The organism is Corynebacterium occultum (genome assembly GCF_009734425.1).
GTDB lineage: Bacteria > Actinomycetota > Actinomycetes > Mycobacteriales > Mycobacteriaceae > Corynebacterium > Corynebacterium occultum.
This window is the reverse complement of the sequence record NZ_CP046455.1, coordinates 1,773,156-1,888,498: the sequence shown is the minus strand read 5'-3', so window position 1 is coordinate 1,888,498 and position 115,343 is coordinate 1,773,156. Positions and strand designations below refer to the sequence as shown.

Below are 115,343 nucleotides of genomic sequence, written 5' to 3'. Positions count from 1 at the left end.
ACGCTCCCTTCGGACCCAGGATTCTTTTCAGTCGGCCATGATCGCCTTCAATGACGTTGCCCACGGTATTTCACCCGCCGATGCTCCACCGTCGGAGGACATATTCCCTCCGCCTTCAGTTCAGCAATCGCCTTGGCCAGGGAGGGTGCCTTGTCGGTGCTGATCACCAGCGGATAGCCTGCCGATGTATTCGACCGCAGCGTCTTGGCCAGGAAACGCTTGGCCGCCGCGACGTTTCTCTTCAGTGAGAGGTAGCAGTCCAGGGTCTGGCCACCTGAGGTGATCGACAGATCAGAGGTAGCACCACGTGCCGCCGACCCGGATGTAGGTCTCATCCACCCGCCGGGAACTGGCCTGCCAGTCGGGTACCTGCCGATACCACCGGGTTTGTTTATCGAGTTCAGGGGCGTATTTCTGGACCCAGCGGTAGAGATGGTGGTGTGATCGACCGGCACGCCACGTTCGGTCGTCATCTCTTCGAGGTCTTAGGTCAGCTCACCGCCGTAGCGGCAGTGAGCTGCGCACCGCCCACAGGATGACCTCACGGGGGAAATGACGACCCGAGAAGATGCCCATGGATCGGATTTCTCGGGATGCGTGCAGTGCACGATTGGCGACAGCACCTGAGTTTTTATGTCACACCCGCCGAATGTCAGAACGGTGTCCTCCAGCGCTTGTGGTGCGGCCCGCACTGCGGACGCGCACCCATCTCGAAAAAGCCCTGTTAGAGTGCGCCCTTCTCCCAGGGGCCGGTGATGGCGTAGGTGATGCCTGGGGTCTGGACGTTAAAGAACAGGATCTTGCCGTCGGGACTGAAGGTAGCACCGGCGAACTCGCTGGTGCTGTCGGAGTTGAGCTCTGTCAGGTCGAAGATCTGGCCGTCGGTGGTAACACCGCGCAGCAGGTCCTTGCCGCTGCCGTCCTCACACAGCACCAGGCCGCCGGTGTTCGGGGACACGCACAGGTTGTCGGGGGCCTCGAGCACCTCCGGGTCGGTGGATTCGTAGACCAGTTCGAGCTGGCCGCCGGTCTTCGCGAGATCCTCCACGGATGGCTGGGAGACGGAGGAGGACGAGGACGACATCGCTGAGGACAGGGCGTTGCCGCTGCCCGGGTTGCCGCGCGGGGTGTAGCGCCAGACCTGGCCGAGGCCGGCATCGCCACCGCTGGTGGAGTTGATGTAGATGGAACCATCGCCATACCAGGCACCCTCGAGGCGGTCGAAAAGTGCGCCGCCTTGTTCGTGGCCCTGTTTGAACACGGCCAGGGTGTCGGTGCTGTCCGGGTCCGGATCGTTGATGTCGACCCACTCGGCCGACAGTGGGTGGCCGGCCTTCTGGCTGAAGCGGGTATCGTACTGGGGCTGGTTCTTGATGGCCATCATCTGCAGCGTGCCGCCAGCGGTCAGGTTATGGCGGTCATTTGGGATAAAGCGGTAGAAGCCGGCGGTGCCGCGGTCCTCGGTCTGGTAGACGATGCCGGTGGCTGGATCGATGGCGACAGCCTCATGGGTGAAACGCCCCATTTCCTTGATGGGGACCGGGTTGACCGGGGAGGTCGCGTCGGCGGGGACTTCGAAGACGTAGCCGTGCGGGGTCTCCACGTCCAGGCCGGTGAAGGTCTCTTCGCAGGTCAGCCAGGTGCCATGAGGAGTAGGCCCGCCGGCGCAGTTGCGGATGGTGCCGGTCAGCGAGGGGTAGGCCGCCACCAGCTCCATCTTGGTGGGGTCGAAGACCAGGTTGGTGGTGCCACCGGCGGCGTTGGGGTCATAGGGGTTATCGCCGAAGGCCGTGCCCTGGGAGTTCTCGTGATTGCGGACCAGGTTGATCATGCCGTTCTTGCCCGGGAAGGCGGCCATACCGTCGTGCATGGCTGGGGTCGGGGTGCCATCACTGAGCGGGGTGCCGGTGTGGCCGAAGGCGACGTAGGTGAAACCGGCGGGTAGGAGCAGTTCCCCGCCGGGGGCCGGTTGCAGCGGACCGTAACCGCCGTTGTTCGGTGCTTGCATGGTGTCCACGCCGTGTCGGCGCCCTTCGGCGGCCAGTGCGGTCTGGCCCATGAGTGCAGAGAGTGCGGCGGCGGCACCAGCCACACCGGTGGCTTTCAGAAAACCGCGGCGGCTGAAGGGGGACTGGGGGGTCGTCATGTCAGTGTGATCCTCACTGGGTTGCTGGGGTGGTGCCCGGTGACAGGCATGTTTCTAACTGTTGTTCAATAGTTTTAAAATGACCACGTGTGTGGTCCTCGATCGGAAGGCCCGAGGAGGGGGCCAGCCGCGAAGTTCCCCACGAGATGCACATCACTCGATAAAGAGGAGCGGGGGCAGCCAAGATGTTAACGGAGATGCACCCAGCTCGCAGTGTGAGCCACCGGCGGGCGGTGGAAGACAGAGGGGGGATTGACGCTCTGGAAAGGACAGACGATATCTTTGCTAGAGCAACCATCGGGGGCAGCAAAGTTCGCCACCTTCGGGCGTGTCCCGCCAGTTGTGCGCGAACTTACATCCCACGGGGTGGCCTCGGGGTGCTGGTCGCTAGCCAGCCAGCAGGAGGGCGCTTCTGAAAACAGCACTATCGCGAAGGTTTAATCCATGGCACACTGGGTGCTGGTCGTGGTGTCTGTGCGCAGTGTCTAAACGCTCGCCACAGATGCACATGCGAGCGCCTGGTTTTCTTCCACCCCTGCAGGGGTGGAGGGTGGACGAGGAGTTCCCGCGACTCGGACGTTAGTGAATCATGCTGGCGGACGTAGCATCACCTCATCAAGAAAAAGGTAATACATATGGCACAGGGAACTGTGAAGTGGTTCAACGGCGAGAAGGGCTTTGGTTTCATTGCCCCCTCCGACGGATCCGCTGATCTCTTCGTCCACTACTCCGAGATCCAGGGTGGCGGCTTCCGCACCCTCGAGGAGAACCAGCCGGTTGAGTTCGAGGTCGGCGAGGGCGCTAAGGGCCCGCAGGCCCAGCAGGTTCGCCCGCTCTAAACCAATCGCTTAGTCAAGAACAACCGTCTCACCTTCGGGTGCGGCGGTTTTTCTCATTCCCAGACCAAGGGAGGGGGTAAGGGAGCAGAGGGTTTTCAGTGGTCGTGACACTAGCTTCCCAGGGGTGTTGGTGTCTCATCCTTAAAAAGCCCCCTCCGGTGTGCCCCCATTTTTGGGGTCAAGTCCCACCACATCACCACCGTCGAGGAGTAACTCACGGATCTGCTCCGTAACGTTTCCGCCGGAGGATACGAAGACGGCACCCTGACTAAGGGCAAGAGTAAGGTGCAAGGATGGAGAGGATAAAGAACCTGGTCATTCTCGGAGCAACCGGCGACCTGGCTTCCCGACTGCTCTTGCCGGGTCTGGGCACGTTACTGACCTCGGCACCACAACGGCGCATCACGGTCATCGGCGCAGATCGAGCCTTCGACGATAACTGGTCCGATACCGTCACCCCCGCCTTTGCCTCGGTGGATGCTTCCGGGCCAGCTGTCGACTACACCCAGCAGACCACCCGGTTCGTGCAGTGCGATGTCACCAGTATCCAGGACCTGTCGGCCCTGTTGGCCACGCTCGAGACCCCCGCGTGCCTGTACTTCGCCATTCCGCCTCAGGTGACGATGAAAGCCCTGGCTGTCATGGCTGAGCTCGAGCTACCCCAGGACCTATTCCTGGCCCTGGAGAAACCGATCGGTCATGACCGTGACTCAGCCAAGCACCTCAACGCGCTCGTCGCCCGCCTCGTGTCTGAGGACCATATCTTCCGCGTCGACCATTTTCTCGGTCTGCCGGCGGTGCTCAACTTCGTGGGTCTACGCTTTGCCAACCAGATGCTCGAGCCGTTGATGAACCGCGACCATGTGGAATCGATCGAGATTGTCTTCGATGAAACACTGGGACTGGAGGGCCGAGCCGGGTTCTATGACACCACCGGTGCCTTCCGTGACATGATCCAGTCCCACCTGTTGCAGGTGATGTCATTGGTGATGATGGACCCACCGGCTAGGTTCGACCACGTCGAGCTGCCCGCACTGACCGCCCATATCCTGCGTTCGACCAAAATATTCGGCGACGACCCGGCGACCTCGGTGGTGCGCGGTCGGTATACCGCTGGTCACGTGGGGGGTCAAGATCTGCCGGACTACACCGCCGAGGACGGTGTGGACCCGGCCAATAACACTGAAACCTTCGCGCAGGTCACCGTAGAGGTCGACACCTGGCGGTGGAACGGGGTGCCGGTGACACTGCGTTCCGGTAAGGCCATCGGTGATCCTCGCCAGGAGATCGTTGTCAGGTTTCGCAGGCCACCACATGAGTACCCACAATTTCCACACCAGGGACAGGTGCCGGCGAACGTGCTACGCATGCAGTTCGACGATGAGCAGCTAACCATTGAACTCAACATGGGTGGGCCGTTCGATTCACGCGGTATGACCCGGGTGACCGCCCAGTCAGATATGGCTACGCCGGGTTTATCGGCCTACGGCAGCGTACTTCGCGGCATTCTGGATGCCGATCCTACGTTTAGCGTGCGTGGTGACGCCGCAGAGCAGGGCTGGCGGATCATTGAACAGATCCTGGCGAGTTTCACAGACGGCACAGTACCGCTGCAGGACTACCCGGCCGGCGGCCCAGGTCCGCAGCGCTTCGGGAATCGCAGTTAACTTCTCTCTATCCACTTCCCGGGGGTCGGGCCCATGCCCGAGGGACCTGGTTTTTCTTTCCTGAGAGGGTGGCAAGGCAGTATAATTCTTGGTGGTGATGGATCCCGCCGAGGCTTCTGTAATGCCTGAACCGGCCATAGTCTGGCTGATGGTTTCTGTCTCATTTCTCACGCAGACAGGTGGATTATGTCCGACATCAATCACCACCCGAGACAAGAACCTGACTCGGCAAGGGTCGGTGGATCCGGTAGTGCCCAGCGGAAAGACAGATCTCCGCGTCCTACCTATCGCCAAACGCGGTATGTCGTTGTCGTCTTTGTCGGCGGTGTCTTCGGCACTCTGGCCCGGTACGGTCTGGATTCAATCCTTCCCACACCGGGTGGTTGGCCGCTTCCGACGCTCTTGATCAATATCGGTGGCGCTTTTATGCTCGGAGTCATCCTTGAGGCGGTGGTACGACACAATCCGGGTGGGAACCGCTCTGTGATGATCGGTCTTAGCGCAGGAACAGGATTCATGGGGGCAGTCCGTCCAGTCTTTCCACCCAGCCTCATCCGGTGCTAATGGCCCCTCCCACAGAGCCAAACCCACCATCTGTAGACCACGGCTGAGCGCGTAGAGGGAGATCGCGGTTCCCGATGAGTGCCTGCACAGCACGGTCGGGGCAGGTATAGCTCTCCCAAAACAAAAGCTTCCTGATAAGCGTGTTTGACCACTGATTTGTTTCACCGGGGTTGTTGACTTTTGAACTATGGTCACAGCTCCGAAGATTGCCCTCACCAACGAGGAAATCACCCGGGCTGCTGATGAGGTGTGGGATATTCGTGTGTTGGTGGGTTTTGTGGAGTTCTGGACACAAGATGTCGGTGTTGATGCTGGCTGGGCTAGGAATCGGAACCGTTAAAAGCACACATTTTTTCCCTTAACCCGGAGTTTGCAACATCACTCCCTGAGGTGCTGAACGCAGCAGAACACCCTCCCGGGGAATTCTCCGGGAGGGTGTTCTGTGTAGGGAGTACTGCAGCGGAGGGAGCCGCCGGTCTTTTTAGTTGACCGACTTCTGGTTTTCCGGCAGTACGCGCAGGTGCTTCACGCTCTCCGGGTCGATGTTCAGGGAACGCAGCTGGGAATCGCTCAGCTCAGCGTAGACACCGGAGAGGGTGGCCTGCTCGTAGTTCCAGTCCGGCTCCTTGTGGCCGACCGGCTTGTTCCGGGCAGTCACGGTGCGGACCTGGTTGCCCTTGGGCTCGAAGAGGTGGATCAGCAGGCCGATGGCGATGATCGCAGCCAGGGACAGCAGCCAGATGGTCTCGACATGACCCTCGTGGTTGCCGAAGTTGTAGCCCAAGAGGAAGAGCACCGACACCCAGCCGGCGATCTGGACGGAAGTCTTGCTCAGACCATGCCAACCCCAGGCAGCCGAAGGCTCATCGAGGGTGGATACGCCGTTGTGAACCTCGGGCGCGATTTCGTGGGAACCAGCCACGTTCATCTCCTTCATACGTGCCTCCCTAAGGTCCGCTGATGAGGTATTTCATCAGCATTCCAAAGGGAGGCCAGGGCTTTTCGTACAAAACACTTAACCCATATCTTTGCACATTCCCATGGGTGACGCGATAAAGACACCCCCAAAGGGCCGAAGCGCACCCGTCTCCGGGGCAGGTGCAAGAATGAGGGGGTGAGCAAGCGCATCCTGATTCTCGGTTCCACCGGTTCCATCGGCACTCAGGCCCTTGAGGTCATCGCCGATAATCCCGATAAGTTCAATGTCGTCGGCATCGCGGCCGGGGGAGCCGACCCCGAACTCATCATCCGCCAGGCCTGGGCCCTCGGGCTTGGTCCCGGGCAGGTTGCGGTGGCGGGCGAGTCTGCTGCAGCGCAGGTCTCAGCAGCTCTCGGGGGCCCGGTCATTTCCGGTGCCGGTGCCGCGGCGCAGCTGGTCACGGAGATCCCGGCCGATACGGTGCTCAATGCGCTGGTCGGTTCCCTCGGTCTGGCCGCCACCCTGGCAGCCATCGAGGCGGGGGAAGTACTGGCCCTGGCGAATAAGGAGTCGCTGGTCGCCGGGGGTGATCTGGTGATGTCGAAGGTCCGACCCGGACAGCTGATCCCAGTGGATTCCGAGCATTCCGCCATGGCGCAGTGCCTGCGTTCCGGCAGCACGGAGGAGGTGGCGCGCCTGGTGCTCACCGCCTCCGGTGGGCCTTTCCGGGGCTGGACCCGGGAGCAGATGTGGGAGGTCACCCCGGAGCAGGCGGCTGCCCACCCGACCTGGTCAATGGGTCAGATGAACACCCTCAACTCCGCCACCCTGGTTAACAAGGGGTTGGAGCTGATCGAGGCGACCCTGCTCTTCGCCATCCCCGCGGAGCGTGTTGATGTCACAGTGCACCCCCAGTCGATCATTCACTCCATGGTCACCTTCACCGATGGCGGCACCATCGCCCAGGCTTCCCCGCCCTCGATGAAACTGCCGATCGCCCATGCCCTGGCCTGGCCTGCCAGGGTGGCAGGCGCTCAACCCGCACTGGATTTCAGCCATGCCCATGACTGGCGTTTTGAGCCGCTTGATGACGCCGCCTTCCCCGCGGTGCAGCTCGCCCGCGACGTCGCCACCCGCGGTGGGACTTTCCCGGCGGTCTACAATGCCGCCAATGAAGAGGCCGCGGCAGCCTTCCTCGGGGGCCGAATTCACTTCCCCGAGATCGTGGACATCGTCGCTGAAGTCCTCGAATCAGCTTCACAGTTTGCTGGTGTACCCTCAAGCGTCGATGACATTCTGGCCACTGAGGCGGAGGCGCGGGTGCGGGCGAATCAGCTCGTGGACCAGCGCGGCCGCTAGCGGATTCCGGCCAGAGAAGCTTTAAACACCAAATAAATAGGCTAGGAGAGTGGCGTGGCGGCATACCTGCTTGGCGTCCTATTGTTCGCACTGGGTATCGCGGTGACCATTGCGTTGCATGAATTGGGACACCTGCTCACCGCACGTGCCTTCGGTATGCGGGTGCGGCGCTACTTCATCGGTTTCGGGCCGAAGGTCTGGTCCATCCGTAAAGGACAGACGGAGTACGGACTCAACGCCGTTCCGCTGGGTGGCTTCTGTGATATCGCGGGCATGACCGCCCAGGATGAGGTCACCCCGGAGGAAGCCCCCCACGCCATGGTGAACAAGCCCTGGTGGCAGAGGGTGATCGTGCTGCTCGGCGGGGTGTTCATGAATGTCGTGGTCGGCTTCATGATCCTCTATCTGGTGGCGGTGTTCTCCGGTATCCCCAACCCCTATGCCGACACCACCCCGAAGGTCGGGAAGACCCTGTGTGTCTCGGATCAGATCAGCCAGACCGAAGTGGCCGACTGCAGTGGTGTGGGCCCCGCCGGTGACGCGGGGGTCCTGCCTGGTGACCGCATTCTCACCCTTGACGGTGAGGAGCTGGCGACCTTCACCGAACTGCGTGACACTGTCCTGGGGATGCCCGGGGAGACCGTCACCCTGACCGTGGACCGGGAGGGACAGATCCGGGACATCGATATCCAGGTGGCCGCTGTGGAACGGCTGAACCCGCAGGGTGAGATGGTGGCAGCCGGTGCCATCGGCCTGTCCAACGCACCTGTGGTGGATGCGATCAAGCAGTTCGGTCCCCTGGAGGCGGTCCCGGCCACCGCCAGGTTCACCGGGCAGACCCTGGATGCCACCGTCGACGCGCTCTTTGCGATGCCCGCGAAGATCCCCGGGGTGGTGGCCTCCATCTTCGGTGCTGAACGCGACATGGAGGGGCCGATGAGTGTGGTCGGCGCCTCCCGGGTCGGTGGCGAGCTTGTCGAACGCTCCCTGTGGTCGATGTTCTTCATGATGCTGGCCAGCCTGAACTTCTTCCTGGCACTGTTCAACATCGTTCCGCTGCCGCCGCTGGACGGCGGCCATATCGCCGTCGTCCTCTATGAGAAGATCCGTGATTTCTTCCGCCGACTGCGTGGCCTGCCGGCTGGCGGCCCGGCCGACTACACCAAGCTGATGCCGATCACCATGGCGGTGGCGGCGCTGATGCTCGGCCTGGGTTCGGTCATCATCGTCGCCGATGTGGTCAATCCCATCAGGCTCTTCGGCTGAGTTCTGCAACACATCCCCTCTGACCTCGTGTGATGCCGCCCAACCAGGCGGCGGGGGGAATGTCTTGCGGTGTAAGCTCGTTGTAGTCGTCGAGACCTCGATAATCTCGGCAATATCCCTTTATCACGGCAGCGGCCAGTCACCCATCCGGCCGCACCCCAGCTAGGAGCGATAACTGTGTCCCTTCCCATCGGACTCGGAATTCCCGATGCCCCGCCGCCCGTCCTCGCACCGCGTCGCAAGACCCGTCAGCTGATGGTCGGCAATGTCGGAGTGGGATCGGATCACCCTGTCTCGGTGCAGTCGATGACCACCACCAAGACCCACGACATCAACGCCACCCTGCAGCAGATCGCCCAGCTCACCGCATCCGGTTGTGACATTGTGCGCGTGGCCTGCCCCAAGACCGTGGACGCTGAGGCGCTGCCGATCATCGCCAAGAAGTCCCCGATCCCGGTGATCGCCGACATTCACTTCCAGCCCAAGTACATCTTCTCCGCCATTGAAGCCGGTTGTGCGGCGGTGCGTGTGAACCCTGGCAACATCAAGGAATTCGACGGTCGCGTCAAGGAGGTCGCCAAGGCTGCCGGTGATGCCGGCATCCCGATCCGTATCGGTGTCAACGCCGGTTCCCTGGATAAGCGGATCATGGACAAGTACGGCAAGGCCACCCCGGAGGCTCTGGTTGAGTCCGCGATCTGGGAGGCCCAGCTCTTCGAGGAACACGGTTACGGTGACATCGCCATCTCCGTCAAGCACAATGACCCGGTCATCATGGTTGAGGCCTACCGTCAGCTGGCGGCCAAGACCGACTATCCGCTGCACCTCGGTGTGACCGAGGCAGGCCCGGCTTTCCAGGGCACCATCAAGTCCGCTGTCGCCTTCGGCTGGCTGCTCGGCTCCGGCATCGGTGACACCATCCGGGTCTCTCTCTCCGCTGACCCGGTGGAGGAGATCAAGGTCGGGGATCGGATCCTGCAGTCCCTGAACCTGCGTCAGCGAAAGCTGGAGATCGTCTCCTGTCCCTCCTGTGGTCGTGCCCAGGTGGATGTGTACAAGCTCGCCGATGAGGTCACCGCCGCCCTGGACGGCATGGAGTATCCGCTGCGCGTGGCCGTCATGGGCTGTGTGGTCAATGGTCCGGGTGAGGCGCGTGACGCCGATATCGGCGTGGCCTCCGGCAATGGCAAGGGCCAGATCTTCGTCAAGGGCGAGGTCATCAAGACCGTTCCGGAGTCCCAGATCGTCCAGACCCTGGTTGAGGAGGCCATGCGTATCGCCGAGGAGCAGGGCCTGGAGGAGATCGCCGGCACCAAGGCAAGTATCAAGGTCACCAAGTAGGCAAGGTCGCTCAGGCACCTGCCTCAGGCAGAAGGGGCACGGCACATCCCCCAGGGGTAGAGCACTCAAGCTCCGCCCCCCCCGGGGAAGCCGTGCCCCTTTGTGCTGTGCTGGGGGATTTCAGGGTGGGCTTTCGCGGATCGTCCCCGCAGCAGCTCCGCCGTCCCTTTTCCCGGGGAGTGGTACAGAGTGATCTTTCCTGTTGAAAAGTGTTGCTCCCAACCCGGTGCCGCCCGCGGTGTTAGCCTACGCAGCATGAATAAACCCTCGGCCCTGCTTCTGGTGGCAGGGATCCTCGGCGGCAGTATGGTGGCCTGCACCCCCAAGCCCGCGGCGGCCCAGCCGGTGGCGGAGGAGTTCCTGGCGGCCCTGTCCGAGCAGGATCTTGACACTGCCCTGGAATATGTCGATACCGCCGGCACCGCCCGGGAGGCGCTGGAGCAGACTTTCAGCGGTCTGCAGGCCGAGGGGCTTCACGCCGAGATCGATGAGGTCACCTCGCAGGAGAATATCGCGCGCGCCAGTTACACCCTGAGCTGGGATCTGCCGCGGGAGCGCGAGCTGGAGTATCAGTCGGAGATGGTGCTGACCCGTTCCGAGGGGGAGTGGACCATCCGCTGGCAGCCCTCCCTGGTGCACCCGAAGCTGGCGGCGAACCAGCACCTGGAGCTGCGCTCCGTCAAGGCCCAGCCGGCCAGTGTGGTCACCTCGGATGGGGCGGAGATCTTGAGCCCCGGTGTGGTCCACCGCATCCTGGTTGACACCGCCAAGGTCACTGATCCCCGCAAGACCGCCGCCCGGGTGGCGGGAGCGGTCAACGCGGCCCATCAGCGGGATGAATCGATCCGGGAGCTGGATGCGGCTGAGCTGGCCGCCACCCTGGCAGACGCCTCAGGCACCTACTCGGTGATGACCATCCCGCAGAACCAGGGGCAGCTGGTGGACCGGGAGTTGGCGGATCTGCCGGAGGTACGGCTCAATGAGGAGGCCGCGATGGTCTCCAATGAGCCTGGCTTCGCCCGGGACATCATGGCCCGGGTGGGCAATATCGTCTCCGAGGAACTTGAGGGCACCGACGGTTGGAAGGTGTCCACCGTCACCCAGGAGGGCGCTACCTTCGAGGATGTGGCCTATGAGGCCCCTGATCTGGCTCCGGCGGTCACCATCGGGCTGGATCGTGATATTCAGCTGGCGGCGGAGGAGGCGGTGAACCTCCGACAGGACATGAAGACCATGCTGGTGGCCATCCGCCCCTCCACCGGTCAGGTGCTGGCAGTTGCCCAGACCGAGAAGGCCGATGAGGACGGCAATGTGGCGCTGATGGGGCAGTACCCCCCGGGCTCGGTCTTTAAGGTGGTCACCGCAGCAGCTGGTCTCCAGCGTCAGGGCTTGACTCCGGAGACAATCGTGCCGTGTCCCGGCAGTATGGATCTCTACGGCCGCACCGTGATCAACTACAACATGTTCAGTCTCGGCAACATTCCGCTGAACTCCGCCTTCGCCAACTCCTGCAACACCACTTTCGCCGATATCTCCACGAAGTTGGCCCCCGGTGAACTGCAGGACACGGGCAAGCAATTCGGCCTGGGAATCAACTACAACATCCCCGGCCTCGACACCGTCACCGGTTCCATCCCCGAGGGTGATACCCCGCTGGACCGCACGGAGGCCGGTTATGGCCAGGGACTCGACCTGGCCAGCCCCTTCGGCATGGCGCTGATGTCGGCGACGGTCGCCCGCGGCAGCACCCCGGTCCCTTCGCTTATCGACGGCCACGTCACCGAGGTCAGTGAAGAGGTCCCCGCCCCGGACCCGGCGGTGATCGAGGATCTGCGGCAGGTGATGCGTTCAGTGGTCACCTCCGGCACCGCGGCCGGCATGCAGGCCGGTGGCGAGATCTACGGCAAGACCGGTGAAGCCGAGATCAACGAGGGATCGCATGCCTGGTTCGCCGGCTTCCGCGATGATGACATCGCCTTCGCCACCCTGGTGGTGCTGGGCGGAGGTTCAGAAACCGCCACCGCCATCACGGACCATTTCTTCCTCACTCTTGATGCGGCGCGCGCCGCCCGGGAACCGGGCGCGGCCGTGGCGGACCCCGCCGCATCCGGAGATCCGGCCTACGCCGGGTAGGGGCGGGACGTCGATACGCAGTGTGGTTTGTCCGGGTACTACGATGGTTGCCATGTCAGTTTCACGTGCCCCCATTGTCCCTGGAAAGCCCACCCCCATCCGTGAGGTGCCGGCGCATATCGAACGCCCCGAGTATGTCTGGAAGGACGAGGTCCAGGAGAACATCGGCGAGACCTACGTGCAGCCCCCTGAGGTCATTGAGGCGATGCGTGAGGCTTCCCGCATCGCAGCCAACGCCCTCCAGCTCGCCGGGAAGGCCGTGGCACCGGGTGTCACCACCGATGAGATCGACCGCATCGCCCATGAGTACATGCTCGACCACGGTGCCTACCCCTCCTGCCTGGGTTACCGGGGTTACACCAAGTCAACCTGCATCTCCCTCAATGAGATCGTCTGTCACGGCATTCCCGACAGCACCGTCATCCAGGACGGTGACATCGTCAACATCGATGTCACCGCCTTCAAGAACGGTGTCCACGGTGACACCAACGCCACCTTCCTGGCCGGTAATGTCTCCGAGGAGCACCGTCTCCTGGTCGAGCGCACCAAGGAAGCCCTGATGCGCGGCATCAAGGTGGCCAAGCCGGGCCGTGAGATCAACGTCATCGGCCGTGTCATCGAGTCCTATGCCAACCGTTTCGGCTACCACGTGGTCCGGGACTTCACCGGCCACGGCGTGGGCCCGACCTTCCACAACGGTCTGATCGTGCTGCACTATGACTCCACCGTCTACCGGGACATCCTGGAGCCGGGCATGACCCTGACCATCGAACCGATGATCAACCTGGGTTCCCTGGACTACACCATCTGGGATGATGACTGGACCGTGCAGAACACCGACCATAAGTTCACCGCCCAGTTCGAGCACACCCTGGTCATCACCGAGGACGGCAATGAGGTTCTCACCCTGCCGGACAACGGCGAGTTCTAGGGATCGGAACTAAAGCCAGCCCCTGGGGGCCACTGCTGGCCCCGGGGAGGGGGACCCTCAGGTAGTCACACTGAAGGCCGGGCCCCGGCTATAACGTAGGGCGTTCACCGCCAGTAGCACCGTTGCGGCGAAGAAACCCCAGACGGCTTCCCCCGGGGTGAGCAACAGGCCCCAGCCGGTGTCGGGCAGGATCGTGGCGGCCAGCAGGCAGCTGACCATGGCACAGACCACAGCGGAGCCGATCAGTACCGACCAGAGCTTGCGTAGCACTTCCCGGGGAATCAATTCCGCGGTGTGGTGACGTGCTAGCAGCAACCCCAACACCACACCGGCCACCGTTGCTGCGGCACCGAGACCACAAAGCAGCGGGGAGCTGCCGGGGCCCAGGGAAAACCAGCTGCACAAAACTGCACCCCCCACCGCGGTGAAGGTTGCCATCCCCCAGCGGGCAGGTAACTGCAGCACCCCACCCAGGAAACTCAGCAGGGCAGCCAGCGGTATCACCAGCGTGCTGTTGAGGAGCAGCACCTGCCCCACCACACCGACGGTACTGAACTGGCTCAGGGTATGAACCAGGCCACCACCCAGGAGTGCGACCCCACCCGCGGCGCTCAACCAACGCCCCGGGCTGCGGAAACCACGGTGGAAGAGCCGGAAGATGCCGGTGGCGGACCCCAGCGACACCACTGCCGCCGCCACGACCGCGAAGAGCTGGTTTTCCAGGAGGAAGGTGGCATCTAAAGCGGTGAGCAGCACCACCACAGCGGTGGCTATGCTGATGGCCGCCCACCCCAGATCAGGGCCGACACGTTTTAGCGGCACTGCGGTGGAGGTGACGGGGGCAGCTTCGGCGGGCCGCATGATCACCGGGGTAGTGGCTGCGACCTCCAGCGGAGCAATCGGCTCAGGCACCTTTCCTCACCGTCCTTCCACAGTCTGCAGGCAAAGTCATCAGCCTCCCAGATTACGCAGCAGAACTCCCGGCGGGTAGAGGCATGCCGGTGGGCTGCCGGATGGTCTGCTGAGATTTAGGGTGACCCCCGTGCGTAAACTAGGGAAGTTCCCCCAGCAGATCTCGATCAGGTAAAGGCCCACATGAATCAGCAGTACCCGGTTATCACCGCCGAACATCTCCGCCACACCTTCGGCAGGGGAGAGGCCCGCGTGGCCGCCCTCGACGATGTCAGCCTGGAACTTCCGCGAGGCCGCTGGACCTCGATCATGGGCCCCTCCGGTTCCGGCAAGACCACCCTGCTGCACTGCCTCTCCGGACTTGAGGTGCCGGGAGCCGGCAGCATCGTGCTCAACACCCGGAGCCGCTCCGCAGAGCGGGAGGTCAAGTTGAGCTCCCTTTCGGAGAACTCCCGCGCCAAATTACGTCGTAGCGCCATCGGCGTAATCTTCCAGGACTTCAATCTGGTGCCGGTACTCTCGGTCAAGGACAATATCCTGCTCCCGGGCAGGCTCTCACGGCGCAGGGTCACCACTGAACGTTTCAATGAGGTCACCGAGCAGCTCGGCCTGAGCAAGCGGTTGCGCCACCTGCCGGACCAGCTCTCGGGCGGGCAACGGCAGCGGGTGGCGATCGCCCGCACCCTCCTGATGAACCCGGAGATCATCTTCGCCGATGAACCGACCGGCAGCCTGGACACAGAATCCGGTGAGGTGGTGCTCGATCTTTTCCGGAAGATGGTGGATGAACAGGGGCACACCCTGGTGCTGGTCACCCATGATCTGGCAGCGGCGCAACATGGCGACCGGCTGGTGCGGATGCGCGATGGCCGGATCATCGAGACGCTTGATGACATGGGTCAGAACATCGCCGTACCGCATGCCCCCGCGCCGGGTGGGAAACTGACCTCACCTGACCACCTGGAGGGATAATCAAGTGCTCAAGCTTGCTTTAGCGCAATTGCGTCGACGTACCCTCCGATATCTCTCCCTCTTCTTCAGCATCTTCGCCGCCGTGGCCATCACTGTCGCCACCGCCGCCATCACCTCCTCACTGACTCAATCGGTGAATCAGATGTACGCCCAGCCCTATGCGGCCAGCGATGTGGTGGTTACCCTGTCCAGCACCGACCGCCCCACCGTGGACGCGATCATCGGTGCCTTCGCGCAGGAACCCGCCATCGGCGACATTGCCTTTGATCAGTCCGCCAGTGCCGCAGTCGAGGTCTCCGACTCGCTCTATGACAGCGGTTATCTGCAGGCCATCTCCGAGGGGCCACAACAATGGCGCACCATCTCCGAAGGGCGCCTGCCGCTGGGCCCGGGCGAGGTGATGAGCACCGACCCTGCGGTGCAGGTGGGTACCCAGCTGCAGATCCGGCCCGGGCAGAGCAGTAACCGGGCCACCGTAGTCGTCGTCGGCAAGGCGGAACCCGCGCCCCATGAGGAGGCGCGGGGCCTTAATCTCTGGTTGGCTGACCCCCAGGCCATGGCGGAATGGTTCCCGGACACCATCCGCGGTGAGATACGCATCGCCGGTGCCGGACTGGGCGACAGTCCGGAGCAGCTGGCGGCAACGGTTGAGAGCACCCTGCTCAGTGTTGACCGGGCGAAGGGAACCGTGGCCACCTCCAAGGTGCACGGGGACCGCCTCGCCGCCGAATTCCTCGGTGACCGGAGCGCCTACTTCATGCTGCTGGGAGCTTTCCTGGCCGTGGTGGCGGTGGTCGCAGCCTTGGTCATCTTCTCCTCCTACCTGGTGATCGCCTCCAAGCGGCAGCGCGAATACGCCCTGCTTCGTGCCATCGGTGGCGGCAGTGGACAGTTGACCTTCTCGGTGATCCTGGAAGCGGTGCTGCTGTCTGTCCTCGGTTGCGTACTCGGTGTGCCCACCGGATACTTCCTGGCTGGTTTCGCCATCGAGAACGCCAACGCCATCGGGGTGGACGTTCCCATCGTGGAGGTGGTGTTGGAGCCGGCCGCCTACCTGATCATCGGTATTGCAGCGGTGCTGCTGACGGTGGCTGCCGCCTTGCCGGCCTCCCGGCGGGTGCTGCGCAGCCCGGTGGTGGCCTCCCTGCAGGCCAGGGGTTCCACATCAGCGAATCTGCTGGCGAGGACCCTGCTGATCCTCATCGGTGTCGGACTGATCTTCTGTGGTCGGTACGGCACCACCTTGTTGGACACCACCACCGCCACCGAAACAGTGGTGGTGGCGGTCGGTTCCGCCGGTCTGGCGGTCATGGGTGTGGTGCTGCTGGTTGCCGGCCTGTTGCCCTGGCTGCTGTCCTTGCTCTCGGTACCGCTGCAGAAGTTGAGTGCCCATCTCGGTCTGGCCGCCAGTTTCGCGGGTCGGCAGACCCTGCGTTCTGCCTCTCTGGTGGCCATTCTGGTGGCTGCCACCGCCCTGGTCTCGGCGGTGCTGACCGGGCAGGAGCGGATCGGCACCGCCATCGGAGAACGCAGTGCCGGGGAGTCCACCGCGGATGTGGTGGTGACCGGGGTGGGGGAGACGCTTTCCCAGCCGCTGGTGGACCAGCTGCAGGAACTGGAGGGGGTCGCCGCAGTGGCTGCCCCGCCGGCTGTCACCGTCACCGCCAACCAGGGCCGTAGCGATAACGCCTTCGCACTTTCGAAGGAGGACGCTGAAGCGGTGATCCGGCAGCAGTCGACCGGCATCCGGGTGGCCGGCCCCAATGAGCTGATCCTGGGGGAGCACTCCGACCTGCGGTCAGAGCTGGTGGAGGGTTCGGTGACCAGCATTGAGGTTTTCGGCAATCCCTATGAGGTGACGGTGCTCTATGACGATGGTCTACGGACGATGATCGACGCCGACATCGCCTGGGATGCCCAGGAGAAGGTCGCCATTCAACGTGGGGTGCCGGTGGAGCAGGCCCCTGAACTGCCGATGCCGTTGGCGCTGTTGCGCATGGAGGGTGCCGCAGATCAGGCGTCGGACAGTGCCGCTCTGAATGAGTTGCGTGACTTCCTCGCCGGACAGGGCCAGCAGGTCGCCCTCGCTGAGGAGTTCAGTGCGCGTTCCAATGCTGAGGAACTGGCCTTCCGGATGCTCACCATCTCCACCCTGCTGATGCTGGTCTCCCTGATCATCGCGGCGGTCGGTATCGCGAACACGGTGGCACTTTCAGTACGGGACCGGGCCCGGGACCGGGCGATCCTCAATAGCGTGGGTGTCACCCCCCTGGGGCAGCAGGCGGCACTGGGACTGGAGTTGCTGCTGCTCAGTGCTCCCGCGGCGTTGATCGGTTCCCTGGTGGGCAGCGCCTTCGGTTCCTGGATCGCAGCCGCCGTCGTCGACGGGCAACAACGCTTTGTCTGGCAGCCCGCCACGGAACAGCTGCCCCTGATCATCGTGGCCGCGGTAGTGCTGACCATGGTGATCGGTGCCCTGACCCAGGCCACCGCCGGCCGTAGCCGCTCGAACTCGCCCACTGATCTTTAGGGCAGGCGGTGGTGGTGGCAGCTAGGTCTGGGGTGTCTCGATCGGGTCTTCGGTGATGATGATGCCGTCGGCGTCGGCGTAGAGGATGTGGCCGGGCACGAAATCCACCCCACCGAAGTTGAGTACCGCATCACGCTCACCGATGCCGTCCTTGGCGGATTTCCGGGGGTTGGTGCCCAGCGCCTTGCAGCCGAAACTCATGGTGCCCACGGCAGCGGAGTCCCGGATGGCGCCGTTGATGACGACCCCGGCCCAGCCGTTGTCCACCCCGGCCTGCGCGATCAGGTCGCCCATCAGAGCGGTGTGCAGGGAAGCGTAACCGTCGATGACGAGGACTCCACCGGGGTTGGGCTCATTGAGAACCGTTTTGACCAGGCCGTTGTCCTGGTAACAGGAGACGGTGCTGATCACACCGCAGAAGTCGGTGTTGCCGCCGAAGTCCCGGAACTGGGTGTCACAACTACGGGCGTCTTCGGCACCGATGATGTCCACCAGGTCCGCTGTGGGGATGAAGGTCAGTGTCATGGCCTGAGATTAACCCCTTGTGTCCGGATTCACAGCGGGTTTGGAAAAGAATTCCCCGCCGGCTCTCTGGGGAAGGGGCAGGCGGGGAAGATGTCGAAGGGGTGCGCTGAACGGTGGGGCCCCTGGCAGCAGCGGGAAGAAAGCCTAGAACTCGAGGCCCAGGAGCGCGTTCTCGGTGACCTCGGGCAGGGCGGGATGGATCCAGTACTGCTTGGTGGCCACCTCGCGGACATCCAGGTCAAAAGCCATGATGGTGATCATCTGCTGGATCAGGGTGGAGGCCTGAGGGCCCATGTAGTGGGCACCGAGCAGTTTGCCACTGGCACGGTCTGCGATCAGCTTGACCAGGCCGGTCTGATCCTCCATGGCCCAGCCGTAGGCCACATCACCGTATTTCTGGACCTTGACGGTCACATCATGGCCGGCCTCGCGAGACTCTTCCTCGGTCATGCCGACGGTCGCGATCTGCGGGTTGGTGAAGATGGCGGAGGGGACCAGCTCATGCGGCATCGGTTTGAGATCATCCGGGTTGGCCAGGTTATGGCGCACCGCGCGGGTCTCGGCGTTGGCCACATGCTTGAGCTGGTAGGGGGAGGAGACATCACCCAGGGCCCAGACACCCTCGGCGCTGGTACGACCGAACTCATCGATCTTGATGCGCTCGCCGGCCATCTTCACGCCGGCGTTCTCCAGGGCCATCTGGTCACCGTTGGGGGTGCGGCCGGTGGCCACCAGGAGTGCCTCAGCAGTCAGCTTGGTGCCGTTCTCCAGGGTGATGGTGATGCCATTTTCATTTTCGGAGGCACCGACCACGGTCTGCCCCAGGTGGGCGTTGAAACGCTGGGCGGAGATCTCGGTGAAGGGGCCAGCCAGGTCCGGGTCCAGGTGTCGCAGCAGCTTGTGGGAACGGTTGACCACGGTGACCTCGGTACCCAGTCCCTCGAAGACATGCGCGAACTCCATCGCGATGAAGCCGCCACCCATGATGATCAGGGACTTCGGCTGCTTCGCCAACCGCATGATGGTCTCATTGGTGTGGTAGGTGACCCCGGAGTTGATGATCATCTGGGGGATGAAGGGGCGGGAACCGGTGGCGATGACCACCTGATCACCGGAGATGATCTTCTCCTGGGAACCCTGGCCGGTGCGGATGGTACGCGGCCCGACGAAGCTGGCGTGCTGGTCATAGACGGTGATGTTCGGGGTCTCCGGGCCCCGACGGTATTCTTCACCACCGGCGGCGATCAGATCGATGCGGTTGGTGAAGACACGGTCGACGATGCTGTCCCAGTCGACGCCGTTGACCTGGGAGTCGATGCCCAGGCGGTCAGCCTGACGGGTCGCCAGAGCGGTATCAGCGGCATGGACGTACATTTTCGTCGGGATGCAGCCCACATTCATGCAGGTGCCACCGAACTTCGACTTCTCGATGATGGCGATGGACATGTCATCATGTTCGGGGCCGGGAATGGAATTACCCGAACCGCCGCCGATGATGATGAGGTCGTAGTGTGCGTCGACCTTGATCTCGCTCATGTGTCTCCTTCTACCTGCGGCCCCGGCCATCGGGGCAGCACCCCCGCCGAGGAAAGATTTCCCAGGCTGGTTAATGTGTCTTTGATCCTTCAAAGGAAAATTCTATCAAATTTCGGAGATTGAATATGTCCGTGATTCCTCCGATAGTCCCCGACGACAGTCCCCGGCGCGCCGCAACCCTCCCTCACCCCGGGATGGGGGCTGTTGCGGCAGGGGACCCGGGTTGATCACGGTCCTGTTGATCCGGCGAACTCAGCGCGATGCCGGTTGGCTCTGTTTCGCCAACCATTCTGTGCTCACCTTAAAGGCTTCCTCACGGGCATGGCGCAGGGAGAGGAAGATATCGTGCCGGGCGCCTTCAATGGGGGCCACCTCCACCTGTGTCCCCAGCTTTGGTGCCCATTTCTGGATCTGTGTGACATCCAGCACTGCATCGGCGGTGTCGCTTGCGGGGGAATAGGGGTGGTTCAACCAGGATCTGGCGGAACACAGGGTGAGTACCGGCACGCCGACATCGACCCCACCCTCATGGATCTGCTTGTGGCCGATGACCACGGCCCGGGCCCAGGCCAGGAATTTGGGGAAGCCGCGGACCGGTTTCAGGGCCACATCAAACTCCCATTCGCCGTGGTGGTCCTTATGGATGGAGACGCCATAGGAGCCCAGGTTGCCTCCGGGCAGGGGGATCGAACCAAAACGTTTGCCCACCACCATCAGGGCGGGAATTGCCAGTCGCAGCAACACCTTCGGATACATCATGTCCAGCCACGGACTGTTGAGCACGAGGCCTCCGAGCCTGGCATGGCGCACCTGGTCGGAACGGCGGAGGTGATCGGCCCAGAGGGTGACGATCAGGCCACCGGTGGAGTGGCCGATGGGGAAGATCTGCCCATGAGTTTCGCTGAGCACATCAAGTGCGCCAGTCAGGTCGGGAAAGTAGTGCTGCAGATTATCGCTGTAGTGCCAGCGCTGTTCCTCCCGTCGACTGCGGCCGCATTTGCGCAGATCCACCGCATAGAAGGCATAACCCTGGTCGTGGAAGTATTCGGCTACGTGGGTGTGGAAGAAGTAGTCGGTCATGCCGTGCACCCAGAGCAGTGCCGGACGGCGGGGCCATTCCTGCAGATCGGTCCCTTCCGGGAGGTAGCGCACCACGGTGGCGAACACCTGCCCCTCACCCTCGGGGTCATTGCCCAGATGGAGGGTGTGCTGGCGGTAGTCCCCGCCGAGCGGGTCTTCCCGCCAGTCTCGGGGGGTGGCTTGTCCTTGTGTCGAGCTCATGTCTTCAGAGTCTAGGGTCAGACCAGCCGTCGTGCCCTCCGATCAGGCCGGTACCCCTTGGGATGGGCGGGGTTACATGGTGGGGGAGAGGTTGGCATCGTCATGGGGTCAGAGCCAGGGGGGATCTGAAAAGGGGCAGTTCCCGGGGGCCCAAATGGGGGTGAGTGTCCTCACCAAGCGTATTTTCCCTGCCCCATTTGCAAGGTAGGCCAACCCGAGGGCGTAAGATTGTCTGGCGATGACACCGAGAGGGCATCCCGGAAGTTCGTGATGCCACCGGTCGTTCAATCCCGAGCAGCTGAATGTGCCGGGCATCAGTCCAGGGAAACTGATTCTTAAAACGAAGAGGTAGATGAAGTGGCAAACACACAGAAGATCACCGATGAGGTCGATGTCGCACTGATCGGCGGCGGCGTGATGAGCGCGACTCTCGGGGCAATGCTCCGTCAGCTGGAGCCCGGGTGGTCGCAGGTGGTCTTCGAGCGTCTCGACGCTCCCGCCCAGGAATCCTCCTCTCCGTGGAATAACGCCGGCACCGGCCACTCCGCGCTCTGTGAGCTGAACTACACTCCAGAGATCAACGGCAAGGTTGACATCACCAAGGCTGTCAACATCAACGAGAAGTTCCAGCTCTCCCGCCAGTTCTGGGCTCATCAGATCGACAATGGTGTGCTGGGTGACCCCAGCGAGTTCATCAACCCGGTTCCGCACATCTCCTTTGGTCAGGGCGAGGACCAGGTCCGCTACATCAAGAACCGCTTTGATGCGTTGCGTGAGCACCCCCTCTTCCCGGGCATGGAGTACTCCGATGACCGTGAGGTCTTCGCTGAGAAGCTGCCGCTGATGGCGCAGGGCCGTGCTGAGTCCGAGAAGACCGCCATCTCCTGGATCGACGAGGGCACCGACATCAACTTCGGTGCCCTGTCCCGTCAGTTCTTGGAAGCCTCCCAGATTGCGGGCACCGAGGTCCGTTACGGTTCCGAGGTCACCAGCATCGACCGCGATGGCGCCAAGTGGAAGCTGACCGTCAAGAACCTGCACACCGGTGACAAGCAGGTCATCCGCGCCAACTTCGTCTTCGTCGGTGCCGGTGGCTATGCCCTGGACCTGCTGCGCAGTGCCGGCATCCCGGAGATCAAGGGTTTCGCCGGTTTCCCGGTCTCCGGCCTGTGGCTGCGTTGCACCAATGAGGAGCTCATCGAGCAGCACTCCGCCAAGGTCTACGGCAAGGCATCCGTCGGCGCTCCGCCGATGTCGGTCCCGCACCTGGACACCCGCGTCATCGACGGCCAGAAGGGCCTGCTCTTCGGTCCTTACGGTGGCTGGACCCCGAAGTTCCTGAAGCAGGGTTCCTACCTGGATCTCTTCAAGTCCATCCGTCCGGACAACATCCCTTCTTACCTGGGTGTCGCCGCACAGGAGTTCGATCTGACCAAGTACCTCATCTCTGAGGTCATGAACAAGTTCGATGACCGCGTTGAGGCGTTGCGTGCTTATGTTCCGGATGCTGAGGGCAAGGACTGGGAAACCATCGTCGCCGGTCAGCGTGTCCAGGTGATCAAGCCGGTCGGTTTCCCGAAGTTCGGCTCCCTGGAGTTCGGTACCACCCTGATCAACAACTCCGAGGGCACCATCGCCGGTCTGCTTGGTGCCTCCCCGGGTGCCTCCATCGCCCCAGCCGCCATGATCGAGGTTCTGGAGCGTTGCTTCGGCGACCGTCTGATCCAGTGGGCTGAGCCACTCAAGGAGATGTTCCCGACCTACGGTCAGAAGCTCTCCGAGAAGCCGGAGCTCTTCACCGAGATGTGGGACTACACCCAGAAGTCCCTGAAGCTGGAGAAGTAGAACCACCCCTGCTTTGCAGCAGTCCCCTCCGTCCCCCTGATGATCATCTAGGGGGGTGGAGGGGATTTGTTCGTCCCGGGGGGCGGGTTTTCTGCTGAGATGCTCATCCTTGTCCCCGGGATGAGGGCGAGCACCCTGGGAACCCCTGTGGGGGCCTAAGTCCATGGGTTATTTTAAGGATTCTGTTATTTTTTGTCCTGACAGCACGGCACTCCTCCCGGGGAAGTGACTTACTCCCACAATCAGCAGCGAGGTCTGGCGCCACCTCTCCCGGAATTTCAAAGGCCTCGGGCACGTCATCGTCCGCCCAGCTCATCCCGCCGGTGGTCCTGGGTGTGCTGACCCTGGTTTCTGCGGCCCGAACCTCTCTCGATCAACATGCACTTCTCCGGCCTACCGCAGCTGGGCTCACTCAACCGGTGGCCATGGCGGTGGTGATGACCGGGGTGGCACTCATTGCCACGATCGGAATCCAGGTTGGTGGCCGGGTACTGCGCCCGATCGGGGCCTGAGAGAAATCCGCTGCCCCGCTAATTGGGGGTCTCGACCCGGGCAGGGTGGGGGCGTAGCGTAAAAGGCGAACAACTTATATCCACGTGATCAGGGAGCCTGATTATGCAAAGAATCATCCCCAATATCTGGATCAACCGGGTTGCTGATGAAGCAGCTGAGTTCTACGTCAACACCCTCCCCGGAACCCGGTTGCTGAGTTCCGATAAATACCCCGAGGAAGGTCTCCTGGATTTTCAGGTCGAATTCGCGGGGAAAACACTGGTGAACACCCTCGAGATCGAAGGCTTCCAATTCGTTCTCATCAACGCCGGAGATGAGTTCACCCCGAACCCCGCTATCAGCTTCTTCCTCAACTTCGACCCCTCCCAGCGTTCCGCTGCCCGAGCCGAGCTCGACCAGATCTGGGAGAAACTCAAGGAGGACGGCACCGTTCTCATGGAGCTGGGGGAGTACCCCTTCAGCACACACTATGGCTGGGTGCAGGACAGGTACGGCGTGAACTGGCAGCTCATGCTCACCGACCCGGCAGGAGAACACCGACCCTTCCTCATCCCCAGCCTGATGTTCTGTGGCGCAGCTCAGAACCAGGCTGCCGAAGCCACTGATCACTATCTGAACCTCTTGCCGGATTCCCGGCTGGGCACCCGGGTCACCTATCCGGAAGCGCAGGGGCCCGCCACCACCAGGGCCATCATGTTCTCCGATTTTCAGCTCTACGGGCAGTGGCTGGCCGCCATGGATTCCGCGGTGGAGCAGCCCTTCACCTTCAGTGCAGGGGTCTCCCTGCAGATCAATGCCACTGATCAGGCTGAGATCGACCGGTTCTGGGAGGGGCTCTCCCATGTCCCCGAGGCAGAGCAGTGCGGCTGGTGTCAGGACCGCTGGGGAGTCAGCTGGCAGATCGTCCCGGAGAACCTGGGGGAACTCATGGCGAAACCCGGTGGCTATGAGGTGATGCTGAACCAGCACAAGATCATCATTGATGAGTACTGAGCGGGCTCAGGTACCGCAGAAGGTGGCGTAGTCACCGAAGTCCGGCGGTGCCGGCTGTTCAAAACGCTCCTTGCCCTGGCGGCGCAGGAAAGGATCGGTGACCACTTCCAGCAGCTCATGGAAGGGCTTCAGATCCCCGTTGTCGGTGGCGGCGACCAGGGCCTCCTCCACCAGGTGGTTGCGCGGAATATAGACCGGGTTGCTCTCCTGCATGATCTGGGTATCCGGTCCCAGTTCCCGCCAGAGCCCCAACCACTCCCGCAAGCGGTTCTGATCTTTGACCAGAGCCAGAAGGGGGCTGTACCCATCCTCGGCGGAATCTGCCAGGGTGCGCAGGAAACCCGTCAGATCAGGCTGCTCCTCGTGCAGGATCACCTCCAGCGCATCCAGCAGCTCCACCATCGCCGACTGCTCACCACGTTCTGGCAGGCCGATCGCTTCGCTCATCTCTGCCCGCCAGGCAGCGCGATAGCGTTGGTTATGCCCCACCATCTCATCCTGGGCCAGGGTCAGCGCCTGATCAGCTTCCCGATCGAAAAGGGGCAACAGGGTCTCCGCGAAGCGGGCCAGGTTCCAGCCCAGCACCACCGGCTGATTACCGTAGGCATAGCGGCCCTGCTGATCAATGGAGCTGAACACCGTCCCCGGATTGTAGAAGTCCATGAAGGCGCAGGGGCCGTAGTCGATGGTTTCCCCCGAGATCGTGGTGTTGTCGGTATTCATCACCCCGTGAATGAACCCCAGCCTCATCCACCTGGCCACCAGGCAGACCTGTTCCCGGGAAACTGCGCGGAAGAGCTCGAAATAGGGCTTCTCGGTGTCCATGAGCTCCGGGTGGTGGCGCCTGATGGCGAAATCTGCGAGCTTTTTGGTGATCTCCAGATGGTCATCATCAAGCAGCCGGGCGTATTGGAAGGAACCGACCCTAAGATGACTGGCGGCCACCCGCACCAGGAGGGCACCATCAACCACCCGGGTCCGGGAAATCCGCCGACCGGTCCGGATCACCGCCAGGGCACGGGTGGTGGGAACACCGAGGGCATGCATCGCCTCACTGATCAGATACTCCCGCAGCATGGGGCCTAAAGCACCCCGCCCATCCCCGCCGCGGGAGAATGGGGTGGGGCCGGAACCTTTCAGGTGGAGATCGAAGATATCATCTTCAGGGCCGGTGATCTCCCCGAGGAGCAGGGCACGGCCGTCGCCAAGCCGAGGGGAGAAACCGCCGAACTGATGGCCGGAATAACCCTGCGCCACCGGTGTCGCCCCCTCGGGAAGGTTCTTGCCCAGCAGGAAGTTCATGCCTTCCTCAGTGCCCAACCACTCTGGGTCGATCCCGAGATCCCGGGCAAGATCCTCATTGAGCACCGCGATCTCAGGAGCGGGGAAGTCCTCGGACTGCCAGGGGATCGAGAGCTCTGGAAGCTCCCTGGCGAAATGGTTCGAGAGGGTCGGGAGGTTGTGGATACTGCCTTCGGAAGCGGACATGACTCCAGTGTCGCATATACACCAGGCTTTGTGACCGGGGTCTCCTGAACTTCTGCGGGAGGAAAGTTTAAGGAAAGTGAACCAAGCAGTCTAGTATGGGTGTCCATGAGCACCAATTCCTCTGCAGCACACGCATCCACCCACGACCTTCCCGGGGTCACCCTGGTCGGTGGTGGTCCCGGCGCCTGGGATCTGATCACGGTCCGTGGCATGCGGGCCCTCCAGGAAGCTGATGTCATCCTCACCGACCACCTCGGTCCCACTGATGAGCTGGAGAAGCTCTGTGATGTCTCCACCAAGGAGATCATCGACGTCGCGAAGCTGCCCTATAGTCGCCAGGTATCGCAGGAGAAAACCAATGAACTGCTCATCGAACATGCATTAGCCGGAAAAAAGGTGGTCCGCCTCAAGGGTGGGGACCCCTTCGTATTCGGCCGCGGTCATGAAGAACTGGTGGTCTGTCGCGACGCCGGCATCCCCTGCGAGGTGGTCCCCGGGGTAACCAGCGCTATCTCGGTTCCGGCGGCAGTAGGCATCCCCATCACCAACCGTGGTGTCGTCCACTCCTTCACCGTGGTCTCCGGACACCTGCCCCCGGGCCACCCCAAGTCCCTGGTGAACTGGTCTGCCCTGGCCAAAAGTGGCGGCACCATCTCGGTGATCATGGGTGTGAAGAACGCTGCAGCCATCGCCCAGGCCCTGATCGAAGGCGGTCTGAGTCCACGGACCCCGGCCGCCGTCATCCAGGAGGGAACCACCGAAGGACAGCGCTCCTTCCGCTGCGACCTGGAAACACTCGGTGAAACCTTCGAGAAGGAAAACATCGAGTCACCAGCCGTGTATGTCATCGGGGAGGTGGCAGGACTGTAGCTAACCTGTGGCTCTTTTCCCGATCCCTGGTTCCCACGGGGCAGGAAAGAGCAGGGGGCAGGCCCAGGGGATCTTCCCGCGGCATCGCCACGTCTCCGGGGCGCCCCCCTGGGACCCCCCCGGGCCACCGCGCCAACAACAGACCCAGGGCGATGAAGGGTCGGTGCGATGGGGGAACCACCAGCCGCGAGACTGCAGCTCCACTGTCCGGAATCAGGATGATCCCAGGGAACTTAGGCCTTGACCCCCACCGTGGTGGCACTGCTGACGACCATGGTCAATTCCAGGCCCTCACCCAACTCCATTTCCATTCCGGCCGCCCGGGCCACCTCTGCGACCTGTGCGCCATCCTCCGGCTCACTCTCAGCCTGGGCCAGCAACCGTGCCAGTTGTCCCTTGTAGAACTTGTTGAAATGGCTGACAACCTTGCGGGAACCATCATCCTGCACCGCCTCCACCCGCACCGTCACCGCACCAGGAACCTTGCCCAGCTGCTGGTAGCCACTGCTGCGGAGATCCACGATCAGCCCGGACACCTCACCCAGCACCTCGGTGATGGTTTTTCCCCACCGCGCTTTCATCGTCGGCATGGTGCCATCAGCCTGTGGGATCTTGGAGCTGGCGGAGAGTCGGTAATGGGGAATCGGATCGGTGGCACCGACGACACCGAAGAGTGCGGAGCCGATCGCAAGCCGGGCCAGGGCGGCATCATTAAGCGTGGCAGCATCCAACGCGTCATAGAGTACCCCGGTGTAGCGGTGGATCGCCGACATGGTGGGGGAGCTGAAGAACTCCTGGTTCGCTTCAACTTCCTGACGCAGCTTCGCGCTGAGTTTCAGGGCTTTCTGCATCTCATCGGGATCCATCCGGCTGAGGTCCCGGGCGATGGCCTCCCGGGTGGAGTTGAGTGCCGGGAAGCTCAAACTCTCCCAGTCCAGTGCAGGATGTTCGCCACCAAAGGCCTTGGTCTCAGAGGGGGGAAGCAGGATCAGCATGAGTTAGACCCTAATATCCGGGGGTGTCCGGATAGAGCCGAGGCCCCTGCTTATGGCGGGGTTGGGGGGTCAAGAAAGCACCTCTGATCGGGACCCGGGATTTAAGTGACCCCTGCCGCGTCATGCTGCAGGTTAAGCGGTATATTGACACACTATGATCACACGTCTGTCCACCATGTTCCTGCGTACGCTGCGAGAAGATCCCGCCGACGCAGAGGTGCCGAGCCACAAGCTGCTCGTGCGAGCCGGTTATGTCCGCCGAGCTGCCCCAGGTGTCTACACCTGGCTGCCGCTGGGACTGAAGGTATTGCGCAAGGTGGAGACCGTCGTCCGCGAGGAAATGAACGCGATGGGCGGACAAGAGCTCAGCTTCCCGGCGCTGCTGCCCCGTGAACCCTATGAGACCACCAACCGCTGGAATGAGTACGGTGCAGAACTCTTCCGCCTCCAGGACCGCCGTGGTGTGGACATGCTGCTGGGCCCGACCCACGAGGAGATGTTCACCTCCGTGGTCAAGGACCTCTACTCCTCCTACAAGGATTTTCCGGTCACCCTGTACCAGATCCAGACCAAGTACCGCGATGAGGCACGCCCCCGCGCCGGGGTGCTGCGGGGACGCGAGTTCATCATGAAGGACTCCTACTCCTTCGACATGTCCGACGCCGGCCTGGAGGAGTCCTACCAGCGTCACCGCGCTGCTTACCAGCGTATCTTCGACCGTCTGGGCCTGGAGTATGTCATCTGTGCCGCCACCTCCGGTGCCATGGGTGGTTCCGCCTCCGAGGAGTTCCTGGCTGTCTCTGAGACCGGTGAGGACACTTTCGTCCGTTCCACCGAGGGGGAGTACGCCGCCAACGTCGAGGCAGTTGTCACCCAGCCCGGTGTGGAGCGTCCCATCGAGGGCCAGCCCGATGCCGTGGTTCATGAGACCCCCGATTCGGAGACCATTGAAACCCTGGTGAACTGGGCCAATGATGCCGGTGTCACCGTCGAGGGTCGTGCCGTCATGGCCGCCGACACCCTCAAGTGCATCGTCGTGAAGGTCACCGAGGCAGGTGCCGAGCCGGAGCTGACCGGTGTGCTGGTGCCCGGTGACCGCGAGGTCGACATGAAGCGTCTGGAGGCTTCCCTGGAGCCGGCCACCGTGGAGCTGGCCTCGGAGGAGGACTTTGCCAAGTCTGATTTCCTGGTCAAGGGTTATGTCGGCCCGGTCGGGCTGGCCAAGAATGGTGTCCGCGTCCTGGCTGATCCGCGCGTGGTCAGCGGCACTTCCTGGATCACCGGTGCCGATGAGAAGAACCGCCACGTCGTCGGCTTGGTCACCGGCCGTGACTTCACCCCGGATGGTTTCATCGAGGCCGCCGAGGTCAAGGAGGGCGATCCGGCACCGGAGGGCCTGGGCACCCTGACCCTGGCCCGTGGCATTGAGATCGGCCATATCTTCCAGCTGGGCCGCAAGTACACCGAGGCCTTCGATGTCCAGATCCTGGATGAGAATGGCAAGCGTGCCGTGCCCACCATGGGTTCCTATGGTGTCGGTGTGTCCCGCCTGGTGGCCGCTCTGGCGGAGCAGTATCACGATGAGAAGGGACTGAACTGGCCGATTGAGGTCGCTCCCTTCCCGGTGCATGTGGTCATCGCCAACAAGGATGAGATCGCCCGCGAGGCCGCCGAGAAGCTCGCCGCAGATCTGGATGCCGCCGGCATTGAGGTGCTTATCGACGACCGTCCCAAGGTCAGCCCGGGTGTCAAGTTCAAGGATGCCGAGCTGCTCGGCATGCCGTTGGCAGCCATCCTCGGCCGCAGCTTCAGCGATGGTGTCATCGAATTGCGCCAGCGTGGCGGGGAGACCCTCGAGGTTCCGGCCGCAGAGATCGTGGAGCGGATCATCGCTCTGGTGCGCAACTAATACAGTGTGCTGAGAGCAACTCCCTGAGGGAGGGTGCCGGAGGAATCCTCCGACACCCTCCCTCAACTCATTTCGGGGATGGGTGTGCCGGTCAGAGGAGTGTTGGCTGGAAAGTCGTGTGAAGGGGTCCGGGCTGTCCATGATGCCCGGAACCCTGAGCTTGCCAGGGCTGAGGAAAAAGAAAAGATCCCCACCACAGCCTCTGGGGTGGGGAGCCTCACTGATCAAGGACGTTGAACTTTAAGCCTTGACACTGAGTGTTTCACTGTCGTCGGCAGCGTTCTCAGTGTTCTCGGGGCTGGGCTTGAGCGTGGTCGGCCACCAGAACTTCTCACCCAGCAGACGCACCAGGGAGGGGATGAGCAGGGTGCGGACCAGCAAGGTATCCAACAGCACACCGATGAAGATGACGATGCCGATCTGGGCGAGGGCCACCAGGGGCAGCACACCCAGGGCGGCGAAAACCGCGGCCAGCAGGATGCCAGCGGAGGTGATCACGCCGCCGGTGGAGGACAGTGCGGTGAGGACACCATCACGGGTGCCCACCTTGCGGGCATCTTCACGGGTTCGGGTGATCAGGAAGATGGAGTAGTCGATACCCAGGGCAACCAGGAAGACGAAGGCGTAGAGGGGGGTGGTGTCGGCGTAGGTGTCGAAGCCGAAGATCCCGGTGGAGATCCACCAGCCCAGACCCAGGGCGGCGATATTGGTCAGGAGCACCGTGCCGACCATGATCAGCGGTGCCAGGAAAGAGCGCAGCAGGCCGACCAGGGCCACGAAGACGACCAGCAGCACCAACGGGAAGATGATCATCCGGTCTGAGGCGGCGAAGTCCTTGGTGTCCAGCAGTTCAGCGTCGGAGCCGCCGACCAGGGTCTCGGTACCCTCAAGCACCGCACGCAGCTCAACGGTCTCATCCTCAGCCGCAGGGACATCGGTGACATTGAATACCGCCCAGCCATTGACCTCATCAGCCGGAGTGAAGGTGATGTCAGCCTGCTCCATGCGGGAGGTGACTTCCGCTGCATCCTGGGTCAGGACCTTCGCGGGGGTGGCATTCTGCTCAGGGAAGGACTCGGTCAATTCAGCGGCCGCGGTGATCGACTCCGGGGTGTCGATGAACTGGTCCTCCTGCTTGAGGCCGATGTTCAGGAAAGGGTAGCCGGCCGCACAGATGATGAGCAGCGCCAGGCAGCCGACGAGCACCTTGCGGGGGCTCTGGCGGACCACATTGCCGATCCGGTCCCAGAACTTGTGCTCGACCTTGGTGCCGACCTCCGGCTTCTGCGGCCAGAAGATCCAACGGCCGAAGGTGACCAGTGCCCCAGGCAGCGCGAAGAGGGCGAATGCCATGGCGATGACGATACCGATCATGGTGGCTGCACCGAGGCCACGGTTAGCGGCGGTGTTGGACAGCATCAGGCAGGCGACGCCGAGAACCACGGTCACACCGCTGGCTAACACGGTCTTGGCGGTGGGGGTCCAGGCCTTCGCCATGGCCTCGAAACGGTCGGGGGTGTGGTGCAGTTCATCCCGGTAACGGGAGATCAACAGCAGTGCGTAGTTGGTGCCGGCGCCGAAGACCAACACGGAGAGAATACCTGCGGTGGACTCATTCCAGGTCATGCCCAGGGCATCGAGGACCCAGGTGAAGGCGGTGGCTGCCACGCGGTCGGCGATGCCGATGACCGCGAGCGGAATGATCCACAGGATGGGGGAGCGGTAGGTGAAGATCAGCAGTACCGCGACAATGAGGCCGGTGACGCCGAGCAGCAGGAAGTTCGCTCCCTCAAAGACTCCGGCGAGGTCTGCACTGATGGCGGCGGGACCGGTGACCTGGGCGGTGACCCCCTCGGGAAGACCAGCCCGAGCTTCACCGCGCAGGGCCTGAACCTCATCGCTGTTCCCGGACAGGGATTCCGCGTCAATGTTCAGGGGGATGATCGCGGCGGTGCCATCTTCACTCGGGATGGCTGGCCCACCGAGTTCCTGGGCCTTGGTGCCTACGGCAGCCATGTCAAGGGGGCCGTTATCGGATTTGAAGAAGATGACTGCGGCGTTGCCATTGGCGGAATCACTGTCAGCCAGGATCTGGGATACCTGGGTGGAGTCAGCTTCATCCGGCAGCATGCCGGTGGGGTTATTGGGGAGGGTGGCGGAACCGATCGCCATGACCAGCCCACCCACTATGAGGAGCAATAGGGTAAGCCACCGGAAGCGGCGCATAATGGTTGAGTTCAATGTAGTTACCTTTCACCATGGGGGCATCTGAACAGCTTCCGCGTTAGCCGTGTGAACCTGTCAAGCACCGATACAGCAGGAATGGTTGGATCTTCGCTTTACTTCGATTATCGTACAATAAGTTCAAACAGGGAAAGGGGCGAGGTGTGGGAGATTCCCCGGGAAAGTGGGCGAAGGAGAACCAGATGCACAAGGCATCAATCCTTCTCCGCCAGATTCTTGTGCTCAATGATGCTGTGGAATTCCATACCCGCCGCTGCCTCAACACCAATGACACAGATCTGCAGGCCATGCAGCTTCTGATGTACCAGGGAAGTATGACACCGACCGAATTGACCGGGCGTCTTCATCTGAGCGCGGCGGCCACCACCACCGTGATCGATCGCCTGGTGCGGCGGGAGCATGCGGAACGGGTGCTCCATCCGGACGATCGAAGGCGAACCCTGATCCGCCCCGTCCCTTCGGCTGCGGCCGAAGTCATGGAACTGATCCTCCCGATGATCAGTGAATCGGATGCGGTCATCCAGAGCATGTCCCCAGCGGAGCAGGATGCGGTGGTGCGCTATCTGGAAGGCGTGGGTGACTCGATGCGTTCCTTCATCGGGGACCTGCAGACACGCCTCGCAGCGGAGGGGCCGGCGGCCAAGAAGTAGGCTCAGTCCAGCAGGGAGGGGGTGGCAGCGGCGTGCGCGGCGGCCTCCACCGCGAAGCTGCGCCAGTTCGCGGACTCTGCGACCGCTGCAGCCGCCTGCCAGTGCAGCAGGGTGTCAGCGGCGATCGTGTTGGCGAATGCACGGGCAGAGGCTGCGTCGACCGGTTCCGGCAGCGCGTCGAATTCATAGCCCGGCTGGGGTTCGGGAACCTCGCCACTATCCTGAAGCAGCAGCTGCAGTGCCAGGATGCGCTCCCGGTGGGCGGTGAGCAGGGCGTCGATGAGCGTGCGGGTATCCGCATCGGCGAAGGCCAGGGCGACACCGAGCCCGTACTCGGTAGCCAGCTCCTGCTCGAGCAGGCCCCGGGCAGCGGCGAGGTCGATCTCAGAGCTGAGGATCGGGGTATCCGGCAGGGAGGTGTCGCCGTCCGCGGCGGCCAGATCAATGGCCTGGGCCGTCAACAGATCGCGGGACTCTTCCGGAGCCTCTCCCGTGGCCAGGACATTGTCCAGCAGGGCGGCATTGATGATCTCCCCTGGGCCACCAGTTTCGGTGTCGCCCGATTCCGGCGCTTCGGGAGCATCAACTTCACAGGAGACGGGCACTGTTCCGCTCTCATTGATCCCGCAGAGACGCTGGATCTCCGCGAGTAGGGCATCCGCCTGGGAGGCGCGGAGATCTGCCAGCTCAGGCTCCTGATCTGCGAGTATTCTCGCATCTTCACCGGCGCGGAGATAGAGGGTTTCAAGTTCCTGGTTGGGTCGAGGTCCCAGCACGTCCATCATCGAGCAGGCGCTCAGCGCCGTTGCGGCAGTGATGATCAGGGCGGTCGAAATCAGGGGCTTGAGGTTCACGTGCAACCACATTAGCGGCTCAGGATAGGCTGATGGGTATGGCATTCCCCAGCGTCGAGCAGTTGACAGAACTCATCACCCCCATCACGGAATCTCACCGGATGGACGTGGAAACGATCAAGGTGGTCCGGGCCGGAAAGAAATCCGTGGTCTCGATCGGTCTCGACTCCGACACCCGTCCCAGTCTCGATGAGCTTGAGGTGGTTTCCCAGGAGCTCTCCGAAGTTCTCGATGCCGCAGAGACTGAGGGGCGCTACAGCTTCGGCGCGGGCTACACCCTGGAGGTCTCCACCCCGGGCGTTGAGCTGCCCTTCACTGCACCCCGTCACTGGCGTCGTAACCGCACCCGCCTGGTCAAGGTGACGCAGGAAGGTACATCTCAGATCTGGCGTATCGGCGCCCTCAACAGTAGCGAAACTGCCGTGATTCTGGTCGGCACGGACAAGAAACAGCCTGTGATCCGCAACCTTGAATTAACGGAAAGCCACTCCGCAGTGGTAGAAATTGAATTCGCTAAACCACCGGCTATGGAGCTTGAGCTCGCCGGACTGAACCATGAAGATGCCCTGGAACGGGGAGAGGAAGACAAGTGAATATCGATTTGCAGGCACTGAAGGCCATTGAGACCGAGAAGGGGATTCCGGTCAGGGATCTGCTGAGCACCATCGCCGGCGCCCTGCTTCACGCCTACCTGGAGTACCGGGACAGCGCCCTGGCCAACGTGAACGCCAAGTCCCGTGTAGACATTGATGCCGAGACCGGCTCCGTCAACGTCATCGTCACCGAATTCGATGAGAACGGTGAGGTGGACAGCGAATACGATGACACCCCCAGCAACTTCGGCCGTGTTGGCGCCCAGGCTGTGCGTGAGGCCATCGTCGCCCGTATGCGTGAAGCTGAGGCTGGCCGCGCCTTCGATGCCTACACCGCCTATGAGGGCAAGGTCGTCTCCGGACTGGTGCAACGTGATGTGCGCGCCAATGAGCGTGGCATGGTCGTTGTCCAGCTCGGCACCGAACTGGACTCCCAGGACGGTATCCTACTGCCGGCCGAGCAGATCCCGGGCGAGAAGTTGGTCCACGGTGACCGCGTCAAGGCTTTCGTCGTCGAGGTCAACAGGGGCACCCGCAACATTCAGATCAACCTTTCCCGCACCCACCCCGAGCTGGTGCGTGGCCTCTTCGAGCTGGAGGTCCCCGAGGTTGCTGACGGTTCCGTCGAAATCGTGGGCATCGCCCGGGAAGCTGGCCACCGCTCCAAGGTTGCTGTCGCTGCCCGTGCCCGCGGGCTGAACGCCAAGGGTGCCTGCATCGGCCCGCGTGGCCAGCGTGTCTCCAACATCATGAATGCGCTCGGTGGCGAGAAGATCGACATCATCGACTATTCCGATGACCCGGCTGTCTTCGTCGGCAATGCCTTGGCGCCCTCCAAGGTGGTCAAGGTGGAGGTCACTGATCTGGAGGCACAAACCGCGAAGGTGATCGTGCCGGACTACCAGCTGTCCCTGGCCATCGGCAAGGAGGGCCAGAATGCCCGCCTCGCCGCACGACTGACTGGTTGGAAAATCGATATCCACTCCGATGCGGCCGCCGACTAGAAGGTGAAGGGGGAGGGATGGCAGTATCGCCTCCCTCAACCTTGCTGAAGCGGGCGGGACCTGAATCAATGATTCAGGTTCCGCCCGCTTCAGCGTTTCCTGCCGAGCTCGCCAAGGGACTGCTGTGATGGGGGGCAGGGGCGCTCAGCGCAGAATCGCCGGAATCCGGCTCAGCGTGAAGTTCTGAAAGGGTCGAATAGTGTCCGGGCAGGCGGATATCGGGGGAAAATTGGTCGAGTTAATATACCCAAGTTCAATTTCAGGTGACTTTAGCGTAAACTAGACAGCGGCCCACGTGCATTAGCATCGAAGCGCCTCGGAGTTCCCCATGAACCCCGGGGACCTCGACTGTGAGGTTCAAGATTTTGGTTGCCGGTAAATGCCGGCACGGTGAGAGGAGACGAATGACGGATAGCCGCCGAGGTGGAACTTCACCCCAGCACATCCGTATTCGTACGTGTATCGCCACCAAGAAGCAGAAGCCGGATACTCAGCTTCTGCGCATTGTCGTCGATCCCGAGGATAATGCCCGATTGATCCCTGATCCTGCCCGCCGGATGTCCGGCCGGGGAGCGTGGATCACTCCGAATCTCGATGCACTCGAGCTGGCGGAACAGCGCCGTGCCTTCGGGCGTGCGCTTAGGGTGTCCACCTCAGTGGACACAGGTCAGGTACGAGCCTATCTCGCGGATAACAACGCGGGAACAGACATTGTAAGGAAGACCGAACACTGATGAGCACACGATGAAGCATCAGCGATGAACGTCAACAATTCAACCTAGGTGTCGAGGCCGCTTTCTTGGCCTTCGACTCCTGGAAATAACCTCTTAGGAGAGAAGTGCCCGGAAAGCTACGCGTACATGAGCTTGCAAAGCAGCTCGGCGTAACCAGCAAGGAATTACTCGGAACGCTCAAAGAGCAGGGCGAGTTCGTTAAGACCGCATCCTCGACCATCGAACCCCCGGTGGTCAAGAAGATGCGCAGCCACTACGGCACCTCCAATGGTGCTGAAAACAATGCGGCCCCCACCCCGGGTTCCGCTGCACCCAAGCCGGGCGCTGCACCCAAGCCGGGTGCCGCACCTAAGCCGGGTGCCCCTAAGCCTGCTGCTGTTGCCAAGCCGACCCCGGCCGCCGCAGCAAAGCCGGCTGCCGCTAAGCCGACCCCGGCCGCCGCAGCAAAGCCGGCTGCCGCTAAGCCGACCCCGGCCGCCGCAGCAAAGCCGGCCGCCGCAAAGCCGACCCCGGCCGCCGCAGCAAAGCCGGCCGCCGCAGCAAAGCCGGCCGCCGCAGCAAAGCCGGCCGCCGCAGCAAAGCCGGCTGCTGCTAAGCCGGCTGCTGCTAAGCCGACCCCGGCCGCCGCAGCACCTAAGCCTGGCGGTACTCCGAAGCCGAGCGAGGCTGCAATGCCCCGTCCGATGGCAAAGCCCGGCCCCAAGCCGGGTGGCCGCGCTCCGCGAGTCGCCAACAACCCCTTCTCCTCCGGTGGCGGTGAGCGTCCGGCTCCCCGTCCCGGTGGCGGACCTCGCCCCGGTGGCGGACCCCGTCCCGGCGGTGGACCTCGCCCCGGTGGTGGACCTCGCCCGGGTGGTGCCGCAGGTGGCCGTGGTGGCCAGAGCGCCGGTGCCGGTGCCGGTGCCAAGGGTCGTAGCCCGCGTCCCGGCGGTGACCGTCCGGCACAGGGCAGCGATCGTCCGGCACAGGGCGGCGGACGTCGTCCGAGCCCGGCCATGATGCCCGCGAACCCCGCCGCGATGCCGGCCAAGGCTGCCGGTGGCGGCCGTGGTGGCCGTGGCGGCCCCGGTGGCGCTGGCGGTCAGGGTACCGGTGGCGGTTTCAAGGGCGGCGGAGCTCGCGGCGGACGTCGTGGTGGTACCGCGGGTGCTTTCGGGCGTCCCGGTGGCGCACCGCGTCGTGGCCGTAAGTCGAAGCGTCAGAAGCGTAATGAATACGAGGCAATGCAGGCACCGAACGTCATCGGTGGCGTTCGTCTGCCGGACGGCCGCGGTGAAACCCTTCGCCTGCGTCGTGGTGCCTCCCTCTCTGACTTCGCCGAGAAGATCGGCGCCGAGGCATCGGCACTGGTTCAGGCGCTGTTCAACCTGGGTGAAATGGTCACCGCAACTGCTTCTGTCTCCGATGAGACCCTGCAGCTGCTGGGCGACGAGATCAACTACAAGGTTGAGGTCGTCTCCCCGGAGGATGAGGACCGTGAGCTCCTCGAGCGCTTCGACCTGCAGTTCGGTGAGGACGAGGGTGAGGATGATGACCTCGCCAAGCGTCCCCCGGTGGTCACCGTCATGGGTCACGTCGACCATGGTAAGACCCGACTGCTGGACACCATCCGTAAGGCGAATGTCGGCGGCCGTGAGGCCGGTGGCATCACCCAGGGCATCGGTGCCTACCAGGTTGATATCGCCATTGAGAACCGCGACCGGAAGATCACCTTCCTGGATACTCCGGGTCACGAGGCCTTCACCGCCATGCGTGCCCGTGGTGCCAAGTCCACCGACTTGGCGATTCTGGTTGTCGCTGCGGATGACGGCGTCATGCCGCAGACCGTTGAAGCGATCAACCATGCCAAGGCTGCCGATATCCCGATCGTCGTCGCGGTGAACAAGATTGATAAGCCAGAAGCGGCTCCGGACAAGATCCGTGGCCAGCTCACCGAGTACGGCATTGTTCCGGAGGAGTACGGCGGCGACACCATGTTCGTCGACATCTCCGCCAAGCAGGGTCTGAACATCGATGAGCTGCTCGAAGCTGTCCTGCTGACCGCTGACGCGGCACTGGATCTGCGCGCCAACCCGGATATGGATGCCCAGGGTGTCGCCATCGAAGCACACCTCGACCGTGGTCGTGGCCCCGTGGCCACCGTCATCGTCCAGCGCGGTACCCTCCGCGTCGGTGACTCCATCGTCGCCGGTGACACCTATGGCCGTGTTCGTCGCATGGTTGATGAGCATGGCGAAGACGTGGAAGAGGCGGGCCCGTCCCGTCCGGTCCAGGTCCAGGGTCTCAACGGCGTGCCCGGCGCCGGCGACAACATCATGGTTGTCGAGGATGACCGCCTCGCTCGTCAGATCGCTGACCAGCGCAATGCCCGCAAGCGCAATGCCATGGCGGCACGCAGTCGTAAGCGTGTCTCCCTGGAGGACCTGGATTCCGTGCTCAAGGAAACCAGCACCCTCAACCTCATCCTCAAGGGCGACAACGCCGGTTCGGTGGAAGCCCTGGAGGAGTCGCTGCTCAAGCTCGAGATCGACGACGAGGTTCAGCTCAACATCATCGACCGTGGCGTCGGTGCGGTCACCCAGACCAACGTCACTCTGGCAGCGGCCTCCAACGCGGTCATCATCGCCTTCAACGTTCGCGCTGAGGGCAAGGCCACCGAGGAAGCCAACGCCGAGGGTGTCGATGTCCGCTACTACACCGTGATCTACAAGGCTCTGGAAGAGGTGGAGGCTGCTCTCAAGGGCATGCTCAAGCCGATCTACGAGGAGCGCTCGGTCGGCACCGCCGAAATCCGCGCGATCTTCAAGGCTTCCGCAGTCGGCCTCATCGCAGGTTGCATGGTGGAGTCCGGCAAGGTCCGCCGCAACGCCAGCATCCGCCTCATGCGCGACGGCAACGTCGTCACCGACACCGCGAAGATCGTCTCGCTGCGTCGTGAGAAGGATGACACCACCGAGGTCAGCGCAGGTTATGAGTGCGGTATGGTGCTGTCCTACCCGAACATCGCCGTCGGAGACAAGATCGAGGTCTTCGAGATGGTTGAGGTCCCCCGGGACTAGTTGATGAGCAGCACCCTCTGGTCCGTCTCGGATCTGCACGTCAGCTTCCCCGCCAACCGCGGGAAAGTTGAGGCGCTGCAGCCGAAGGATCCGGGGGACTGGCTTATTGTCGCCGGAGATGTGGCGGAGCGTATCGACGAGATCGTCGATACGCTCGCCCATCTCCGGCGTCGTTATTCCCGGGTCATCTGGACCCCGGGGAATCATGAACTTTTTGCCCGCCGCAGCGAACGTTTCAAGGGCAGGGAACGCTACCGGCTCCTGGTGGATCTGCTGCGTGAGGTGCAGGTGGACACTCCGGAGGATGAGTACCCCCGTTTTGGCGAGGTCACCATCGCCCCCTTGTTCACCCTCTATGACTATTCCTTCCGGCCTGCGCACCTGAGTGCCTCCCAGGCGTTGGAGGCTGCCCGCCAGGCCCGGGCCACACTGGATGATGAGCTCTACATCGCCCCCCATGTCAATATTCCGGCCTGGTGTGAGGAAAGAGTCGCCTATTCTCGGCAGCGTCTGGCAACCGTCACCGGGCCGACTCTGCTGGTGAATCACTGGCCCCTGGTGGTGGAACCGACCCTTCGGATGGCTAAACCGGAGATGGCCTTGTGGTGCGGTACAACTGCGACACGTTCTTTCACCCGGGACTTCAATGCCATTGGCGCGGTGCACGGACATCTGCACATGCCGGAAGAGATGAAGGTGGCGGGTTATTCCCACCTGGATGTTTCCCTCGGTTACCCCTTCGAGCAGCAGCGAATGCCGCCCCGGGCCTGGCCTTATCCGACGCTGCGTCGTCCTTAACCGCTCCCGCTTATCGACGCCCTGCGGTGCCCCCAGGGCTGCATATCACTCTGCTTCGCGGTTCTCGCCGCCCCCCCCTGGGGGAGGGGATTTCCACTGCTCTCCCAGAGGCCCCCCGGCATTCTGTGACCTGCCTGGGGCCGGGAGAACTGGGGTATCTGTACTCTCCCGACCAGCCGGCAGCGCCCCAACCTCCACCAGGAGGGGCTTGTCTCATTGGGTGGGGAGCATGATTCCCATCACTGGACGGTTCCCGGAAGGAGTCGGGGATATCGAAGTAGCTGCCCGGTCGGGGTAGAATCTCGGGAAGTTATTACCCGCCTTAAGAAGGAGAGGTCCGATATGGCTGACAAAGCCCGTGCCGCCCGGATGGCCAAACGAATCCAGACCATCGTAGCTAGCGCCATCGAACGGCAGATCAAGGACCGTCGTCTTGAACTGGTGACGGTCACGGATACCCGTGTGACCGGTGACCTGCATGACGCAACCGTCTTTTACACCGTCCGAGGCCAGGAAATTGATGAAGCCCCGGATCTGGCGGCCGCCGCGGAGGCACTCCACCGCGCCCGCGGCCAGCTGCGCAAGATCGTCGGGGATGAGCTCGGTGTCCGTTTCACCCCGACCCTGAGCTTCGAGGTCGACTCAGTTCCGGCGGCTTCCGCGCACATGGAGGCACTGCTCGCCCGCGCCCGCGCCCGGGATGCGGAGCTGGCCGAACTGAAGAAGAACGCCACCCCGGCAGGGGATGCGAACCCCTACAAGATCGATGGGGAAGAGTAACTGTCTTGAGCCAGTCCCTCCAGGAGATGCTGCGGGAAGCTGCGGCGCTCATCGAAGCTGCTGAGACGGTGACCGTGGTCGGTCATGTCCGCTCCGATGCGGATGCCATCGGTTCGGTCAGTGCTCTCGTGCTGGCGCTGCGTCAGCTGGGTAAGCAGGCCAGTGGCCTGGTTGGCCAGCCGGAGCCGTTCTCGGCGAACCTGCTGAGCATCCCCGGTTCCGGGGAGATCCGTATCACCGATGAACTGCCGGATGCGGACCTGATCGTCACCGTGGACTGCGGCTCCATCGACCGCACCGGATTCTTCGCCGAGGCCATCGCGGAGCGTTGCTCCCAGACTCTGGTCATCGATCACCATGCCTCCAACCCTGGTTTCGGTAAGGTGAATCTGCTGGTGAGGGAAGCGGAGTCAACCACCACGGTGCTGCATGAGCTCTTCAAGGTGTTAGGTGTGAAGGTCGACCGTGAGATCGCACATTGCATCTACGCCGGCCTGGTCACCGACACCGGCAGTTTCCGTTGGGGGCGGGCCGAGATGCATGCCCTGGCTTCTGAGCTGATGCTCACCGGCATCGACACCGCCGCTATCGCAGTTGACCTGATGGACAGTACTGATCTGCGGGATCTCCAGATGATCGGCAGGGTGCTGGCCGGGGTTGCGACCCACCAGGTGGGTGATCTGACCATCGCCACCCTGACCGCCAGCAATGATCTCATCTCCGGCCATAGTGAGGCCGCGGTGGAGAGTCTGGTGGACTTCGTCCGGGCCCTGCGTGGTACTGATGTTGGTGTGGTTTTCAAGGAGATGAGCCCCGGCACCTGGGCGGTGTCCCTGCGCTCCACTGTCATCGATGTCAGCCGGATCGCGGTGGCACTCGATGGGGGAGGACATGTCCCGGCCGCCGGATACACCACCTACGGCGGCATCGGTGCCGTGGAGACTGAGCTGTTGCAGGTCCTGGAGAGTGTGGGAGCACCTGATCGAGCGTGAGCCCTACTGACCGTGAAGTAGGGGAGAAGGTCAGCGCCCGGCAGATCTTCGCCCTGGCGCTGCCCACTCTAGGAGTGCTGGCCGCCAACCCTCTCTACCTGCTGCTGGATACCGCGGTCGTCGGTCGACTGGGGGCCTTTGAACTGGCCGCCCTGGCCGCCGGCACCGCCATCCAGTCCACGGTGACCACCCAGTTGACCTTCCTCTCCTACGGCACCACCGCACGTTCCTCTCGCCTCTACGGAGCGGGGAAGCGGCGGGAGGCGATCGCTGAGGGAGTCCAGGCCAGCTGGGTGGCACTCGGTGTTGGTCTGGCACTGGCCACATTGGTCCTGATCAGCGCCCCCTGGCTCACGCTCTGGCTCACCGGTGATGCAGACATCGCGACGCAAGCAACGAAGTGGCTGCGCATCGAGAGTATCGGCATCCCACTTTCCCTGCTCACCATGGCCGGAAATGGCTGGTTGCGGGGAATCCGCAGCACCCGGGCACCGCTCTACTTCACGCTTGCCGGGGTGATCCCCGGCGCGATCCTGGTGCCGGTGCTGGTCGCCCAGTTCGGTTTGATCGGTTCGGCTTTCGCCAATGTGATCGGTCTGTCGATCACCGCCTCCTGTTTCCTGGTGATGTTGTGGCGTAGTCATCTTGGTGGCTGGGCCCCGGATCTGGGGATTATTCGTCGCCAGATGGTGTTGGGTCGGGATCTGATCTTGCGTTCCCTGTCCTTCCAGATCGCCTTCCTTTCGGCGGCTGCGGTGGCTGCCCGTTTCGGCACTGCTTCGCTGGCGGCACACCAGATTATGCTGCAGCTGTGGAATTTCATCACCCTGGTGTTGGATTCCCTGGCTATTGCGGCGCAGACCTTGACCGGTGCGGCGCTGGGTGCGGGTACGGTGGCCGCGGCCCGGGACGTCGGTAAGCGGGTGACCTATTATTCGCTGGCCTTCGCCGCTCTGCTGGGGCTGGTTTTCGCCCTCGGGGCAGGGGTGATTCCACGGATCTTCAGCACTGATGAGGCGGTGCTGGAGGCGTTGGCCTGGCCCTGGTGGCTGCTGGTGGTGATGATCATCGCCGGTGGGGTGGTGTTCGCCCTGGATGGGGTGCTGCTGGGGGCTGCGGACGCGGCTTTCCTGCGCAATGCCACCATCGCTTCGGTGCTTTTGGGTTTCGTGCCCGGGGTGTGGATCTCCTATCTTGTCGACGGTGGGCTTACTGGGGTGTGGTGTGGGCTGTTGGCTTTCATCCTCCTCCGGTTGGTGGCGGTAGTCTGGCGGTTCCGGTCCATGCGTTGGGCTGCGGTAGTACTGGACAGTGAAGAGAAGACCCCGGACAGTGGGGCAGATGAGGGGGCCCGTCAGCCATGAGCAGAACGTTGTGGGCGGTGTCGGATCTCCATGCGGCGGTGAAGGCCAATACCGTGAAGGTGGATCAGATCCAGCCCCGGGATCCGGGTGACTGGCTGATTGTGGCCGGGGATGTCGCGGAACGCACCGATCTGGTGCTGCGGGTGCTGGCGGAGCTCCGTGGCCGATTCGCCTGTGTCATCTGGGTTCCGGGTAACCATGAGCTGTTTTCCCGTTCCCAGGACCGCTATCAGGGTCGGGAGAAATATGATGAGCTGGTCGCAGGCTGTCGACGCATCGACGTGCTCACCCCGGAGGATCCTTATCCGGTGTTCAACGGGGTGACGGTGGTGCCGCTGTTCACCCTTTATGACTACAGCTTCCGTCCCCAGGGGATGACGGTGGAGCAGGCGGTGGAGGCGGCCAAGCAGCGTCAGGTGATGATGACCGATGAATTCGCCATTGCTCCCTTCGTTGATGTGCGTGCCTGGTGCTGGGACCGCCTGGCCTATTCCATCAAGCGGCTCAGCCGGATCAACGGGCCGACGGTGCTGATCAACCACTGGCCCCTGGTGCAGGAGCCGACCCAGCATCTGCGGTGGACTGAGCTGGCGTTGTGGTGCGGGACCCGGCACACCCGGAATTGGGCGGAGCGTTATGGTGCGGAGGCGGTCATCTACGGTCACCTGCACATGCCTGGTGTGATTGAGGTGTCGGGGGTGCCCCATATTGAGGTGTCCCTCGGTTACCCCCGGGAGTGGGAGCGTCACGGTGATATTCAGGAATGGCCTTATGAGGTGCTGCGGGAGGAGACTGATCATGCTTGAAGCCAGTCTTTTCCCCACGTCGGCCAGGTTCTGTTATGTCAAGACCTCCCCGGATGAGATTGACCTGAACAATTATCGAGATCTGCATCCTCTGGAGCAGTCCCTGGTGTCTCATTCGGTGGATATCCGCAAGTCCGAGTTCGGTGATGCCCGCTGGTGCGCCCACCAGGCCCTGCGGGATCTGGGATATGACAAGGGTCAGCCGATTCTGCGCGGGGAGCGTGGGGTGCCGCTGTGGCCGGATGAGGTCTGTGGGTCGATGACCCATACCCGGGGTTTCCGGGCGGCGGTGGTGGCTCCGCGGTTGCTGGTGCGTGCCATGGGGTTGGATGCGGAACCGGCGGATGAACTACCGCCGGAGGTGCTGGGTTCAATTGCCCGGGAGGGGGAGTTGGCCCAGTTGGAGCGTTTGGCGGCAAATGGGGTGACGGCACCGGATCGGTTGCTCTTCTGTGCGAAGGAGGCCACCTACAAGGCCTGGTTCCCGATGACGCATCGTTGGCTGGGTTTTGAGCAGGCGGAGATCGACATCCGTGAGGACGGCACCTTCATCTCCTACCTGCTGGTGCGGCCCACCCCGGTGCCTTTCATTGATGGCCGCTGGGTGGAGCGCGATGGTTTCTATGTCGCCGCCACGGCGGTGCTCTGAGCCGCTTATCGACGCCCCCATCCCCCTTGGGGTGGGGGCGTCGCTTTCTGGGGGCCCGTTCCGCGGGGTGGGTAGTTAGAGGGTGGAGGGGCGGGCGACGAAGACCGTGGACAGTCGCTTGCCCTTCTCCTTGATCAGGGCCACGGCCTTACCTTCGGGGGTGACTGCGGCGTGCACGCCTTCCAGTCCACGGGGTGCCAGCCACTTGCCCATTGCCAGTGCCTCGCCCTCCTCTGTGGTGACCTGCAGGACGGGGAAGTTGCGGGTCAGGGACTCATCCAGGCTCAGGGAGAGACGGGGATCTTCCGCCAGCTGCTCCAGGGTGAGGGCATCATCCAGGGTGAAGGGCCCCAACTCGGTGCGACGCAACGCCGTGAGGTGCCCGCCGACTCCCAGGTCCTCGCCCAGGTCGCGGGCCAGGGAACGGATATAGGTGCCGGAGGAGCAGTGCACCCTGACATCCAGGTCATGGAAGTCCCCCTCCTGACGCTGGGCGAGGATCTCGAAACTGTGGACGGTGACCGGACGTGCCGGAATCTCCACCTGCTGTCCTTCCCGGACCAGCTCGTGGGCGCGTTTGCCGTTGATCTTGATGGCGCTGACCGAGGCGGGGCGTTGCATGATCTCCCCGCTGAGTTTTTCCACCCCAGCGCTGATCCCCTCCGGGTTGAGATCGGTGGCGGGGGAGCTGCTGAGCACCTCTCCCTCAGCATCATCGGTGGTGGTGGCCGCGCCCAAGCGGATGGTGGCTTCATAGGTCTTGGTGGCGGTGACCAGGTGCGCCAGAAAACGGGTGCCACGTTCGATGCCCAGCACCAGCACCCCGGTGGCCATGGGATCCAGGGTGCCGGCATGACCGACTTTTTTGGTCCCGAAAATCCGCCGCAGCCTGCTAACCACATCATGTGAGGTCATCCCGGCCGGCTTATCAACGATCACGAGGCCGGAACCCGATAGTGCATCATTCATACCGGCAGTCTATGCCTTAGTATGGAGCGGTGGATATTTGGCGCGGACTAGAAGAAGTACCCCAGGATCTGGCGGCATCGGTCGTTACCATCGGAGTGTTTGACGGCATTCATCGGGGGCATCGCCGACTGATCAGAACGGCGGCGGCGCGTGCGCAGGAATACGGCCTGCCCAGTGTGCTCGCCACCTTTGACCCGCACCCCCTGGCGGTGGTGAGGCCAGATAAAATGCCTCCGCTGATCGGCACCGTCGCCACTCGGGCGGAATTAGCTGCAGAGCTCGGGGTGGACCACATGCTGGCCTTCCGTTTCACCCGGGAGATGGCCTCGTTGAGTCCGGAGGATTTCTTCCTCCATGTCCTGGTGGAGGTGCTCAAGGTCAAGACCGTTATCGTCGGCCAGAACTTCACCTTCGGACGCAATGCCGCCGGCAATGTTGACACCCTGCGGGAGCTGGGGGAGAAGTACGACGTTCAGGTCGACATCGTGGATCTGCTCACCGAGGAGGGCATCATCTTGTCCTCCACCGAGATCCGCAAGGCCCTGCGGGACGGTGATGTGGAGAAGGCCAGTTGGATCCTGGGCCGGGATTACTCCATCAAGGAGACGGTTGTCCGCGGCGCGGGTCGTGGTGGCAAGGAACTTGGTTACCCCACCGCGAACATGTACTTCCCGGACCAGGTGGCACTCCCAGCTGATGGCGTCTACGCCGGCTGGTTCACCGTCTGTGGAGATGAACCTATCGACGGGGACATGGAACCGGGGGTGGCTTACCCCACCTCAATCTCAGTGGGCACCAACCCCACCTTCGGTGATGAACAACGCAGCGTGGAGTCTTTCATCCTGGACCGTAACGCCGACCTCTACGGTCATCGCGCGGTGGTGACCTTCGTGAAACGGTTGCGGGGCATGGAGAAGTTCGCTTCCGTGGAGCAGCTGTTGAGCGCCATCAACCAGGATGTGGTGGATACCCGCTCAGCTCTCGACATCGGGAAGCAATAGACTGGTCTGGTGGGGCATCTTGGTGGGAAGAGCCCCCGGCCCTGATTATTTCCCCACTTCAACCCTCTTGAGGAGTTCCATCACCATGGCCAAGAAGATCATCCTGGATCTGGATACCGGCATCGACGACGCTCTTGCTCTCGCCTACGCCCTCGGCTCCCCAGAACTGGAGCTCATCGGCGTGACCGGCACCTATGGCAACGTGCTCGTGGAGACCGGGGTGCGCAACGCCCTGGCCATCCTCGAGCTCTTCGGCCGCAGCGATGTTCCCGTCTACACCGGCATCCCCCACGCGCGGGAACGGGATGGTTTCGAGGTTCTGGAGATCTCCGAGTTCATCCACGGTGTCAACGGCATCGGCGAGGCCGAGCTGCCGGATGCCAGCATCGCAGCCCGGTCGGGGAGTGCCGTGGATTTCCTGGTGGAATCCGTCAAGAAGTACGGTGATGATCTCGTGATCGTCCCCACCGGGCCCTCCACCACCATCGCCGCCGCGATCGAGGCTGATGAGAACTTCGCCGAGAACGCCCACATCGTCATGATGGGTGGTGCCCTCAGCGTCCCGGGTAATGTCCGCCCCTGGGCCGAGGCCAATGTCAACCAGGATCCCGAGGCCACGGACCTGCTCTTCCGTCGCGCCAAGGATGTCACCATGATCGGCCTGGATGTCACCCTGCAGACCCTGCTTACCTATGAGGAGACCAGCCAGTGGCGTGAGCTGGGCACCCCCGGTGGTGATTTCCTGGCAGTGGCCACCGACTATTACATCAAGGCCTATGACACCACCGCCCCGCACCTCGGGGGCTGTGGCCTGCATGACCCCCTGGCGGTGGCGGTCGCCGTTGACCCCACCCTGGTCACCTGCCTGGACATCAACATGAAGGTGGACACCGAGGGGGAGACCCGCGGTCGGACCATCGGTGATGAGGAGCGCCTCAACGATCCGGTCAAGACCACCAAGGTCGCGGTTGCCGTGGATGTGGAGCGCTTCCTCAAGGAGTTCATGGAACGACTGAGTGGGCTGGCTGCGCGCGTTGAGAGTCCGGTCAGCGTTGGGGTTCAGGGCCGCTGATCTGAAGGGGCCACCCAGTGGGGGAAATAGGTGTTTTCCGGGGTGACGTGCTAGAATTTCTCTGGTTTTGCAACTGTGGTCCACAACAGTTGCGCCCCGCTGGAAACAGCGGATTCTTTTATGTGGACTGAAATAATCACCAGGAGAAAACTCATGGCACTGAGCACTGAGCAGAAGAAGAGCATCCTTTCCGAGTACGGTCTGCACGAGACCGACACCGGTTCCCCCGAGGCGCAGGTCGCAATGCTGACCACCCGCATCAACAGCCTGACCGAGCACCTGAAGTTCCACAAGCACGATCACCACTCCCGTCGTGGTCTGCTGCTGCTGGTCGGTCGTCGCCGCGGCCTCCTGAAGTACCTGGCCAACAACAACGTCGACCGCTACCGTGACCTGATCTCCCGTCTGGGCCTGCGTCGCTAGTTTTTCGACAGTCAGATCCCGCCTCGCCAATTCACTGGCCGGGCGGGTTTTTTCTTTTCCCCACCTCGGGCCGGGGGGGAGGGGCCGCCCCCTGGGATGGTCGGATGGTGGCCGCCGGGCGGGGAGCGGGGCATGAAGTGGAATGGGAAGATGGGTCGACAGCTGCTAGAATTCAGCCTGTTGTATCAAAAGACAGCAAGACGGCGGCACCGACGATCGCCGGAGCAAGAATTCTTAAATAAGGAGCACACTCGCGAATGAGCAATTTTGAGATTCACGAGGATGAGGATTACGGCGTCACTGAGGCCGTAGTAACCATCGACAACGGGGACTTCGGTACCCGCACCATCCGTTTCGAGACCGGCCAGCTGGCACGTCAGGCTGATGGTTCCGTAACCACCTTCCTGGACGATGACACCATGCTGCTGTCGACCACTACCGCCTCCAACCAGCCCCGCGAGGGCCTGGACTTCTTCCCGCTGACCGTGGACGTGGAGGAGCGGATGTATGCCGCTGGCCGTATCCCCGGTTCCTTCTTCCGTCGTGAGGGTCGCCCCTCCACCGAGGCTATTCTCGCCTGCCGTCTGATCGACCGCCCGCTGCGCCCCACTTTCGTCAAGGGCCTGCGCAATGAGGTGCAGATCGTCATCACAGTGATGTCCCAGAACCCGAATGACTACTACGATGTGGTCGCCATCAACGGTGCTTCTGCCTCCACCCTGCTCTCCGGCCTGCCGGTTTCCGGACCTGTCGGTGGTGTGCGCATGGCGCTCATCGCTGATGAGAAGCACCCGGAAGGCAAGTGGATCGCCTTCCCCACCCACGAACAGCATGATCAGTCCCTCTTCGAGATGGTCGTCTCCGGCCGCCTGAGCACCCGCCAGGAGGGTCGTAAGACCGTCGAAGATGTTGCCGTCATGATGGTTGAGGCCGGTGCCACCGAGTCCGTCATCAAGCGTGTCTCTGAGGGTGCTCCGGCCCCGACCGAGTCCGTCGTCGCCGAGGGCCTGGAGGCAGCAAAGCCTTTCATCGCAACCCTCTGCCATGCGCAGGTCGCACTGGCGGAGCGGGCAGCCAAGGAAACCGGCACCTTCCAGCTTTTCCCGGCCTACAGCGAGGACATCTTCGCGGCTGTCGAGAAGCAGGCCTCGGCCAAACTGGCTGAGCTGCTCAAGATCGGCGGCAAGCAGGAACGTGAGGAAGCCACCAACGTTCTCATGGAGCAGGTCGAGGAGGCGCTGAGCGCTTCCTTCGCTGACAATGGGAACGCCGGCAAGGAGATCCGCGCCGCCTTCAACGCACTGATGAAGAAGCTGGTGCGCCACATGATCCTCACCGAGAACTTCCGCATCGACGGTCGTGGCCTCTCTGATATCCGTGACCTGGGTGTCGAGGTCGAGCTGATCCCCCGTGCTCACGGCTCCGCCCTCTTCGAGCGTGGCGAGACCCAGATCCTCGGCGTGACCACCCTGGACATGCTCAAGATGGAGCAGCAGATTGATTCGCTGTCCCCGCAGAAGTCCAAGCGCTACATCCATCACTACAACTTCCCGCCCTACTCCACCGGTGAGACCGGTCGCGTCGGCTCTCCGAAGCGCCGCGAGATCGGCCACGGTGCGCTCGCTGAGCGTGCCCTGCAGCCGGTGATCCCCTCCCGCGAGGAGTTCCCGTACACCATCCGCCAGGTGTCTGAGGCGCTGGGTTCCAACGGCTCCACCTCCATGGGTTCCGTCTGTGCCTCGACGTTGTCGCTGTACAACGCAGGTGTGCCGCTGCGTGCCGCGGTTGCCGGTATCGCCATGGGCCTGGTCTCCGATGAGGTCGACGGAGAAACCCGATACGTCGCTCTGACCGATATTCTCGGTGCCGAGGATGCTTTCGGTGACATGGACTTCAAGGTTGCCGGTACCGACAGCTTCATCACCGCCCTGCAGCTGGACACCAAGCTGGACGGCATCCCCTCCAAGGTGCTTGTCGATGCCCTCGAGCAGGCCCGCGAGGCGCGCATGACCATCCTGGAGACCATGGCTGAGGTCATCGACGGCCCGGATGAGATGAACGAGCACGCCCCGCGCATCACCACCGTCAAGATCCCGGTGAACAAGATCGGTGAGTTGATCGGCCCCAAGGGCAAGACCATCAACAGCATCACCGAGGAGACCGGCGCGGACATCTCCATCGAAGATGACGGCACCGTCTACGTCTCCGCTGCCTCCGGCTCCGCCGCCGAGGCAGCCATCGAGAAGGTCAACGCCATCGCCAACCCGCAGCTGCCGAAGGTCGGCGAGCGCTTCCTGGGTACTGTCGTCAAGACCGTTCCCTTCGGTGCCTTCGTCTCCCTGCTGCCGGGCCGTGACGGACTGGTCCACATCTCCAACCTCGGTGGCGGTCAGCGCATCGAGAAGGTTGAGGACGTGGTCAACGTCGGTGACAAGCTGCAGGTTGAGATCGCCGATATCGACAATCGCGGCAAGATCTCCCTGGTCCCGGTTGCGGAAGATTAATCCCTTCTAGCCCAGGTTGGGCAAGCTTGAATGGCCCGGGTGTCACCTTCTCTCAAGGAGGGTGGCACCCCGGCCATTTCTGCATTCAAGGATGGGATCTTCAGGGTTTCCTGCCCGGGGTTTACTCGGGTTGCAGGATATCGATCACCAGTCGGGTGGGATTCTCCAGGGCGGTCACCGAGTAGGGTTGTCGGGAGTCCAGACCGATGACATACTCGGTCCGGCCCTCGAAGATACTGGTGTAGATGACTTCCTGAACCACCCCTCCGGTACCAGGCACGGTCCCCAGCACGGGGGCATCGGGATCATCGAAGGGGGGATAGTTCGTGCCTTCGATAGCGACATAGAGTGCGGTGGTTCCCTGGAATTCGACCGGCAAGCCAGAACCCTGCTGGGTGGGTGTGTCAGTGAAGTCGATGAACCAGCCGGGGGTTCCGCCCCCGCTGAAGTCGAAGACCACCCGGTCAAAGGTGGGATGGGTGGCCAGGCGTGCCCCAGTCACCAGCAGATCCTCCCAGCCGTTGGGACTCTGGTTCTTCTGCGCCAGAGAAGGTTGGCCCAGTGGGCTCGGTCCAGTGACGGTGGTGACCACCTGATCCGTTTTCACGGTGGTGGTGGCAGTGTCACCACCGGGCTGCGGCGTATCCGGTGGATCCCCGGTGGTCGGCTGAGAAACTGTCTGGGTGGTGGTCAAGGCACCGGTGGTGGGCTCCGTGGTGTCACCGCCATTGCCGCAGGAGACCAGGACGAGGGCTGTGGTCGCAACCAGGACGACACCGCCGAAGATGGGTTGGCGGGAACGGAGGGATGGCTGAATTGTGTTCTTAGTCATACTGGAAGTATATTCCTTTGGTTTCCCCGATAAAAGAGAAAGTCAACCATTATGACCTGATTGTTGGGGAATTGTTGCTCTCCTGATGCCCTTCCCTCAAGTTTCCCCGCTATTGCACCCAGGTGGCGCGCTGCACAATGGAGATGATCCGCTGTTCCGTTGTCTCATCCAGGGAATGGAGAAACCAGGAGGAGCTGATGAGTCGATCGCTGGCGCCCGGCGGTAAGGAGATATTCGCCTTCTCTGAAATCCCCATGCTGAATACCCCTTCATCGCAGCGGAAGAAGACCAGCACCGGCTTGGAAGCTGCCAGGGCATAGCCTGGCATGCCGTACCAGATACGTGGCTTGAGCTGTGGGTTCGCATGCATGATCAGTTCATGCATCCGGGTACCGAGTTCAGCGAAAGGGGCGGGGAACCCCTGGATCTTAGCTTCGACCTCCACGAGAGCTTCGGCGGCTTTCTCGGCGGGGGTTTTGCGGACAGCCATTACTTTTCTCCTTTGAGTGTGGGCCCTCCCGAGGTTTCGGCTTTCCCGGCTGGGCAGGGGGGTATCCCGAGTTTAGGTTGGTGGGAGGAGCCGTGGCCGCGGTCCTGACTTCCCGGGACCCAGCCTGGGTATCATCCCGCAGCAGGCCGATCCGGAAGCGGGTTCCGCGCGTCCCGGGCCCCGGGATACGGGGTTGGTGGGTGGATCCGCTGGGGGTTGCGGTGCCGTGGCCGGCGCAGGTCTCCTAGACTGGGCAGGGTTCGATCATCGACATGAACGGGCGGAGATTGCCGTCCAAGGAGGAAATATGGGCATCAAGGTCGGAGTTCTGGGAGCCAGGGGAAAGGTCGGTCAGACCGTGGTGGAGGCGGTTCTTGCCGCCGATGACCTCGAACTGGTCGCTGAGGTGGACAAGGATGATTCCCTGCAGCTGTTGCTGGACAATGGAGCTGAGATCGTCGTTGACTTCACCGCCCCGGCAGTAGTCATGGATAACCTCGACTTCTGCATCAACAATGGTATTTCCGCAGTGGTGGGTACCACCGGTTTCGATGATGAGCGTCTGGCACAGGTACGCCAGTGGTGTGAGACCAATCCCGAGGTCAGTGTTCTGATCGCTCCTAACTTCGCGATTTCCGCTGTGCTGACCATGTCCTTCGCCAAGCAGGCCGCCAGGTTCTTCGATTCGGCTGAGGTCGTGGAATATCACCACCCGAACAAGCTCGATGCACCCTCCGGCACCGCCATCCACACCGCCCAGGGCATCGCGGATGCCCGCCGGGCGGCAGGTCTGGGCGCCCAGCCGGATGCCACCGACCAGTCCCTGCCCGGGGCGCGAGGCGCGGATGTCGATGGTGTTCCGGTGCATGCGGTGCGTATGACCGGCATGGTCGCCCACGAAGAGGTCATCTTCGGTTCCCGGGGCCAGTCCCTGACCATCCGTCAGGATTCCTATGACCGCACTTCCTTCATTCCGGGGGTGCTGCTGGGGGTGCGTGAGGCACAGCAACACAAGGGCCTGGTTATCGGCCTGGACACCTACCTCGGCCTCTAGGGCAGGTCTGAACATTGGCAAAGGAAGTGGATCTGGACGTGCAGCTTCTGGCCTGCACCTCCTTCCAACCCCCCGCGGACATCGACTGGACACCGGACACCGACAACGGGCCTGAGGCGCTCGTCGAGTTCGCGGGCCGGGCCTGTTATGAAACCTTCGACAAGCCCAATCCCCGCACCGCCACGAACGCGGCCTATCTCCGGCACATCATGGAGGTCGGCCATGCTGCACTACTCGAGCACGCCACCGCCACGCTCTATATTCGCGGCATCTCCCGTTCTGCGACCCATGAGCTGGTCCGCCACCGACATTTCTCATTTTCCCAGCTCAGCCAACGTTTCGTCCATGGTGATGAGGCGGAGGTGGTGTTGCCTCCCTTGATTGCGGAGGACCCGGAGCTGCGTCAGCTGATGCTGCGCGCAGTGGATGAGTCACGTTTCATCTATCGGGAACTGCTTGATGCACTGGAGGAGAAGTTGGCGGATGAGCCCAACGCCCTGTTGCGTAAGAAACAGGCCAGGCAGGCGGCGCGGGCGATCCTGCCCAATGCCACCGAGTCGCGGATCGTGGTCACCGGGAACTTTCGCACCTGGCGTCATTTCATCGGCATGCGTGCGACCGAGCATGCTGATGTGGAGATCCGGGCGCTGGCGGTAGCCTGCCTCAAGCTCCTCCGTAATGAGGCACCCGTCTTATTGGGTGATTTTGAAATATCCAAGCTCTCAGACGGTTCTGAGATGGCGATCAGTCCCTATGTGAGTGAATTCTGAATTTAGGTTGCGTCGATTCCACCTCGCCGCGTGGAAAAGGGTAGCCTGAGACACTATGAGCACAGGTTTGACAGCGAAGAATGGCACCGAAATTTTCGGAACCGTCAGCGTAGCCATGGTCACGCCCTTCGACCACGAAGGCAAAATTGATATCGCCGCTGGACGACGCCTCGCCGCGTATCTCGTTGATAATGGTCTTGATGCCCTGGTCCTTGCGGGGACAACAGGTGAATCGCCGACCACGACGACCGCGGAGAAGCTCGACCTGCTCAAGGCTGTAAAGGAAGAAGTCGGGGACCGGGCCAAAATTATGGCGGGTGCGGGCACCAATGACACCGCCGCCTCTATTGAACTGGCCCAGGCCTCTGCCGACGCCGGTGCTGACTCGCTGCTGCTGGTCACGCCCTATTACTCCAAGCCCAATCAGGAGGGCGTGTTTCAGCACTTCAAGGGGATCGCCGAAGCCACTGAACTCCCGATCTGTCTCTATGACATTCCGGGCCGCTCTGGTATCCCGATTGAGTCTGACACCATCCGTCGACTCGCTGAGCTGCCGACCATTCGGGCAGTCAAGGATGCCAAGGGCGATTTTGCCGCCGCGGCACCCCTGATGGCCGACACCGGTCTGGCGTGGCTTTCCGGTGATGATCCGCTGAACCTCCCGTGGTTGTCCATGGGTGCCATCGGTTTCATCTCCGTGATCGGTCATGCTGCACCGCAGCAGCTCCGCGACCTTTACACCTCTTTTGAGGAAGGCGACCTCACCCGCGCGCGGGAAATCAACGCCAAACTCATTCCGCTAGTACGTGCCCAGGCTCGCCTGGGTGGTGCCAGCCTCGCCAAAGCTGCCCTACAACTGCAGGGCATTGAGGTGGGGAATCCTCGACTGCCGGTCACCGCACCGAATGAGCAGGAAATCGAGGAACTCCGCCATGACATGGAAAAAGCTGGAGTCCTATAAATATGACTGAACCCCGTAACCGTTCTCGGAAGGTCACCCGTAAGGCTGGCCCGCCGGAGACCGCGGAAACCCCGGTCTTCCAGGCGCCGGAGACGAACTCCGAAAAAGCGTCCTCGGAGACTGCGGGCACTGCACCCCGTGCCGCAGCTGATGAGACCCGTCAGGACAATAACCCTGATGCCGGATCTGAGGCCGCGGCCGGATCCAATGAAAACAACAACCGTTCCCGTGCCGGGAACCGTCGTGGTGGCCGTGGCCGCCGCGGTGGCAACAATGACCGCGGTGGCAACAATGACCGCGGTGGCAACAATGACCGCGGTGGCAACAATGACCGCGGTGGCAACAGCGCTGCGAACCGTGGCCGCCGCAATGTGGTCAAGTCCATGCAGGGTGCGGACATGACCAAGCGTCTGCCGGAGCCGCCGAAGGCTCCGCGCAACGGTCTGCGCATCTACGCTCTCGGTGGTATCTCCGAGATCGGCCGCAACATGACCGTCTTCGAGTACAACAACCGTCTGCTCATCGTTGACTGTGGTGTCCTCTTCCCCTCCTCCGGTGAGCCGGGAGTCGATCTCATCCTGCCGGACTTCGGTCCCATCGAGAATCAGCTTGACCGGGTCGAGGCCCTGGTGGTCACCCACGGTCATGAGGATCACATCGGTGCCATCCCGTGGCTGCTGAAGCTGCGCCCGGATCTCCCGGTCATCGGTTCCCGTTTCACCCTCGCGCTGATCGCCGCCAAGTGCAAGGAGCATCGCCAGCGTCCGAAGCTGATCGAGGTCAATGAGAAGTCCAACGAGAATCGGGGTCCCTTCAACCTCCGATTCTGGGCCGTGAACCACTCCATCCCGGACTGCCTCGGCCTGGCCATCAAGACGGGCGCCGGCCTGGTCATCCACACGGGTGACATCAAGATGGACCAGACCCCGACGGATGGTCGCCCCACTGATCTGCCGGCTCTCTCCCGTTTCGGTGATGAGGGTGTCGACCTGATCATGTGTGACTCCACCAATGCGACTACCCCGGGTGTTTCCGGTTCGGAAGCGGAGATCGCCCCGACCCTGAAGCGACTGGTCACGGAAGCACGTCAGCGAGTCATCCTGGCTTCCTTCGCCTCGAATGTCTACCGTGTCCAGGCTGCCGTGGATGCGGCTGCCGCTGCCGGCCGTAAGGTCGCCTTCAATGGCCGTTCCATGATCCGCAACATGGAGATCGCGGAGAAGCTGGGCTACCTGAAGGCCCCGCGCGGCACCATCATCTCCATGGATGATGCCTCCAAGATGGCCCCGCACAAGGTCATGCTGATCACCACCGGTACCCAGGGTGAGCCGATGGCGGCTCTGTCCCGCATGGCTCGCCGTGAGCATCGTCAGATCACGGTCCGTGACGGCGATCTGATCATCCTGTCCTCCTCCCTGGTTCCGGGCAATGAGGAAGCGGTCTTCGGTGTGATCAACAACCTGTCCCAGATCGGTGCCACCGTGATCACCGGTCGTGACGCCAAGGTTCACACCTCCGGCCATGGTTATGCCGGTGAGCTGCTCTTCCTCTACAACGCAGCTCGTCCGAAGAACGCCATGCCGGTGCACGGCGAATGGCGTCACCTGCGTGCCAACAAGGAGCTGGCCATCTCCACCGGTGTCCCGGCGGAGAACGTGGTGCTGGCTCAGAACGGTGTCGTCGTCGACTTGGTCAACGGCCGTGCCAGCGTGGTCGGCCAGATCCCGGTGGGCAACCTGTATGTTGACGGTGTCACCATGGGTGAGGTCGATGCTGATGTGCTGGCTGACCGCACTTCGCTGGGTGAGGGTGGCCTGATCGCCATCACCGCCATCATCGACAACCGCACCGGCCGCCTGCTGGAGCGCCCCCGAGTCGAGACCAAGGGTTATGCCGAGGATTCCTCTGAGGTCACCTCTGAGGTCACCGAGCTGACTGAGGTCACCATGAACGATCTGGCCGCGGAGGGCGAGAATGACCCCTACCGCATGGTTCAGCAGCTGCGTCGCAAGGTTTCCCGCATGGTGGAACAGAAGTGGCGTCGTGAACCGATGATCCTGCCGACTGTGGTTCCGATGACCTCGGAAGACCATCAGCAGGCCGGCGAGGATGATATCCAGGCGACTCGTGAGAGTCTCTAGAATTTCCTGCTGATCCCCGCTCACCTTGAGCGGACTGACTGCACCCTGGCAGCCACCCCGAATGGTGGTTATGCTGGGGTGCATGTCTTTTTCCGCTGCTGAACGCGCCCGCCTGGCTGAACTGATGCTGAACCTGGGGCCTGATGCCCCGACCCTGTGTGAGGGGTGGGATACCCAGGATCTCGCGGTTCACCTCTACATCCGGGAGAATGTTCCCACCGGTGCGGCGGGTATTTTTCTGCCTCCCTTCAAGTCCCTGCTGGAGCGGGCGGAGAAGAAGCAGTACGCCCGTTCCTTTGAAGAGGTCGTCCGGGACTGGGCCGCCGGGCCGCAGGGGCTTTCCCCCTGGCGCCTGCTTGATGGTGTCGCCAATACGGCGGAGCATTTCGTCCATCTGGAGGATGTGCGCCGCGGCGGGGGAGTGGTGGAGCCCCGGGATTTCAGTGAACGGGTCAGTTCTGAGCTCTACGGGATACTGAAGATGATGGCCAAGCGGATGCTCGCAAAATCCCCGGTGCCGGTGATTCTGCTGGCCGATGGACAGCCGCCACTGGTGGTCGCTGACTCCCGCGGGGTGAGTGAGTCCGGGGATGATGTGCTCCGGATTTCCGGGGCGGTGGGGGAGCTGCTGCTGTGGGTCTTCGGCCGGGATGCGGTCAAGGTGGAGATCAGTGGTGACCCGGAAGTGTTGGGAAGAAAAGCCCTCTGACTTGGGACGGTCAAGCCATTTGACTTGATTAAGCTGAGTTTCCTAACGTGAACCTCAAGTTGAGCTTTAAGCGGTGTGGCAGCTGGGAACCATGGGGCATGTGGGACTACTCTGGGGAGCATGACTGTCAGAAGTGCCGCCTCCAAACGACCCAAGGGTACCGGTAACCGGACCCGGGATCGGGACCGCGACCGGGGGAAGGGGAGGAATCGTTCCCGCCCGGCCGGTCGAACTGCCGTTAACGCTCCCGTGGCCCACCGGGCCGCCAGTACCTCTGAAGAGCGGACCGGCAGTGCGGTAGGGGCGGTCGGCAAAGGCATCGGTTCGGTGTTTTCGGCCACCGCCCAGGGGTTGGGGAACCTGACCCGGGGCATTGGCAGCCGCGGCCGTGACGATGATCTTTATGACGAGGATGCCCCCTGGGGCGCGGAGGATATGAAGGAAAGCAAGGCTAGCGGAAAGAAGCGAAGTGCAGCGAAGGAGTCCAAGACCGAGACGCAGCCCAAGCGCAGCAGCCGCAAGAATGCGGGGAAAGCCAATGTCAAGACCGAAATCATTGACCGTGGCAATCTAATGGATCCGGAGGAGGGAGACAATCCTCTCCAGGATCTTTCCGAATGGGTGGAGGAGCACTCCGACGGTGTGGGACTGACCCTCATCGGTTTGGCCGCAGTCCTCGGCGCCTCCGTCTGGTTGGACATCGCCGGCCCGATCGGAGCCTTCATCGCCATGATCACCCACACCGTCATCGGTGCGGGTGCCGTCATCCTGCCGGTGGCATTGGTTGCCCTGGCGATCGTGCTCATGCTCGGCCTCAAGGGTGGCCCCCAGGATCGGGTGCGTGTTTCCGCCGGCACCGCGCTGATCATCGTCGCCATGCTCGGCCTGGTTCACGTGCTCGGTGGTGACCCCACCAGCTGGGAGGGGCGCAGGATCGCCGGCGGTGCGATCGGTGCCTATACCGGTGGGCTGCTGGCCGCCGGGTTCAGCAGCTACCTGGCCATCCCGATTCTTATTCTGGTGATCATCTACGGTGCCCTCAAGGTCACCGGAATCACCACCCGGCAGGCACTCAACGTCCTCAGTGAAGCCCTCCAGGGACTCTTCCGGGGCAGCCATGGCGATGATGAGGACTACTACGAAGAAGAGGACGACCGCTACGGCCATGTCGATGATGAGATCGACGCCCGCACCCGGGGTGAGGAACCCCGTCGTCGACCTGCCCCGCGGGCGGAACGCCCGGCCCCTCGCCCCAGCCGACCCCGGCCCGTTCGCCCCGCCCCGGTGAAGACCCCGATGGACAATTATCCGCTCGAGGATGAGGAGGATGCGGCACAGCACACCCTCTTCGAAACCCCGAAGGCGGCACACCGCGATTCCCGTGAGCCGGCCCCTGCCCCCAGTGCTCCGGCAGTGCCGGAGATCGCTGATACGGATGAGTTCCCCGTGGTCAGCGCCGAGCAGGCGGCGGCGTCGATAAGCAAGCCGCTGAAGGAACCCGAGGAGCCTGAGGATTCCCGGGCGGAGCGTGATGCGGTGGCCGCCAGCCGCAAGGCTATGCGTGATGCCATCCTCGCCCGCTCCAGCGCCGCTCCCCCTGCAAAATCTGCACCGGAGTCAGGCGATGAGCCCGCCCCCGTCCAGAAGATGATGGAACCCTGGCAGCCTGAGCCCAGCACCTATGAACTGCCCAGCACCCACCTGCTGACTCCCGGTGAGCCGGCGAAGACGCGCTCCGCGGCCAATGACCGCATGATCGAGGCGATCACCGATGTCTTCAATGAATTTAAGATTGATGCCACGGTCACCGGTTTTTCCCGCGGCCCGACGGTCACCCGCTATGAGGTGGAGTTGGGGCCTGGTGTGAAGGTCTCCAAGATCACCAACCTGCAGTCCAACCTGGCCTATGCCGCAGCCACCGATAATGTCCGACTGCTGACCCCGATCCCGGGCAAGTCCGCGGTCGGCATCGAGGTGCCCAATGAGGACCGGGAAATGGTGCGCCTGGCTGATGTCCTCGAAGCCCCGGCCACCATGGCCAATGAGGATCCGATGCTGATCGCCCTGGGCAAGGATATTGAGGGCGAGTTCGTCAGCCACTCGATCCAGAAGATGCCGCACCTTTTGGTCGCAGGTTCCACCGGCTCCGGTAAGTCCGCCTTCGTCAACTCCCTGCTGGTTTCGGTACTCACCAGGGCGACCCCCGAGCAGGTCCGCATGATCCTGGTGGACCCGAAGATGGTGGAGTTGACCCCTTATGAGGGCATCCCGCACCTGATCACCCCGATCATCACCCAGCCGAAGAAGGCCGCTGCCGCGCTGCAGTGGCTGGTTGAGGAGATGGAACAGCGCTACATGGACATGAAGCACACCCGGGTGCGCCATATCAAGGACTTCAACCGCAAGGTCGAGTCCGGGGAGATCCAGACCCCGATGGGTTCGGAAAGAATCTACAAGCCCTACCCCTATATCGTCTGTGTGGTCGATGAGCTCGCTGACCTGATGATGACGGCCCCGAAGGAGATCGAGGAGTCGATCGTGCGCATCACCCAGAAGGCGCGTGCCGCCGGCATCCACCTGGTGCTGGCCACCCAGCGCCCCTCGGTGGATGTGGTCACCGGTCTGATCAAGACCAACGTGCCCTCCCGTCTGGCGTTCGCCACCTCCTCACTAACGGACTCCCGGGTCATCCTCGACCAGGGTGGTGCTGAGAAGCTGATCGGTATGGGTGACGCTCTCTTCATTCCCCAGGGCGCCGGCAAGCCACAGCGACTGCAGGGCTCCTTTGTCACTGATGAGGAGATCCAGGCGGTGGTCGAGGCCGCCAAGTCCCAGGCCGAGCCGGAGTACACCACAGGTGTCACTGAGGAGAAGGTCTCCGAGTCGAAGAAGGACATCGACGAGGACATCGGCAAGGACATGGATGATCTGCTTGAAGCCGTCGAGCTGGTGGTCACCTCCCAGCTGGGTTCGACCTCCATGCTGCAGCGCAAGCTACGCATCGGTTTCGCCAAGGCCGGCCGCCTGATGGACCTGATGGAGACCCGTGGTGTGGTCGGACCTTCCGAGGGATCCAAGGCCCGCGAGGTGCTGGTCAAGCCGGAGGAGCTCGACACCATCATCTGGATGATCAAGGGCGCCGACCCCGCTGATGCCCCCAAGGAAGCACAGTGGGGTGATGACGGCTTCGCCGAGCCGGTGCCAGATTCTAGTGGGGACGCCGGGGACACCCGCACCGTACAGGCCACCTACAACCCCTCCCAGGGTGCCTTCTGACACCCTGCGGGCACAGATCCGGAATCCTCCCCGGGGATGACCAGTGAAATAGTTGCCCCGGGGAGGTTTTGCGCTTATCGACGCCTCCTTGTCACCCCCGCCCAGATGATGACCAGGTGGGCAGACACTGCGGGTGACGGCGGGGGTGGTGAGGACAGCATGCCGGAACCCGGTTTAGGGGGTGTTGGGACAGGGTGGCGCGGAAAGGTTTCCATTCAATGCCGACCGGGCCTGGCCAGCAGGTGACACCCAGGATTAATTTCGCTATAGTAGCTGGGCGTCAGGAGGGGAGTACCCCGAACGCGGCATGGATCGTCAGCACGGAAACCACCATTGGTTCCCCGGTCATGTCGGCCCAGCCCAGGTGATTCACCATGGGGGTGGGGGAGACCTCCGGCTCACCTAAGTGACCGGAGGTTTAAACACTTATGTCTGTCCCGCTCTGGGTCTGGGCGATCACCATCATCGTGATCGCCGGATTCTTCATCTTCGACTTTTACTCTCACGTCAAGACTCCACACGAGCCCACCCTCAAGGAATCCGCCTGGTGGTCGGCTTTCTACGTGGCTCTGGCCCTGATTTTCGGCCTCATCGTCTGGGTGGTCTGGGATAGCCAGCACGGCATTGAATACCTGACCGGTTATGTCACCGAGAAGGCCCTGAGTGTTGATAACCTCTTCGTCTTCGCGCTGATCATGGGCGCTTTCCAGATTCCCCGTAAGTACCAGCAGAAGGTGCTGCTGATCGGCATCGCCCTGGCGCTGTTCTTCCGCCTGCTCTTCATCCTGCTGGGTGCCGCGGTCATCGAGGCGTGGTCGGATATCTTCTATATCTTCGCCGCCTTCCTGCTCTTCACCGCGGTGAAGATGATCTGGGATGAGCTCTCGGACTCCCCGGAGACCGACCCCAAGGACATGCTGGTGGTTCGGCTGGCCTCCAAGGTTCTGCCCCTCAGCGACAAGATCGAGGGCGACCACCTTTCCTTCAAGAAGAACGGCAAGCGCTACTTCACGCCGCTGATGATCGCCCTGGTGGCCATCGGCCTGGTTGACATCATGTTCGCCCTGGACTCCATCCCGGCGATCTACGGCATCACCACCGAGGCTTTCCTGGTGTTCACTACCAATGCCTTTTCCCTGCTGGGCCTGCGTCAGATGTACTTCCTGCTCGACGGCCTGCTGGACCGCCTCGTCTACCTCTCCTACGGTCTCTCTATCATCCTGGGATTCATCGGTGTCAAGCTGCTGCTGCATGCCCTGCATGAAAACAACCTGCCCTTCATCAACGGTGGTGAGAACCTGAGTGTTCCGGAGGTGAGCACCCAGCTCTCCCTGGGAGTGATCGTCGCGGTCCTGGTGATCACCGTGCTGCTGTCGGTGTGGAAGAACAAGCGGGATCAGGCGCAGGGTGCGATCGATATCTCCGTCAACGCTGCTGAGGAGCGCCGCCGCCAGCGTGGGCAGCAGGATGCCGCTGAGGGGGTCAGCGATGGCGTGGCCACCGGTGAAGCCGACCAGCTCAATGGTGGCGAGCAACACCGCTAGATAGCTGATCGACGCCCTCATGGCGTCACCCTGAACACTAAACAGGCGGTGCCCCTCCCATGGGAGGGGCACCGCCTGTTTTTCCGGTACCGGGGATTCCTAGGCCTGGTGCTCCTGGAAGACATTCTTGACTGGGTTCCAGGCGCGGATGCTGCGCTTGGTGATCAGGTCGTTGATTTTGAAGGGATCCTTGTCGAAGAGGGTGCCGGCATCCTCAACGGTGGCAGGTTCCGGCAGACGGATGATGATCAGGGCACCGCCCTTCTCATCGGTGAAGGGGCCGGAACCGATGAGCTTGCCCTCATCCTCCAGACGACCGAGGAACTCACGGTGCTCGGCGCGGAAGGACGCCACCTTCTCAGCGTCGTCGACGTATTCGTACAGGATCGCAAAAGTATTCATGGGAATATCATAGGTCAGGACGGGGTGTCGTCGTCGCAGAGCGGGGTGCTTCCCCCGGCGCGGAGTAGGGGCCTAATCCGGCCACCGGGTAGGGTTGTGGCTGTGAATGCAGCAGCTTCGAACGCAAGCCAGGTAGGGGATCAGACGGCCAAGCCCTCCAATTTCAACCTGCCCAATGTATTGACGAGTCTGCGGATCATCTTGATCCCGCTTTTCGTCTGGCTGGTATTGCGGGCCGATGATCAGCATCTGTCCTGGATGTGGGGGGCATTCGCCCTCTTTGTCGCTCTGATGATCACCGATAAACTTGATGGTGATATCGCTCGGGCACGTGGCCTGGTCACTGATTTCGGCAAGATCGCTGATCCCATCGCTGATAAAGCCCTGATGACCAGTGCACTGGTCTGCCTGAACATCACGGGTGTCTTGCCCTGGTGGGTGACAGTGGTGATCGTCATTCGTGAGTTTGGCATCACCATGTGGCGGATGTTCCAGCTCCGCGCCGGACGTGTCGTGCCGGCCTCCAAGGGGGGCAAGCTCAAGACTGCGCTGCAGACCCTGGCGGTGGGCCTCTACCTTTGCCCGTTGCCGGAATGGATGAACCTTCCGACCTGGATCGTGATGCTGGCTGCCGTGGCGGTCACCGTCTACACCGGCATCCAGTACCTGATCGACTCCCGACGGATTTCCGATGACGACAGCGACCGTAACTGAACTGATCCGGGAACTGAAGGCAGCGGGGCAGACCCTGGCCTGCTGTGAGTCTCTGAGTTCCGGGTTGGCTGCCGCCGCCATAACCTCAGTTCCGGGTGCCTCCGCGGTTTTCCGGGGTGGTCTGGTCACCTATGCCACCGATTTGAAGGCCACCCTCGCCGGGGTGGATCCCGAGGTGCTCCGGAAGGTTGGCCCGGTGGCGGCCGAGACGGCGGAACAGATGGCGGCTGGTGCCCGAAAGGTTTGTGGGGCGGATTGGGCTTTCTCCTTGACGGGGGTGGCTGGACCTGACCCACAGAATGGACATCCCGTGGGAGAGGTTTTTCTGGGGATCGCGGGGCCGGAGGGGCTGTTGCACAGTCATCGGATCATGCCTGAAGGGCAGACCCATCTGGTTCCGGGTGCTGTGGATTCTCAACCGATCCGCGTCCTCAATGGTGACCGCGCGGAGATCAGAACGCGTAGCGTGGAATATGCACTGCAGAAAGTTCTTGGAATCCTTCTGGAACAAAAAGCAGGGAAAGGTCGTTGATTAAAGTGATGGCTACTAATACCGCACTTCTTGACCAGCCGGTGGTGACTACCTCTCGCCGACCGCAACCGCTGCTGCGTGAAGCACTCGGCGAAGCGCTCAGATCCTACCGGACCGAGCAGGGGATCACCCTGCGAGAACTCGCTGAGTCTGCCCGGGTCTCCCCGGGTTACCTCTCAGAACTTGAACGCGGCCGCAAGGAGGTTTCCTCCGAGCTGCTCGCATCGGTGTGTCATGCTCTCTCCGCATCGGTGGCTGAGGTTCTCATCGAGGCCGCCGGCTCCATGGCGCTGCAGTCGGTGGTGGAGGAAATGACCACCCCGTCACCATCTGTGAGGTGACTTCCCCAAGGGGGGAGAAGCCCCGCGTAGCGGGGATATTTCCGCTACCATGGTGACGATCATCAACTCGCCCCTGAGCTGTCCTGCAGTGCATGGAGCTGACCACTACTAGTTCACTAATTCCTAGGAGGCCCGACACATGGCGAATCCCTTTGTCAAGGCATGGAAGTACCTTATGGCCCTGTTTGACTCGAAGATCGAGGAGAACGCCGACCCGAAGGTGCAGATCCAGCAGGCGATTGAGGATGCCCAGCGCCAGCACCAGGAGCTGTCCCAGCAGGCGGCCGCCGTGATCGGTAACCAGCGTCAGCTTGAAATGCAGCTCAACCGTCGTCTCGGGGAGATCGAGAAGCTCCAGGCAAACACCCGTCAGGCTCTGCAGCTGGCCGATAAGGCACGCGCCGAGGGTGACGAGAAGAAGGCCATGGAGTATGAGAACGCTGCTGAGGCCTTCGCTGCTCAGCTGGTCACCGCAGAGCAGTCCGTCGAGGACACCAAGCAGCTCCATGATCAGGCTCTGCAGCAGGCTGACCAGGCCAAGCAGGCGGTAGAGCGTAACTCCATGGCGTTGCAGCAGAAGGTCGCGGAGCGTACCAAGCTGCTCAGTCAGCTGGAGCAGGCCAAAATGCAGGAGAAGGTTTCTGAGTCCCTGCAGTCTATGAACTCCATTTCAGGTTCGAGCAACTCCCCGAACCTGGATCAGGTGCGTGAAAAGATTGAGCGTCGTTATGCCAACGCCCTGGGCCAGGCTGAACTCGCCGAGAACTCTGTTGAGGGTCGTATGGCTGAGGTGCAGCAGGCCGGTGTTCAGATGGCAGGTCACTCCCGTCTGGAGCAGATCCGTGCAGAGATGTCCGGTGACAACCAGATCAGCTCCAAGCCGCAGGGTTCCATTGAGTCGGGCACTGCAGGGTCCTCCAATGTGGACACTGATGCGGTCGCTCAGCGGATGCGTGAACTGCGCGGCGAGCAGTAGCTTCCGCCAGTCTCAGCGGTAGAAGACCCGGTTTCAGTGGGGGAGATGAGAATTCATCCCCCAGCCGAAACCGGGTCTTTTCATGCTGCAGGCCCCCTCGTTGTCAGTTTCAAAGGCCCCCTGGCGGTGCAGATGTTATGTCGGACCATGCGGATGGGGGCACAGCTCCACACAGCAAGGCAATACGGGTTTGCCTACTCTGCGTTAGCGTTCTCCGTAGCTGGTTTCCTGGTCGCCTGTCTGGGTTGGGGCCTGTTGAGTCGTGAAGCCACCATCATGGCAGTCGTGGTCTCACTGATGGGGATAGTGTGTCTTACCGGCTATGCGATCACCGTCAAGAACCAGCCCGATGATTAGGAACTGTCCTGGGTACTCGGGGCGAGGAGAATACCCTCTCAGGGCGGCGCTGATGGCGGGCCCGCACACTCACCCTCCTTCTGAGTGTGAGTGGTCCGAGGCAGCATCCGCAGTCCCAGAGGACTTCTGAAAACTAAACCCGCGGGCGGTGTGGCTGGGGAGCCCGATAAAAGGTGTCAGCTAATCTCCGACGCCGCGGGCCTGGAGGGCTTCGCCGATGCCTTGGGCGCGCCGCATGCTGCGGATCAGGACGGGGGTGCCGAAGGCACGGATGGAGAAAGACGCACCCCGGGCCTTGCGGGCGTTGAGCACCTCCTGGACGGTCGCCAGCTGCAGCGGGATCAGTCGGATTGTCAGGGAGATGGCCAGACTGATGGATTCCACCGGAATCCCGAAGCGCGCCAATGGGGCCAGCAGCTTATCGATGGCGTCCATGATCGCCGGAATGGTGGTGGTCAAGGTGAGCAGCGTGGCAGCCATGATCGCGGCAAAAATGACCAGCACCATGCTCAGGGCGGTTTCCGCACCCCGCTGCCACCACTGGAACAGGCCCAGAACCGCCAGGATCGGTAGCGGTGGCCAGAGCTGGCTGATGGCCACCCCCAGCGGAATTCGGGCGATCAGATAACCAGCCACGGGGAACAGCAGGACAAGTACGGCCACCAGTGGGGTCTTGATGAAGATCGCAGTGCCGAGGATGTAGAGAATCAGAACCGCGAATTTCCAAGTCGGCGGGGTGCGGTGGATCAGACTGTTGCCGGGGACATAGAAACCCAGGGGAAGCGTATTCACAGCGGCCGTGCCTCCATCAGTCCGAGATAATGGTCGATGACCTCCGTGGGGGGACCATCCGCCACGATCTGATGCTCATCGATGCAGAGCACCCTTTCAAAGCCGCTCAGGAAATTCAGGTCATGGGTGACCACAATCAGCTGCTGTTCCAAGGCATCGAACTCCCGGCGGATCCGCTGCCGGTTACGCAGGTCTAGCAGGGTGGTCGGCTCATCAGCGACGATCACCTCCGGCTGCAGTACCAGCACGGCAGCCAGGGCGAGCAACTGCTTCTGACCACCGGAGAGCAGGTGGGGGGAGTGCTCGGCATGGCCAGCCAATTCGAAGCGTTCCAACATCTCATCTACCCGCTGTCGACGCTCGGCACGGGGGAGTTTGAGTTGTCGTAGTGAGAAATCGATGTCATCTCGGACGCGTGGCATGATGATCTGGTTCTCCGCGTCGGAGAATACGAAACCCACCCGGCGGCGGACTGTGCGGCCATGGTCGGCAACGTTGAGACCGTCAACGAGCACCCGCCCCTGGGTGGGCTCGCCGAGCCCGTTGATCAGTCGTGCCAGGGTGGACTTGCCTCCTCCGTTGGCGCCGATGATCCCGATCCGGTGCTCGCTGAGTCGGAGATTGATTCCGCTGAGGACCGGCACCTCGTCATAGGAGACGTGCACATCCTCGAAGATAATATCGGGCATCAGATCAGTGTGCCTGAACTCCGGAGGGCTCGGCACCTGTAACACCGCGTCGAACCTCATCCTGCGAACTTGTCCTGGGGGAGCGGCGACGGAGCAGATCCGGGAAGGCGGAGTGGACACCCACCGCAATGGCTACCATCAGCGCAAATTTCGCCAGATCAGGAATGATGAAGGGTAACTGGGCCAGGCTGGCCTCGGCGATCGAGAGGTCGGCGCGGAAGACCAGCCCCAGCGCACCGCAGAGGTACTGCAGCAGAAGACCCATCACGGCAGCGAGGGTGAATACCGCCACCTGGCCGATGCGGTTCTTCCGCGGGGCGCGGTAGGCGATCAGGCCGGCCACGGTGGCGGACACGATGTAGCCGAGGATGTACCCCACGGTCGGTCCGGCCAGGGCTGCCAGGGTGGTGCGGCCGCCGGCAAGGACCGGCAGGCCGATCAGTCCGAGACCGACGAACAGGGTGGCGGCCAGGCCACCACGCCGACCACCGAGCACCAGACCGGCCAGGACGACTGCGGCGTTCTGCAGCACGATGGGGACACCGGCGGTACCGATCGGGATGGAGACGAAGGCGAGCACGATGATCAATGCCGCGAAGACGGCGATATAGGCCAGATCCTGGGCCAGTGAGGGTCGTTTGTTATTCATGGGAAAATATCCTACCTTGAACGGTGTTCAACCATTCAAACGGCTACTTTGAACACTGTTTAAGTGCTTGCCATCCGGGGTGGCGGGGCTAAATTTTGGGGTGGGTTCACGGCGGTCTCCCAGGCCGACGTTCGAGAGATTCTGGTCCGGTCGACGGGGATCCACTCTCGGTTCCGGGGTGTGCTCTCGGTAGGATGCGGGGCATGCGTTTGACGGAGTTCCATCAGTTGGTCCGCGATGAATTCGGCGATGCGAAAGGAGGCTGGATCCTCGACTCCCATGTCCTGGAGAGGCTGGGGGACACTGCCGGCAATCTGCTGGAGGGCGGGGTGGATCCCCGGCACATCTGGCGTGGTCTCTGTGATGACTTTGATGTCCCGGAGGGGCGACGCCTGGGAAGGGATGATTGAGGTGCGGTAATGCGATTTTTGCTGAGGCCTTGATAGGTCTGTGGTGAAGCTCTGGAAAGTGGTTTCACAGACGTTGCTTTCGAACAGTTGTGCGTGTAAGTTCGAACTCGAAGAACCGGGGTGCCGGTACCGTGCACAGATATGAAGCCAAGGGTGAGGGAGCCGAATCGAATGCATTCGGGTCTAATGAAACGTTGGCGCATTCCAGTACACAGCTCCATAAAACAATGATTAACGCTCCCGCCAGCGGTGAGGTTCCTCATCGGATAACCCGAAGACACCTCCCGACGGATCCGGCAGCACCCAGCTACACCGAGAGTTAAGGAAGAAAACATGGCCCCGAAGAAGAAGGCAGCGACAGCCTCCAACAAAGAGGACCGTCAGAAGGCGCTCGACTCCGCGCTTGCCCTGATCGAGAAGGATTTTGGCAAGGGAGCGGTGATGCGCCTGGGTGATGAGAACCGTCCGCCGATCAGCGTCATCCCCTCCGGCAACGCCGCCATCAATGTCGCCCTCGGCATCGGTGGTTTTCCCCGTGGCCGTGTCGTGGAGATCTACGGGCCGGAATCCTCCGGTAAGACCACCGTTGCCCTGCACGCCATCGCAGAAGCCCAGCGTGCTGGCGGCATCGCCGCCTTCATTGACGCCGAGCACGCCCTGGATCCGGATTATGCCGGCAAGCTCGGCGTGGACACCGATGCCCTTCTGGTCTCCCAGCCGGACAATGGTGAGCAGGCCCTGGAGATCGCCGATATGCTGGTGCGCTCCGGAGCCATCGACATCATCGTCATTGACTCGGTGGCGGCCCTGACCCCCAGGGCTGAGATCGACGGCGAGATGGGTGATAGCCACGTCGGCCTTCAGGCCCGCCTCATGAGCCAGGCACTGCGCAAAATGACCGGCGCCCTCCACAACTCAGGTACCACCGCGATCTTCATTAACCAGCTGCGTGAGAAGATCGGCGTGATGTTCGGCTCCCCGGAAACCACCACCGGCGGTAAGGCACTGAAGTTCTATGCCTCAATACGTTGCGATATCCGCCGTATCCAGACCCTCAAGGATGGGCAGGATGCCATCGGTAACCGAACCCGCCTGAAGGTGGTCAAGAATAAGGTTTCCCCGCCCTTCAAGATTGCCGAGTTTGACATCATGTACGGCGAGGGAATCTCCCGCGAGTCCTCAATCATCGACATGGGGGTGGAAAACGGCATCATCAAGAAGTCCGGTTCCTGGTTCACCTACGACGGTGACCAGCTCGGCCAGGGCAAGGAGAAGGTCCGTCTCTACCTCAAGGAGAACCAGGACCTGGCTGATGAGATCGAGAAGAAGATCATGTCCAAGCTCGGGGTCGGTCCTGAGGCGGCCCTCGAGGAGGGACTCAGCGATGATCCGGTGGATATGGTCCCCAATGTCGACTTCGAGGACGAGGATGATGACGAGGTCGGGGTAGCGGCGGAGCCGGAGACCGCCGCCGGAAATGAATAACAGTCATGGGGTACGAGGCTAATTCCGCTGACAGCAGCCGCAACGCCAGATCTGTAGACCCGGAGAAGCTGACCAAGCTCCGCCGGGCACTGGAGGCCTATGAGGCCGGGCAGGGGCCGAAACTCTTCGACCATCAGGCTGAGGAGGCTAAGGCAGCTGTGCGGAAACGTGCCTTGGGACTGCTTGACCACCGTGCCCGTTCCCGCCGGGAACTGAAGGAAAGATTGACCGACGCAGAATTTGAGCCTGCCATCATCGAGGATGTCCTCGATGATCTGCAGGAAGCAAAACTGATCGACGATCAGGACTTCGCCAATGAATGGGTCCGCCAGCGTCACCAACGGCGCGGTAAATCTATCCGGGCCCTGGACCGTGAACTCAGCCAGAAGGGCATCGATCAGAACGCCCGGGACCGGGCTCTGGAGCAGATCGGCACCGAGGATGAGGCGGCCATGGCCCGCCAGTTGGCGGAGAAGAAGGCCCGCTCCATCAAGGAGATTCCCGCTGACCGCTCCGAGCATGACAAACAGCTGCGCCGGGTGGCCGGGGTGCTCGCGAGAAGAGGTTTTCCGGGGCCGATGTCCCTGCAGATCTCGCGTGAGGTGCTGGCTGAACGGCACCGCGAGTTGGAGTAGGCGGCTTCCGGCTGGACAGGTCTCGGTGGGACGGGTCTGGTTAAGGGGAAGAACCAGACCTTCCGGCCGCCTCGCACCCCCCTCTCTCAACCAAGGCACCGGGATCATCAGTAGGAAGAGCACCTCCCGGACAAGGGATCCCTTGTCCGGGAGGTGCTCTTTTTGCTTCACCTAAAGACCGAAGCCCGAGGAGACTGCTATTCCGACGGGTTTTTGATCTCCTTGTATCCCGGGGCATGCCAGTCGACGTTGACGTTATCCTTGGTGTCCAGGCCCTGGTCGGGCATCTCAGGCACCTTGGCGACGATATTGCGTCGTGCCCGCCCAGCCCGCAGCTGACGCTCGACACGCTCGGCTACCAGGGTCAGGGCGTAGTTGATCAGGATCATGATGATCGCCACCACGACCAGAGCAGCCAGGTAGTTCTGGTTCGAGGAAGCCGACTGGATACCGGAACGGACCACCTCGACATAACCGATCTGGTAACCGAGGGCGGAGTCCTTCAGCGCGATGACCATCTGCGAGATCAGAGCCGGGAGCATGGCGGCCACCGCCTGCGGCAGCTGAATCGACCACAGGGTCTGCCGGTGTGACAACCCCAGCGCCTGGGAGGCCTCAACCTGTCCTTTGGGCAGGCTGCGGATACCGGAGCGCAGGATCTCGGCGATCACGGATCCGTTGTACATGGTCAGGCCGAAGACTACCGCGCCGAAGGCGAGCTGACGGGGAGGCAGGATGCTGTAGATCGCGAAGAGCTGGTAGGCGAAGATCATCAGCAGCAGCACCGGGATGGCGCGGAAGAATTCGACGATCGCACCGCAGATCCAGCGCAGCCAGGCAGCCTGGGAGAGTCGTCCCAGTCCCAGCAGAACTCCCATCACCAGGGCGAGGATGATCGAGACGAAAGCAGATTTCAGGGTGCCCCACAGGCCGGGAAGGAGATAGGTCTCCCAGGTCTGGCTGTTGAGGAAGGGGGACCACTTCGCGGCGGTCAGCTGGCCATTACCTGCGAGGGTGTAGAGCACCCAGGCGATGATGGCTAGGGCCACCAGCAGGGTGATCGCCGTGTAGATGCGGTTGTTGCGTCTTCCTTTCGGCCCGGGGGCGTCATAGAGGACGGTGGCGCGTACCTCACTCATTATTTCCTCACCGCCAGTCTCGTGGAGAGTCGGTCCAGGGTCAGACCCATCGGCAGGGTGAGGATCATGAATCCGATCGCGAAGATACCGAAGATGATGAAGAGCATGTTGGCGTGGTTCTCCACGGTTTCCTTCATCAGCAGCGAAGCTTCGGCGACTCCGATCACCGAGGCGATGGTGGTGTTCTTGGTCAACGCGATCAGGGTGTTGCCCAGTGGCACGATAGCGGCACGCAATGCCTGGGGGAAGATGATGTTGCCGAAAATCTGGGGAAATTCCAGCCCGATGGAACGTGCTGCCTCGGCCTGCCCGAAGTGGACTGTGTTGATGCCGGAGCGTAGGGATTCCGCGACGAAGGCCGAGGTGTAGAGAATGAAACCCAGGACCGCGAGGCGGAAGTTGTTGTCGCTGAGGAAGGTCCCGGAATCCCGGCCAGCCAGGGTCAGACCGAGGTTCTGGTAGAGGCCGAAGGAGCAGAACAGGATGATCAGGGTGAGGGGGGTATTGCGGACGGTGTTGATGTAGAAGGTGGCCAGGCCGCGCAGGATACGGACGGGGGCCACTCTCATGGCGGTGAGGATCGTGCCCAGGATCATGGATCCAATGGCGGAGAGCACGGTCAGCTTAATGGTGATCCAGAACGCCGGCCACAGGGACGGCCCCAGATCGGCCCAGAAGTCGTTCATCCTCTCGACCTCCTCCTTGCGGATAGGGGCCCCTCAGCAACTGCTGAGGGGACGGTGCACGAGTGATTAATCCAGGAAAGACAGGTCACCCGGGGTGCCCGGGGTGATACCTTCACCTTGGTCGAGGTTGTCGCTGACAAATTGGTCGAAGGAGCCGCTGGAATGCATTTCCTCCAGGGCGGCGTTGAGGGCGTCGGTGGCTGCCTCATCATCCTTGGCCAGGCCGATGCCGTAGTACTCATTGGTGAAGGGCTCGCCGTCATCCTTGCTCATCTCCACGACGGTGAACTGGCCGGGGGACTGGGCGGAGTAGCCGTTGAGAATGGTGGCATCGGTGGTCATCGCATCGATATTGCCCTGGCGTAGTGCCTCCACACAGGAGGAGTAGGTGTCATACTCCTGGAGCTGGACACCTGGCAGCACCTCTTTGACAGTTTGGGCCGGGGTGGAGCCGGTCACTGAGCAGAGGATTTTGCCGTCGAGGTCCGCCACCTCAGTGATCTCGGTGTTGTCCTCCCGGATCAGGAGTGCCTGATGGGTCAGGAGGTAGGGGCCACCGAAGTTGACCGTCTCGGCACGGGCATTGTTGATGGAGTAGGTGGCGGCGATCATGTCGACCTCGCCATTCTGGATGAGGGTCTCCCGCTGTGCGGAGGGAGTTTCCCGCCAGGTGATCTCCGGGGCATCCCAGCCATTGTCAGCGGCGATGTACTCCACGACGTATTCGGCGACATCGACATCAAGTCCGGACATGGTGCCGTCCGGGTTGCGCAGGCCAAGTCCCGGCTGGTCGTACTTGGTGCCCAGGGTCACTGAACCGGCCTCGATATTGGCGAGTAGTCCTTCAGAGGAGCTGGAGTTACAGGCGGCCAGGGTAACGCTGCTGAGGCCGGCGACAGCGAGGACGGAGGCGAGGCGGAGAGTGGAGCGTTTCATCGTGTTTTTCCTTCTGTGGGTGGGTATGGGGCCGGGGGAACTGAACTCCCGCCGGTGCAACCGTGGTTTAGTGGGCGAGAATTTTGCCGAGGAAGTCTTTGGCCCGGTCACTCTTCGGGTTGCTGAAGAATTCTTCCGGGGGAGCATCCTCGACGATCTGCCCATCAGCCATGAACAGGACCCGATCGGCGACCTTGCGGGCGAAGCCCATCTCATGGCTGACCACGAGCATGGTCATCCCTGACTTGGCCAGGTTGGCCATGACCTCAAGGACCTCGTTGACCATCTCCGGATCCAGGGCGGAGGTCGGCTCATCGAAGAGCATGACCTTCGGGTCCATGGCCAGGGCCCGGGCAATGGCCACGCGCTGTTGCTGGCCGCCAGAAAGCTGGGCCGGATATTTGTCTGCCTGGTTGGCGATTCCGACCCGTTCCAGCAGCTGCATGGCGCGGTCCACAGCTTCTTTCTTCTTCTTATTCCGCACCTTGATCGGGCCGAGGGTGACATTGTCCCTGATCTTCAGGTGGGGGAAGAGGTTGAAGGACTGAAATACCATGCCCACATCAGCCCGGAGCTTGGCCAGTTCCTTGCCTTCTTCCGGCAGGAGTTTCCCGTCAATCTCGATCGTGCCGTCCTCGATGGTCTCGAGACGGTTGATGGTGCGGCAGAGGGTGGATTTACCAGACCCGGAGGGGCCGAGGACGACCACCACCTGGCCGCGGGGGACTTCCAGGTTGATGTCGGTGAGGGCCTGGAAATCGTCGAAGTACTTCTGGACGTTCTTCATCCGGATCATGGGCTGCTCATTGCCGCCCGCGCCGGCCGCGGGGGAGGGTGCTCCCGCTGGTGACTGCGTGCTCTCGCTCATGGAGAAGAGATTAATGTAGTTCATGTCACATTTGTTGAAAATGGACGAGAATGTTTCCGAAAGAGTGCAATCGTTATTTTTTCGGGCACCTCCAGCGTTTTCCGCCCCTGTTTCCTGGGGCAGACCACCTCCCCAGGTGGGGTCACCCGGTATCGGGATCTCCTGCATTAGGAGCTGTTTGGAGCGCTGGCTAGAATGTCTCGATGTGTCGCAGGAAACCAAGGTGAAGGAATCAGTCGGGGCCCGTACCTATGAGGTGCGGACCTTCGGCTGCCAGATGAATGTCCATGATTCGGAGCGTCTCTCGGGACTGCTCGAGGAGGCAGGTTATGTCCCGGCCACGGATTCGGTGAAGCCGGATCTCGTGGTGCTCAATACCTGCGCGGTGCGGGAGAACGCCGACAAGAAGCTCTACGGCACCCTCGGCTCGCTGAAAGCCGTCAAGGACCAGCACCCCGGCATGCAGATTGCCGTGGGTGGCTGTCTGGCACAGAAGGACAAGGATGTGGTGGTGAAGAAGGCGCCCTGGGTGGACGCGGTCTTCGGAACCCACAACATCGGCTCCCTGCCGACCCTGCTCAAGCGTGCCGCCCACAATGAACGCGCCGAAGTCGAGATCGTGGACTCCCTGGAGCAGTTCCCTTCCGTGCTGCCCGCCAAGCGGGAGTCCGCTTATGCTGGCTGGGTTTCGGTTTCAGTCGGTTGCAACAACACCTGCACCTTCTGCATCGTGCCCAGCCTGCGCGGCAAGGAAGCAGATCGTCGTCCCGGCGATATTCTCGCCGAGGTGCAGGCCCTGGTGGATCAGGGTGTCACCGAGGTGACCCTGCTGGGCCAGAATGTCAACGCCTATGGCGTGAACTTCGCGGACCCGGAGCTCGAGCGGGACCGCTCCGCATTTTCGAAGCTGTTGCGCGCCTGCGGTGAGATCGAGGGACTGGAGCGGGTGCGTTTCACCAGCCCGCACCCCGCGGAGTTCACCTCTGATGTCATCGATGCGATGGCGGAGACCCCGAATATCTGCCCGCAGCTGCACATGCCCCTGCAGTCTGGTTCGGACAAGGTGCTCAAGGAGATGCGCCGCTCCTACCGTTCGAAGAAATTCCTCGGCATCCTCGAGGAGGTCCGCGCTAAAATTCCGCATGCCTCGATCACCACCGACATCATCGTCGGTTTCCCCGGCGAGACGGAGGAGGACTTCCAAGACACCCTGGATGTCGTGGAGCAGGCCCGGTTCACCAGCGCCTACACCTTCCAGTACAGCCCACGCCCGGGGACCCCGGCCGCTGAGTATGAGAACCAGGTGCCCAAGGAAGTCGTTCAGGAACGCTATGAACGACTGATGGTCCTGCAGGAACGCATCAGTGAGGAGGGTAACCGCGAGCTCATCGGTCGGGAGCTTGAATTGCTGGTTCAGGCTGATGGGGGGCGGAAGAACCATGAAACCAAGCGGATGTCCGGTCGTGCCCCCGACGGCCGCCTGGTTCACTTCAATCCTGAGGCGTCGACTGAGGGTGCCATCGACCGTGGCATCCGCCCGGGTGACATGGTCACCATCAAGGTCACCTCCGCCGCGCCCTATTTCCTGATCGCCGATGAGGGTGTGCTGGGCCACCGCCGCACCCCCGCCGGTGATATGTCCGAGATCGGACAGGTGCCGACGACCGCACCCATCGGGGTCGGCCTGGGCCTGCCCCGGATCGGTGTCCCGGCCCCGGCCGTGGCCGAGGAGCACGGCTGCGGCAGCTCCTGCGGCTGCTGATCGCACCCCCCCAGCGGGGAAGCGAGCTCCGAAATCGGGAGGTTTGCTCCAAGGTGGGGAAACAGAACCTGCGGTGTGAGGTGCCCGAACCCGGCCGACGTGATGGCGCCGCTGGCGGGCCGTGACTGGGCCGTGGTGATCTGAGCTGCTTCTCCTATCTGGAGGAGGGTTTTCCTCCCACCGTGGGCCGGGAAGGATCCCCTCGGCGAAGCCATCGCCAGGCAAGCGGTGTCTCCAGAAGGGGAAAACACCCTAAATTGGTCTCTCCGGGACTAGGGCTAAGATTGAGCTCGGAGCCGGTCGGTGGAGGCAACACCGATCAGGAAGCACCGCGAACTCTTGACCTAGGAGAACCTGCAATAGTGAGTAGCACCAAGGGGACTCAATCCCCGAGCAATCCTTCCCGAAGAGAAGGGGCCGACAGCATCGCGAACCTGAGCGCCCGGGAACTGGCAGCGGCGGAACGCAAGGCCGCAGGTCGGGTCAGTCTGAAGGGCTACCAGGGTTTTCTCATCGCCGCCCTGGTGCTCTACGTGGCTTCCCTGGTGCTGCCCTTCAAGAGCGGGGTGCTGGGTTTCCAGGCTCTGCTCTTCCTGGATGACTCGCTGACCATCGCAGAGATCATCTTCGCACTGGCCACCTTCCTCAGCCTGGGCCTGGGAAACTCCCTGCTGCTGTTGACTCGCCGAACCTGGATTTCCTGGGTGACCTGGTTCTTCACCGGTATCAGCCTGTTCGTCTCCCTCTTCGCCTTGTGGATGCGTGGCACCCAGAGCAGTGACAGCCGCACCGGTTTCGGTGTCTATCTCGCCGTGCTCGGGGTCTTTCTGCTGACCTATGCACTCAGCTCCCTGATCCTGCGCCGCGATCCTGAGCAGGTCAGGATCGCAGAGCTACGGGCCACCACTGAGGATGAGGATCTGATCGCCCAGACGCAGCGGGAGGCCATGCTCTCCCAGCAGCGCCACAGTGAGGCAGAGGGTAACCCCTTGCTTATCGACGACCGTCGCAGCCGGGCTGCGGAGCGTCACCGCAACCGCAACCAGGGTCAGCGTTAGACAAGAAGACCCATAGAAAACACAGTGGAGCCGGAAACCCCTACCCGGGGTTTCCGGCTCCACTGATTTCTTATCCCCGGGAGACGCTCAGAGGAGGATCTTCTGCCACGCGGTACCACGACTGATCTCCCGCATCCCCAGACTGCGGTTGATATGCAGCATGCCGGCGTTCTGGGCGCCACCGGAGCTGTAGACCCGCTCCGCCCAGGGCCAGCGCTCCATGGCCTGAATCAGGGCCAAGTGCTTGACCATGCGGCCCAACCCCTGGCCTCGACGCCGGGGTGACACCACGGTGATGCCCTGTTCCAGGGTTCCCGGCTCGGAAGCCGGATGGCGGTGAAGCTCACTGAGTGCGACGGGGCCCGCGGCGTCGGAAAGCACCACATAGGCAACCTCCAGGCCGGTATTGAGCCGCCGGGCCTCTGCCTCCGCCAGCCGTTCCCGGGTCCAGCGCTGCGGTTCAAGGTAGAGCTGGCCGTGGGGGATATCCAGGGAAGCCTGATAGAGCAGACCCAGCACCCCCTCCAGGTGGGAATCGGGGATGAGGTGGGAATCGAAATAATCCACCCCCACATCCGCCGGGAGGATGGGGGACTGACGGGATACCTCAAAGAGCTCGATGACCCCCTGCACCTCCACCAGATCGGGAAGGAAACCCGCGGCACGCAACTGTTCAGCGAAGGACTCCGCGCCGGGATCCTCCGTGACGGGGTGGGTCTGCCAGAGCTGGATCACCTTCCGCCCCAGGGTGCGAGCCAGGGATTCGCCCTCGGCAAGCAGGGACTGGTACACCTGGCTGCCTTCCGCAGTCAGTCTTTCCCCTGGCACCGGCTGAAACTCGGCATCGAGCACGCACTCCAACTCCACCATCGCAAGATCTTCCCGCAGCGGGATGCTCAGGTGCAGGAAACCCAGGTACTCATAGTCCTCACTGACATCCGCGAAACCCTCGGTGAGGGTGCTCGGCAGGAGGGAATGCCCGGTATCAGGGTCAATCTCCCACATTCCGGGGCCGGACTCCGCCATCACCACCATCAGGGAGTCAGATTCGGTGGAGCCGGCCAGTCGCTGCACCACTCGGGCGGCGGACACCGAGGAGCCGGTTTCCCCGGTGATTTCCTGGGCGGCGAGGTTGGCCATGAAAACGAAACTGCGCACCACATCCGAGGGTTCCTGTCCCCGGACGGGGCGCGCAACTCTGAAGAAAGTCGCCATTGTGTGAGCGCGGGATCCTAACGCTGCTCGACGGCATTGAGGGCGGTGTCGGCCCATTCCTGCCACTGGGCGGCCTGGGCGCGGAACTTCTCAGCCTGCTTGGCCTTACCCTTGGCCTCAGCAGCCTCGGCAGCCTCGGTGAACTCCACGACCTTGGCGGTGAACTGAGCCGCCCGGGCCTGAGCTGCCGGGTCGGTGCGGCGCCACTGGGCATCAGCGGCATCAACGACGCGCTGCTCCAGCTCGCCGATCTTATTCTCGTACTCGGAGATCCGGTTGCGGGGGACAAAACCGATCCCCTCCCACTTCTCCTGCAGCTCAGCCAGCTTCGCCCGGGCCCGATCCAGATCCTTCTCCGGGTCGATCAGCGGGGAGTACTCAGCCAACAGGGCATCCTTGGCCTCCGCATTGGTGGCGAACTCACGGTCTCGCTCATCATTGACGGCGGAGCGGGCATCGAAGAAGTGGTCCTGGGCAGCCCGGAACCGAGCCCAGAGCTTGTCATCGACCTCGCGGGGAGCCCGACCGGCGGCCTTCCACTCCTGCATCAGGTCACGGTAGGCACGGGCGGTATCAGTCCAATCGGTGGAGTCCTGCAGGGCCTCGGCCCGCTCAACCAGCTCCTCCTTCACCCGTTTAGCCTGCACGCGACCGCGATCCAGCTCCGCGAAGTGGGCACCACGACGACGGTTGAAGGCATCCCGGGCACGGGAGTAGCGCTTCCAGAGGGAATCATCGGTCTTGCGGTCGATACCACGAATGGCCTTCCACTTCTCCAGGATCACCTGGATCCGGTCGCCCGCCTCCTTCCAGTTGGTGGCGTTCTCGGCCAACTCCTCAGCTTCGACAGCCAGCTGTTCCTTCTCCGCGATGGCGGCTTCACGACGCCGAGCCTTCTCTTCCTTGACCTGCTCATTAGTGGTCTCGGAGTGATTGATGACGGTGTCCAGACGCTGCGCCAGGCCCGCCAGATCACCGATGGCGGTGGCCGTCGGCAGGCTCTCCTGGAGCGTCTCAGCGCTCTTACGGATGGCAGCGGCCTCAGCAGGGTGGGCCTTCAGCCGGGACTCCAGCAGCTCCACCTCGGTGGCCAGGTCCTCGAAACGGGTGCCGTAGTGGGCCAGCCCCTCCTCCGGGGTGCCGGCCTGCCAGGAACCGATTGCCCGCTCACCTTCAGCGGTACGCACGTAGACGGTGCCGTCTTCATCGATGCGGCCCCACTTCTTCGGATCATTGGGGGTGTGCTGCGGCAGGGGCGCAGGAGTGCGCCGCTTGGCGGCGAGTGCGGCCGGGGTGGCACCGGGGCGGGGGCCGGGCTTCGGACCCGGCCTGGGCACCGGGGTGCTCCCCACCTGGGTGGCAGGGTCCTGCTTCCCGCTACCGGGCTGGGGCGTCGGGTTCGGGTTCGACGGAGAGGTGCTCATGGTGCTGGTCCTTCTGTGCTGTTCGCCGCGCTTCACGGCTGCCAAGACCTGGCATGCCAGGTCATCATTCATCATCCAAACATCGCCGCACCGTTGAACCCGATCTGTTTCAACCTTGCCGGGAGCTGCGGTGCGTATGTTTCACTTAACTTACCTTGCCGGAAAAGTGCGCGGGGCCATTGGCAGAAAGGACGGGGGCAGCGCCGCCGCTGACCACCTTAAGTAAGCGGCCACCCCGGGCCGCTAGGGTGGTGGGGGTGAATGTAAATCTGGTGGTGATGCCGGCGAGCCCGGCGCTGGTCAGGGAACTCTCACCCGGGGATGAAGCCGGTGCCCGGCTACGCCAGACCCTGCGGGAGGTGCTGGCTGCTGCCGAACCCACCCGCATCGAATTGGTCGGATCCCAGGACAAACGGTGGCACACCGGTCTGAGCGGCAGCTTCCAGGCCTGGGGTGCGCCCCAGGTGTCGGTGGGGCAGGGAAACCATCTCCCGGAACTGGTCCAGCGGTATATGCTGGGGGATCTGGCCACCCGGATCAGCGGTGTCCGGGAAGAACTGGGGCAACCAGACCCCGAGGTGCTCACCCTGGTCGCCGCCGACGGCTCCGCTGGACTGACCCACCGTGCCCCCTTGACACTTCTGGACACCGCGCCCGCCGCCGACACCTGGTGCCGCAGCCTGCTCGCCGGGGAAAACCCGGAGCAGGAGCTCAACAGACAGCAGCTGACAGCAGCCGGGATCATGGAAACGGAACCCTGGCTGCAACTGGCAGCCTTACGGCCCAAGCGGGCTGAACTGCTGCAAGCTGACACCACCCTGGGAGTGGGCCGCTATGTGGCGGCCTGGGAGATCTAGATCATGAACCAGAATTTGACCCCCATTGCCGTCGTCGGACCCACCGCCTCCGGGAAATCCGCCCTGGGTATCTTCCTCGCACACCACTTCGGTGGGGAGGTGGTCAACGTCGACTCCATGCAGCTCTACCGCGGCATGGACATCGGCACCGCCAAACTTCCCCCCGCGGAACGCGAGGGAATCCCACACCACCAGCTCGATGTCCTCGACATCACCGAAACCGCCTCCGTGGCCACCTATCAGCACCACGCCATCCAGGATGTCGAGGACATCATGGCCCGCGGCAAAACCCCCATCCTGGTCGGTGGATCCATGCTCTATGTCCAATCCCTGATCGACGACTGGCAGTTCCCTCCCACCGATCCCGAGGTCCGCGCCCGTTGGGAGCAACGGTTGGCAGCGATCGGGGTGGATGCCCTGCACGCCGAACTAGCGGAAAAAGATGCGGTGGCGGCAGCCAAGATCGAGGACAAAGACCCCCGCCGCACCGTTCGCGCCCTAGAGGTCATCGAATTGACCGGAAAACCCTTCCAGGCCAGCCAACCCCCGATCAACGGGCCCGCCCGCTGGGGCACCCGCATCCTCGGGTTGCGCACCACCCCGGACTGGCTCAACCCCCGCATCGAAAAACGCACCCACCAGATGTTTGAACAGGGCCTGGTTGCCGAAGTCGATACTCTCCTGACCCGGGGACTGATCGCCGACTCCACCGCGGGGCGCGCCATCGGCTACGCCCAGGTGCTGGCCATGCACGCCGGGGAACTCACCCCGGAGGAGACAGTGGAAAGAACCATCACCAGCACCCGCCGCTATGTCCGCCGCCAACGCAGCTGGTTCAACCGCGACCCTCGCATCCACTGGCTCGATGCCACCGGAGACACCGGGGCACAGGCGCTAGAATTCCTGGGGTGAACAACCCCACCGGAACCCTGCGCTACGCCAAGGGACACGCCACCGAAAATGACTTCCTCATCATCGAGGACCACCAGGGCCAACATCTGCTGCCCCCGGCACTGGTCGCAGCACTCTGCGATCGGCGCGCCGGGTTGGGGGCCGATGGCATCCTGCGGGTGATCCGCGCCGGGGCGTTGCTGGAAAGCGGGGAGATTGCTGAGCTCGGCACTGGCATCAAAACCTCGGACTGGTTCATGGACTACCGCAACGCCGATGGATCATTGGCGGAGATGTGCGGCAATGGGGTGCGCCTCTTCGCTCACTGGCTCCATTCCCGCGGGCTGGTCGACACCGCGGAGTTCACCGTGGGCACCCGCGCCGGGGCCCGACTGGTGAAAGTTCACTCGTGTACCCCCCAGGCGGCCGAGGTGTCGGTGGCGATGGGCCCTGCCCGGGTCACCGGCATCTCCGAGGCTTTCTTCGGCTCCCACCGGGTGGCCGGACTCGGGGTGGATCTGGGAAACCCCCACTTGGCGGCCGTGATCCCGGGACTGAGCCCGGCTGAACTGGCCACCTGGGAGCTGTCTGAACCAACCTACGATGAGGGGTTCTTCCCCGAGGGGGTCAACGTTGAGATTGTGACCGAGGCAGTGGCCGACAGCGTGCACATGAGGGTCCACGAGCGTGGGGTGGGGGAGACCCGCTCCTGTGGCACCGGCACAGTGGCCGCAGCCCGGGCAGCCCTGGCCGATGCCGGGAAGGTTGACGGGAGACTCACCGTGGTGGTTCCCGGAGGGCAGGTGGAGGTGGAGATCCAGGGGGATCAGTCCACCCTCACCGGCCCCTCCCGCATCCTCGCGGAAGGAGAAGTGTCGCTGGCAGGTTTAAGCTGGCAACGCCCGGCCGGGAGGGGCCTCGCAGAGCGGGGTGCTCAGTAGTCAGGGCCGAGCTGTTTCGCGGAACGCCGGGCGGTCAGCCAGGCATCCTTGAGGGATTCCGCGCGTTGATCGGTGACATGGAGCAGCTGCTCCAGCTCAGTGACTGTCAAATCCGCCGCAAGACGGGCGGGGAGACGGCTGAGAAAACGCCGGTTGGAGTTGAACTGGAAGCGGAAATTCTCGAGATCGGGGTGGTCGCAGTCCTCATCCAGCAGGGCTGGGCGGTGGAGCGTGCGATCAGCCATGGCATCGGTGTCGGGGGCACCCCGGAAATTCTCGAACTCCAGGATCACATTCTGGATGTCCTCGGCGGAAAGCTCAACGGAGGAGCGCAAGGCCCGGGCCTCCGTGGCATCGGGGCGGGCCCTGGCGACCAGCACCGTCACCAGCAGCACCGGGATCGCCAGCAGCAGGCCATAGAACTTCAGCCAACCCACCAGAACCACGCAGCACAAAATGATGATGAACAACCAGATGTTCTGGCGATCAGCTCGTGAACTTCCGCTTCCCTGCGTGTCTGGCATGGGTCTCAATGAACCTTTCCGCAATCACCTGGGTGGCTGGCGGGGCGAGATGGGTGGGACTAGTGTCCACCACAACCACAGCCGCCGCCCCCGCAACCGCCCCCGCCGCAACCACCGGAGGAGATGGGGGCGAGCACATTACCGGTCAGCACCGCGGTGCCGGAGATGATGTTGTCCTTGACCGGCAGCGCCGGGGCGTCCGGTAGGCAGACATCAAAGGGGAAGATGCCATCGACGGTGGCGTGGATGAAACGCTGACCGGTGAGCTGGTTGCTGCGGTACTCGGCTTCCAGCACGCGGGCGGAGAAGCTCGCGGCGGCATCCGGGATGGCTGCGCCGGAACCGGATTCCAGGATCTTGGCACCCTCGGAAACCAGCTGGCCCGGGGTTTCACCGGTGGCGGCGGAGAAGGCTTCGGCGTTCTCGTGGACCGTGGCCTCGGTGGCCAGGGCGGTGACCCCGAGCTGCTGCCACTGCTGAACCGGCTCATCCACCAGCAACGGACCCTGGGAGAGGTTGAGGGTTACCGGGGCGAGCACGGTACCGAAGGGGTCGACGATCTCGCAGAAGGCCAGGACGTCATTGACCATCTGGATATGCGCGAAGGTCTGGGTGATGGATTCGAAGCCGGCGTAGGTGGCGAAGGGCTCGACGGCGAGGATGTTGATCTGGGCACCGGAATAGTCGGTGAACTGGACCAGCTGCCCGCCCCGGAGCTCGCCAGCGACCACCAGCTGATTGGTGGCGATGGCTGCCTCGACGGCCTCCTGCCAGCGGTCGAAGCCCAGGCCGATGCTCTTGAGATCAGTAGTCATGAACTCAGTCTAAACCTTTAGACCCACAACCCAAACCAATCTCCCCGGGTGTCAGAATGTTGGATTGAGGGGGGATGAGTGGGGGTATTCGGTTTCTCGGGCAAAACGTGGAAGAATAGGGGCCAATGACTCAATCGAACAATGATGATCTGCTGGCCCGGGCTTTCCGGGACCACCTTCCCACGACCCCGCCCGTCGAGGACCCCGGCGAGGATCAGTCGGGACTGTTACGCCCAGGGGCGGTAGAACCCGGGGAAAATGCCCCCACCACCGGTGATCTTGACCTGGAGGCGAGAAATGCTCGCCGCCAGATGGGGCAGGATTCCACCATCCGTTCCGATGATGCCGCTGACATCTACGAAGTGGAGTACCGCAAGGTCCGCCTCGAGCAGGTGGTTCTGGTCGGCATGTGGACCGAAGGCACCACCGCTGAGATCGAGGCCTCGGTGGCTGAGCTGGCCGCCCTGGCTGAGACCGCCGGTGCTGAAGTCGTCGAAACTCTCTATCAGAAGCGGGATAAGCCGGACCCCGGCACCTATATCGGCAGCGGTAAGGTCAACGAGCTGCGTGACATCATCGAGGCCACCGGTGCTGACACCGTGATCTGTGATGGTGAGCTGACCCCCGGCCAGCTGGTGGCCCTGGAGAATGCGCTCAATACCAAGGTGATTGACCGCACCATGCTCATCCTGGACATCTTCGCCCAGCACGCCACCTCCAAGGAGGGCAAGGCGCAGGTTTCCCTGGCACAGATGGAGTACCTGATCACCCGGGTGCGTGGTTGGGGTACGAGCCTCTCCCGCCAGGCTGGTGGCCGGGCAGGTTCCAATGGTGGTGTCGGTCTGCGTGGTCCCGGTGAAACCAAGATCGAGACCGACCGTCGCCGCCTGCGTACCGACATGGCGAAGCTGCGCCGGGAACTGTCGGGGATGAAGACCGCGCGGGAGATCAAGCGTTCCCGCCGACGGGCTTCCACGATCCCCCAGATCGCGATCGCCGGTTACACCAACGCCGGCAAGTCTTCGCTGATCAACGCAATGACCAATGCCGGGGTTCTGGTTGAGGATGCGCTCTTCGCCACCCTGGACCCCACCACCCGCCGCGCTGAGCTGGCGGATGGCCGTTCGGTGGTCTTCACCGACACCGTCGGTTTTGTCCGTCACCTGCCCACCCAGCTGGTGGAGGCCTTCAAGTCGACACTGGAGGAGGTGCTGGGTGCCGATCTCATGCTGCATGTGGTGGACGGTTCCGACCCTTTCCCGCTGAAGCAGATCGAGGCCGTCAATAAGGTGGTCCTGGATGTGGTCCGCGAAACCGGAGAGGAGGCTCCGGCGGAGATCATCGTGGTCAACAAGATCGACCAGGCTGATCCACTCGCCCTGGCCGAGCTACGCCACGCCCTTGATGACGTGGTCTTCATCTCCGCCATGACGGGGGAGGGGATCCCGGAGCTCGAGGCCCGGATCGAGCTCTTCCTCAATTCGCTCGACGCCCACATCAGGGTGCTGCTCCCCTTCACCCGAGGTGAGCTGGTTTCCCGGCTCCACGAGTACGGCACCGTGCTCAGCGAGGAGTACACCACTGAAGGAACCCTGGTTGATGTGCGGCTGCCGCAGTCAATGGTCGGTGAGCTCAAGGAGTTCCTGGTGGAATTCCCGGAGGACACCGTAGCCGAGGAGGATACCGAGGCCGTGGCTGATCTTGAGGATCTCGGCGGGGCCACCGGCACTGAGAAGTAGCCGGGCCCCACTCTGTGGCCCTGCTTAATCGGCGGTATTCTCCCTGATTTCCCAAGTAGCTGCCCAGGGCGGATAATCGGGAGTCGTGAACACCTCCTTTGGCTGGACCGTCCACGGTGACGGCAAGAAGATCCTCCCGGGCGCTGTGGTTGCCCCGGAGGAGAGACTCAGTTGGCCCCGCACCATCGGCATCGGCATGCAGCATGTGGTGGCCATGTTCGGTGCCACCCTCCTGGTCCCCACCTTGACCGGTTTTCCGGTAAATACTACTTTGCTGTTCTCCGGGCTCGGCACCATCATCTTCCTGCTCATCACCCGGAATCGCCTGCCCTCCTACCTGGGCAGCTCCTTCGCCTTCATCGCCCCACTCTCCGCCAGCCAGGCATATGGCATCGGAGCCCAGATCGGTGGCGTCCTCATCACCGGCCTGGCACTGGTCCTAGTCGGCATGATCGTCAAGATTCTGGGCCGGAAGGTCATTGATGCGGTGATGCCGCCAGCGGTGACCGGCGCGATCGTCGCCCTCATCGGCCTGAACCTGGCACCCACCGCCACCGCCAACTATGGGCAGCAGCCCCTGGTGGCCACGGTGACCATGGTGTCCATCCTGGTGCTCACGGTTGCCGGTCGGGGCATGATCTCCCGCCTGGCGATCCTGCTCGGGGTGATCATCGGCTGGGTGTTCGCCGCATTGAGCGGCAACCTCGGTGAGGACGTGGCACAAACCATCAGGGAGGCGGCCTGGATCGGGCTGCCCGAATTCCACACCCCCGAATTCCAGCTCTCCGCAATCCTGGTCACTCTCCCCGTGTTGGTGGTGCTGATCGCGGAGAATGTCGGTCATGTCAAGGCGGTCAGCGCAATGACCGGCCGTAACCTCGATGACCTGGCCGGTCCTGCCCTGATCGGCGATGGCCTGGCCACCACCCTCGCGGGTGGTTTCGGTGGTTCCGGTACCACCACCTACGCCGAGAACATCGGGGTGATGGCGGCAACCAAGGTGTATTCCACCGCCGCCTACTGGGTGGCTGCGATCACCGCCATCGCCTTGGCCTTCATCCCGAAGTTCGGTGCCCTGATCTTCACCATCCCCACCGGCGTGCTCGGCGGGGCCACCATCGTGCTCTACGGTCTGATCGGCCTGCTGGGGGTGCGCATCTGGATGGATGCCAAGGTCGATTTCAACAACCCGGTGAACCTCACCGCCGCGGCAGTCGCCCTGATCGCGGGTATCGGCAACCTGACTCTGACAGTGTTCGGGGTCACCCTGGAGGGCATCGCCTGGGGCTCAGTCGGCATCATCATCGGCTACCCGATTCTCAAGTGGCTCTACACCCATGTCGGAGAGGGCCGTCAGGCCAGCTACTGAAACCCTGCGTGAACATCTTCCCCGGACCCCTGGCAGGGCCGGGGATTTCTGCTGTGCCCCCAGGGGGGCGTCGATAAGCGCCGGAGTCAGGGGGTATCGAGTTCGCGCTCGATCATCCCCGCGATCTGGGCGACCGCCTCCCCGCTTTCGGAGGACACCAGCACTTCCTCACCGTGCTCAGCCCCCAGAGCCATGATCATCAGCGAGGAATCAGCCTCGGTGCGCTCTGCGGTGGGGTCACCGACCAACTCGAGGAAGACCTCCTCATCGAAGGTGGCGGCCGCCTCCGCCACCAGCGCAGCCGGCCGGGCATGCAGGCCGGCCTTGGAACCAACGGTCACAGTCTTGGAAAACACCGGGGCAATCCTTTTCCTTGAGGGGCAGAGGTCAAAAAGGGCGGCACCGCAAGGGGGGCACCACCGGGGAGACACCCAACTTATCCTAGAGCGGGAACCGGCACCCTGCCACGAACCGTCCGACTCGGCCAGAGACGTTTGATCAGGATCACCGTCAATGCGCCCACCAGGGAACCCACCCCCACCGCGAAGAGGAACGCCCACCAGGGGTCGATTGCGAAGAGCACCAGCACCCCGCCATGCGGTGCCTGGGAACCCACCCCCAGAGCCATACACAGGCCACCGGCGACCGCTCCGCCCAGTGACACCGAGGGGATCACCCGCAGCGGATCCGAAGCTGCGAAAGGAATCGCCCCCTCGGTGATGAAACTCAGGCCCAGCACCCAGGCTGATTTCCCGTTCTCCCGATCCACGGCGGTAAACAGATGCCGCTGCAGCAGGGTGGCGAGAGACATCGCGATGGGGGGAACCATACCGCCGGCCATCACCGCGGCCATCACCGTGGTGGAAGCCGGATCACCGGTGGAGAGCCCGGCGGTGGCGAAGAGAAAAGCCGCCTTATTCAGCGGTCCACCCAGATCCACACACATCATCAGGCCCAGTAGAGCACCGAAAACCAACGCCGAGGAACCATCCAACAACCCCAGCCAGTTGTTCAACATGTCCATCACATGACCCAGGGGGCGGCCCAGCAGCAGAAACATCGCCAACCCCACCGCGAGGGTACCGATGAGCGGGATGATCACCACCGGCATCAGGGACACCACCAACCGGGGTGGCTTCCACGCCCCGAGCATGGCAGCCACCACACCCGCCAGAATTCCGGTAACCAGAGCCCCGATGAAACCTGCCCCGACATAGAGGGAGACGGCACCCCCGACAAAACCTGGGGCGATGCCGGGTCTGCCCGCCAGACCGAAAGCGATGAAACCCGAGAGCGCAGGAACAATCAGCTGCATTGCGAAAGATCCGGTGCCGTAAAGGATCGCACCCAGATACACCGGCCACCCCGAACGCTCCCGGAAATCCATCTGCCCATCCTGGAGAAAAGGATCCATCAGGTTGATGGGTGATTGATTGGCTATCATCTGAGGCCAGATGTTCGGGATCTGGGGGCCGGCGAGCAACAACCCCAAGGCGATCAGGAGACCACCGGCGGCGACGAATGGCACCATATAAGCCACCCCGGTCATCATCGCCTGTCGTACCCGACGGCCCCAGCCCAACAGGAAACTGGCCGGACCCTCCCGGAAGGAAAGAGACCTTTCCCTGGTGGAATCCACCTCAACAGCATTTCCCCCGGCATTGTCCCCGGCGGGCACCCTGGAAGTGTTCGGGTTCTCGAAGGCCGCGATCGCCTCCTCCAGCACCACCTCCGGCTCATTGATCACCCGCCGCACCCCACATTCGATGAAGGGCTTACCGGCGAAACGTTCCCGACCAACCACCGCGATATCAGCCGCGAAGATCACCACCTCGGCCCGGCTGACCACCGCCGGATCCAACTGCACCGGGGAAGCGGAACCCTGTGACTCCACCATCAGCCGCACATCGGGACGCGCGGCAGCAGTCTGCAGCAACCGGTCCGCAGCCATATAGGTCTGGGCGATACCGGTGGGACAGGCCGTGACGGCCAACACCTTCAGCGCAGACTCATCGGCATCGGTGGGGCGTGGCAGAACCGCCGCCGGTTTAGGGCGGGCGGTGACGACCCCCTGGGGAATACCCGGGGAGGTGACCTCAGCCGTGGTCTTCTCCGCCGTCCACCCTTCAGCCACCGGTTGGCTGGCCCCGGGAACACCCCCGGCGACCTCCGGCACAGTGTCACCTGGGGGAGAGATGACCTGGTTGATCACCGCCACAGCAGTGTCAGCATCAGCAGCGCTGCGCAGCGATTCCAGGAAAGCCGGACGCAACAACGCACGAGCCAGCTTGGAGAGCAACCTCAGGTGAAATTTTCCGGCAGCGGTGGGAACCGCAATCAAAAACACCAGATCGGCCGCCCCATCCGGACCGCCGAAATCCACCGGCCGGGACAACCGGGCAAACACCAGCGAAGGGGTGCTAACCGCATCGCTGCGGGCATGAGGGATGGCGACCCGCCCCGCAAAACCGGTGGGGGACTTCCCCTCCCGGGCGAGAACCGCGGCGCTCAACACAGCCGCCGAAGAAACCCGCCCCTCAACCTCCAGCAACTGCGAGAGTTCCGAGATCACCGACGCTGAGGAATCCCCCAGCGCGGCATCCAATAACACCAGACCAGTAGGAAGGATAGACTCTGACTTCGAATTCACCACCCCATTAAAGCTGGGAAAACAAAATTTCGGGAGTGGTGTACCTCCGTTAGGGAAAGTTCAGGGGTATCTGAGGGTGATCCCTTCTCAGGGCAGGCGGGTAACGGTCACTCTCGTAGGTTGCAGATGCCCCGGGGAAGGCATGACCGTACCGGGCAGCTCCACCGCCGCCCGACCATAGGCCACCGCCTGGCCCAGACACTGTTCCGGGGACATCCCGCGGACACGGCCCAGCAGATAACCACCCAAGAGTGCGTCCCCGGCACCCACCGTGGAAACCGGGCGCATCTCAGGCCCGGTGGCATACCAGAGCCCTTCCGGACACAACAGCAGCGCACCCGCCGGACCCAGGGTGACCAGCACCTCAGGGATGCCCTGCTCATTCAACTGCCGGGCGGCACGGATCACCGGCGCCAGATTTCCCTGCTCCGCCTGCTGCTCCCAATGCCGACCATCAGTGCCCAATAACTGCCCCAGCTCCAGGGCATTGGGTTTGATCAGATCAGGGGCGGCATCAGCCACATTAGCCACCACCTCGCGGAGTGGCCCCTCAGAGGTGTCGACCACGATCTTCAACTCCGGACGCAGAGAACGCACCGTCCGGATCAGCTGGGAATACCAGTCCACCGGCACCCCCGGCGGCAGGGACCCGGCCATCACCAACCACTGAGCCTGGCAGGAATGGTTGAGCAGCTTCTCCGTCAGCTCAATCTGGGCCCGGGCACTCAAGGTCGCGCCGGGGCCGTTGAGTTTGGTGGTGGTGCCATCAGGTTCGGTGACGGTGGTGTTGATCCGTACCAGTTCCTCAATCTCCACCCGGGAGAAGGGAAGCCCACTCCGGTTGATCAGCGGTAGGAGGGGATCATCGGCGCGGGCGGGAAGAATTGCCAGGGTGGGGTGTCCTGCCAGGTGGAGGGAATGGGCGACATTGATGCCCTTCCCACCGGGGGCCCGACGGCTGGCGACCAGACGCTGCACCTCCCCGCGCTGTAGTGGAGCGGAGAGTTCCAGGGATCGGTCGATGCTCGGGTTGGGGGTGAAGGTCAGGATCATGACGGTCTCCCGGAGAGTGAGTGGGTGTTGACTGAGCTGGATCCGGGGAGAGGCATCAGTGCGGATCAATGGCATTTTCCTTCGTTACTTGCCTGACAAGCGGAAGGCATACGGCAGTGATCGGCGCTGACCGCGACTACTATCCGGAGCATGGAGCCCAATCCCCGAAATAGTGTGGACCTTAATCCCTCAGGTATTAAAGTTCAGGGTACCGCCTGTGTATCCGGGATCGTCTACGGCCCCGTCCGCTGGGCCCATCACCGGCCCGACCTGCCGGTATCCGGGGAACTGATTCCCGAGGATGAACGGCAGACCGAATACGAGCGTCTTTTGGCCGCTGTCGATACCGTCGCCAGGCGCTTCAGAGAGCGTGCCGACGCCACGGGGGGAGAGGCCGCTGAGGTGCTGCGCGCCAATGCGGTGATGGCGGCGGATCCCGCCTGGTCAAAGAACGCGAAGAAGGCGATCAGCGCCGGTCACCCTGCGGATGTGGCGGCAGTCCGGGCAACTGCGAAGTTCAGCGGCATGTTTGCCTCCCTGGGTGGGGTGATGGCTGAGCGGATCACCGATCTGGAGGATCTTCGGGACCGCATTATCGCGGAGATCCGAGGCGAGCCGGAACCCGGTCTGCCTTCAATTTCGGAGCCGGTGGTGCTCCTGGCCGAGGATCTCTCTCCAGCGGATACGGCAACCCTGGAACCTGCCAAGGTACTGGCCCTAGTGACGATGCGGGGTGGGAAAACCAGCCATACCGCGATCATCGCCCGGCAGCTGGGGTTGCCCTGCATCGTCGGTGCGGGCAGGGAATTGTCCCGCTTCCAGGACGGCACCACAGTGCTTGTCGACGCCGATCAGGGGGTCCTGCACAGTGGGGTGGACCCCGAGGCCGCCCGGGCAGCGATGAGCGCCGCTGCTGAGCACACCCGGAGAATCACCCGGTGGGAAGGCCCCGCCCACACCACTGACGGTCACCGAATCAAACTTCTGGCCAGTGTGACCTCTGTGGCTTCGGCCCAGCAGGCGGCAGCCACCCAGGCTGAGGGGATCGGACTCTTCCGGACCGAGATCCCCTTCCTCAAGGCCCGCCGGGAACCCACGGTGGTGGAGCAGTCGCAGATCTATGCGGAAGTTTTGGCGGCCTTCCCTGGCCGGAAGGTGGTGTTCCGCACCTTTGATGCCGGTTCCGATAAACCCCTCGCCTTCCTGGATATGGCGGGGGAGGATAATCCCGCCCTGGGGGTCCGTGGCCTGAGAGTGGCTGAGGGGCATCCTTCTCAGCTGCAGAATCAATTAGATGCGATTTCCCTCGCTAGTGCAGAGAGCGGGGGACAGGTATCGGTGATGGCGCCGATGCTCACCACTGTCACAGAGGCGGAAAATTTCGCGATCCTCTGCCGAGAGCGGGGACTTTCCCCCGGGGCGATGATTGAGGTCCCGGCGGCAGCACTGATGGCGGATCTGATTCTGCCCCACCTGGATTTTGTTTCCATCGGCACCAATGACCTCACCCAGTATGTGATGGCAGCGGATCGGATGTCCCCAGAACTGGCAGAGCTGGCTGATCCCTGGCAACCTGCGGTACTGAGACTGATCCGGCATACCTGCCGGGAGGGGCAACGACTCGGCACCCCGGTGGGGGTGTGTGGGGAATCCGCAGCGGATACCTTATTGGCCTGCGTCCTGGCGGGGATGGGGGTCAGTTCCCTTTCCCCGGCGGCCGGGGCGCTTTCTGCGGTGGGGGAGCAGCTTTCCAGGGTCAGCATGGCGGCTTGCCAACGAGCAGCGGAAGCGGTGGTGCAGGCTGCAACGGCGCAGCAGGCCCGCGAGGTGGCGGCCCATCTGCTTGATGTCCCCGGGGCTCGATGATGTGTGGCCAGCGAGCGGAAGCCCCGCGCGGCTAACCGCCTGAAAGGCAGGGCTGGCCCGGGGCTCTTGAACAACCACAGGGGCGCCGGACTAAGCGGGGATCAGCTCAGTGAGCGATGATCACGTCAATCTCACGTTCCCGCAGGGCTTCGATGAAGGTTTCCGGAGCGCCCTCATCGGTGATCACCACGTCAATGTCATTGATGCCGGCGAAGCTGACCAGGTAGTCATTGCCCAGCTTCGTGGAGTCGCAGAGGACCACCACCTTGTGGGCATTGGTGACCATGGCTGCCTTGATGGCAGCTTCCTGAGGGTCTGCGGTGGAGAGACCATGATCCAGGGTCAGGGCATTAGTGCCGATGAAGGCGACATCGCCGCGCATCAGCGCCAAGGTGCGCAATGCGGTGTCACCCACCACGGCTTGCGTGATCGCCCGAACGCTGCCACCGAGCAGCTGCACCTCGGTCAGGCCTGCGTTGGCAAGGTTCAGGGCAGTGACCAGGCTATTGGTCACGATCGACCATTCCCGGGCGCGGGGTTGTTCGGTGATGAGGTTGGCCAGTGCCGTGACGGAGGTGCCGGCATCCAGGAAGATGCTGCCACCGACGGCGGGAAGCTGATCCAGTGCAGTGCGGGCGATCGCAGACTTTGCTGCGGAAGCGGAACGGAATCGGGTGTCCAGGCTGAATTCGGTGGTCTGGAAAGTCTGGCTGGCCACTGCCCCGCCGTGGACGCGGTGGACGATCCCCTCGCGATCAAGCACAGCCAGGTCACGACGGATAGTTTCGGCGGTTACTTCGAAGCGTTCTGCCAATTCGGTGACGTTGACACGCCCTTCAACAGCGGTCAACGAAGCGATCTGGCGACGGCGTTCCTCAGCGTACATCCAACTTCCTCGGTCCTTTAGGTCACACGGGCTTGAATCGATCCATTAGTTTCCGATTCTCCCACTTTCACCGGCAGTAGCAGGGGACCTGGCTCCGTCGCACCCCTCTCCGGGGTGAGGATAAACCTGGGCCCGGCACAAAAAATCATCTCTGAGCTGGTTAAATATCTAATTGGAAAATTTTTGGGTGGCAGACTCATGCGGGCATTTTCAGATGCCATCCGGGGGTGGGAAAGGGGATTGCCGACCCCTTGCTGGGGTCGCCCTAAAGCTTGCGCATCACCGAAACCACCTTGCCCATGATTTCGGCGTCATTGCCGGGGATCGGGGAGAAGGCGTCATTGTGGGGCAACAGCCAGACTCCGGTGGAGTCCTTGTGGAACTCCTTGACGGTGGCCTCGCCCTCGATGAGGGCTGCCACGAACTCCCCTTGTTCAGCCACCGGCTGGGAACGGACGACCACCCAGTCGCCGTCAAGGATGCCGGCATCGCGCATGGATTCCCCCACGACCTGGAGCATGTAGAGCTCACCTTCGCCGACGATCTCCACGGGTAACGGGAAATAGTCCGAGACATTTTGCTCGGCGAGGATCGGGTTGCCTGCCGCAATTGAACCGACCACCGGGATGTAGCTGGCGGAGCTGGCGTTGGCGGGGATCTCAGAGTCTGCTGTGGCCTTGGCGGATCTGTTGTTCCTGGGAATTTCGGTGCCGGGGAGATGGCGGACATCCACCGCACGTGGCTTGTTGGGGTCACGGCGCAGGTAGCCCTTCTTCTCCAGCTCCTTGAGCTGGTAGGCGACCGAGGAAGTGGACTGCAGGCCGGCGGCATCACCGATTTCCCGGATGCTCGGCGGGTAACCCCGCAGGACCACCGCATCCTGGATCACCTGAAGGATCCGGCGCTGACGGTCGGAGAGGTCCACCATCGGGTTCTTGCCGCTGGCGGCGGTCTTCGAAGATGTTGCCTTGGCTCTGGCGCGGGCCATGTCGAAAGCTCCTTAGGTTTGGACCTGCGATGGTCCGTGGTCGGCCGTTTCAGCTGGGGTACCTCGTGGCTACGAGGTGGGGTGTTCGAATCAGTTGGCCTTGATCTGGGCGAACGCTGCCCCATCTGCATTCGAATTTAACACGAATGTTCGAGAAAGGGGAGTCTTATTCTGGACAAGTGTTCGAGAGCGTGTTATAAATCGAACAGAAAAATGTATTCGAACACCTGAACTAAAGTTGTGGTGAAGTGGTGGGGCGGGTGCCTAAGATTTCCCATGAACGAAAGGATCCGATGATGAGCATCTCCCTTAACCGTGTTCAAACAGCGAAAATGAGCCCTTCCCTCAGCTCGGGAATTGTTCCTGCTGCAGCCGTGTGGGAGCCGAAAGAGGGGGTTCCGCACCTTTCGTCCGGGGTTGGGGTGCGGCGCCTTTCCCGCCAAAATCGAACAGGAGAACTAATCCCAGGTGAGCAGGTTTCCAAAAACCGGGACAAGCTCCCCAAGGTCCTGCAACTGGGGGAGGCCGCCCAGGCATACCTTGCGGGAGTGGCTTTCGGACTATTGCTGGTTCTCGGCCTGTTGTTGGGTGCCAGCCTGGAGGAACCGATGCCGACTTCGACCTTGCCGATCAGTGAAAGGTCGGTCTCGCTCGGTTGATCTGCACAGGGGTACGCTATGAAGTTGGTGCGTGCCAACCGCTTCCGCCCCGGCCGTCCTTGTAGAGAGGTTCTGAAACTCCCGTGTACTGCCCCTTCTGTCACCACGATCATTCCCGGGTGATCGACTCCCGCGTCATTGAGGCGGGTTCCGCCATCCGACGTCGCCGGGAGTGCAGCTCCTGCAAGGGTAGATTCACCACCATTGAAAAAGCTGTGCTGCTGGTGATCAAGCGTAATGGTGTCACCGAACCCTTCAGCCGCGACAAGGTCATCACCGGAGTTCGTCGTGCCTGCCAAGGTCGCGATGTCTCCGATGACGCCCTTAAACGGTTGGCACAGGAGGTTGAGGAGTCCGTCCGCGGGCACGGTAGTTCCCAGGTGCATGCTAATGAGATCGGCCTAGCCATCCTGGAACCGCTACGGGAGCTGGATGAAGTTGCCTACCTTCGTTTCGCTTCGGTCTACAAGTCTTTCGAGAGTGCCGAGGATTTCGAGTCTGAGATCCGGCTGATGCGCCGCCGCTCCCGCACCCAGCCCTGAGTCGGAGTGTTAACCCGAGGCTGCGCACGAGTTCATGGTCACTCCTGAGGACACTGCCGAAAAGTTGGGTGGGGAGCCGTGAAGCCTCAGTTTTTCATCATCCCGATGGCTGCTGTGTGTCGACGTTCGCGGGCCGTCTCGAACTGCGCTCGTCAAGTTTTTGAGACAGCTTGATTGATTTTTCTTCTTACGCTGCTGCTAATCCATACTGCTGTTGATACGAGGCCAAAGCATTCGCCGGCGACAGTCCCTGGTTATTACTGTGAGGCCGGCGCCGGTTGTACCATCCCTCGATATAGTCCATCACCGCGGTCCGGGCTGACAGGTGATTCTTAAAGTCATAATGGCGATACATTTCGGTCTTTAGGTGAGAGAAGAAATTCTCCGCCACTGCGTTATCCCAGCACACCCCGGTCACTCCCATCGACTGGGTGATCTTATTGCCGGCACACCACGTCTGAAATTCCCCGGAGGTGTATTGAGATCCTCTATCCGAGTGAAAAATTGCACCCTCGGGATGAAGACGCCCATGATCACGGGCCATGGCCAACGCATTGGTAATCAATGGTGTGCGCATGTTTGAATCCATCGACCATCCCACCACCATTCGCGTGGCCAAATCGATCACAGTGGCCAGATATAGCCACCCTGAGCCAGTCTTTAGGTAGGTGATGTCACCAACGAGCCTGGTCCCAGGCACGGTAGCGATAAAGTCTCGTTTCCCGTGGCTGTCGATCATATGATTTTTAATATGCTCAGTCCGGGCTGCTGGGTCGTTGACCGTGGTGTTCTTCCAGGCACGCATCGCCCCTGGCACGCAGTCCTAATTCGTTCATAATTGCCCCCACGGTCCCAATGGACACTTTGACACCCCGTTGGTTGAGCAACGTGGTCAGCTGATCCCTGCCAGCCATGTGGTTACTGGTTTCAAACTCCTGGGCGACCTCGTCCTTGAGCTTCACATGCCTTGTGGCTGTGGGAGTCAGGCCCCCAGGCTTAGCCCAGCGGTAATACGATGCCCGGGATACACCCAACTTCCTGCACATCCAGGTAATAGGAAAGACGGCCTTCTCCTGCTCGATGAACGCATAGAAATCTTCTACAGGTGCTTCGCGGCAAAGAAGGCGCTGGCTTTTCCCAAGAACTCATTTTCTCGTTTCAACGCAGCGTTTTCTGCCTGCAGGGCCTTGTATTTCGCCCATTCAACTGGGCCTGGTTCATCCACACCAGCATCAGGGTGTTCAGTCTTCCAGGCTCTCACCCACGCACCCAGTGTTCCTTCTTTGATGCCTAACTCGGTGGCCACTTCTTTGATGGAGCACCCAGATGACACGACGAGTTGCACAGCTCCTGCTTTGAACTCTTCGGTGAAGATGCGGCGATTCGACATGGCACTAATTCTCCTAGACCCTGTCTCAAATCACCATACGGGCGCAGTGGATCTGTTGCGGTTGGCGTGGCAGAACACCGAGACCATCATCGAGGCACTTACCACCTTGGTGGGCAGGTATCCGGGTAAGAAGATTACCGTGGTGTGGGATAACGCGAGGTGGCACAGGTCAAAGAAGCTCCGCGAGCACCTGGGCGAAGGCACTGCGTTGGCTAACGTGCACCTGGTGTGGTTGCCACCGTATGCCCCGGATCATAATCCGATTGAGAAGGTGTGGAATGAGGCGAAAGCAGCGATCAGTAACCATCAGCGATTAGTCTTCGAGGACACCTGTATCGGGTTTGAGACGTTTATTGCGTCATTGACTTTTTCCTACCAGATCTGAGCTGGTGGGTGAAGCTTTTGTTTTGAGAGAGCTATAGCTTTTAAGGAGGGTGATTTCCTCGCTGGTAAGGGCAATCTTGAGGGATGCGACCATAGGTGAAAAGTCAACAACCCCGGTGGGGTGGATCAGTGGTCAAACACGCGCATCAGGAAGCTTTTGTTTTGAGAGAGCTATACGATGGCGAGCAAGGCAGACATCGCGTGTTACCTCGCGATCGCAGGCATGGCGCTCGGAACTATCGGCTTTATCGTGGCCACGGCAGGAACTGCCGCAGCATTCGATTTTGCTGGCACGAGTTATGTTGTCTCCGTGGGAGGAGTGGTCTTTGGCTGCGAATAGAGAAGAGGGTTAAAAGGTGGGAAGTAAAAAAGAAGCTGAGGGATCAGACCGCTCTGGTACAGCTTTGCTCAAAGCAGGTTTGTTTATCTCAACCGCTGGCCTGATCCTGTTGGTTGTCCGTCTTATGCTGGGGGACACCACGACCTTTGGTCTCCTTTCTAATGCACTGATCATCATTTCCGGAGTTGTCATTGCATGGAAATCGCTGCGCCGTGTCGTGCAAAAAAGTCAATAGCCGGTTAGTGAGAACGCGGCAATAGTTAAGCCCGGATCCACCGATGCAGTCCGGTCGGTAACGGCGTGGGAATAAGGGAAATGCCCTTCTGAACTGGGATAATACGACTTTTCTAAGGTCCGTATCCCCAATCCAGGAGGGCATCTCGTAGGTGCAAGTATCTTATACCCCCAAAACCTGTCAGTCGTCATTCGTCGACCCCCACCTCGTGTCGACCACCAGGCTGGTCCCGATCATGCGACTAGCCGATGATGCGAGCCTGCGCACGTTGTTTCAAGACCTGCTGAGTGTGCCCAGCGACAAAGGCGCGAATGCTGGTACCAAGATCGCCACCCTTGTCGCGGGCATGATCGCCGGTGCTGACTCGATCGATGACATGGATCAGCTCACTCTCCGGCGGCATGAGCAGACTCTTCACGCGGATGTGCGCCCCCTCAACACTGGGCTCGTTTCTGCGGTCGTTTACGTTCGGCCACATCCGCCAACTCGACGCGGTGGCTGCCCGGTTCCTGGCGGGTCTGACCGAACAGTGCATAAGCACTGGTCCTTACCGGTACTTCTACCAGTTATTATGCGACACCATCTATCGAGGTCCACGGCCATGCCACACGAGGCTCCGGCTTCGGATACTCAGGGGTCCGCGGACTCAACGCGCTGTTGGCCACAGTGTCCACGAAGGACTGCGCCCCGGTGGTCATGGCCCAGCAGCTGCGGAAAGGATCGTGTGGATCCCCATGCGGGGCCGGGCGTCTGATCGCTGATGCGGTGGACACCACCAGACGACTATCCGACCTGACGGACCGAAAGCTCCTGGTCCGGGCGTATTCCGCACGCTACGTGCACCCCAGTATCGGGCCCGAGTTCAAGCGCGACGCTGTCGCGCTCTACGAGAACTCCCCAGGTGCCTCGCTCAAGACCATCGCCGTGGACCTCGGCATCAACCGCGCCACCCTGCATAATTGGTTAAAGGAATATGGCACCGGGGCCCGCACCAAGATCAGCTCTCAAAGTTCACCCTCGCCGGCCTCAATAACTGAAGCTGAGCGGATCAGACAGCTGGAACGGGAAAACGCCCGCCTTCGGGAAGAGCGCGATATCCTGCGAAAGGCGGCCAAGTATTTTCCCGGCAAGAGACGAGACTTGTGACCGCTCTTCCGGTTCGTTGATGACACCCAGAAGAACCATTCGGTTAAGCGGATATGCGAGGTCCTGAAACTCAACAGGTCCTCGTATTACACATGGAAAAACAGCAGCTCAGTCCGGAGAAAACGACTTATATCCGACGCCATCCTCGGTGCCCGGGTCAAGACGGTCTTCACCGCCGAAAAGGGTTGTTATGGGGCCAAACGGATCACGGCTGAACTCAAAGACCAGGTTGATCAGGCCCCTGTGAACCACAAGCGCGTCGCACGAGTGATGCGGTCATTGGAGCTGTTCGGGTATTCGAAGAAACGCAAGGTCATCACCACCGTGTCGGACAAAACCAAGACAGTGTTCCCTGATCTCGTGGGCCGAAAATTCACCGCCGACAAACCGAATCAGGTGTACGTCGGCGACATCATGTACCTGCCGATCGCTGATGGGTCGAATATGTACCTGGCCACGGTCATTGACTGTTATTCTTAGCAAGGTTGGTGGGCTTTATCTATCGCAGACCACATGCGTACCTCCCTGGTGCAGGACGCGCTAAAAATGGCTAAGGGCCAGCGTGGAAACCTCACGGGTGCAATTTTCCACTCCGATCACGGCAGCGTTTATACCTCTCATGCGTTCCAGGACACCTGTAAGGACCTGGGGATCGAGGGCAGTCGATGGGATCCATTGGCGCCAGTGCTGGCAATGCGCTCGCGGAGTCTTTCAATGCCGCGCTGAAGCGGGAAGTTCTCCAGGATTCCAAAACGTTTAAGAATCAATTGCTCTGCCGGAGGGACGTGTTCCGCTGGTGTACGTAGTTCACAACACGGTGCGTCGGCATTCCTGGTGTAGATATCTCGCTCCTGCGGTGTTTGAGGAGCGTGGTTCTGTTATCCTGAGATCTGCTTCCTGCTTAAAACCCAGCGTCTACTATCCGGGGGTCGGGCCCTTGGAGTCCTACACCCGGTTCGTGGACAAGAGAGTTTCCTCACTGCCGGGGATTCAGCGGATCAACTCCACGCTGGTGACCAAGAACATCGTCATCGACCGCGCTTACCCGACCGACTAATTTTTCTTTGCCACCTGTCCTCGCAGGACTGTATCCTCCCAGCGTCGCGACAGCACCCCTCCTGAGTGTGTGGAAAAACCCCTGGGGCAGATGGAAAATCTGCCCCAGGGGTTGAGCCCTTTAAGCTCCACCCTTATTGGAGCTTGTCGATAGCCTTCTGGATACGGCGTTCAGATACCGGTTGGGCGGTACCTAAGCGTTGGGCGAAGAGACTGACCCGCAGTTCCTCGATCAACCAGCGGATATCCTTGACATCGCGCATCTTTTCCCGACCCCGGGGAAGCTTCTGAAGTTTCCGGTTCAGGTAGTCATTGATGCCGTCGATGATGTCCTGCCGGTCGGCATCCTTGTCCGGATCCCGCGGCATCTCCTCCAACCGGATCTGCATTGCCTGCAGATAACGGGGGAGGTGGCGCAGGTGTGACACCCCGTGCACGCTGATCGCCTGCGGGGGGAGCAGGAAACTCAACTGGGCCTTCATGTCCTCAATGGCCTCGCCGGTCCATTCCTGCAGTTCCTGCCGGAGGTTGGCATAGTTGACCAGTCCTGGTGCCAGTGCGACGATGGTTCGTCGGACTTCCCCAGGTACTTCAGGAGCAACCTTGCCCTTCAGTTGCTGGAAGCGCTCCGGATCGCGCACCGGACCACCATGGCGCAGCATGCCGTCCCGGATGGCGGCGATGCGGGCATCTTCAACCAACCCATCCGGGCCACCGTGCGGATAGTTGTCCACCGCGACGCGCTGCTGCAATGACAGCCCCTTGGTCATCTGCCTGGGGTTGACGCTGATCTCGCGCATCAACAGGGTCAGGGTGGCGGTCATCATGGAGGCATCTGCCTGCGCCTTGGTGGGCATGACTTTGACCGCGACACCCTCCGGAGTGGCCACCAGCGAAGGGTATGTGGTGACTTCATGCCCGTCGATCTTGGTGGTGACCTCCGGAGCGAGCACGCCGAGGGAATCCTGGGTCCATTCCTTGGCACTGGCGGTCTCTGCCTGGCGGCTGGCCTTGGACAGTGAGGAACGGATCTGGCCGGCCCGACGTTCCCGTAGGGCCGCGAGGTTTTTGTCGGTATCGGTGATTTTTCCGCGTTTATCGACGGCCGCGTAGGTCATGCGCAGATGTGGGGGCAGCGTAGTGGGCCGGAAATCCTCAGTGTTGATGCCGGTGCCACCGAGACCACGCAGTGCGGTGGCAAGCTGCTCCGTCACCGGGCTGAGGTAGGGACGCAGCACCGGCAGTGCCCGGGAGGCGAACTCCGGTGCCGGCACCACGGTGCGTCGCAATGCCTTGGGTAGGGAGCGGATCAACTCGGTCAGCAGCTCCTCCCGCAGACCCGGTACCAGCCAATCGAAACCCTCAGTGTCCATGCCTGCCAGCATCGGCACCGGGATCTCCACGGTCACGCCATCCTGGGGATGTCCGGGTTCGAAACGGTAGGAGAGGGGATAGTCGATATCACCCTTGCGCCAGGTGTCGGGGAAAGCTTCCTCGGTGGCATCCTCGGCATCCCCTCCGATCAGGGCTGCCGGATCAAAGTCCAGCAGGTTGGGGTTCTGCCGACTCTCCTTCTTCCACCAGGAATCGAAATAACCGCCGGTGGTGACGTCCGCGGGGATGCGGGTGTCATAGAAATCGAAGAGCGTATCTTCATCGGCGACAATGCCACGACGTCGCAGACGTTCCTCGATCTCAGCGGCATTTTCCAGCTTGTCCTTGTTCTCGTGGAAGAACTTGTGGTGGGTGTTCCAATCACCCTCCACCAGGGCATGCCGGATGAAAAGATCGCGGGCGGCCTCCGGATCAACCTGGTGGTAGGGCACCAGCCGGTCGGCGATGATGGTCACGCCATAAAGGGTGGATCGCTGATAGGCCATGGCTGCGGTGCGCTTGGCCGACCAGTGCGGCTCCGAGTACTGGTGTTTGAGCAGGTCGCTGGCGAGTTTCTCCACCCAGACCGGCTCAATCTTGGCGACGTCCCGGGCCCACAGCCTCGAAGTCTCCACCAGCTCGGCAGCCATGAGGAACTGCGGCGGTTTCTTCGCCAGGGAGGAGCCGGGGAAAACCATGAAGGTGGTGCCGCGGGCACCCTGGAACTCGCGGGTGTCCCCCTTGCGGACACCGATCTGGGAGAGCAGGCCGGCCAGCAGGGAACGGTGGATGGCATCCGGATCGCGTTCCCCCACCACCTCATCAGGGGCGGACCAACCCAGCTGGCGGGAGACCTCTCGGAGCTGTCGGGCCAGGTCGCGCCACTCCCGGATACGCATGTAGTGCAAGAATTCCTTCTTCATCTGCTTCCGGAAGGCATTGCCGCTCATGTCATCACGCTGGGTGAGGATATAGTCCCAGAGCTTCAGGAAGCTCATGAAGTCACTGCTGGTGTCCTTGAAACGGGCGTGCGCCTGATCTGCCTGGGCCTGGAACTCCAAGGGGCGTTCTCGCACATCCTGGATCGTCATCGCCGCGACGATGACGATCACCTCATGGAGCACCCCCAGACGCTGTGACTCCACCAGCATGCGGGCCATCCGGGGATCCACCGGGATCCGGGCCAGGTCACGGCCTACCGGGGTGAGCACCGGTTGCCCGTGGTTCTCCTTCTGCTCGATGGCGCCGAGTTCATGCAGCAGCAGGAGACCATCTCGGATGGCACGTTGCTCGGGCGGCTCAACGAAGGGAAATTCATTAATGTCACCCAGGTTCAGCGAGGCCATCTGAAGGATGACGCTGGCCAGGTTGGTGCGCAGGATTTCCGGGTCGGTGAACTCCGGCCGGGAGTTGAAGTTCTCCTCGGAGTAGAGACGGATGGCGATGCCGTCGGCGACACGACCCGAACGGCCGGAACGCTGGTTGGCGCTGGCCTGGGAGATCTCCTCGATGGGCAGTCGTTGCACCTTGGTGCGCACCGAATAGCGGGAGATTCGGGCGGTGCCGGTGTCGATGACATAGTGGATGCCCGGCACCGTCAACGAGGTTTCCGCGATATTGGTGGCCAGCACGATGCGCCTGCCGGAGTGTGGGGAGAAGACGCGGTGCTGCTCCTGGTTGGAGAGCCGGCCGAACAAGGGGGCAACCTGGACACCCCGCCAGCGGCGACCTTCGATGGCCTCCATGGCATCACGGATATCGCGCTCACCGGGGAAGAAGCAGAGAATATCCCCCTTACCCTCCTTCATCAGTTCCTCGATCGCCTCGCAGAGCCCATCAAGGGGGTCCTGATCGATGAGCTTTCCCGCAGCCTCGAATTGCAGGGGACGGTAGCGGATCTCCACCGGGTAGGTGCGGCCGGAAACCTCGATGATGGGGGCGGGATTGCCCTCGGTATCTGCGAAGTGCTCGGCGAAACGCTCCGGGTCAATTGTCGCGGAGGTGATGATCACCTTCAGGTCAGGCCGCTTGGGCAGCAGCTGCCGCAGGTAACCCAGGAGGAAGTCGATGTTGAGGGAGCGCTCATGGGCCTCATCGATGATGATGGTGTCATAGGCGTTGAGGAAGCGGTCCCGCTGCATCTCCGCCAGCAGGATACCGTCGGTCATCAGCTTCACCGCGGTGGTGGAAGAAACCCGGTCATCGAAACGGATGGCATAACCGATCGACTCCCCGATGCCCTGGCCCAGCTCATCGGCGATGCGCTCCGCGACGGTGCGGGCAGCCAGCCGGCGCGGCTGGGTGTGGCCGATGAAGCCCCGACGACCTCGGCCCAGCTCGAGGCAGATCTTCGGGATCTGGGTGGTCTTGCCGGAGCCGGTCTCACCGGCGATCACCACGACCTGGTTGTCGCGGATTGCTTCGGCGATGTCATCACGGCGGGCACTGACGGGCAGTGATTCCGGGAAGGTGATCTCGGGTACCGCGGCGTCGCGAAGCGCCACGCGGTCCCGGGCTGTGTCGATCTCGCGGCCGATCGCAGACAGCGCCTTCGGTGCGCGGGCCTTCTGGAGACGGCGGCGGAAATTGCGCTCATCGCTGAGGGAGACACCGTCGAGAAGCTCTAGGAGTTCCGGCTTGGACCGGGATTCAGGCGAAATAGTCATGTCAAACTTCAGAGTCTAGCGCTGAGCACCCAGAACCCGGCAGTCCCCAGGGGTGTTACCGGGTCTGCTGCAGCTGTTTGGGGCGGCAGGTAGGTTTGTCCGGGAGTACCTATTGCCGATTGGATGGACTGCGAAGATGACACAGCCCCCGAACCAGAACCCATACGGGGAAAACCCCGATGGGAACAACCGGGAAGAAAACCAGCGGAACCAGGATAACTCCGGATCCGCTTTTCCGCCTTACCCCTCAACACCGCACCCGGAAGATCAGCCGCAGGGCGGATATCCCGGCCAGGGAGCAGATGGCGGGGCCCTGCCTGGATACCAGGGTTATGGTGCGCAGAGCTACGGGTCGCAGCCCCAGCAGGGCTACCCGAGCTACGGCAATTATGGTCAGCCCGGCTATAACGAATACGCCCAGCAGGGTTATCCCCAGTACGGACAGCCGGGTGACCCGGAACTGGTGCGTGGCGACGGCCGAGTCGACATCATGATGGCGGTCCGTTTCGGTTTCAAGGCCACCTTCTCCAATGCATTGATCTGGCTCCTGGGCACCCTGATCTTCTTCATCGCCATCATCGCCCTTTCCATTGTGTCCTCCCTCATCGCCATCGACCCGAGCTCACCGACCGGGATCAACCCGACAATGATGGACATCTCCAGTTTCCTGATCTCCGCGGTGGCGCTCGTGATATCGGTGTTCATCTACACCGGTGCCCTCCGTCAGGTGGATAAACCGAAGATCCGGATCAGTGACTTCTGGGAGAATCTGCACTTCTGGCCGACCTTGGGGGTGGCGGTGCTCGTCGCACTCATCGGCGGTCTGATCGGCGGTGGCATCAGCGCCCTCATCATGGGACCCGGAATGATGGACCCGACCACCGTGGGCCCGGAGGAGATCGCGGGCATGTTCGGTGGACTGGCGCTGATGCTGCTGGTCATGATTCTGATCAGCCCGCTGACCTCATTCATGGTCTGGTATGCCGCGGATGGCCGCGAAGGGGTGTTCGGTGCCATCAAGTGTGGTTTCCGGGATGCCGCCCGTAACTATCTGCTGCTGCTTGCTTTCATGGTGGTCACCGGAATCCTGATCATCGTGGCTGCGGTGATCACCTTCGGCCTGGTCCTCCTGATCCTGATGCCGGTCTACATGCTGGCCCTGGCCCATATCTACCGTCAGATCGCGGGTGAGCCCTACCAGATCATCCGCTAACCTGTTCCTCCAGGAGCGGGTATAAGTAATCCCTCTGCCGCTGAACCCGATCAGGTTCAGCGGCAGAGGGATCTTTTCATTGTGGGGCCCAGGGTTTAAGCGGAGTGGGTGCTGGGGGACTCCTGGCACCTGCGCCAGTTCTGGTACAGGTGTGCCAGTCGGCGGCTTTTAATGGGCGGCGGCGGTGACGCGGGGGGTCTTTCCCAGCACATCAAGGCCAGCATCCCGCGTCTTCTCGAAGGCTGCGGTGATGATCTCGCCCATGGCCTGGAAGTCTTCGGCGCGGGAACTGGAGTTGCGGTAGACCAGTCCGATGTGACGCTCGGCGATCACATCCTTGCTGAAGGAGGCGGTGGCCAGCCCTGGGCGACGACACTCACCATCCACCGCACTCATAGGCACCAGGGTGGTTCCCAGCCCGCCGATGACCAGCTGCATGACGGTGGTCAGGCTGGCGGCACGGGTGACTGCGGAGGCGGTCTTGGAGAGATTGACATCAGCGCGGCGGCAGAGGTCGAGGATCTGGTCGTGGAGGCAGTGCCCGTCATCCAGCAGGAGCAGATCCAGATCCTGGAGGGTGTCCAGTCCCAGATCGCGGGCACCTGCCAGGGGGTGTTCGGCTGGTACGACGATGGTGAACTCCTCCCGGTAGAGCGGCAGGTCGACCATGCCATTGGCCTCGGAGGGCAGTGCCATCAGGGCGACATCGATCTGGCCGTCACGCAGCTGCTGGAGCAGGTGGCGGGTCTGGTCCTCGACGAAACGGGGTTCCAGCTCCGGGTACTCCACCTTGATGGAGGGCAGCAGCTGGGGGAGGAGGTAGGGGGCGATGGTCGGGATGACACCCAGGGTGAGGGGGCCACTGAGGGTGCCGTTGGCGCCACGGGAATGAGCGAGGAAGGCATCTGCGGCATCGAGGGTTGCCTTGGCATAGGGGAGGAGTTCCTCGCCAGCTGTGGTAACAATCACTTTTCGGGTGGAGCGCTCTATCAGCTGGACTCCCAGCCCTGTTTCGAGGGCGACCAGAGCCTGGGAAAGGGAAGGCTGGGAAATGCTGAGTTTGCTGGCAGCGGTGCCAAAATGCTTGTTTTCTGCGATGGTTACGAAGGTGCGTAACTGGGCAAGCGTCGGGCGATACTCCTTATTGTTCATGCCTATTACTATACATATAACTAAGTTGTCCTAGCTATTGACCTTTGAAGAATTCTTAGGCATAATGGAGTGGTCGCTGAAAAGCCCCTCGTGTCACCTATAACTGCTGGTGGCCGGGATTTTTTGGTGCGTCCGGCACTATTCGTCGGAAGGTGCGGTTTTGCACTGGTCTCACGTTCACTGATTTTGAGGAGATATCCATGGCAATTTTGACTGTTGGCGAGAAGTTCCCTGAGTTCCAGCTCACCGCTCTGAAGGGTGGCGATCTGCACGAGGCTAACGCTCAGAGCCCGGAAGATTACTTTGAGACTGTTTCCCTGGACAAGTACGAGGGCAAGTGGAAGATCGTCTTCTTCTACCCCAAGGACTTCACCTTTGTCTGCCCCACCGAGATCGCCGCTTTCGGCAAGCTCGATGAGGAGTTCCAGGACCGCGACACCCAGGTTCTGGGTGGCTCCGGCGACAATGAGTTCGCTCACTTCAACTGGCGTGCAACCCACCCGGAGCTGAAGGACGTTCCCTTCCCGATGTTCGCTGATGTCCGTCACGACCTGATGCGCGCCCTGGGTGTCGAGAACACCGGTGGCGTTGCAGACCGCGCAACCTTCATCATCGACCCGGATGGCATCATCCAGTTCGTTTCCGTGACCCCGGATGCCGTCGGCCGTAACGTCGACGAGGTTCTGCGTGTCCTCGATGCTCTGCAGTCTGAGGAAGTTTGTGCTTGCAACTGGCAGGCCAACGACCCGACCAAGAACATCAACAAGATGGATGTCGTCCAGGAGTCGCTCAAGTAATGTCCATCGAAAACCTTCGTTCCAACCTTCCTGAGTATGCCAAGGACCAGAAGCTGAACCTCGGTTCGCTGACCCGGTCCACCGAACTCAGCGAGCAGCAGCTCTGGGGCACCCTGCTTGCTTCCGCAGCAGCAACCCGCAATGACACCGTGCTTTCCGAGATCGCCGAAGAGGCCAAGGAGCACCTGTCCGAGGAGGCTTTCGAGTCTGCCCTCGGTGCTGCCACCGTCATGGCGATGAACAATGTCGCTTACCGCGCCAAGGGCTGGCTCGGTGATGATTTTGCACAGGTCAAGTTCGGCCTGCGCATGAACATCATCTCCAAGCCTGGCGTTGAGAAGGCGGACTTCGAACTGTGGTCCCTCGCTGTCTCCAGCATCAACGGCTGTGAGCACTGCCTGGTCGCCCACGACAAGACCGTGCGCGAAGAGGGGCTGACCAAGGAACAGGTCTGGGAATCCGTCAAGATTGCCTCTGTCGTCCAGGCCATCGCCCAGGTCGTTCAGGTTGAGGCTGCTCGCTAAGCTTGTGCTTATCGAAGCTCACTGAACTCCAGTACTTCTGATCGCCGCCACCCTTCGGGATGGCGGCTTTCTGCATTCCATCCCTTCTTGACTTGAAAATTCCTGACCCTTTTGGGAAGGACGCGAAAATCGGGTTATAGGAAAACGGGGGAGAGACTCACCTCGTGCACCGTGGCGCTTCAAAATCCACGTCCGGAACAACCACGCTGTTGCATCATCTCCGGGGAGGGGGAGCGTTCCTCCACTGGGTGGTGCGTTAAACCTCATCCACCTTGTGGGATGAGGGAAGTCCCGGGGGGTGCGCATTCCACCTACGTCGATATTTGGCAGCCATCACCTGCCCACTGCCGTCATGCAGTCCACCGCCGGCGGCATTATCGATGTCCGGGTCATTCTTTGGCCCCGGCGAGCCCGGGGGCGGCACTATAGTGAGCTGGGTGGGTCTGTCAGTTCCGGAAATTTTCTCGAACTCCCGTGCCGGTGAAGATACGGTGATGTCTGGGCTCTCTGATGTGCTGAGTTCATGATGTCCGCCACTGATAGTTCTTCAACCCGCAGCCCGCTGAAGGGATATTCAGTCTGGGCTTTTGATCCGGTCACTCTCCGGCTGGCCGCAGCAGCTCTTCCCAGGGAGATAAGCTTTCCCCAAGCTCTGCACGGAACGCTGCCCCCGGTGCTATCCCATCTGGCCCACATGGATGTCTCCCCGGAGAAAGTACTCGTCTCCATCGACACCGGTCATCTGAGCTGGCCTGAATCTCTCCATCCAGAGGCCACGGAGTTCATCGGCTACCAGGGAGAAGAACACTATGGTGTCCAGCTGGATGAGGTGGAGGTGGCGTTTATCGACGGCCGTCCGCTCACCTGCCTGCCGATGCGCACCGCCGCCGGTGATCCCCTGAACCTCTGGGTTCATGAGCTTGCTGAGGAACCCGGTGAGCAACTCGACGGTTTTGAGCTGGTCACCACCGCTCGGGGGCTGATGGAAGGGTGGTGCTCACTTTCCCTCAACGAAAGCATGGTGGTCATTCCGGCTCTCCAGATGAGTTATCACGCCGAGATCCACGGCCTGGGTGTACCCACCCAACAAAGATTCGTGATTGCCCTGGATGAGAGCGGCGCCCGGGTGATCACCGAAGTGCTCATGTGCACCGGTGTCCCGGATTTCGAGGCGCAACCTGAACCCGTGGTATTCGGGGTCTGTGGCCCCCTCATGATGTGGTTCAGCGAAAAAGGTGCTGACCTGCCCTTTACGGTGCAGGTCAGCAGCGGTGCAGCATGGCTTGAGCCGGGGCAGGAGGTTGATCTTCACGGTCTTGACACCCCGCCCTGCCAGGACATCAGTCCTTGGATGGGGCCGGAAATATCAGGCCAACGCTCCCATTAGCGCCCCCCGGTTAGCTGCTGCACAATCTGGACACAGCAGCAGCGACACTGGGGAAGCCGCCGAAGCTTTAAGTGCGGGTTTCCATAACGGATCCCCGAAATTTACCGGGATCCTTGACTCCCCGCGGAGTGACGCCCCGGAGTGACGCCCCAGGGGCGCTCCGCTAAGCCGGAATCCTCAGCTCGGTCAGATCATTGCGCTCCCCGTCATCGAGACTGATCTGCCACTGTAGGGTGCCGTTCTCCTCTTCGAGCTCGGCATCATCGAGAATCCCCTCGGGGTTCTGATCCAGCGCCTGGCGGATGGCGTCCTCGACGGTGACGGTGATGTTCTGTGCGTCGACTACCTCTTCATCCTCACGCTCCCGCTCATCTTCGCGCACGGTTCCATCAGTGTCGACCTTCAGCTCGATGAGCTCTTCGCCTGACACCAGGTCGATGTCGTAGATATCGGTGTCATCTTCCCGGTCGATCGAGATGATGATTCCACCGGAGTGCTCTGCCAGGGCAGCTGCGATTGCGTTGAACACCGGATCCTCCCCAGCCTGTTCATCGGCAGCAGTGGTGGTTGTGGTCTGTTCATCGGCGGTGGTCGGGGCCGCGGTTTCGCTTTCGGCTGGGGCTACGGTGGTGGTGGCCCCGTCTCCGGTGCCGCTTTCGTTGTCATCGGCGCAGGCGGAGAGGAACAGGCCGGCACTGAGTGCGACACCGACGGTGAGGATCTTGCGTGAGGTGATCATGGCTTAACTCCTATATGTCGAAATATCCGGCAGAAGGTGGTGTATCCCACAGTAGAGAAGTTTGCCGGAACTGGCAGGAGCCCTGATGGGGAGAGACATCCTCTGGGCAGTACCCAGCCACTCTTATCTCTCACCCCCTGGGAGACCTGGATAAGGTCTTCATCAATCTTTCCCGCACTCCCCGGTGTCTGGGTTTGTCAGCGCTGTTCCAGCTCCAGGCTGGACAATCTCACCTCTCCTGCATCATCGGAGGCATCAAGATCAACCGTGGCGATAAAGGCGAAGGAGTTGTCTCCCTCCGGATCCTTGATGATCTGCCGGGCTTTCCATTGTCGATCATTCTGCTCCAGCTGGAAATATTCCGTGCCGCGGGCCGCGGGGCCGGTGTCCAGATCGGAGTACTCATCGAAGTAGGCGTCCATGCCGGCTCCGAAATCCGGGATATCCGCTTTCTCGAGGTACTCCAGCATTTCCGCCAAGCGGTCTTCCTTCTCGAAGGCGAAGAGTTCGACAATGCGGAACATGAGATTGCGGACCATGATTTTGAAAGCCCGGGGGTTGCTGCTCAGTGCAGTCGGATCCTCCACTCCGAAAGCCAGCTCCTGGGCGAGGGCCTCCTTGGAGATCGGGGCATCAGGATCCGCCATCTGGGCCCACTCATCGACAAGGGAGGAGTCGACCTGTCGGACCACCTCACCCAACCAGACGATGATGTCCTCGAGCTCCTCATTGCGGTACTCCGGGGGCAGGGTGTGCTGGAGGGTGCGCCAGGCATCGGTGAGGTAGCGCAGCACCACACCCTCGGAACGGGCCAGCCCATAGGTGGCCACCAGGTCGGAGAAGGTCATGGCGTGCTCGATCATGTCCCGCACCACGGACTTCGGACTGATCTCGAACTCCTTGACCCAGGGGTGCCCCTCGGAAAAGGTCTCGAAGGCCTGATCCAGTTCCTCCCGCAACGGCATCGGCCAGGTGATCTCCTCCACGATGGCCATCCGCTCGGTGTAATCCACACCTTCGGCCTTCAGCGCCGCGATCTCCTCACCGCGCTCCACCTTCTGCTGGGCGATGAGCACCTGGCGGGGATCGTCCAGGATCGCCTCAAACACACTGATCACATCGAGAGTGTAGGTGTCGGACTCTTTATCCAGCAGGGACAGCGCGGCCAGGGCGAAGGGGGAGAGCGGCTGGTTCAGGGCGAAGTCACGCTGCAGATCTTCGGTCAGATGGTATTTCCGGCCCTGCGCATCGGTTCCCTCCTCGACACGCTCCACGATGCCGGCGTTGACCAGCCCCCGCAGCAGGTCGATCGTCTTGAGGATGTCCTGGTTCTGCTGGGTGCGGGTGTCATGGTTTTCGCGCAGCAACTTCTTCATGTGCTCATAACCGTCACCGGGGCGGGAGAGGACGTTGATGAGCATTGCATTCGAGACCTTGAACTGGGACTGCATGGATTCCGGTTCGGCGGTGATCAACCGTTCATAGGTTTTCTCGGTCCAGGTGGCTTCACCGGGGCGGGCTGACTTCTTGCGTAGCTTTTTGAGTTTCTTCGGATCGGCGGCCGCCCGCTGGCGCAACCGCCAATTCTCGATCTCATGCTCGGGGGCCTCGATGACCACGGTCCCGATGGTGTCATAGCCCGCACGTCCCGCACGGCCGGCAATCTGGTGGAACTCACGGGACTTCAACACCCGGGAGCGGGTGCCGTCATACTTGACCAGCCCGGTGAACAGCACCGTGCGGATCGGCACATTGATACCCACCCCGAGGGTGTCGGTGCCGCAGATGACCTTGAGCAGACCGGTCTGGGAGAGCTTCTCCACCAGGCGGCGGTACTTGGGCAACATGCCGGCATGGTGCACACCGATGCCCTTGCGGAGCAGTTTGGACAGCGTCTTGCCGAAGGTGGTGCTGAAACGGAAATCCCCGATCTCGGCGACGATCTTGGCCTTGGTGCCCTCATCGATGATCTTGATCGAGGTCATCGCCTGGGCGCGTTCAATGGCATCACGCTGCGTGAAGTGGACGATATAGATCGGCGCCTTAGCGGACTCCAGCAACTCCTCCACGGTTTCATGGACCGGGGTGTACACCCAGGAGAACTCCAGCGGAACGGGGCGCTCGGTGCCGGCCACCAGGTCGGTTGTCCGGCCGGTGCGCTCACTGAGATCCTTCTCCAAGAAGCTGGTGTCCCCCAGGGTGGCCGACATCAGCAGAAACTGCGCCTTGGGCAGCTCCAAGAGGGGAACCTGCCAGGCCCAGCCACGATCCGACTCGGAGTAGTAGTGGAATTCATCCATCACCACCTGATCGATCTTCGCCGCAGCACCGTCACGCAGGGCGATATTGGCGACGATCTCAGCGGTGGCGCAGATGATCGGGGCCGAACCGTTGACGGTGGCATCACCGGTCATCATGCCCACGGATTCCGGTCCGAAGATCTCGCAGAGGGAGAAGAACTTCTCACTCACCAGCGCCTTGATGGGTGCGGTGTAGAAGGAGCGTTGACCCCGGGCCATCGCGATGAAGTGTGCGGCATTCGCCACCATCGATTTACCCGACCCGGTCGGGGTGGCCAGGATGACATTATCACCAGCCAAAATGCCCAGGGCCGCCTCCTCCTGAGCAGGGTAGAGCGAGATGCCACGCTCCCGGGTCCAGGACAGGAATGAATCGAAGATCGACTCATCCAGCAGGGATTCAGGGACTTCCGACAGGTCAGGCAGCATCTGGGTTAGGTTCACACTTACCAAGGTAGCCGTTGCGCCGGAGCAAAGGCGACAGAACCCCGTGGGTGGTGGCGCCACCATCCGTGCCGCCACCACCCACGGGGTCTGAAGGAGGTGGGTTCAGTTAGTTTTCTTCTTCCTCCGACTTCGGATCAGCGTCCGGCTCACCCGAGGAATCGGAGGAATCTTCAGGCGCATTGTCCTCCTCATCGACGCTCTTCCACTGTTGCTCCACCTCCGGGCCTGAAACCTCAGGCCCGGCAGTAGGGGAGCCGGACTGGGGCATGGCGTCGTCAAGCCCAGCCAGGAACTGCTCGAACTGGGCACCGAGTTCCTCACCGCTGGGCATATCCTGGTCACCGGGTAGCGCTGCCTGGGGGTGATTGCGGCGGTAGCGCTCGAACTCTTCGTCATACTGCCGTTCCAGGGCATGAACGATCTGCTGGATCTCCCCGCTGTCCTCAACCTGCTCCACCAACTGGGTGGCAACGCGCCGGGCATCTGCCTCCAGCGCCAGCAGCGGTAACTGCAGGCCGGCGGTGCTAGCCACTGCCTCCAACAGCTTGAGGGTGGCATCCGGGTAAGGGGAGGCCGCCAGATAGTGCGGCACATGGGCGGTGTAACCGGCGACATTCAGTCCCCGGCGGTGCAGCTCACGCTCAATATGCAGGGAAGCGGAACCCGGAACCGTCATCTGGGTGTCGAATTTGAAGAGTTTGCCCACCAGCTCCTTGTTGTTGCCGTGGGCGGAGACCATCAGCGGGCGGGTGTGCGGCACCGTCATCGGGGCGGAGTAGAGGCAGATGGTCTGTTCCACATTGAATTTCTCCACCAGTCCCACCACCGCCTCGGTGAAGGCCTCCCAACGCAGATCCGGCTCCGGGCCAGACAGCAGCAGGAAGGACTTGCCCTCCCCATCACGCAGCACGCTCATGTTCAGGTGCAGCTTCTCCGCGGCGGAGATATGGTCAACATCAATGGTGACCGAAGGACGGCGGGAACGGTAATCGATCAGCTCATCATTATTAAAGGATGCGATGAGACGGTTGTCCAGCGCCGCCAGAAGGTGGCGCGAGCTGGCATCAACTGCGTGACCGGCATCGGCGTAACCCTGCAGGGCGATCACCAGGGTCGGCCCCTTCTGATCCTGACTCACCACCTCCGGTGACGGGTACTCCAGCTCGTACATGCGGCGAGAATTCTCCGACATGGTCATCCTCCTTATAACTTACGGTGAGTCTTGCGGCCCAGAGCTCTCCTGGGCTTCGCCGTGAAAATTACCGATCCGGGCCGAGTCGACTGCAATGAGTACGCGGCCGCTGGCCCGGTGGCTCCAAGTTGAGTTTCTTTGTATCAACTACAACAAATGTGCGGGAAGAATATTTCCGGATTCACCGGGGATATCCCTCCGCCCGCCTTTCCCGGGGTGGGAGACCTCTTCAGCGTTCTAGACATTCTAACCGAAGCAGTATCACAAGTGCGGGAGTGTCGCGCATGTCGGTCAGGGTGCGGCCTGTGGATAACTCGGTTAATCCACAGGTTCAAGCGCTTTTTATCCGGGTGGGAGGACAGCCTGGGTGAAGCCGATGATTATCAGGACCATGACATCCACACTGACGCAGTGCACACCTGCAGAACTCCTGGCCAACCTCCCCGGCATCCTCGGTTTCTTCCCTCGTGAATCCCTGGTTCTGACCACCTTCAACCAGGTCCCGAATTCCCGCCGTTACCTGCTTGGCCCGGTGATGCGACTGGACCTCGGTGACACCCAGGCACTGGAAGAGGTGGGACAGGTGCTCTCCCGTGAGGAACCCGATCTGGTCTTCGGTTTCCTCATCTCCACCGCGGAGGTCGAAGTGGTCGAGGACATGGCCCGGGACATCTTCGAGCGCAGCAACCGCGGACTCTTCGACATCAACGCCTGCTGGACCACCCGAGAGGTGCTCACCGGAGAGCCTTATCAACTGGTATTCGGCCCTGGGGAGGAGGAGCTCAGCCAGATTCTGAGGAATAATGATGACTGGCGAAATGGCCGCATCTCCCCGGTGTCCACCGCCATCGCCATGGAACCCCTGTTGCGTAACGGCCAGCTGCCCGAGCTCAACCGTGATGATGCCTTCGACTACTTCAACCGTTTCAACCCGCTTTTCGACGCCGCGGAAGCAGCCGCCCTGGAATCCTTTGCGGCCCGCCATGCCGCCGATCTCTGCGAACGCATCCAGCAGGAGGTGGAGAGCGGGGAAAGCGAAGCCCTGGGAGCCATCATCGCTGACTTCGCGCTGATCCTCGAGGAAAATGAGGAGACCGGCGCAGATGTTGAAACCCTCATGGCGACCGAGGAGCAACTGCTCACCGTCGCCATCTACCTCTCTGAGAGTCTGCTGCGTGATGCGGTGCTGGGGGTGGGGCTCAAGTACCGGCGATCCTCTCTGGCACTCGCCCTGGCGGTGGCGCGCACCTTCGGCGGCACCATTCGGGCGAATGCCCTTTCCTTCTATGCTGTGGTGGCGATAGGCGCTCAACTGTCCATGCAGGCGGTGCCGGCCCTGCTGGCTGCACAGAAGGAGGTCCCCGGGCATACTCTCAGTGCATTCCTGCTTGATGGGGCGCAGGTGGGGGCCCATGACGCCATCCTGGAGGCCACCCGCCGTGGCAGTGAGCTGGTGGCCGATAAGTATCGGGTTCCCGAGACGCTCCGGATGAAATTCACCGGGACCGATGAACCAGAGACGGATGGTGGGGAGGGACTCGCCGCCAGCTGAACAGGTCAGGGAGGGGGAGTGTCGAACCCCGGGAATCAGGGGAGAAAAACGCCCCGGAAGAATATCTCCGGGGCGTGCTGATCCCACATCATTTCAGGGCGGATTTTGGTTCAGCTACCGGACCCGGGCCGCGGAGTGGGCGCGATCCCCCAGCTCTCGGCTGAAATTCCAGGCATCCTGAACCACAGTGGCCAGGTCAGTGCGCGTGGGGTTCCAGCCCAGCTCGTGCTTGATCTTCTCGGAGGAGGCGATCAGAGTGGCCGGGTCGCCGGCACGACGTTCGGTGATCTCCGCCGGGATGGGGTGCCCGGTGACCTTGCGGCACATCTCGATCACCTCGCGAACGCTGTAGCCGTCACCGGAACCCAGGTTGTAGATCCGGTGGGTGCCCGGCTGGTTGGTCTCCAGGGCCAGGACATGGGCGTCAGCCAGGTCCCGGATGTGGATATAGTCCCGGACCGGGGTGCCGTCGGCTGTGGGCCAGTCATCCCCGAAAATGAAGATCTTCTCGCGGTGGCCCAGGGCAACCTGGAGCACCAGCGGAATCAGGTGGGTCTCGACCTCGCGGTTCTCACCGATGGAGCCATAGGCGCCGGCCACATTGAAGTAGCGCAGACTGGTGGCGCCGATCCCATGGGCATGGGCGTAGGAGGTGATGGCGTGGTCGATGGCCAGCTTGGTGGCACCGTAGGGGTTGGTGGGTGCGGTGGGCATGTCCTCGGTGATCGGCACCTGCTCCGGCTCGCCATAGGTGGCGGCGGTGGAGGAGAACACCAGGTTGGGCACCCCATT

General features: G+C 62.1%; 96 protein-coding genes and 5 pseudogenes (2 of these 101 cut by a window edge). 63 read left to right on the top strand and 38 right to left on the bottom strand.

The features are described from left to right. Together COCCU_RS08785 and COCCU_RS08780 are read right to left on the bottom strand one after the other, a co-directional pair. A pseudogene (locus COCCU_RS08785) lies at positions 1–576 on the bottom strand (IS6 family transposase) (it extends 137 nt beyond the left edge of the window). 148 nt (positions 577–724) lie between these two features. After that, on the bottom strand, positions 725–2,146 hold the full coding sequence (locus COCCU_RS08780; RefSeq protein WP_156231157.1) for an alkaline phosphatase PhoX: 1,422 nt from the start codon (positions 2,144–2,146) through the stop codon (positions 725–727). A gap of 635 nt (positions 2,147–2,781) precedes the next feature. On the opposite strand from COCCU_RS08780, the gene COCCU_RS08775 reads away from it, so the two are divergent. The 3 genes from COCCU_RS08775 (at position 2,782) to COCCU_RS14540 (ending at position 5,216) form a co-directional block, all read left to right on the top strand. Then, on the top strand, positions 2,782–2,985 hold the full coding sequence (locus COCCU_RS08775) for a cold-shock protein (RefSeq protein WP_156231156.1): 204 nt from the start codon (positions 2,782–2,784) through the stop codon (positions 2,983–2,985). A 293-nt stretch (positions 2,986–3,278) separates the two neighbouring features. After that, positions 3,279–4,652 carry a glucose-6-phosphate dehydrogenase gene (locus COCCU_RS08770; RefSeq protein WP_156231155.1) on the top strand — a complete coding sequence of 458 codons (1,374 nt, stop codon included), beginning with the start codon at positions 3,279–3,281 and terminating at the stop codon, positions 4,650–4,652. 186 nt (positions 4,653–4,838) lie between these two features. Continuing rightward, positions 4,839–5,216, top strand: coding sequence for a fluoride efflux transporter FluC (locus COCCU_RS14540; protein ID WP_197088323.1), 378 nt, complete (start codon positions 4,839–4,841; stop codon positions 5,214–5,216). A gap of 481 nt (positions 5,217–5,697) precedes the next feature. Here COCCU_RS14540 and COCCU_RS08765 read toward each other — a convergent pair whose 3' ends face one another. Continuing rightward, entirely contained in the window at positions 5,698–6,138 is a 441-nt protein-coding gene (locus COCCU_RS08765) for a DUF2631 domain-containing protein (RefSeq protein ID WP_156232734.1), read from the bottom strand. A gap of 192 nt (positions 6,139–6,330) precedes the next feature. Here COCCU_RS08765 and dxr point away from each other — a divergent pair, with 192 nt between their 5' ends. From dxr to map, 5 genes are all read left to right on the top strand, one after another. After that, on the top strand, positions 6,331–7,494 hold the full coding sequence (dxr, locus tag COCCU_RS08760; RefSeq protein WP_156231154.1) for a 1-deoxy-D-xylulose-5-phosphate reductoisomerase: 1,164 nt from the start codon (positions 6,331–6,333) through the stop codon (positions 7,492–7,494). 54 nt (positions 7,495–7,548) lie between these two features. After that, positions 7,549–8,760, top strand: coding sequence for a M50 family metallopeptidase (locus tag COCCU_RS08755; RefSeq protein ID WP_156231153.1), 1,212 nt, complete (start codon positions 7,549–7,551; stop codon positions 8,758–8,760). A 177-nt stretch (positions 8,761–8,937) separates the two neighbouring features. Next, a complete protein-coding gene (ispG, locus tag COCCU_RS08750; RefSeq protein WP_156231152.1) occupies positions 8,938–10,101 on the top strand; it encodes a flavodoxin-dependent (E)-4-hydroxy-3-methylbut-2-enyl-diphosphate synthase in 1,164 nt (387 codons plus the stop codon). A gap of 255 nt (positions 10,102–10,356) precedes the next feature. After that, the gene (locus COCCU_RS08745) at positions 10,357–12,234 is read left to right on the top strand and encodes a penicillin-binding transpeptidase domain-containing protein (protein WP_156231151.1); all 1,878 of its coding nucleotides are present in this window, start codon (positions 10,357–10,359) and stop codon (positions 12,232–12,234) included. 43 nt (positions 12,235–12,277) lie between these two features. Then, a complete protein-coding gene (gene map, locus COCCU_RS08740; RefSeq protein ID WP_156231150.1) occupies positions 12,278–13,165 on the top strand; it encodes a type I methionyl aminopeptidase in 888 nt (295 codons plus the stop codon). Positions 13,166–13,222: 57 nt separating this feature from the next. Here the strand turns inward: map and COCCU_RS08735 are convergent, their stop codons facing one another. Next, positions 13,223–14,077, bottom strand: coding sequence for a hypothetical protein (locus COCCU_RS08735; protein WP_156231149.1), 855 nt, complete (start codon positions 14,075–14,077; stop codon positions 13,223–13,225). Positions 14,078–14,260: 183 nt separating this feature from the next. On the opposite strand from COCCU_RS08735, the gene COCCU_RS08730 reads away from it, so the two are divergent. Continuing rightward, positions 14,261–15,049, top strand: coding sequence for an ABC transporter ATP-binding protein (locus COCCU_RS08730; protein ID WP_156231148.1), 789 nt, complete (start codon positions 14,261–14,263; stop codon positions 15,047–15,049). Between the two features lie 4 nt (positions 15,050–15,053). Beyond that, positions 15,054–17,579 (top strand): ABC transporter permease, encoded by a 2,526-nt coding sequence (locus COCCU_RS08725; protein WP_156231147.1) that lies wholly within the window; start codon positions 15,054–15,056, stop codon positions 17,577–17,579. A gap of 21 nt (positions 17,580–17,600) precedes the next feature. Here the strand turns inward: COCCU_RS08725 and rraA are convergent, their stop codons facing one another. The 3 genes from rraA to COCCU_RS08710 form a co-directional block, all read right to left on the bottom strand. Continuing rightward, positions 17,601–18,104 carry a ribonuclease E activity regulator RraA gene (rraA, locus tag COCCU_RS08720; protein WP_156231146.1) on the bottom strand — a complete coding sequence of 168 codons (504 nt, stop codon included), beginning with the start codon at positions 18,102–18,104 and terminating at the stop codon, positions 17,601–17,603. Between the two features lie 144 nt (positions 18,105–18,248). Further along, complete coding sequence (mtr, locus tag COCCU_RS08715) at positions 18,249–19,640, bottom strand: mycothione reductase (RefSeq protein WP_156231145.1); 1,392 nt, start codon at positions 19,638–19,640, stop codon at positions 18,249–18,251. A 252-nt stretch (positions 19,641–19,892) separates the two neighbouring features. Beyond that, positions 19,893–20,921 (bottom strand): alpha/beta hydrolase, encoded by a 1,029-nt coding sequence (locus tag COCCU_RS08710; RefSeq protein WP_156231144.1) that lies wholly within the window; start codon positions 20,919–20,921, stop codon positions 19,893–19,895. Positions 20,922–21,278: 357 nt separating this feature from the next. On the opposite strand from COCCU_RS08710, the gene mqo reads away from it, so the two are divergent. The 3 genes from mqo (at position 21,279) to COCCU_RS08695 (ending at position 24,272) form a co-directional block, all read left to right on the top strand. Then, the gene (mqo, locus tag COCCU_RS08705) at positions 21,279–22,766 is read left to right on the top strand and encodes a malate dehydrogenase (quinone) (protein WP_156231143.1); all 1,488 of its coding nucleotides are present in this window, start codon (positions 21,279–21,281) and stop codon (positions 22,764–22,766) included. 335 nt (positions 22,767–23,101) lie between these two features. Further along, entirely contained in the window at positions 23,102–23,278 is a 177-nt protein-coding gene (locus COCCU_RS08700; RefSeq protein ID WP_156231142.1) for a hypothetical protein, read from the top strand. A 103-nt stretch (positions 23,279–23,381) separates the two neighbouring features. Next, positions 23,382–24,272 (top strand): VOC family protein, encoded by an 891-nt coding sequence (locus COCCU_RS08695; protein WP_156231141.1) that lies wholly within the window; start codon positions 23,382–23,384, stop codon positions 24,270–24,272. A gap of 6 nt (positions 24,273–24,278) precedes the next feature. Here the strand turns inward: COCCU_RS08695 and COCCU_RS08690 are convergent, their stop codons facing one another. Continuing rightward, on the bottom strand, positions 24,279–25,739 hold the full coding sequence (locus COCCU_RS08690) for a protein adenylyltransferase SelO (RefSeq protein WP_197088504.1): 1,461 nt from the start codon (positions 25,737–25,739) through the stop codon (positions 24,279–24,281). A 126-nt stretch (positions 25,740–25,865) separates the two neighbouring features. Here COCCU_RS08690 and cobA point away from each other — a divergent pair, with 126 nt between their 5' ends. Beyond that, entirely contained in the window at positions 25,866–26,630 is a 765-nt protein-coding gene (cobA, locus tag COCCU_RS08685) for a uroporphyrinogen-III C-methyltransferase (protein WP_156231139.1), read from the top strand. Between the two features lie 233 nt (positions 26,631–26,863). Here cobA and yaaA read toward each other — a convergent pair whose 3' ends face one another. Further along, a complete protein-coding gene (gene yaaA, locus COCCU_RS08680; RefSeq protein WP_156231138.1) occupies positions 26,864–27,625 on the bottom strand; it encodes a peroxide stress protein YaaA in 762 nt (253 codons plus the stop codon). 154 nt (positions 27,626–27,779) lie between these two features. Between yaaA and COCCU_RS08675 the strand changes: the two genes are divergently transcribed. Further along, positions 27,780–29,534 carry a proline--tRNA ligase gene (locus COCCU_RS08675; protein ID WP_156231137.1) on the top strand — a complete coding sequence of 585 codons (1,755 nt, stop codon included), beginning with the start codon at positions 27,780–27,782 and terminating at the stop codon, positions 29,532–29,534. Between the two features lie 240 nt (positions 29,535–29,774). Here the strand turns inward: COCCU_RS08675 and COCCU_RS08670 are convergent, their stop codons facing one another. Further along, complete coding sequence (locus COCCU_RS08670; RefSeq protein ID WP_231598713.1) at positions 29,775–31,706, bottom strand: MMPL family transporter; 1,932 nt, start codon at positions 31,704–31,706, stop codon at positions 29,775–29,777. 254 nt (positions 31,707–31,960) lie between these two features. On the opposite strand from COCCU_RS08670, the gene COCCU_RS08665 reads away from it, so the two are divergent. Then, positions 31,961–32,428, top strand: a complete 468-nt coding sequence (locus tag COCCU_RS08665; protein WP_156231136.1) for a MarR family winged helix-turn-helix transcriptional regulator — start codon at positions 31,961–31,963, stop codon at positions 32,426–32,428. Between the two features lie 2 nt (positions 32,429–32,430). Here the strand turns inward: COCCU_RS08665 and COCCU_RS08660 are convergent, their stop codons facing one another. Continuing rightward, positions 32,431–33,282 carry a DUF4439 domain-containing protein gene (locus tag COCCU_RS08660; protein ID WP_197088321.1) on the bottom strand — a complete coding sequence of 284 codons (852 nt, stop codon included), beginning with the start codon at positions 33,280–33,282 and terminating at the stop codon, positions 32,431–32,433. 38 nt (positions 33,283–33,320) lie between these two features. Between COCCU_RS08660 and rimP the strand changes: the two genes are divergently transcribed. The 10 genes from rimP (at position 33,321) to COCCU_RS08610 (ending at position 44,061) form a co-directional block, all read left to right on the top strand. After that, positions 33,321–33,875, top strand: coding sequence for a ribosome maturation factor RimP (gene rimP, locus COCCU_RS08655; protein ID WP_156231134.1), 555 nt, complete (start codon positions 33,321–33,323; stop codon positions 33,873–33,875). Further along, a complete protein-coding gene (gene nusA, locus COCCU_RS08650) occupies positions 33,872–34,879 on the top strand; it encodes a transcription termination factor NusA (protein ID WP_156231133.1) in 1,008 nt (335 codons plus the stop codon). The genes rimP and nusA overlap by 4 nt, the downstream gene beginning before the upstream one ends. Positions 34,880–35,283: 404 nt before the next feature. Beyond that, complete coding sequence (locus tag COCCU_RS08645; protein WP_156231132.1) at positions 35,284–35,613, top strand: YlxR family protein; 330 nt, start codon at positions 35,284–35,286, stop codon at positions 35,611–35,613. A gap of 104 nt (positions 35,614–35,717) precedes the next feature. Continuing rightward, complete coding sequence (gene infB / locus COCCU_RS08640) at positions 35,718–38,672, top strand: translation initiation factor IF-2 (protein WP_156231131.1); 2,955 nt, start codon at positions 35,718–35,720, stop codon at positions 38,670–38,672. Positions 38,673–38,675: 3 nt separating this feature from the next. Continuing rightward, positions 38,676–39,470 carry a metallophosphoesterase family protein gene (locus COCCU_RS08635; RefSeq protein ID WP_156231130.1) on the top strand — a complete coding sequence of 265 codons (795 nt, stop codon included), beginning with the start codon at positions 38,676–38,678 and terminating at the stop codon, positions 39,468–39,470. A 342-nt stretch (positions 39,471–39,812) separates the two neighbouring features. Further along, entirely contained in the window at positions 39,813–40,250 is a 438-nt protein-coding gene (rbfA, locus tag COCCU_RS08630; RefSeq protein WP_156231129.1) for a 30S ribosome-binding factor RbfA, read from the top strand. A 5-nt stretch (positions 40,251–40,255) separates the two neighbouring features. Further along, positions 40,256–41,242: a DHH family phosphoesterase gene (locus COCCU_RS08625; RefSeq protein ID WP_331457785.1), complete on the top strand. Its 987-nt coding sequence runs from the start codon at positions 40,256–40,258 to the stop codon at positions 41,240–41,242. Continuing rightward, positions 41,239–42,606 (top strand): MATE family efflux transporter, encoded by a 1,368-nt coding sequence (locus COCCU_RS08620; RefSeq protein ID WP_156231128.1) that lies wholly within the window; start codon positions 41,239–41,241, stop codon positions 42,604–42,606. Before COCCU_RS08625 ends, COCCU_RS08620 begins: the two co-directional genes overlap by 4 nt. Beyond that, positions 42,603–43,412, top strand: coding sequence for a metallophosphoesterase family protein (locus COCCU_RS08615; RefSeq protein ID WP_156231127.1), 810 nt, complete (start codon positions 42,603–42,605; stop codon positions 43,410–43,412). The genes COCCU_RS08620 and COCCU_RS08615 overlap by 4 nt, the downstream gene beginning before the upstream one ends. Further along, positions 43,405–44,061, top strand: a complete 657-nt coding sequence (locus tag COCCU_RS08610) for a 4'-phosphopantetheinyl transferase family protein (RefSeq protein ID WP_156231126.1) — start codon at positions 43,405–43,407, stop codon at positions 44,059–44,061. The genes COCCU_RS08615 and COCCU_RS08610 overlap by 8 nt, the downstream gene beginning before the upstream one ends. A 75-nt stretch (positions 44,062–44,136) precedes the next feature. Here the strand turns inward: COCCU_RS08610 and truB are convergent, their stop codons facing one another. Then, positions 44,137–45,030 (bottom strand): tRNA pseudouridine(55) synthase TruB, encoded by an 894-nt coding sequence (gene truB / locus COCCU_RS08605; RefSeq protein ID WP_156231125.1) that lies wholly within the window; start codon positions 45,028–45,030, stop codon positions 44,137–44,139. Between the two features lie 29 nt (positions 45,031–45,059). Between truB and COCCU_RS08600 the strand changes: the two genes are divergently transcribed. The 4 genes from COCCU_RS08600 (at position 45,060) to COCCU_RS08585 (ending at position 50,030) form a co-directional block, all read left to right on the top strand. Continuing rightward, on the top strand, positions 45,060–46,031 hold the full coding sequence (locus tag COCCU_RS08600; RefSeq protein ID WP_156231124.1) for a bifunctional riboflavin kinase/FAD synthetase: 972 nt from the start codon (positions 45,060–45,062) through the stop codon (positions 46,029–46,031). A gap of 85 nt (positions 46,032–46,116) precedes the next feature. After that, the gene (locus tag COCCU_RS08595) at positions 46,117–47,103 is read left to right on the top strand and encodes a nucleoside hydrolase (protein WP_156231123.1); all 987 of its coding nucleotides are present in this window, start codon (positions 46,117–46,119) and stop codon (positions 47,101–47,103) included. 153 nt (positions 47,104–47,256) lie between these two features. Next, positions 47,257–47,526, top strand: coding sequence for a 30S ribosomal protein S15 (rpsO, locus tag COCCU_RS08590; RefSeq protein ID WP_156231122.1), 270 nt, complete (start codon positions 47,257–47,259; stop codon positions 47,524–47,526). 257 nt (positions 47,527–47,783) lie between these two features. After that, entirely contained in the window at positions 47,784–50,030 is a 2,247-nt protein-coding gene (locus tag COCCU_RS08585; protein WP_156231121.1) for a polyribonucleotide nucleotidyltransferase, read from the top strand. A gap of 121 nt (positions 50,031–50,151) precedes the next feature. On the opposite strand, the gene COCCU_RS08580 is transcribed toward COCCU_RS08585, so the two are convergent. Beyond that, positions 50,152–50,862 (bottom strand): AMIN-like domain-containing (lipo)protein, encoded by a 711-nt coding sequence (locus tag COCCU_RS08580; protein WP_156231120.1) that lies wholly within the window; start codon positions 50,860–50,862, stop codon positions 50,152–50,154. Positions 50,863–50,971: 109 nt separating this feature from the next. Further along, a complete protein-coding gene (locus tag COCCU_RS08575) occupies positions 50,972–51,352 on the bottom strand; it encodes a DUF1801 domain-containing protein (protein ID WP_156231119.1) in 381 nt (126 codons plus the stop codon). Between the two features lie 307 nt (positions 51,353–51,659). Here COCCU_RS08575 and dapB point away from each other — a divergent pair, with 307 nt between their 5' ends. The 7 genes from dapB (at position 51,660) to COCCU_RS08540 (ending at position 61,807) form a co-directional block, all read left to right on the top strand. Continuing rightward, the gene (gene dapB / locus COCCU_RS08570) at positions 51,660–52,406 is read left to right on the top strand and encodes a 4-hydroxy-tetrahydrodipicolinate reductase (protein ID WP_156231118.1); all 747 of its coding nucleotides are present in this window, start codon (positions 51,660–51,662) and stop codon (positions 52,404–52,406) included. 14 nt (positions 52,407–52,420) lie between these two features. After that, positions 52,421–53,176 (top strand): FAD-dependent thymidylate synthase, encoded by a 756-nt coding sequence (gene thyX, locus COCCU_RS08565; RefSeq protein WP_156231117.1) that lies wholly within the window; start codon positions 52,421–52,423, stop codon positions 53,174–53,176. Positions 53,177–53,231: 55 nt separating this feature from the next. Then, positions 53,232–54,137, top strand: coding sequence for a 4-hydroxy-tetrahydrodipicolinate synthase (gene dapA / locus COCCU_RS08560; protein WP_156231116.1), 906 nt, complete (start codon positions 53,232–53,234; stop codon positions 54,135–54,137). 2 nt (positions 54,138–54,139) lie between these two features. After that, the gene (locus tag COCCU_RS08555; RefSeq protein WP_156231115.1) at positions 54,140–56,278 is read left to right on the top strand and encodes a ribonuclease J; all 2,139 of its coding nucleotides are present in this window, start codon (positions 54,140–54,142) and stop codon (positions 56,276–56,278) included. 82 nt (positions 56,279–56,360) lie between these two features. After that, the gene (locus COCCU_RS08550; RefSeq protein ID WP_231598712.1) at positions 56,361–56,987 is read left to right on the top strand and encodes a TIGR03085 family metal-binding protein; all 627 of its coding nucleotides are present in this window, start codon (positions 56,361–56,363) and stop codon (positions 56,985–56,987) included. A 120-nt stretch (positions 56,988–57,107) separates the two neighbouring features. Then, a complete protein-coding gene (locus COCCU_RS08545; protein ID WP_156231113.1) occupies positions 57,108–60,263 on the top strand; it encodes an FtsK/SpoIIIE family DNA translocase in 3,156 nt (1,051 codons plus the stop codon). A 428-nt stretch (positions 60,264–60,691) separates the two neighbouring features. Then, on the top strand, positions 60,692–61,807 hold the full coding sequence (locus COCCU_RS08540) for a TerC family protein (RefSeq protein WP_156231112.1): 1,116 nt from the start codon (positions 60,692–60,694) through the stop codon (positions 61,805–61,807). A gap of 99 nt (positions 61,808–61,906) precedes the next feature. Here COCCU_RS08540 and COCCU_RS08535 read toward each other — a convergent pair whose 3' ends face one another. After that, positions 61,907–62,209, bottom strand: a complete 303-nt coding sequence (locus tag COCCU_RS08535) for a YciI family protein (RefSeq protein ID WP_156231111.1) — start codon at positions 62,207–62,209, stop codon at positions 61,907–61,909. A 102-nt stretch (positions 62,210–62,311) separates the two neighbouring features. Here COCCU_RS08535 and pgsA point away from each other — a divergent pair, with 102 nt between their 5' ends. From pgsA to COCCU_RS08515, 4 genes are all read left to right on the top strand, one after another. Continuing rightward, the gene (gene pgsA, locus COCCU_RS08530; RefSeq protein ID WP_156231110.1) at positions 62,312–62,923 is read left to right on the top strand and encodes a CDP-diacylglycerol--glycerol-3-phosphate 3-phosphatidyltransferase; all 612 of its coding nucleotides are present in this window, start codon (positions 62,312–62,314) and stop codon (positions 62,921–62,923) included. Next, complete coding sequence (locus COCCU_RS08525) at positions 62,901–63,455, top strand: CinA family protein (protein ID WP_156231109.1); 555 nt, start codon at positions 62,901–62,903, stop codon at positions 63,453–63,455. Before pgsA ends, COCCU_RS08525 begins: the two co-directional genes overlap by 23 nt. Positions 63,456–63,463: 8 nt before the next feature. Next, on the top strand, positions 63,464–63,796 hold the full coding sequence (locus COCCU_RS08520) for a helix-turn-helix domain-containing protein (protein ID WP_156231108.1): 333 nt from the start codon (positions 63,464–63,466) through the stop codon (positions 63,794–63,796). Positions 63,797–63,935: 139 nt separating this feature from the next. Further along, complete coding sequence (locus COCCU_RS08515; RefSeq protein ID WP_156231107.1) at positions 63,936–64,772, top strand: PspA/IM30 family protein; 837 nt, start codon at positions 63,936–63,938, stop codon at positions 64,770–64,772. Between the two features lie 537 nt (positions 64,773–65,309). On the opposite strand, the gene COCCU_RS08510 is transcribed toward COCCU_RS08515, so the two are convergent. Genes COCCU_RS08510 through COCCU_RS08500 form a run of 3 tightly spaced genes read right to left on the bottom strand, consistent with a single transcriptional unit; the run spans position 65,310 to position 67,259 of the window. Continuing rightward, complete coding sequence (locus COCCU_RS08510; RefSeq protein WP_156231106.1) at positions 65,310–65,921, bottom strand: energy-coupling factor transporter transmembrane component T family protein; 612 nt, start codon at positions 65,919–65,921, stop codon at positions 65,310–65,312. Then, positions 65,918–66,610 carry an energy-coupling factor ABC transporter ATP-binding protein gene (locus COCCU_RS08505; protein WP_156231105.1) on the bottom strand — a complete coding sequence of 231 codons (693 nt, stop codon included), beginning with the start codon at positions 66,608–66,610 and terminating at the stop codon, positions 65,918–65,920. The genes COCCU_RS08510 and COCCU_RS08505 overlap by 4 nt, the downstream gene beginning before the upstream one ends. Before the next feature lie 4 nt (positions 66,611–66,614). Then, positions 66,615–67,259 (bottom strand): biotin transporter BioY, encoded by a 645-nt coding sequence (locus COCCU_RS08500; protein WP_156231104.1) that lies wholly within the window; start codon positions 67,257–67,259, stop codon positions 66,615–66,617. 203 nt (positions 67,260–67,462) lie between these two features. Here COCCU_RS08500 and COCCU_RS08495 point away from each other — a divergent pair, with 203 nt between their 5' ends. The 3 genes from COCCU_RS08495 (at position 67,463) to recX (ending at position 69,789) form a co-directional block, all read left to right on the top strand. Further along, positions 67,463–67,669 carry a DUF3046 domain-containing protein gene (locus COCCU_RS08495; protein WP_156231103.1) on the top strand — a complete coding sequence of 69 codons (207 nt, stop codon included), beginning with the start codon at positions 67,463–67,465 and terminating at the stop codon, positions 67,667–67,669. Positions 67,670–68,002: 333 nt separating this feature from the next. Beyond that, positions 68,003–69,154 carry a recombinase RecA gene (gene recA / locus COCCU_RS08490; protein WP_156231102.1) on the top strand — a complete coding sequence of 384 codons (1,152 nt, stop codon included), beginning with the start codon at positions 68,003–68,005 and terminating at the stop codon, positions 69,152–69,154. A 5-nt stretch (positions 69,155–69,159) separates the two neighbouring features. After that, positions 69,160–69,789 (top strand): recombination regulator RecX, encoded by a 630-nt coding sequence (gene recX, locus COCCU_RS08485; protein WP_156231101.1) that lies wholly within the window; start codon positions 69,160–69,162, stop codon positions 69,787–69,789. Positions 69,790–69,986: 197 nt separating this feature from the next. Here recX and COCCU_RS08480 read toward each other — a convergent pair whose 3' ends face one another. The 4 genes from COCCU_RS08480 to gluA all read right to left on the bottom strand — a co-directional run bounded on the left by COCCU_RS08480 (position 69,987) and on the right by gluA (position 73,346). Continuing rightward, positions 69,987–70,928 carry an amino acid ABC transporter permease gene (locus COCCU_RS08480; protein WP_197088320.1) on the bottom strand — a complete coding sequence of 314 codons (942 nt, stop codon included), beginning with the start codon at positions 70,926–70,928 and terminating at the stop codon, positions 69,987–69,989. After that, complete coding sequence (gluC, locus tag COCCU_RS08475; RefSeq protein WP_156231099.1) at positions 70,928–71,614, bottom strand: glutamate ABC transporter permease GluC; 687 nt, start codon at positions 71,612–71,614, stop codon at positions 70,928–70,930. Before gluC ends, COCCU_RS08480 begins: the two co-directional genes overlap by 1 nt. Before the next feature lie 66 nt (positions 71,615–71,680). After that, the gene (locus tag COCCU_RS08470) at positions 71,681–72,550 is read right to left on the bottom strand and encodes a glutamate ABC transporter substrate-binding protein (RefSeq protein WP_156231098.1); all 870 of its coding nucleotides are present in this window, start codon (positions 72,548–72,550) and stop codon (positions 71,681–71,683) included. Positions 72,551–72,617: 67 nt separating this feature from the next. After that, positions 72,618–73,346, bottom strand: coding sequence for a glutamate ABC transporter ATP-binding protein GluA (gluA, locus tag COCCU_RS08465; protein WP_156232727.1), 729 nt, complete (start codon positions 73,344–73,346; stop codon positions 72,618–72,620). Positions 73,347–73,623: 277 nt separating this feature from the next. Here gluA and miaB point away from each other — a divergent pair, with 277 nt between their 5' ends. Beyond that, complete coding sequence (gene miaB / locus COCCU_RS08460; RefSeq protein WP_197088319.1) at positions 73,624–75,180, top strand: tRNA (N6-isopentenyl adenosine(37)-C2)-methylthiotransferase MiaB; 1,557 nt, start codon at positions 73,624–73,626, stop codon at positions 75,178–75,180. A gap of 362 nt (positions 75,181–75,542) precedes the next feature. Continuing rightward, positions 75,543–76,238 (top strand): Rv2732c family membrane protein, encoded by a 696-nt coding sequence (locus tag COCCU_RS08455; RefSeq protein WP_156231097.1) that lies wholly within the window; start codon positions 75,543–75,545, stop codon positions 76,236–76,238. Positions 76,239–76,325: 87 nt separating this feature from the next. Here the strand turns inward: COCCU_RS08455 and COCCU_RS08450 are convergent, their stop codons facing one another. Both COCCU_RS08450 and COCCU_RS08445 read right to left on the bottom strand, forming a co-directional pair. Next, complete coding sequence (locus tag COCCU_RS08450; protein ID WP_156231096.1) at positions 76,326–77,453, bottom strand: hypothetical protein; 1,128 nt, start codon at positions 77,451–77,453, stop codon at positions 76,326–76,328. Between the two features lie 17 nt (positions 77,454–77,470). Further along, positions 77,471–78,877: a DUF349 domain-containing protein gene (locus COCCU_RS08445; protein WP_156231095.1), complete on the bottom strand. Its 1,407-nt coding sequence runs from the start codon at positions 78,875–78,877 to the stop codon at positions 77,471–77,473. Between the two features lie 257 nt (positions 78,878–79,134). On the opposite strand from COCCU_RS08445, the gene COCCU_RS08440 reads away from it, so the two are divergent. Genes COCCU_RS08440 through dapF form a run of 3 tightly spaced genes read left to right on the top strand, consistent with a single transcriptional unit; the run spans position 79,135 to position 81,566 of the window. Next, positions 79,135–79,734, top strand: a complete 600-nt coding sequence (locus COCCU_RS08440) for a class III extradiol ring-cleavage dioxygenase family protein (RefSeq protein WP_231598711.1) — start codon at positions 79,135–79,137, stop codon at positions 79,732–79,734. Between the two features lie 3 nt (positions 79,735–79,737). Next, positions 79,738–80,646: a tRNA (adenosine(37)-N6)-dimethylallyltransferase MiaA gene (miaA, locus tag COCCU_RS08435; protein WP_156231094.1), complete on the top strand. Its 909-nt coding sequence runs from the start codon at positions 79,738–79,740 to the stop codon at positions 80,644–80,646. A 17-nt stretch (positions 80,647–80,663) separates the two neighbouring features. After that, positions 80,664–81,566, top strand: coding sequence for a diaminopimelate epimerase (gene dapF, locus COCCU_RS08430; protein ID WP_156232721.1), 903 nt, complete (start codon positions 80,664–80,666; stop codon positions 81,564–81,566). Here dapF and COCCU_RS08425 read toward each other — a convergent pair. Both COCCU_RS08425 and COCCU_RS08420 read right to left on the bottom strand, forming a co-directional pair. Continuing rightward, the gene (locus COCCU_RS08425; protein ID WP_156232719.1) at positions 81,560–82,036 is read right to left on the bottom strand and encodes a hypothetical protein; all 477 of its coding nucleotides are present in this window, start codon (positions 82,034–82,036) and stop codon (positions 81,560–81,562) included. The genes dapF and COCCU_RS08425 overlap by 7 nt on opposite strands. A gap of 113 nt (positions 82,037–82,149) precedes the next feature. After that, entirely contained in the window at positions 82,150–82,905 is a 756-nt protein-coding gene (locus COCCU_RS08420) for a hypothetical protein (RefSeq protein ID WP_156231093.1), read from the bottom strand. A gap of 125 nt (positions 82,906–83,030) precedes the next feature. On the opposite strand from COCCU_RS08420, the gene hflX reads away from it, so the two are divergent. Both hflX and COCCU_RS08410 read left to right on the top strand, forming a co-directional pair. Beyond that, the gene (gene hflX / locus COCCU_RS08415; RefSeq protein WP_156231092.1) at positions 83,031–84,644 is read left to right on the top strand and encodes a GTPase HflX; all 1,614 of its coding nucleotides are present in this window, start codon (positions 83,031–83,033) and stop codon (positions 84,642–84,644) included. Between the two features lie 85 nt (positions 84,645–84,729). Further along, positions 84,730–86,013 carry a uracil-xanthine permease family protein gene (locus COCCU_RS08410; protein ID WP_156231091.1) on the top strand — a complete coding sequence of 428 codons (1,284 nt, stop codon included), beginning with the start codon at positions 84,730–84,732 and terminating at the stop codon, positions 86,011–86,013. Between the two features lie 86 nt (positions 86,014–86,099). On the opposite strand, the gene COCCU_RS08405 is transcribed toward COCCU_RS08410, so the two are convergent. From COCCU_RS08405 to COCCU_RS08395, 3 genes are all read right to left on the bottom strand, one after another. Further along, positions 86,100–86,369: an HPr family phosphocarrier protein gene (locus COCCU_RS08405; RefSeq protein WP_156231090.1), complete on the bottom strand. Its 270-nt coding sequence runs from the start codon at positions 86,367–86,369 to the stop codon at positions 86,100–86,102. Positions 86,370–86,449: 80 nt separating this feature from the next. Next, positions 86,450–88,624 (bottom strand): PTS fructose transporter subunit IIABC, encoded by a 2,175-nt coding sequence (locus tag COCCU_RS08400; protein WP_231598710.1) that lies wholly within the window; start codon positions 88,622–88,624, stop codon positions 86,450–86,452. A gap of 126 nt (positions 88,625–88,750) precedes the next feature. Further along, complete coding sequence (locus COCCU_RS08395) at positions 88,751–89,716, bottom strand: 1-phosphofructokinase family hexose kinase (RefSeq protein ID WP_156232717.1); 966 nt, start codon at positions 89,714–89,716, stop codon at positions 88,751–88,753. A gap of 150 nt (positions 89,717–89,866) precedes the next feature. Between COCCU_RS08395 and ptsP the strand changes: the two genes are divergently transcribed. Next, the gene (gene ptsP / locus COCCU_RS08390) at positions 89,867–91,582 is read left to right on the top strand and encodes a phosphoenolpyruvate--protein phosphotransferase (protein ID WP_156231088.1); all 1,716 of its coding nucleotides are present in this window, start codon (positions 89,867–89,869) and stop codon (positions 91,580–91,582) included. A gap of 106 nt (positions 91,583–91,688) precedes the next feature. Here ptsP and COCCU_RS08385 read toward each other — a convergent pair whose 3' ends face one another. Together COCCU_RS08385 and lexA are read right to left on the bottom strand one after the other, a co-directional pair. Further along, the gene (locus COCCU_RS08385; RefSeq protein WP_156231087.1) at positions 91,689–92,468 is read right to left on the bottom strand and encodes a DeoR/GlpR family DNA-binding transcription regulator; all 780 of its coding nucleotides are present in this window, start codon (positions 92,466–92,468) and stop codon (positions 91,689–91,691) included. 265 nt (positions 92,469–92,733) lie between these two features. Continuing rightward, positions 92,734–93,396, bottom strand: coding sequence for a transcriptional repressor LexA (gene lexA / locus COCCU_RS08380; RefSeq protein ID WP_231598931.1), 663 nt, complete (start codon positions 93,394–93,396; stop codon positions 92,734–92,736). Positions 93,397–93,752: 356 nt separating this feature from the next. Here lexA and COCCU_RS08375 point away from each other — a divergent pair, with 356 nt between their 5' ends. Continuing rightward, positions 93,753–94,115: a hypothetical protein gene (locus tag COCCU_RS08375; protein ID WP_156231085.1), complete on the top strand. Its 363-nt coding sequence runs from the start codon at positions 93,753–93,755 to the stop codon at positions 94,113–94,115. Between the two features lie 83 nt (positions 94,116–94,198). Continuing rightward, positions 94,199–94,657: a transcriptional regulator NrdR gene (gene nrdR, locus COCCU_RS08370; RefSeq protein ID WP_156231084.1), complete on the top strand. Its 459-nt coding sequence runs from the start codon at positions 94,199–94,201 to the stop codon at positions 94,655–94,657. 187 nt (positions 94,658–94,844) lie between these two features. Here nrdR and COCCU_RS08365 read toward each other — a convergent pair. After that, positions 94,845–96,047 (bottom strand): annotated as a pseudogene (locus COCCU_RS08365) (IS3 family transposase). Between the two features lie 37 nt (positions 96,048–96,084). On the opposite strand from COCCU_RS08365, the pseudogene COCCU_RS08360 reads away from it, so the two are divergent. From COCCU_RS08360 to COCCU_RS08345, 4 genes and pseudogenes are all read left to right on the top strand, one after another. After that, positions 96,085–96,432 (top strand): annotated as a pseudogene (locus COCCU_RS08360) (transposase); the annotation flags it as partial. Between the two features lie 355 nt (positions 96,433–96,787). Next, positions 96,788–97,006 (top strand): hypothetical protein, encoded by a 219-nt coding sequence (locus COCCU_RS08355; RefSeq protein WP_156231083.1) that lies wholly within the window; start codon positions 96,788–96,790, stop codon positions 97,004–97,006. Between the two features lie 151 nt (positions 97,007–97,157). Continuing rightward, positions 97,158–97,858: pseudogene (locus COCCU_RS14685) on the top strand (IS1380 family transposase); the annotation flags it as partial. Further along, a pseudogene (locus COCCU_RS08345) lies at positions 97,844–99,050 on the top strand (IS3 family transposase); the annotation flags it as partial. The pseudogenes COCCU_RS14685 and COCCU_RS08345, both read left to right, overlap by 15 nt. 292 nt (positions 99,051–99,342) lie before the next feature. On the opposite strand, the gene hrpA reads toward COCCU_RS08345, so the two are convergent. Continuing rightward, positions 99,343–103,248 carry an ATP-dependent RNA helicase HrpA gene (hrpA, locus tag COCCU_RS08340; protein WP_156231081.1) on the bottom strand — a complete coding sequence of 1,302 codons (3,906 nt, stop codon included), beginning with the start codon at positions 103,246–103,248 and terminating at the stop codon, positions 99,343–99,345. 136 nt (positions 103,249–103,384) lie between these two features. On the opposite strand from hrpA, the gene COCCU_RS08335 reads away from it, so the two are divergent. Then, the gene (locus COCCU_RS08335) at positions 103,385–104,461 is read left to right on the top strand and encodes a DUF2189 domain-containing protein (RefSeq protein ID WP_156231080.1); all 1,077 of its coding nucleotides are present in this window, start codon (positions 103,385–103,387) and stop codon (positions 104,459–104,461) included. 168 nt (positions 104,462–104,629) lie between these two features. Here the strand turns inward: COCCU_RS08335 and COCCU_RS08330 are convergent, their stop codons facing one another. Then, complete coding sequence (locus COCCU_RS08330; RefSeq protein ID WP_156231079.1) at positions 104,630–105,613, bottom strand: hydrogen peroxide-inducible genes activator; 984 nt, start codon at positions 105,611–105,613, stop codon at positions 104,630–104,632. A gap of 200 nt (positions 105,614–105,813) precedes the next feature. Between COCCU_RS08330 and COCCU_RS08325 the strand changes: the two genes are divergently transcribed. The 3 genes from COCCU_RS08325 (at position 105,814) to COCCU_RS08315 (ending at position 108,321) form a co-directional block, all read left to right on the top strand. After that, on the top strand, positions 105,814–106,410 hold the full coding sequence (locus COCCU_RS08325) for a peroxiredoxin (protein ID WP_156231078.1): 597 nt from the start codon (positions 105,814–105,816) through the stop codon (positions 106,408–106,410). Then, the gene (locus COCCU_RS08320; RefSeq protein ID WP_156231077.1) at positions 106,410–106,934 is read left to right on the top strand and encodes a carboxymuconolactone decarboxylase family protein; all 525 of its coding nucleotides are present in this window, start codon (positions 106,410–106,412) and stop codon (positions 106,932–106,934) included. The genes COCCU_RS08325 and COCCU_RS08320 overlap by 1 nt, the downstream gene beginning before the upstream one ends. A 673-nt stretch (positions 106,935–107,607) precedes the next feature. Continuing rightward, the gene (locus tag COCCU_RS08315; RefSeq protein WP_156231076.1) at positions 107,608–108,321 is read left to right on the top strand and encodes a hypothetical protein; all 714 of its coding nucleotides are present in this window, start codon (positions 107,608–107,610) and stop codon (positions 108,319–108,321) included. 163 nt (positions 108,322–108,484) lie between these two features. Here the strand turns inward: COCCU_RS08315 and COCCU_RS08310 are convergent, their stop codons facing one another. From COCCU_RS08310 to COCCU_RS08300, 3 genes are all read right to left on the bottom strand, one after another. Next, entirely contained in the window at positions 108,485–109,060 is a 576-nt protein-coding gene (locus COCCU_RS08310; RefSeq protein WP_156231075.1) for a PepSY domain-containing protein, read from the bottom strand. Between the two features lie 197 nt (positions 109,061–109,257). Then, entirely contained in the window at positions 109,258–111,804 is a 2,547-nt protein-coding gene (locus tag COCCU_RS08305) for a DEAD/DEAH box helicase (RefSeq protein ID WP_197088318.1), read from the bottom strand. A gap of 109 nt (positions 111,805–111,913) precedes the next feature. Further along, positions 111,914–112,999, bottom strand: a complete 1,086-nt coding sequence (locus COCCU_RS08300) for a PAC2 family protein (protein WP_156231073.1) — start codon at positions 112,997–112,999, stop codon at positions 111,914–111,916. A gap of 391 nt (positions 113,000–113,390) precedes the next feature. On the opposite strand from COCCU_RS08300, the gene COCCU_RS08295 reads away from it, so the two are divergent. Then, entirely contained in the window at positions 113,391–114,551 is a 1,161-nt protein-coding gene (locus COCCU_RS08295; RefSeq protein WP_197088317.1) for a DUF4192 domain-containing protein, read from the top strand. A 114-nt stretch (positions 114,552–114,665) separates the two neighbouring features. Here COCCU_RS08295 and galE read toward each other — a convergent pair whose 3' ends face one another. Then, on the bottom strand, positions 114,666–115,343 hold the 3' portion of the coding sequence (gene galE / locus COCCU_RS08290) for a UDP-glucose 4-epimerase GalE (RefSeq protein ID WP_156231071.1). The gene runs 312 nt beyond the window's last position; only the last 678 of its 990 coding nucleotides appear in the window; its start codon lies off the right edge, out of view; it ends in the stop codon at positions 114,666–114,668.

What these genes read in the sequence shown, in the direction of transcription:
- COCCU_RS08515 (WP_156231107.1), top strand. Translation starts at nt 63,936, where the DNA reads ATGGCGAATCCCTTTGTCAAGGCATGGAAGTACCTTATGGCCCTGTTT.
- COCCU_RS08335 (WP_156231080.1), top strand. Translation starts at nt 103,385, where the DNA reads ATGACACAGCCCCCGAACCAGAACCCATACGGGGAAAACCCCGATGGG.
- COCCU_RS14540 (WP_197088323.1), top strand. Translation starts at nt 4,839, where the DNA reads ATGTCCGACATCAATCACCACCCGAGACAAGAACCTGACTCGGCAAGG.
- COCCU_RS08745 (WP_156231151.1), top strand. Translation starts at nt 10,357, where the DNA reads ATGAATAAACCCTCGGCCCTGCTTCTGGTGGCAGGGATCCTCGGCGGC.
- COCCU_RS08525 (WP_156231109.1), top strand. Translation starts at nt 62,901, where the DNA reads ATGACGACAGCGACCGTAACTGAACTGATCCGGGAACTGAAGGCAGCG.
- miaA (WP_156231094.1), top strand. Translation starts at nt 79,738, where the DNA reads ATGAACCAGAATTTGACCCCCATTGCCGTCGTCGGACCCACCGCCTCC.
- COCCU_RS08520 (WP_156231108.1), top strand. Translation starts at nt 63,464, where the DNA reads ATGGCTACTAATACCGCACTTCTTGACCAGCCGGTGGTGACTACCTCT.
- COCCU_RS08320 (WP_156231077.1), top strand. Translation starts at nt 106,410, where the DNA reads ATGTCCATCGAAAACCTTCGTTCCAACCTTCCTGAGTATGCCAAGGAC.
- COCCU_RS08470 (WP_156231098.1), bottom strand. Translation starts at nt 72,550, where the DNA reads ATGAAACGCTCCACTCTCCGCCTCGCCTCCGTCCTCGCTGTCGCCGGC.
- COCCU_RS08675 (WP_156231137.1), top strand. Translation starts at nt 27,780, where the DNA reads ATGATCACACGTCTGTCCACCATGTTCCTGCGTACGCTGCGAGAAGAT.
- COCCU_RS08670 (WP_231598713.1), bottom strand. Translation starts at nt 31,706, where the DNA reads ATGGCGATCGGTTCCGCCACCCTCCCCAATAACCCCACCGGCATGCTG.
- COCCU_RS08495 (WP_156231103.1), top strand. Translation starts at nt 67,463, where the DNA reads ATGCGTTTGACGGAGTTCCATCAGTTGGTCCGCGATGAATTCGGCGAT.
- COCCU_RS08575 (WP_156231119.1), bottom strand. Translation starts at nt 51,352, where the DNA reads ATGGCTGTCCGCAAAACCCCCGCCGAGAAAGCCGCCGAAGCTCTCGTG.
- COCCU_RS08710 (WP_156231144.1), bottom strand. Translation starts at nt 20,921, where the DNA reads ATGAGCTCGACACAAGGACAAGCCACCCCCCGAGACTGGCGGGAAGAC.
- dapB (WP_156231118.1), top strand. Translation starts at nt 51,660, where the DNA reads ATGGGCATCAAGGTCGGAGTTCTGGGAGCCAGGGGAAAGGTCGGTCAG.
- COCCU_RS08550 (WP_231598712.1), top strand. Translation starts at nt 56,361, where the DNA reads ATGTCTTTTTCCGCTGCTGAACGCGCCCGCCTGGCTGAACTGATGCTG.
- rraA (WP_156231146.1), bottom strand. Translation starts at nt 18,104, where the DNA reads ATGACACTGACCTTCATCCCCACAGCGGACCTGGTGGACATCATCGGT.
- COCCU_RS08445 (WP_156231095.1), bottom strand. Translation starts at nt 78,877, where the DNA reads ATGAGCACCTCTCCGTCGAACCCGAACCCGACGCCCCAGCCCGGTAGC.
- COCCU_RS08610 (WP_156231126.1), top strand. Translation starts at nt 43,405, where the DNA reads ATGCTTGAAGCCAGTCTTTTCCCCACGTCGGCCAGGTTCTGTTATGTC.
- rimP (WP_156231134.1), top strand. Translation starts at nt 33,321, where the DNA reads ATGGCATTCCCCAGCGTCGAGCAGTTGACAGAACTCATCACCCCCATC.
- COCCU_RS08775 (WP_156231156.1), top strand. Translation starts at nt 2,782, where the DNA reads ATGGCACAGGGAACTGTGAAGTGGTTCAACGGCGAGAAGGGCTTTGGT.
- COCCU_RS08780 (WP_156231157.1), bottom strand. Translation starts at nt 2,146, where the DNA reads ATGACGACCCCCCAGTCCCCCTTCAGCCGCCGCGGTTTTCTGAAAGCC.
- hflX (WP_156231092.1), top strand. Translation starts at nt 83,031, where the DNA reads ATGACTCAATCGAACAATGATGATCTGCTGGCCCGGGCTTTCCGGGAC.
- cobA (WP_156231139.1), top strand. Translation starts at nt 25,866, where the DNA reads ATGAGCACCAATTCCTCTGCAGCACACGCATCCACCCACGACCTTCCC.
- COCCU_RS08585 (WP_156231121.1), top strand. Translation starts at nt 47,784, where the DNA reads ATGAGCAATTTTGAGATTCACGAGGATGAGGATTACGGCGTCACTGAG.
- hrpA (WP_156231081.1), bottom strand. Translation starts at nt 103,248, where the DNA reads ATGACTATTTCGCCTGAATCCCGGTCCAAGCCGGAACTCCTAGAGCTT.
- COCCU_RS08300 (WP_156231073.1), bottom strand. Translation starts at nt 112,999, where the DNA reads ATGTCGGAGAATTCTCGCCGCATGTACGAGCTGGAGTACCCGTCACCG.
- COCCU_RS08420 (WP_156231093.1), bottom strand. Translation starts at nt 82,905, where the DNA reads ATGACTACTGATCTCAAGAGCATCGGCCTGGGCTTCGACCGCTGGCAG.
- COCCU_RS08580 (WP_156231120.1), bottom strand. Translation starts at nt 50,862, where the DNA reads ATGACTAAGAACACAATTCAGCCATCCCTCCGTTCCCGCCAACCCATC.
- COCCU_RS08615 (WP_156231127.1), top strand. Translation starts at nt 42,603, where the DNA reads ATGAGCAGAACGTTGTGGGCGGTGTCGGATCTCCATGCGGCGGTGAAG.
- COCCU_RS08545 (WP_156231113.1), top strand. Translation starts at nt 57,108, where the DNA reads ATGACTGTCAGAAGTGCCGCCTCCAAACGACCCAAGGGTACCGGTAAC.
- map (WP_156231150.1), top strand. Translation starts at nt 12,278, where the DNA reads ATGGTTGCCATGTCAGTTTCACGTGCCCCCATTGTCCCTGGAAAGCCC.
- COCCU_RS08395 (WP_156232717.1), bottom strand. Translation starts at nt 89,716, where the DNA reads ATGATCCTGACCTTCACCCCCAACCCGAGCATCGACCGATCCCTGGAA.
- gluA (WP_156232727.1), bottom strand. Translation starts at nt 73,346, where the DNA reads ATGATCCGGATGAAGAACGTCCAGAAGTACTTCGACGATTTCCAGGCC.
- COCCU_RS08310 (WP_156231075.1), bottom strand. Translation starts at nt 109,060, where the DNA reads ATGATCACCTCACGCAAGATCCTCACCGTCGGTGTCGCACTCAGTGCC.
- COCCU_RS08555 (WP_156231115.1), top strand. Translation starts at nt 54,140, where the DNA reads ATGACTGAACCCCGTAACCGTTCTCGGAAGGTCACCCGTAAGGCTGGC.
- COCCU_RS08770 (WP_156231155.1), top strand. Translation starts at nt 3,279, where the DNA reads ATGGAGAGGATAAAGAACCTGGTCATTCTCGGAGCAACCGGCGACCTG.
- COCCU_RS08645 (WP_156231132.1), top strand. Translation starts at nt 35,284, where the DNA reads ATGACGGATAGCCGCCGAGGTGGAACTTCACCCCAGCACATCCGTATT.
- COCCU_RS08480 (WP_197088320.1), bottom strand. Translation starts at nt 70,928, where the DNA reads ATGAGTGAGGTACGCGCCACCGTCCTCTATGACGCCCCCGGGCCGAAA.
- COCCU_RS08330 (WP_156231079.1), bottom strand. Translation starts at nt 105,613, where the DNA reads ATGAACAATAAGGAGTATCGCCCGACGCTTGCCCAGTTACGCACCTTC.
- lexA (WP_231598931.1), bottom strand. Translation starts at nt 93,396, where the DNA reads ATGGTGGACCTCTCCGACCGTCAGCGCCGGATCCTTCAGGTGATCCAG.
- COCCU_RS08730 (WP_156231148.1), top strand. Translation starts at nt 14,261, where the DNA reads ATGAATCAGCAGTACCCGGTTATCACCGCCGAACATCTCCGCCACACC.
- COCCU_RS08505 (WP_156231105.1), bottom strand. Translation starts at nt 66,610, where the DNA reads ATGCCCGATATTATCTTCGAGGATGTGCACGTCTCCTATGACGAGGTG.
- COCCU_RS08375 (WP_156231085.1), top strand. Translation starts at nt 93,753, where the DNA reads ATGAGCATCTCCCTTAACCGTGTTCAAACAGCGAAAATGAGCCCTTCC.
- truB (WP_156231125.1), bottom strand. Translation starts at nt 45,030, where the DNA reads ATGAATGATGCACTATCGGGTTCCGGCCTCGTGATCGTTGATAAGCCG.
- COCCU_RS08450 (WP_156231096.1), bottom strand. Translation starts at nt 77,453, where the DNA reads ATGGCGACTTTCTTCAGAGTTGCGCGCCCCGTCCGGGGACAGGAACCC.
- COCCU_RS08595 (WP_156231123.1), top strand. Translation starts at nt 46,117, where the DNA reads ATGGCCAAGAAGATCATCCTGGATCTGGATACCGGCATCGACGACGCT.
- rpsO (WP_156231122.1), top strand. Translation starts at nt 47,257, where the DNA reads ATGGCACTGAGCACTGAGCAGAAGAAGAGCATCCTTTCCGAGTACGGT.
- COCCU_RS08385 (WP_156231087.1), bottom strand. Translation starts at nt 92,468, where the DNA reads ATGTACGCTGAGGAACGCCGTCGCCAGATCGCTTCGTTGACCGCTGTT.
- recA (WP_156231102.1), top strand. Translation starts at nt 68,003, where the DNA reads ATGGCCCCGAAGAAGAAGGCAGCGACAGCCTCCAACAAAGAGGACCGT.
- COCCU_RS08635 (WP_156231130.1), top strand. Translation starts at nt 38,676, where the DNA reads ATGAGCAGCACCCTCTGGTCCGTCTCGGATCTGCACGTCAGCTTCCCC.
- recX (WP_156231101.1), top strand. Translation starts at nt 69,160, where the DNA reads ATGGGGTACGAGGCTAATTCCGCTGACAGCAGCCGCAACGCCAGATCT.
- COCCU_RS08295 (WP_197088317.1), top strand. Translation starts at nt 113,391, where the DNA reads ATGACATCCACACTGACGCAGTGCACACCTGCAGAACTCCTGGCCAAC.
- ptsP (WP_156231088.1), top strand. Translation starts at nt 89,867, where the DNA reads ATGGAGCCCAATCCCCGAAATAGTGTGGACCTTAATCCCTCAGGTATT.
- gluC (WP_156231099.1), bottom strand. Translation starts at nt 71,614, where the DNA reads ATGAACGACTTCTGGGCCGATCTGGGGCCGTCCCTGTGGCCGGCGTTC.
- COCCU_RS08665 (WP_156231136.1), top strand. Translation starts at nt 31,961, where the DNA reads ATGCACAAGGCATCAATCCTTCTCCGCCAGATTCTTGTGCTCAATGAT.
- mtr (WP_156231145.1), bottom strand. Translation starts at nt 19,640, where the DNA reads ATGAGCGAGATCAAGGTCGACGCACACTACGACCTCATCATCATCGGC.
- COCCU_RS08695 (WP_156231141.1), top strand. Translation starts at nt 23,382, where the DNA reads ATGCAAAGAATCATCCCCAATATCTGGATCAACCGGGTTGCTGATGAA.
- COCCU_RS08540 (WP_156231112.1), top strand. Translation starts at nt 60,692, where the DNA reads ATGTCTGTCCCGCTCTGGGTCTGGGCGATCACCATCATCGTGATCGCC.
- yaaA (WP_156231138.1), bottom strand. Translation starts at nt 27,625, where the DNA reads ATGCTGATCCTGCTTCCCCCCTCTGAGACCAAGGCCTTTGGTGGCGAA.
- dapA (WP_156231116.1), top strand. Translation starts at nt 53,232, where the DNA reads ATGAGCACAGGTTTGACAGCGAAGAATGGCACCGAAATTTTCGGAACC.
- COCCU_RS08325 (WP_156231078.1), top strand. Translation starts at nt 105,814, where the DNA reads ATGGCAATTTTGACTGTTGGCGAGAAGTTCCCTGAGTTCCAGCTCACC.
- COCCU_RS08500 (WP_156231104.1), bottom strand. Translation starts at nt 67,259, where the DNA reads ATGAATAACAAACGACCCTCACTGGCCCAGGATCTGGCCTATATCGCC.
- rbfA (WP_156231129.1), top strand. Translation starts at nt 39,813, where the DNA reads ATGGCTGACAAAGCCCGTGCCGCCCGGATGGCCAAACGAATCCAGACC.
- COCCU_RS08535 (WP_156231111.1), bottom strand. Translation starts at nt 62,209, where the DNA reads ATGAATACTTTTGCGATCCTGTACGAATACGTCGACGACGCTGAGAAG.